This window comes from Blautia sp. JLR.GB0024 (genome assembly GCF_037000545.1).
Lineage (GTDB): Bacteria > Bacillota > Clostridia > Lachnospirales > Lachnospiraceae > Blautia > Blautia celeris.
This window is the reverse complement of the sequence record NZ_JBANBF010000006.1, coordinates 115,344-230,686: the sequence shown is the minus strand read 5'-3', so window position 1 is coordinate 230,686 and position 115,343 is coordinate 115,344. Positions and strand designations below refer to the sequence as shown.

At 48.3% G+C, this 115,343-nt stretch carries 107 protein-coding genes, 2 tRNA genes and 1 other RNA gene (2 of these 110 cut by a window edge); 84 read left to right on the top strand and 26 right to left on the bottom strand.

Translation table 11 applies throughout. The annotated features are described in order from the left end of the window. Both V8Q34_RS15755 and V8Q34_RS15750 read right to left on the bottom strand, forming a co-directional pair. Positions 1 to 637 carry the 5' portion of a 3-deoxy-7-phosphoheptulonate synthase gene (locus tag V8Q34_RS15755; protein ID WP_033141163.1) on the bottom strand. It extends 395 nt beyond the left edge of the window, so the window shows 637 of its 1,032 coding nt (coding positions 1-637); it begins with the start codon at positions 635 to 637; its stop codon lies beyond the left edge, outside the window. A gap of 246 nt (positions 638 to 883) precedes the next feature. Beyond that, positions 884 to 2,215 carry a polysaccharide biosynthesis protein gene (locus V8Q34_RS15750; RefSeq protein WP_335835880.1) on the bottom strand — a complete coding sequence of 444 codons (1,332 nt, stop codon included), beginning with the start codon at positions 2,213 to 2,215 and terminating at the stop codon, positions 884 to 886. Between the two features lie 162 nt (positions 2,216 to 2,377). Between V8Q34_RS15750 and V8Q34_RS15745 the strand changes: the two genes are divergently transcribed. The 5 genes from V8Q34_RS15745 (at position 2,378) to V8Q34_RS15725 (ending at position 6,352) form a co-directional block, all read left to right on the top strand. Continuing rightward, on the top strand, positions 2,378 to 2,833 hold the full coding sequence (locus V8Q34_RS15745; protein WP_033141180.1) for an RrF2 family transcriptional regulator: 456 nt from the start codon (positions 2,378 to 2,380) through the stop codon (positions 2,831 to 2,833). 12 nt (positions 2,834 to 2,845) lie between these two features. Continuing rightward, positions 2,846 to 4,039 (top strand): cysteine desulfurase NifS, encoded by a 1,194-nt coding sequence (gene nifS / locus V8Q34_RS15740; protein ID WP_033141161.1) that lies wholly within the window; start codon positions 2,846 to 2,848, stop codon positions 4,037 to 4,039. A 35-nt stretch (positions 4,040 to 4,074) separates the two neighbouring features. Further along, on the top strand, positions 4,075 to 4,512 hold the full coding sequence (gene nifU / locus V8Q34_RS15735; protein ID WP_033141160.1) for a Fe-S cluster assembly scaffold protein NifU: 438 nt from the start codon (positions 4,075 to 4,077) through the stop codon (positions 4,510 to 4,512). Beyond that, positions 4,512 to 5,588: a tRNA 2-thiouridine(34) synthase MnmA gene (gene mnmA / locus V8Q34_RS15730; RefSeq protein ID WP_033141159.1), complete on the top strand. Its 1,077-nt coding sequence runs from the start codon at positions 4,512 to 4,514 to the stop codon at positions 5,586 to 5,588. Before nifU ends, mnmA begins: the two co-directional genes overlap by 1 nt. Before the next feature lie 140 nt (positions 5,589 to 5,728). After that, positions 5,729 to 6,352 (top strand): GNAT family N-acetyltransferase, encoded by a 624-nt coding sequence (locus V8Q34_RS15725; RefSeq protein ID WP_256139321.1) that lies wholly within the window; start codon positions 5,729 to 5,731, stop codon positions 6,350 to 6,352. Positions 6,353 to 6,368: 16 nt separating this feature from the next. On the opposite strand, the gene V8Q34_RS15720 is transcribed toward V8Q34_RS15725, so the two are convergent. After that, entirely contained in the window at positions 6,369 to 7,169 is an 801-nt protein-coding gene (locus V8Q34_RS15720) for a histidinol-phosphatase HisJ family protein (RefSeq protein WP_033141157.1), read from the bottom strand. Positions 7,170 to 7,377: 208 nt separating this feature from the next. Between V8Q34_RS15720 and gap the strand changes: the two genes are divergently transcribed. The 3 genes from gap to tpiA all read left to right on the top strand — a co-directional run bounded on the left by gap (position 7,378) and on the right by tpiA (position 10,509). Next, complete coding sequence (gap, locus tag V8Q34_RS15715; RefSeq protein ID WP_033141156.1) at positions 7,378 to 8,397, top strand: type I glyceraldehyde-3-phosphate dehydrogenase; 1,020 nt, start codon at positions 7,378 to 7,380, stop codon at positions 8,395 to 8,397. 105 nt (positions 8,398 to 8,502) lie between these two features. After that, a complete protein-coding gene (locus tag V8Q34_RS15710; RefSeq protein ID WP_335835879.1) occupies positions 8,503 to 9,696 on the top strand; it encodes a phosphoglycerate kinase in 1,194 nt (397 codons plus the stop codon). A 63-nt stretch (positions 9,697 to 9,759) separates the two neighbouring features. Beyond that, positions 9,760 to 10,509 carry a triose-phosphate isomerase gene (tpiA, locus tag V8Q34_RS15705; protein ID WP_033141154.1) on the top strand — a complete coding sequence of 250 codons (750 nt, stop codon included), beginning with the start codon at positions 9,760 to 9,762 and terminating at the stop codon, positions 10,507 to 10,509. 61 nt (positions 10,510 to 10,570) lie between these two features. On the opposite strand, the gene V8Q34_RS15700 is transcribed toward tpiA, so the two are convergent. After that, positions 10,571 to 11,473, bottom strand: a complete 903-nt coding sequence (locus V8Q34_RS15700) for a radical SAM protein (RefSeq protein ID WP_442893851.1) — start codon at positions 11,471 to 11,473, stop codon at positions 10,571 to 10,573. 188 nt (positions 11,474 to 11,661) lie between these two features. On the opposite strand from V8Q34_RS15700, the gene V8Q34_RS15695 reads away from it, so the two are divergent. From V8Q34_RS15695 to gpmI, 5 genes are all read left to right on the top strand, one after another. Further along, positions 11,662 to 13,110 (top strand): L,D-transpeptidase family protein, encoded by a 1,449-nt coding sequence (locus V8Q34_RS15695; protein ID WP_148392965.1) that lies wholly within the window; start codon positions 11,662 to 11,664, stop codon positions 13,108 to 13,110. 232 nt (positions 13,111 to 13,342) lie between these two features. Beyond that, positions 13,343 to 14,122 carry a transporter substrate-binding domain-containing protein gene (locus V8Q34_RS15690; RefSeq protein ID WP_033141151.1) on the top strand — a complete coding sequence of 260 codons (780 nt, stop codon included), beginning with the start codon at positions 13,343 to 13,345 and terminating at the stop codon, positions 14,120 to 14,122. An 85-nt stretch (positions 14,123 to 14,207) separates the two neighbouring features. Beyond that, entirely contained in the window at positions 14,208 to 14,903 is a 696-nt protein-coding gene (locus tag V8Q34_RS15685; protein WP_033141150.1) for an amino acid ABC transporter permease, read from the top strand. Further along, on the top strand, positions 14,893 to 15,633 hold the full coding sequence (locus tag V8Q34_RS15680; protein ID WP_033141149.1) for an amino acid ABC transporter ATP-binding protein: 741 nt from the start codon (positions 14,893 to 14,895) through the stop codon (positions 15,631 to 15,633). Before V8Q34_RS15685 ends, V8Q34_RS15680 begins: the two co-directional genes overlap by 11 nt. A 141-nt stretch (positions 15,634 to 15,774) precedes the next feature. Further along, positions 15,775 to 17,316 (top strand): 2,3-bisphosphoglycerate-independent phosphoglycerate mutase, encoded by a 1,542-nt coding sequence (gene gpmI, locus V8Q34_RS15675; protein ID WP_033141148.1) that lies wholly within the window; start codon positions 15,775 to 15,777, stop codon positions 17,314 to 17,316. 119 nt (positions 17,317 to 17,435) lie between these two features. Here gpmI and V8Q34_RS15670 read toward each other — a convergent pair whose 3' ends face one another. Then, positions 17,436 to 18,311, bottom strand: a complete 876-nt coding sequence (locus tag V8Q34_RS15670) for a helix-turn-helix domain-containing protein (protein ID WP_335835877.1) — start codon at positions 18,309 to 18,311, stop codon at positions 17,436 to 17,438. A 214-nt stretch (positions 18,312 to 18,525) separates the two neighbouring features. On the opposite strand from V8Q34_RS15670, the gene V8Q34_RS15665 reads away from it, so the two are divergent. The 11 genes from V8Q34_RS15665 to V8Q34_RS15615 all read left to right on the top strand — a co-directional run bounded on the left by V8Q34_RS15665 (position 18,526) and on the right by V8Q34_RS15615 (position 31,676). Further along, positions 18,526 to 19,782 carry a uroporphyrinogen decarboxylase family protein gene (locus tag V8Q34_RS15665; RefSeq protein WP_033141146.1) on the top strand — a complete coding sequence of 419 codons (1,257 nt, stop codon included), beginning with the start codon at positions 18,526 to 18,528 and terminating at the stop codon, positions 19,780 to 19,782. A gap of 234 nt (positions 19,783 to 20,016) precedes the next feature. Beyond that, positions 20,017 to 22,956, top strand: a complete 2,940-nt coding sequence (locus V8Q34_RS15660; RefSeq protein WP_335835876.1) for an MSCRAMM family protein — start codon at positions 20,017 to 20,019, stop codon at positions 22,954 to 22,956. Further along, positions 22,949 to 23,530, top strand: a complete 582-nt coding sequence (locus V8Q34_RS15655; RefSeq protein ID WP_244806354.1) for a hypothetical protein — start codon at positions 22,949 to 22,951, stop codon at positions 23,528 to 23,530. Before V8Q34_RS15660 ends, V8Q34_RS15655 begins: the two co-directional genes overlap by 8 nt. Beyond that, a complete protein-coding gene (locus V8Q34_RS15650) occupies positions 23,527 to 24,186 on the top strand; it encodes a hypothetical protein (RefSeq protein WP_335835875.1) in 660 nt (219 codons plus the stop codon). Before V8Q34_RS15655 ends, V8Q34_RS15650 begins: the two co-directional genes overlap by 4 nt. After that, a complete protein-coding gene (locus V8Q34_RS15645) occupies positions 24,183 to 24,680 on the top strand; it encodes a signal peptidase I (protein ID WP_033141142.1) in 498 nt (165 codons plus the stop codon). Before V8Q34_RS15650 ends, V8Q34_RS15645 begins: the two co-directional genes overlap by 4 nt. Next, on the top strand, positions 24,655 to 25,347 hold the full coding sequence (locus V8Q34_RS15640; protein ID WP_335835874.1) for a TasA family protein: 693 nt from the start codon (positions 24,655 to 24,657) through the stop codon (positions 25,345 to 25,347). The genes V8Q34_RS15645 and V8Q34_RS15640 overlap by 26 nt, the downstream gene beginning before the upstream one ends. Positions 25,348 to 25,432: 85 nt before the next feature. Next, positions 25,433 to 26,752, top strand: coding sequence for a phosphopyruvate hydratase (gene eno, locus V8Q34_RS15635; protein WP_033141141.1), 1,320 nt, complete (start codon positions 25,433 to 25,435; stop codon positions 26,750 to 26,752). Between the two features lie 188 nt (positions 26,753 to 26,940). Continuing rightward, positions 26,941 to 27,177, top strand: coding sequence for a preprotein translocase subunit SecG (gene secG / locus V8Q34_RS15630; protein ID WP_018596465.1), 237 nt, complete (start codon positions 26,941 to 26,943; stop codon positions 27,175 to 27,177). 112 nt (positions 27,178 to 27,289) lie between these two features. Further along, positions 27,290 to 29,482, top strand: a complete 2,193-nt coding sequence (rnr, locus tag V8Q34_RS15625) for a ribonuclease R (RefSeq protein ID WP_033141177.1) — start codon at positions 27,290 to 27,292, stop codon at positions 29,480 to 29,482. A gap of 4 nt (positions 29,483 to 29,486) precedes the next feature. Then, the gene (gene smpB, locus V8Q34_RS15620; RefSeq protein WP_335835873.1) at positions 29,487 to 29,954 is read left to right on the top strand and encodes an SsrA-binding protein SmpB; all 468 of its coding nucleotides are present in this window, start codon (positions 29,487 to 29,489) and stop codon (positions 29,952 to 29,954) included. Positions 29,955 to 29,996: 42 nt separating this feature from the next. Beyond that, positions 29,997 to 31,676 carry a M3 family oligoendopeptidase gene (locus tag V8Q34_RS15615; RefSeq protein ID WP_335835872.1) on the top strand — a complete coding sequence of 560 codons (1,680 nt, stop codon included), beginning with the start codon at positions 29,997 to 29,999 and terminating at the stop codon, positions 31,674 to 31,676. A gap of 57 nt (positions 31,677 to 31,733) precedes the next feature. Here V8Q34_RS15615 and V8Q34_RS15610 read toward each other — a convergent pair whose 3' ends face one another. The 9 genes from V8Q34_RS15610 to ssrA form a co-directional block, all read right to left on the bottom strand. Beyond that, complete coding sequence (locus V8Q34_RS15610) at positions 31,734 to 32,735, bottom strand: ABC transporter permease (protein WP_335835871.1); 1,002 nt, start codon at positions 32,733 to 32,735, stop codon at positions 31,734 to 31,736. 1 nt (position 32,736) lies between these two features. After that, complete coding sequence (locus V8Q34_RS15605) at positions 32,737 to 33,729, bottom strand: ABC transporter permease (RefSeq protein WP_335835870.1); 993 nt, start codon at positions 33,727 to 33,729, stop codon at positions 32,737 to 32,739. Continuing rightward, a complete protein-coding gene (locus V8Q34_RS15600) occupies positions 33,726 to 34,574 on the bottom strand; it encodes an ABC transporter ATP-binding protein (protein ID WP_335835869.1) in 849 nt (282 codons plus the stop codon). Before V8Q34_RS15600 ends, V8Q34_RS15605 begins: the two co-directional genes overlap by 4 nt. Further along, positions 34,571 to 34,723, bottom strand: coding sequence for a hypothetical protein (locus tag V8Q34_RS15595; protein ID WP_181014410.1), 153 nt, complete (start codon positions 34,721 to 34,723; stop codon positions 34,571 to 34,573). Before V8Q34_RS15595 ends, V8Q34_RS15600 begins: the two co-directional genes overlap by 4 nt. A gap of 117 nt (positions 34,724 to 34,840) precedes the next feature. Further along, positions 34,841 to 35,920 (bottom strand): sensor histidine kinase, encoded by a 1,080-nt coding sequence (locus tag V8Q34_RS15590; RefSeq protein WP_331526363.1) that lies wholly within the window; start codon positions 35,918 to 35,920, stop codon positions 34,841 to 34,843. A 2-nt stretch (positions 35,921 to 35,922) separates the two neighbouring features. Next, positions 35,923 to 36,588 carry a response regulator transcription factor gene (locus V8Q34_RS15585; RefSeq protein ID WP_054352358.1) on the bottom strand — a complete coding sequence of 222 codons (666 nt, stop codon included), beginning with the start codon at positions 36,586 to 36,588 and terminating at the stop codon, positions 35,923 to 35,925. A gap of 154 nt (positions 36,589 to 36,742) precedes the next feature. After that, the gene (locus tag V8Q34_RS15580) at positions 36,743 to 36,898 is read right to left on the bottom strand and encodes a hypothetical protein (RefSeq protein WP_335835868.1); all 156 of its coding nucleotides are present in this window, start codon (positions 36,896 to 36,898) and stop codon (positions 36,743 to 36,745) included. 89 nt (positions 36,899 to 36,987) lie between these two features. Further along, positions 36,988 to 37,311: a sporulation initiation factor Spo0A C-terminal domain-containing protein gene (locus V8Q34_RS15575; protein ID WP_033141133.1), complete on the bottom strand. Its 324-nt coding sequence runs from the start codon at positions 37,309 to 37,311 to the stop codon at positions 36,988 to 36,990. Positions 37,312 to 37,555: 244 nt separating this feature from the next. After that, positions 37,556 to 37,907, bottom strand: a transfer-messenger RNA (tmRNA) gene (ssrA, locus tag V8Q34_RS15570). 210 nt (positions 37,908 to 38,117) lie between these two features. Between ssrA and V8Q34_RS15565 the strand changes: the two genes are divergently transcribed. From V8Q34_RS15565 to V8Q34_RS15545, 5 genes are all read left to right on the top strand, one after another. Then, a complete protein-coding gene (locus V8Q34_RS15565; protein ID WP_335835867.1) occupies positions 38,118 to 38,879 on the top strand; it encodes a Tim44 domain-containing protein in 762 nt (253 codons plus the stop codon). Positions 38,880 to 39,024: 145 nt separating this feature from the next. After that, positions 39,025 to 39,699 (top strand): response regulator transcription factor, encoded by a 675-nt coding sequence (locus tag V8Q34_RS15560; RefSeq protein WP_054352361.1) that lies wholly within the window; start codon positions 39,025 to 39,027, stop codon positions 39,697 to 39,699. Positions 39,700 to 39,702: 3 nt separating this feature from the next. Then, a complete protein-coding gene (locus V8Q34_RS15555; RefSeq protein WP_033141131.1) occupies positions 39,703 to 41,172 on the top strand; it encodes a sensor histidine kinase in 1,470 nt (489 codons plus the stop codon). 86 nt (positions 41,173 to 41,258) lie between these two features. Then, positions 41,259 to 41,933: a uracil-DNA glycosylase gene (gene ung / locus V8Q34_RS15550; protein WP_103731378.1), complete on the top strand. Its 675-nt coding sequence runs from the start codon at positions 41,259 to 41,261 to the stop codon at positions 41,931 to 41,933. A gap of 14 nt (positions 41,934 to 41,947) precedes the next feature. Further along, on the top strand, positions 41,948 to 43,582 hold the full coding sequence (locus V8Q34_RS15545) for a putative polysaccharide biosynthesis protein (protein ID WP_335835866.1): 1,635 nt from the start codon (positions 41,948 to 41,950) through the stop codon (positions 43,580 to 43,582). Positions 43,583 to 43,667: 85 nt separating this feature from the next. Here V8Q34_RS15545 and V8Q34_RS15540 read toward each other — a convergent pair whose 3' ends face one another. After that, positions 43,668 to 47,912, bottom strand: a complete 4,245-nt coding sequence (locus V8Q34_RS15540) for a 2-hydroxyacyl-CoA dehydratase (protein WP_227243697.1) — start codon at positions 47,910 to 47,912, stop codon at positions 43,668 to 43,670. Positions 47,913 to 48,193: 281 nt separating this feature from the next. On the opposite strand from V8Q34_RS15540, the gene tgt reads away from it, so the two are divergent. The 8 genes from tgt to V8Q34_RS15500 all read left to right on the top strand — a co-directional run bounded on the left by tgt (position 48,194) and on the right by V8Q34_RS15500 (position 56,611). Continuing rightward, positions 48,194 to 49,330 carry a tRNA guanosine(34) transglycosylase Tgt gene (gene tgt, locus V8Q34_RS15535; protein ID WP_335835865.1) on the top strand — a complete coding sequence of 379 codons (1,137 nt, stop codon included), beginning with the start codon at positions 48,194 to 48,196 and terminating at the stop codon, positions 49,328 to 49,330. Positions 49,331 to 49,540: 210 nt separating this feature from the next. Continuing rightward, positions 49,541 to 49,864 carry a preprotein translocase subunit YajC gene (yajC, locus tag V8Q34_RS15530; RefSeq protein ID WP_033141126.1) on the top strand — a complete coding sequence of 108 codons (324 nt, stop codon included), beginning with the start codon at positions 49,541 to 49,543 and terminating at the stop codon, positions 49,862 to 49,864. A gap of 156 nt (positions 49,865 to 50,020) precedes the next feature. Continuing rightward, positions 50,021 to 50,689, top strand: coding sequence for an L-serine ammonia-lyase, iron-sulfur-dependent subunit beta (gene sdaAB / locus V8Q34_RS15525; RefSeq protein WP_033141125.1), 669 nt, complete (start codon positions 50,021 to 50,023; stop codon positions 50,687 to 50,689). Between the two features lie 9 nt (positions 50,690 to 50,698). Continuing rightward, positions 50,699 to 51,574 (top strand): L-serine ammonia-lyase, iron-sulfur-dependent, subunit alpha, encoded by an 876-nt coding sequence (sdaAA, locus tag V8Q34_RS15520; RefSeq protein WP_033141124.1) that lies wholly within the window; start codon positions 50,699 to 50,701, stop codon positions 51,572 to 51,574. Between the two features lie 79 nt (positions 51,575 to 51,653). Next, positions 51,654 to 52,505 (top strand): AraC family transcriptional regulator, encoded by an 852-nt coding sequence (locus V8Q34_RS15515; protein WP_335835864.1) that lies wholly within the window; start codon positions 51,654 to 51,656, stop codon positions 52,503 to 52,505. Between the two features lie 287 nt (positions 52,506 to 52,792). After that, on the top strand, positions 52,793 to 54,631 hold the full coding sequence (locus V8Q34_RS15510; RefSeq protein WP_335835863.1) for an NAD(P)-binding protein: 1,839 nt from the start codon (positions 52,793 to 52,795) through the stop codon (positions 54,629 to 54,631). Next, positions 54,625 to 56,373, top strand: coding sequence for an NADH-dependent [FeFe] hydrogenase, group A6 (locus V8Q34_RS15505; RefSeq protein WP_335835862.1), 1,749 nt, complete (start codon positions 54,625 to 54,627; stop codon positions 56,371 to 56,373). Before V8Q34_RS15510 ends, V8Q34_RS15505 begins: the two co-directional genes overlap by 7 nt. A gap of 91 nt (positions 56,374 to 56,464) precedes the next feature. Continuing rightward, positions 56,465 to 56,611, top strand: coding sequence for a hypothetical protein (locus tag V8Q34_RS15500; protein WP_181014583.1), 147 nt, complete (start codon positions 56,465 to 56,467; stop codon positions 56,609 to 56,611). Between the two features lie 54 nt (positions 56,612 to 56,665). Here V8Q34_RS15500 and V8Q34_RS15495 read toward each other — a convergent pair whose 3' ends face one another. Both V8Q34_RS15495 and V8Q34_RS15490 read right to left on the bottom strand, forming a co-directional pair. After that, on the bottom strand, positions 56,666 to 57,196 hold the full coding sequence (locus V8Q34_RS15495) for a ferritin-like domain-containing protein (RefSeq protein ID WP_033141122.1): 531 nt from the start codon (positions 57,194 to 57,196) through the stop codon (positions 56,666 to 56,668). A gap of 165 nt (positions 57,197 to 57,361) precedes the next feature. Next, positions 57,362 to 57,763 carry a helix-turn-helix domain-containing protein gene (locus tag V8Q34_RS15490; RefSeq protein WP_148392946.1) on the bottom strand — a complete coding sequence of 134 codons (402 nt, stop codon included), beginning with the start codon at positions 57,761 to 57,763 and terminating at the stop codon, positions 57,362 to 57,364. A gap of 137 nt (positions 57,764 to 57,900) precedes the next feature. On the opposite strand from V8Q34_RS15490, the gene V8Q34_RS15485 reads away from it, so the two are divergent. The 5 genes from V8Q34_RS15485 to V8Q34_RS15465 all read left to right on the top strand — a co-directional run bounded on the left by V8Q34_RS15485 (position 57,901) and on the right by V8Q34_RS15465 (position 61,898). Then, positions 57,901 to 58,092, top strand: a complete 192-nt coding sequence (locus V8Q34_RS15485; RefSeq protein ID WP_148392945.1) for a helix-turn-helix transcriptional regulator — start codon at positions 57,901 to 57,903, stop codon at positions 58,090 to 58,092. A gap of 128 nt (positions 58,093 to 58,220) precedes the next feature. Next, on the top strand, positions 58,221 to 59,975 hold the full coding sequence (locus tag V8Q34_RS15480) for a YfjI family protein (RefSeq protein ID WP_335835861.1): 1,755 nt from the start codon (positions 58,221 to 58,223) through the stop codon (positions 59,973 to 59,975). Positions 59,976 to 60,044: 69 nt separating this feature from the next. Continuing rightward, entirely contained in the window at positions 60,045 to 60,185 is a 141-nt protein-coding gene (locus V8Q34_RS15475) for a hypothetical protein (protein ID WP_187370621.1), read from the top strand. 344 nt (positions 60,186 to 60,529) lie between these two features. Then, positions 60,530 to 61,039 (top strand): hypothetical protein, encoded by a 510-nt coding sequence (locus V8Q34_RS15470; protein WP_148392943.1) that lies wholly within the window; start codon positions 60,530 to 60,532, stop codon positions 61,037 to 61,039. A 7-nt stretch (positions 61,040 to 61,046) separates the two neighbouring features. Then, a complete protein-coding gene (locus V8Q34_RS15465; protein ID WP_148392942.1) occupies positions 61,047 to 61,898 on the top strand; it encodes a hypothetical protein in 852 nt (283 codons plus the stop codon). Between the two features lie 178 nt (positions 61,899 to 62,076). On the opposite strand, the gene V8Q34_RS15460 is transcribed toward V8Q34_RS15465, so the two are convergent. Further along, positions 62,077 to 62,147: transfer RNA gene (locus V8Q34_RS15460), tRNA-Gly, on the bottom strand. Positions 62,148 to 62,467: 320 nt separating this feature from the next. Here V8Q34_RS15460 and leuB point away from each other — a divergent pair. The 12 genes from leuB (at position 62,468) to V8Q34_RS15400 (ending at position 76,485) form a co-directional block, all read left to right on the top strand. Then, positions 62,468 to 63,550: a 3-isopropylmalate dehydrogenase gene (leuB, locus tag V8Q34_RS15455; RefSeq protein WP_227243692.1), complete on the top strand. Its 1,083-nt coding sequence runs from the start codon at positions 62,468 to 62,470 to the stop codon at positions 63,548 to 63,550. A 47-nt stretch (positions 63,551 to 63,597) separates the two neighbouring features. Next, the gene (gene ilvD, locus V8Q34_RS15450; protein ID WP_103733117.1) at positions 63,598 to 65,265 is read left to right on the top strand and encodes a dihydroxy-acid dehydratase; all 1,668 of its coding nucleotides are present in this window, start codon (positions 63,598 to 63,600) and stop codon (positions 65,263 to 65,265) included. A gap of 38 nt (positions 65,266 to 65,303) precedes the next feature. Next, entirely contained in the window at positions 65,304 to 66,989 is a 1,686-nt protein-coding gene (gene ilvB / locus V8Q34_RS15445; RefSeq protein ID WP_033143498.1) for a biosynthetic-type acetolactate synthase large subunit, read from the top strand. Between the two features lie 153 nt (positions 66,990 to 67,142). Next, positions 67,143 to 68,225, top strand: coding sequence for a 3-phosphoserine/phosphohydroxythreonine transaminase (serC, locus tag V8Q34_RS15440; protein WP_103731469.1), 1,083 nt, complete (start codon positions 67,143 to 67,145; stop codon positions 68,223 to 68,225). Between the two features lie 2 nt (positions 68,226 to 68,227). Beyond that, positions 68,228 to 69,391, top strand: a complete 1,164-nt coding sequence (locus V8Q34_RS15435) for a phosphoglycerate dehydrogenase (RefSeq protein WP_033143496.1) — start codon at positions 68,228 to 68,230, stop codon at positions 69,389 to 69,391. 320 nt (positions 69,392 to 69,711) lie between these two features. Next, the gene (locus V8Q34_RS15430; protein WP_156120899.1) at positions 69,712 to 69,879 is read left to right on the top strand and encodes a hypothetical protein; all 168 of its coding nucleotides are present in this window, start codon (positions 69,712 to 69,714) and stop codon (positions 69,877 to 69,879) included. A gap of 13 nt (positions 69,880 to 69,892) precedes the next feature. After that, a complete protein-coding gene (locus V8Q34_RS15425; protein ID WP_103731468.1) occupies positions 69,893 to 71,128 on the top strand; it encodes a DUF1015 domain-containing protein in 1,236 nt (411 codons plus the stop codon). Positions 71,129 to 71,131: 3 nt separating this feature from the next. Continuing rightward, positions 71,132 to 72,190: a [FeFe] hydrogenase H-cluster radical SAM maturase HydE gene (hydE, locus tag V8Q34_RS15420; RefSeq protein WP_335835860.1), complete on the top strand. Its 1,059-nt coding sequence runs from the start codon at positions 71,132 to 71,134 to the stop codon at positions 72,188 to 72,190. Positions 72,191 to 72,211: 21 nt separating this feature from the next. After that, positions 72,212 to 73,633: a [FeFe] hydrogenase H-cluster radical SAM maturase HydG gene (gene hydG / locus V8Q34_RS15415; protein ID WP_335835859.1), complete on the top strand. Its 1,422-nt coding sequence runs from the start codon at positions 72,212 to 72,214 to the stop codon at positions 73,631 to 73,633. Between the two features lie 13 nt (positions 73,634 to 73,646). After that, on the top strand, positions 73,647 to 74,831 hold the full coding sequence (gene hydF / locus V8Q34_RS15410; RefSeq protein ID WP_335835858.1) for a [FeFe] hydrogenase H-cluster maturation GTPase HydF: 1,185 nt from the start codon (positions 73,647 to 73,649) through the stop codon (positions 74,829 to 74,831). 27 nt (positions 74,832 to 74,858) lie between these two features. After that, positions 74,859 to 75,350 (top strand): GNAT family N-acetyltransferase, encoded by a 492-nt coding sequence (locus tag V8Q34_RS15405; RefSeq protein ID WP_033143491.1) that lies wholly within the window; start codon positions 74,859 to 74,861, stop codon positions 75,348 to 75,350. A 40-nt stretch (positions 75,351 to 75,390) separates the two neighbouring features. Then, entirely contained in the window at positions 75,391 to 76,485 is a 1,095-nt protein-coding gene (locus V8Q34_RS15400; protein WP_335835857.1) for an alkaline phosphatase family protein, read from the top strand. A gap of 118 nt (positions 76,486 to 76,603) precedes the next feature. Here V8Q34_RS15400 and V8Q34_RS15395 read toward each other — a convergent pair whose 3' ends face one another. From V8Q34_RS15395 to V8Q34_RS15380, 4 genes are all read right to left on the bottom strand, one after another. Continuing rightward, on the bottom strand, positions 76,604 to 78,292 hold the full coding sequence (locus tag V8Q34_RS15395) for a [FeFe] hydrogenase, group A (RefSeq protein ID WP_033143489.1): 1,689 nt from the start codon (positions 78,290 to 78,292) through the stop codon (positions 76,604 to 76,606). A gap of 12 nt (positions 78,293 to 78,304) precedes the next feature. After that, complete coding sequence (locus tag V8Q34_RS15390; RefSeq protein ID WP_335835856.1) at positions 78,305 to 80,179, bottom strand: NADH-ubiquinone oxidoreductase-F iron-sulfur binding region domain-containing protein; 1,875 nt, start codon at positions 80,177 to 80,179, stop codon at positions 78,305 to 78,307. Next, positions 80,176 to 80,655 carry an NADH-quinone oxidoreductase subunit NuoE family protein gene (locus V8Q34_RS15385; RefSeq protein WP_033143487.1) on the bottom strand — a complete coding sequence of 160 codons (480 nt, stop codon included), beginning with the start codon at positions 80,653 to 80,655 and terminating at the stop codon, positions 80,176 to 80,178. Before V8Q34_RS15385 ends, V8Q34_RS15390 begins: the two co-directional genes overlap by 4 nt. A gap of 285 nt (positions 80,656 to 80,940) precedes the next feature. Then, positions 80,941 to 81,492: a helix-turn-helix domain-containing protein gene (locus V8Q34_RS15380; RefSeq protein ID WP_335835855.1), complete on the bottom strand. Its 552-nt coding sequence runs from the start codon at positions 81,490 to 81,492 to the stop codon at positions 80,941 to 80,943. Positions 81,493 to 81,747: 255 nt separating this feature from the next. Here V8Q34_RS15380 and V8Q34_RS15375 point away from each other — a divergent pair, with 255 nt between their 5' ends. From V8Q34_RS15375 to V8Q34_RS15280, 20 genes are all read left to right on the top strand, one after another. Further along, positions 81,748 to 82,329 carry a LysE family transporter gene (locus V8Q34_RS15375; RefSeq protein ID WP_335835854.1) on the top strand — a complete coding sequence of 194 codons (582 nt, stop codon included), beginning with the start codon at positions 81,748 to 81,750 and terminating at the stop codon, positions 82,327 to 82,329. A gap of 277 nt (positions 82,330 to 82,606) precedes the next feature. Then, complete coding sequence (locus V8Q34_RS15370) at positions 82,607 to 84,100, top strand: IMP dehydrogenase (RefSeq protein ID WP_054352366.1); 1,494 nt, start codon at positions 82,607 to 82,609, stop codon at positions 84,098 to 84,100. A 150-nt stretch (positions 84,101 to 84,250) separates the two neighbouring features. Then, complete coding sequence (gene glgB, locus V8Q34_RS15365; RefSeq protein WP_335835853.1) at positions 84,251 to 87,475, top strand: 1,4-alpha-glucan branching protein GlgB; 3,225 nt, start codon at positions 84,251 to 84,253, stop codon at positions 87,473 to 87,475. A gap of 11 nt (positions 87,476 to 87,486) precedes the next feature. Then, on the top strand, positions 87,487 to 88,374 hold the full coding sequence (locus V8Q34_RS15360; RefSeq protein ID WP_103731890.1) for a mechanosensitive ion channel family protein: 888 nt from the start codon (positions 87,487 to 87,489) through the stop codon (positions 88,372 to 88,374). Continuing rightward, positions 88,371 to 89,069 (top strand): GerMN domain-containing protein, encoded by a 699-nt coding sequence (locus V8Q34_RS15355; RefSeq protein ID WP_244806367.1) that lies wholly within the window; start codon positions 88,371 to 88,373, stop codon positions 89,067 to 89,069. The genes V8Q34_RS15360 and V8Q34_RS15355 overlap by 4 nt, the downstream gene beginning before the upstream one ends. Before the next feature lie 65 nt (positions 89,070 to 89,134). Further along, entirely contained in the window at positions 89,135 to 90,223 is a 1,089-nt protein-coding gene (locus tag V8Q34_RS15350; RefSeq protein ID WP_148392932.1) for an oxidoreductase, read from the top strand. An 82-nt stretch (positions 90,224 to 90,305) separates the two neighbouring features. Beyond that, positions 90,306 to 90,830, top strand: coding sequence for a flavodoxin family protein BilS (gene bilS / locus V8Q34_RS15345; RefSeq protein ID WP_033143479.1), 525 nt, complete (start codon positions 90,306 to 90,308; stop codon positions 90,828 to 90,830). Positions 90,831 to 90,835: 5 nt separating this feature from the next. Further along, positions 90,836 to 91,243, top strand: a complete 408-nt coding sequence (locus V8Q34_RS15340) for a Zn-finger containing protein (protein ID WP_033143478.1) — start codon at positions 90,836 to 90,838, stop codon at positions 91,241 to 91,243. Between the two features lie 46 nt (positions 91,244 to 91,289). Then, positions 91,290 to 91,362 (top strand) — tRNA-Thr (locus tag V8Q34_RS15335). A gap of 272 nt (positions 91,363 to 91,634) precedes the next feature. Beyond that, entirely contained in the window at positions 91,635 to 92,771 is a 1,137-nt protein-coding gene (locus V8Q34_RS15330; RefSeq protein WP_225305295.1) for an ABC transporter ATP-binding protein, read from the top strand. A 2-nt stretch (positions 92,772 to 92,773) separates the two neighbouring features. Then, positions 92,774 to 93,631: an ABC transporter permease gene (locus V8Q34_RS15325; RefSeq protein ID WP_033143477.1), complete on the top strand. Its 858-nt coding sequence runs from the start codon at positions 92,774 to 92,776 to the stop codon at positions 93,629 to 93,631. Next, positions 93,628 to 94,428, top strand: coding sequence for an ABC transporter permease (locus V8Q34_RS15320; RefSeq protein WP_033143476.1), 801 nt, complete (start codon positions 93,628 to 93,630; stop codon positions 94,426 to 94,428). Before V8Q34_RS15325 ends, V8Q34_RS15320 begins: the two co-directional genes overlap by 4 nt. A gap of 9 nt (positions 94,429 to 94,437) precedes the next feature. Next, the gene (locus V8Q34_RS15315; protein ID WP_033143475.1) at positions 94,438 to 95,478 is read left to right on the top strand and encodes a polyamine ABC transporter substrate-binding protein; all 1,041 of its coding nucleotides are present in this window, start codon (positions 94,438 to 94,440) and stop codon (positions 95,476 to 95,478) included. A 20-nt stretch (positions 95,479 to 95,498) separates the two neighbouring features. Beyond that, positions 95,499 to 96,092, top strand: a complete 594-nt coding sequence (locus V8Q34_RS15310; protein WP_148392930.1) for a hydrolase — start codon at positions 95,499 to 95,501, stop codon at positions 96,090 to 96,092. Between the two features lies 1 nt (position 96,093). Then, positions 96,094 to 96,951 carry a leucine-rich repeat protein gene (locus V8Q34_RS15305; RefSeq protein ID WP_148392929.1) on the top strand — a complete coding sequence of 286 codons (858 nt, stop codon included), beginning with the start codon at positions 96,094 to 96,096 and terminating at the stop codon, positions 96,949 to 96,951. Positions 96,952 to 97,010: 59 nt separating this feature from the next. After that, positions 97,011 to 98,378 carry a vWA domain-containing protein gene (locus V8Q34_RS15300; RefSeq protein WP_335835852.1) on the top strand — a complete coding sequence of 456 codons (1,368 nt, stop codon included), beginning with the start codon at positions 97,011 to 97,013 and terminating at the stop codon, positions 98,376 to 98,378. Next, positions 98,368 to 99,888 (top strand): ATP-binding protein, encoded by a 1,521-nt coding sequence (locus V8Q34_RS15295; RefSeq protein WP_227210074.1) that lies wholly within the window; start codon positions 98,368 to 98,370, stop codon positions 99,886 to 99,888. Before V8Q34_RS15300 ends, V8Q34_RS15295 begins: the two co-directional genes overlap by 11 nt. A gap of 286 nt (positions 99,889 to 100,174) precedes the next feature. After that, positions 100,175 to 100,879: a LytR/AlgR family response regulator transcription factor gene (locus V8Q34_RS15290; protein ID WP_033143471.1), complete on the top strand. Its 705-nt coding sequence runs from the start codon at positions 100,175 to 100,177 to the stop codon at positions 100,877 to 100,879. Positions 100,880 to 100,897: 18 nt separating this feature from the next. Continuing rightward, positions 100,898 to 102,205, top strand: a complete 1,308-nt coding sequence (locus V8Q34_RS15285) for a sensor histidine kinase (protein ID WP_103731617.1) — start codon at positions 100,898 to 100,900, stop codon at positions 102,203 to 102,205. An 11-nt stretch (positions 102,206 to 102,216) separates the two neighbouring features. Next, the gene (locus V8Q34_RS15280) at positions 102,217 to 102,648 is read left to right on the top strand and encodes a DUF3887 domain-containing protein (protein ID WP_054352375.1); all 432 of its coding nucleotides are present in this window, start codon (positions 102,217 to 102,219) and stop codon (positions 102,646 to 102,648) included. 68 nt (positions 102,649 to 102,716) lie between these two features. On the opposite strand, the gene trpB is transcribed toward V8Q34_RS15280, so the two are convergent. Beyond that, positions 102,717 to 103,940 carry a tryptophan synthase subunit beta gene (trpB, locus tag V8Q34_RS15275; RefSeq protein WP_033143470.1) on the bottom strand — a complete coding sequence of 408 codons (1,224 nt, stop codon included), beginning with the start codon at positions 103,938 to 103,940 and terminating at the stop codon, positions 102,717 to 102,719. A 33-nt stretch (positions 103,941 to 103,973) separates the two neighbouring features. After that, entirely contained in the window at positions 103,974 to 104,615 is a 642-nt protein-coding gene (locus tag V8Q34_RS15270; RefSeq protein WP_033143469.1) for a tetratricopeptide repeat protein, read from the bottom strand. A gap of 310 nt (positions 104,616 to 104,925) precedes the next feature. On the opposite strand from V8Q34_RS15270, the gene V8Q34_RS15265 reads away from it, so the two are divergent. The 5 genes from V8Q34_RS15265 (at position 104,926) to V8Q34_RS15245 (ending at position 109,057) form a co-directional block, all read left to right on the top strand. After that, positions 104,926 to 105,666, top strand: coding sequence for an ABC transporter ATP-binding protein (locus tag V8Q34_RS15265; protein ID WP_033143468.1), 741 nt, complete (start codon positions 104,926 to 104,928; stop codon positions 105,664 to 105,666). Continuing rightward, a complete protein-coding gene (locus V8Q34_RS15260) occupies positions 105,666 to 106,583 on the top strand; it encodes a SufB/SufD family protein (RefSeq protein WP_033143467.1) in 918 nt (305 codons plus the stop codon). The genes V8Q34_RS15265 and V8Q34_RS15260 overlap by 1 nt, the downstream gene beginning before the upstream one ends. 141 nt (positions 106,584 to 106,724) lie before the next feature. Further along, positions 106,725 to 107,663, top strand: coding sequence for a hypothetical protein (locus V8Q34_RS15255; RefSeq protein WP_033143466.1), 939 nt, complete (start codon positions 106,725 to 106,727; stop codon positions 107,661 to 107,663). A 152-nt stretch (positions 107,664 to 107,815) separates the two neighbouring features. Then, positions 107,816 to 108,841, top strand: coding sequence for an SPFH domain-containing protein (locus V8Q34_RS15250; protein WP_033143465.1), 1,026 nt, complete (start codon positions 107,816 to 107,818; stop codon positions 108,839 to 108,841). A gap of 18 nt (positions 108,842 to 108,859) precedes the next feature. Then, positions 108,860 to 109,057, top strand: a complete 198-nt coding sequence (locus V8Q34_RS15245; RefSeq protein ID WP_148392924.1) for a ribbon-helix-helix domain-containing protein — start codon at positions 108,860 to 108,862, stop codon at positions 109,055 to 109,057. Between the two features lie 59 nt (positions 109,058 to 109,116). On the opposite strand, the gene V8Q34_RS15240 is transcribed toward V8Q34_RS15245, so the two are convergent. Further along, positions 109,117 to 109,923, bottom strand: a complete 807-nt coding sequence (locus V8Q34_RS15240) for an ABC transporter permease (protein ID WP_187370619.1) — start codon at positions 109,921 to 109,923, stop codon at positions 109,117 to 109,119. Further along, a complete protein-coding gene (locus V8Q34_RS15235) occupies positions 109,916 to 110,686 on the bottom strand; it encodes an ABC transporter ATP-binding protein (protein WP_033143463.1) in 771 nt (256 codons plus the stop codon). The genes V8Q34_RS15240 and V8Q34_RS15235 overlap by 8 nt, the downstream gene beginning before the upstream one ends. A 214-nt stretch (positions 110,687 to 110,900) precedes the next feature. Here V8Q34_RS15235 and V8Q34_RS15230 point away from each other — a divergent pair, with 214 nt between their 5' ends. From V8Q34_RS15230 to V8Q34_RS15210, 5 genes are all read left to right on the top strand, one after another. Beyond that, positions 110,901 to 111,899, top strand: a complete 999-nt coding sequence (locus V8Q34_RS15230; RefSeq protein ID WP_033143462.1) for a 2-hydroxyacid dehydrogenase — start codon at positions 110,901 to 110,903, stop codon at positions 111,897 to 111,899. A 1-nt stretch (position 111,900) separates the two neighbouring features. Then, positions 111,901 to 112,539, top strand: coding sequence for an epoxyqueuosine reductase QueH (locus V8Q34_RS15225; RefSeq protein WP_033143461.1), 639 nt, complete (start codon positions 111,901 to 111,903; stop codon positions 112,537 to 112,539). Between the two features lie 84 nt (positions 112,540 to 112,623). After that, entirely contained in the window at positions 112,624 to 114,003 is a 1,380-nt protein-coding gene (gene argH / locus V8Q34_RS15220; RefSeq protein WP_227210071.1) for an argininosuccinate lyase, read from the top strand. A 111-nt stretch (positions 114,004 to 114,114) separates the two neighbouring features. Further along, positions 114,115 to 115,200, top strand: coding sequence for an aspartate-semialdehyde dehydrogenase (gene asd, locus V8Q34_RS15215; RefSeq protein ID WP_335835851.1), 1,086 nt, complete (start codon positions 114,115 to 114,117; stop codon positions 115,198 to 115,200). Between the two features lie 58 nt (positions 115,201 to 115,258). Next, on the top strand, positions 115,259 to 115,343 hold the 5' end (the start) of the coding sequence (locus tag V8Q34_RS15210) for a DNA topoisomerase (protein ID WP_335835850.1). The gene runs 1,937 nt beyond the window's last position; 85 of the gene's 2,022 nt are visible here — the first part of the coding sequence; its start codon is at positions 115,259 to 115,261; the stop codon falls past the right edge of the window.

The window sequence follows — 115,343 nt, the reverse complement described above, 5'->3', positions numbered from 1 at the left end:
TCTTGACTTCCCATCCTCTGGAGATGAAGTCATGTCCCTGCTGTGCGGCAACCACGGAGTTGAGCATAACAGAGAAGTCCCCGCTGGTGGGATTTTTCATACCCACAGGAACGTCAAGGCCGCTTACCATGAGACGGTGCTCCTGGTTCTCCACAGAACGCGCTCCGATCGCCACGTAGGAGAGCAGGTCAGATAAGTAGTGGTAGTTGTCCGGGTACAGCATTTCATCCGCGGAGCTGAGCCCTGTCTCCTGCAGGGAACGGATGTGCATGTGGCGGATGGCCAGAATGCCTGCCAGTACGTCCGGCTTTGCCTCAGGGTCCGGCTGGTGGAGCATGCCCTTATAGCCCTCCCCTGTAGTACGCGGTTTGTTGGTGTATATACGCGGAACCAGCACCAGACGGTCTTCCACTTTATCCTGAAGCTTTGCAAGGCGGTTGGTGTAGTCACATACAGAATCTTCATTGTCTGCAGAACAGGGGCCGATGATGACAAGGAATTTGTCGGAAGCACCTGTGATGACATCGCTGATCATTTTGTCTCTTTTAGCTTTTATCTGTTTCAACTCTTCGGACACGGGTGCCTGTGCTTTGATCTCATCCGGAGAGGGAAGCTGTTTTACGAATTTGAAACTCATAATTATCTCCTTTGTTTGACTTTCCAGAGCGTGTTTGAAAATTTATTCCGGCAGTCTGTACGCCGCACATCTTGCCGAAAGCAATTTTCAAACACGTTCTAGTTGATTATTATAATACAAAACTTTCCGGTTGTCGACAGTTTTGGGTAATTTTTTGCTTTAAAGCGTCTAAGCGGTAAAGATTAGAACTGCATGGTACGGGAGTCTGTGGGGGTGATCTTTTCCCGGATGCGAAAAGCACCGGGTTTATTCACCCGGCGCTGTTTTCATGTAATCTTTTAAGAAAAGTAAAGTGAGGAGTGTGATTGCCAGTTCACTGATCAAAAGCCCCCACAGATACCCCAGAATACCGAAACGCGGAATCACGAAAAAAACAAAGAGCAGGCGGATGGAGAGGCCTAACAGGTTCTGGGCAAAGTATTTTCCCGTCTCCCCCAGACCGTTTAAGATTCCGCTCAGCGTGCTGGAGAGATACAGGCAGGGGCAGATAAAGGAAAGCGTTTTGATAAAAGTCCCTGCGAACTCATTTTTGAATAAAAACAGCCCCAGAAAATCACCGGAAAAATAAAAAAAGGCGGTGGAGAGGAAACCCAGCAGCAGGCAGTAGCGGGTGGTGGTAAAAATGCTTCTCCGTATATTCTTATAATTCCCCACTGCCTGGTCCTGTGCCACAGAGGGCAGAAGCATGGCTGAGACAGCGTTGGTGATCGCGGAGGGAAACAGTATGAGCGGCAATGCCATACCGTTTAACACCCCGTAGATGGAGAGTGCGGAGGCGCTGTCCATGCCGAAAAGCCGCAGATGCCCGGGGATCAGCACAGACTCCATACTGTGCAGGATATTGATAAAGAGCCGGTTTCCTGTAAGGGGCAGAGACAAAGACACAATGTCCTTTAAATCCTTACCCGGCGCATGGATATTGCTGATTTGGTAATGATACTTTCTGTAATCCCACAGAATGAACAGCAGAGAGAACAGCATGGAGACCAGTTCCCCCGCGAAAAGCCCCACAACAGCCAGCATGGGCGTGAGCGGATGCCCTTCCCCGGTCCACACCAGGTAGAGAAGGTAGGTTGCACTCATGCGCGCTGTCTGTTCCACAAGCTGCGACCAGGCCGGGATTCCTGTCTTCTTCCTGGCCAGATAGTAGCCGTAGGCACAGGAATGAAAAGTTCCCATGGGAATTGACAGGGAGGAGACACGGAGCAGGTCTGTACACTGTTCCTCCAGCAGGATATGTACGGCAAACCAGGAGGCATGTCGGTACAGCAAAAAGGTGACGGCAAAAGATATGGCCATGGACAGGGAAGTGGCGATGAGAAAAATATCACGGGCGCCCTGTTCATCCTTTAAAGCTACCCGGGCAGCCACGAAGCGGGAGATCGCGGTCTGGATTCCTCCGACTGTCAGTGCAAAACAGAGGGTGTGGATGGGAAAGATAAGCTGGTAGATACCCATCCCCTGTGCACCAATTGTCTGCGACAGGAATATTCTATAGAGAAACCCAAGGATTTTTGTAAGGAAACCAGCCAGGGTCAGGATGAGTGTTCCTTTCAGCAAAATATGTTTGTTATCCATAAGAAGTCCTTTATAGTCACTATCCGCAGAGAGAGCAATAGTAACTTTTATAGCCTTTTTCACAATATATTCCAAAAAGTATCTTGACAGAACAGGATAAGAATGATATTCTACAATCAAATCCGAGTAAAACAGTCGGAATTTGAAAAGGATGGTGATGATTTGAAATTATCAACCAAAGGAAGGTACGGCTTGAGAGCTTTGATCGATTTGGCTTTATACAGCGAATCTGAGGCTGTTTCCATACAGAGCATTGCCACACGCCAGAACATTTCTGACAGTTATCTGGAACAGCTGGTGCGCAAGTTAAAGAGTGCCGGGTTGGTAGTGAGCGTCCGCGGTGCACAGGGCGGATATAAGCTTGCCAGACCTGCCGGTGAGATATCCGTAGGGGATGTCCTTCGGGCGCTGGAGGGCAGTCTGGATGCCGTTACCTGTAATGGAGGAGGAGAACATAGCTGCCAGGGTGCGGATTTGTGCGTCACCCGCTATGTATGGCAGCGTATCAATAATAGTATAAAAGAAACTGTAGATTCCATCATGCTGGATCAGCTCGTAGAGGAAAGCCGCAGGATGCGGGATAAGGGGCAGATTCAGGTGCAAAAATGTGACAATTAGGAGAGAGGAATTATGAAGACAACAATATATCTGGATAATGCAGCAACAACAAAAACAGCACAGGAGGTTGTAGATGCCATGCTTCCGTACTTCACAGAGAGCTACGGAAATCCATCCAGCATCTATGAGATCGGACAGAGAAGCAAAGAGGCGATCACAAAAGCCAGAGAACAGATCGCAGAGGTGCTGGGCGCAAAGTCAGAGGAAATTTACTTTACAGCAGGCGGCAGTGAAGCGGATAACTGGGCTTTGAAAGCGGCATTTGAAGCATACAAAAGCAAAGGAAACCATATCATCACCACGAAGATAGAGCATCACGCTATTCTGCACACCTGCGAATATCTGGAAAAACGCGGAGCAAGGGTGACCTATCTGGATGTGGATGAGAATGGTATCGTAAAGCTGGATGATCTCTTAGAAGCCATCACACCGGAGACGATCCTGATCTCCATTATGTTTGCAAACAATGAGATCGGCGCTGTCCAGCCCATCAAAGAGATCGGAATGATCGCCAAAGAACACAATATATTATTCCACACAGATGCGGTACAGGCATTCGGACAGGTCCCGATTCATGTGGATGAGATGAACATTGATATGTTAAGCTCCAGCGGACATAAGATCAACGGACCAAAGGGCATTGGTTTCTTATATATCCGCAAAGGCGTAAAGATCCGCAGTTTTGTACACGGCGGTGCTCAGGAGAGAAAGAGAAGAGCAGGTACAGAGAACGTGCCGGCCATTGTGGGATACGGTGTGGCAGCAGAGCGCGCAGCCAGAACCATGGAGGAGCGTACGAAGAAAGAGATAGAGCTGAGGGATTACTTTATCGGCAGAATCTTAAATGAGATTCCCTATGTCCGCCTCAACGGTGACGCCAAAAGACGTCTGCCGAACAACATTAATGTGAGCTTCCAGTTCATTGAGGGTGAGTCCCTGCTCATTATGCTGGATATGAAGGGAATCGCGGCGTCAAGCGGTTCTGCATGTACCTCCGGATCCCTGGACCCGTCCCATGTACTGCTGGCCATCGGTCTGCCTCATGAGATTGCCCATGGTTCCCTCAGAATGACCATCAGCGAGGAGACAACAAAAGAAGATCTGGACTACACACTGGACCAGATCAAGGAGATTGTAAACCGTCTGCGTGAACTCTCCCCGTTATATGAAGATTTCATAAAAAAACAGAAACAGAACAGAGCGTAAAATCAAAAAAGACAAATTATGGAGGAAAATAAATTATGTACAGCGAAAAAGTAATGGACCATTTTCAGAACCCGAGAAATGTAGGAGAGATTGAAGGCGCCAGCGGTGTCGGAACCGTAGGCAATGCAAAATGCGGAGACATTATGAGAATGTATCTGGATATTGATGAGGACGGAATCATCCGGGACTGTAAATTCAAAACCTTCGGCTGCGGCGCCGCAGTGGCAACCAGCAGTATGGCTACAGAGCTTGTGAAGGGCAAAACCATTCAGGAGGCCCTGCAGGTGACAAATAAAGCGGTTATGGAGGCTCTTGACGGCCTTCCCCCGGTAAAAGTACACTGCTCCCTGCTTGCTGAGGAAGCAATCCATGCAGCACTCTGGGATTATGCGGAAAAGCACGGAATTAAGATCGAGGGTCTGGATAAGCCAAAAAGCGATATTTCTGAAGGGGAAGAAGAGGAAGAGTATTAATGGAAAAAAAGAAGGTAGTTGTGGGGATGTCCGGCGGTGTGGACTCCTCAGTGGCGGCCTATCTGCTGAAGGAACAGGGATATGATGTCATTGGAGTCACCATGCAGATCTGGCAGGATGAGGACAATGCCGCACAGGAGGAGAACGGCGGCTGCTGCGGCCTGAGCGCAGTGGACGATGCCAGAAGAGTGGCGAACATGCTGGAGATTCCCTACTACGTCATGAACTTCAAACATGAGTTCAGAGAAAATGTCATTGACTATTTCATTCAGGAATATCTAAAAGGCCGCACACCCAACCCCTGTATTGCCTGCAACCGTTATGTAAAATGGGAATCTCTTCTAAAAAGGAGCATGGAGATCGGTGCGGATTACATTGCCACAGGCCATTACGCCAAGATCGTGCAGACAGACAGCGGCAGGTATTCTCTGAAAATGTCGGATGCCACAGGAAAAGACCAGACCTATGCCCTTTATAATCTTACCCAGTTCCAGCTTTCACACACGCTTATGCCTGTTGGATTCTATGAGAAGGATGAGATCAGAAAAATAGCGGAACAGATTGGCCTTCCCGTGGCGAAGAAGAAGGACAGCCAGGAAATCTGCTTTGTGCCGGACAAGGACTATGCCGGATTTATCGAGGAGAATACAGAGCATAAGATAGAAGAGGGCAGCTACGTGCTGGCAGACGGTACGGTGATTGGGCGCCATAAAGGGATCACCCATTATACCATTGGTCAGAGAAAAGGCCTGGGCCTGGCAATGGGACATCCTGTCTTTGTGACAGAGATTCGTCCTGAAAGCAACGAGGTGGTGATCGGAGAAAATGAGGACCTGTTCCAAAGAGAACTGATCTGTAACCGGATTAACTTTATGTCCATTCCTGACCTGAAAGAGGACATGCATGTTATGGCTAAAATCCGGTATAACCACAGAGGTGCTTCTGCTGTCATACACAGAGAAGAGGAAGACAAGATTCGGGTGATCTTCGATGAACCCCAGAGGGCCATCACTCCGGGACAGGCAGTTGTCTTTTATGACGGAGAATATGTAGCCGGAGGCGGCATTATTTTATGACATTTTTGGAGTATAAAATTGCCCGGGAGACAGTTTTTGCATGAAGCTGTTTTCCGGGCAGTTTTTTCTTTGGGCCGGTACAGATCGTATGCAGAGCACGCGGCCGAAATATTGGGTTTTAACCGGGAGGTAAGGATTAGATGAATGTGAGAGCAGAAAGACTGGATAATAAAAGCATTCGGTACATATATAAAACCTACATGAAGAAAGATTTTCCAAGGTCAGAACTCAAACCTCTGAAAAGTATTCTGGCGCTGACAGAGAGCGGCAGAGGGGATGGGTATGGGTTCTATGACGGGAATGCACTGGCAGGATATGCGTTTTTGATAAAGGCACCCTCCGGGAGGGCATACCTGATCGATTATCTGGCAGTGCTGCCGTCTGTGAGAGGCAGAGGGTATGGGAGTGCATGTCTTCTGGCACTTCAGTCTATTTTAGATAAAAGAGACATGTACAGCGATAAAGAAGCCGTACGGGAGAACGAGGGGTATATCATCATGGCAGAGACCGAAGACCCATCCTTTGCAGCCCGGGAAGAGGAACTGCAGGTCCGCAGAAGAAGAATCCGCTTTTACGAAAAGAATGGATTTTTTGATTCCCGGAACACCTGCCGCCTCTTTGGGGTGGAATACAGAATTTTAGGAAAGTCCTCCGCTGCAGCCGAAAAAGAGGAGATACAGATACGCTGCAGGGAGGAATTGGACAGCATTTACCGCACTGTCATTCCTAAGATCGTATATGGCAGCCAGGTGATCTGGCTGTAAGATTTCGGAATTTCTCTTACAATGGAAGAAATTCCGGTTTTCTGTTCCTGAAAACCGTATAATAATGAAAACCACATTCCTTTAACAATGCCCCTGCGCGCTCAAAGTCATAGGCTATATGTTCCGGCGCATGAGCGTCAGAGCCAAGGGTGAGGATTTCGCCTCCCAGTTCCCGGTAGCGGCTCAATATCTTTTCCGTGGGATTGGGATGACCGAGACCGTATTTGAACCCCGCGGTGTTGCATTCCAGTCCGATGCCCTTCTGCACCAGAACGCGGAGAATTTCGTCCAGGATATCCCTGTATTTTTCATAGGTATAATACAGGTTGCGGTTGGGGCCGTAGCGAACCACATAGTCAATGTGACCGCATACATCGAAACAGGAGAAGACTTTTAAGTTTTCCAAAAGGCAGGTAAAATAGCTGCGGTATGCCTCCTCCTCGCTGCGGTTTTCAAAAAATATCCTGTCATAGGGGTCACATCCGTCCGCAACATGCACGGAGCCGATGACAAAATCAAAGGGGTAACCGGCTGCGAAGGACGGCAGTTTCCCGGTCAGATGGGGCTGGAGTCCAAGCTCGATACCGAAATTTATCTCTATTTTATCTTCATACTTTTTTCTGAGTTCCAGAAGTTTTTCCCGGTAAGCCGGCATATCCACAAGAAAATCAAATTCTCCTGTGGGAAAATCGAAATCCATATGCTCTGTAAAGCAGACCCGGGGCACATTTCTGTGAATGGCACCGAGGATCATGTGCTCCATAGGAGCTTCGCTGTCGCTGGAAAATGATGTGTGCATGTGATAATCTGCGTACATAGATGACATCTCCTTTTCATTTGCTGCCCTAATTATATAGGAAAGAGAGGGAATTGTACATAAAGAGAATGTAAAACTGGTACGATTTTTCATTTTATGCTTGAATTTTTGTCTCAGATTAGGTACAATATCAAATAGGTTGATGTTTCTTTAACAATCTTAATAGAAACCTCACGGAATACAAACACTTTTAGGAGGAATGAATAACATGGCAGTAAAAGTAGCAATCAATGGATTTGGACGTATTGGACGTCTGGCTTTCAGACAGATGTTTGGAGCAGAAGGATTTGAAGTTGTAGCAATCAATGACTTAACATCTCCGACAATGTTAGCTCACTTACTGAAATATGACTCTACACAGGGAAGATATGCACTTGGCGATACAGTAACAGCAGGTGAAGATTCCATCACAGTTGATGGCAAAGAAATCAAAATCTACGCAAAAGCTAACGCTGAAGAACTTCCTTGGGGAGAAATCGGTGTAGATGTTGTTCTGGAATGTACAGGTTTCTATACATCCAAAGCAAAAGCAGAAGCTCATATCAAAGCAGGTGCTAAGAAAGTTGTTATCTCCGCTCCGGCTGGAAATGACCTTCCGACCATCGTTTACAATGTAAACCATGAGACACTGACAAAAGATGACAACATCATCTCCGCAGCTTCCTGTACAACAAACTGCCTGGCTCCGATGGCAAAAGCATTAAACGACCTGGCTCCAATCAAATCCGGTATCATGTGCACAATCCATGCTTACACAGGCGATCAGATGACACTGGACGGACCGCAGAGAAAAGGCGATTTAAGAAGATCTCGTGCAGCTGCAGTTAATATCGTTCCGAACAGCACAGGTGCTGCAAAGGCAATCGGTCTGGTTATTCCGGAACTGAACGGCAAACTGATCGGATCTGCTCAGCGTGTTCCGACCCCTACAGGTTCTACTACAATTCTGACAGCAGTTGTTGACGGAACTGTAACTGTAGATCAGGTTAACGCAATCATGAAAGAGCAGGCTACAGAGTCCTTCGGATACAACACAGACGAAATCGTATCCAGCGATATCATCGGTATGAAATACGGTTCTCTGTTTGATGCAACCCAGACAATGGTTCTGCCGTTAGACAATGGCACAACTGAGGTTCAGGTTATTTCCTGGTATGACAATGAGAATTCTTACACAAGCCAGATGGTAAGAACAATCAAATACTTCGGAAAATTATTAGAGAAATAATATTACAAATAAAGACTCATTAAGGGGTCCGGTCTATTTTGGACCGGGCTCCTTTTGTCCATTCTGTTATTTAACAAGAACAAATATTAAAGGAGGCATCATCCAATGCTCAACAAGAAATCAGTTGATGACATCAACGTAAAAGGAAAAAAAGTTTTAGTCCGCTGTGATTTCAACGTTCCCCTTCAGGAAGGTAAGATCACAGATGAAAACCGTCTGGTGGCAGCCCTTCCCACTATCAAGAAGCTGATTGCTGACGGTGGAAAAGTAATTCTGTGCTCTCATCTGGGCAAACCTAAGGGAGAAGCAAAACCGGAGTTATCTCTGGCTCCTGTTGCCAAGAGAATGTCAGAATTACTGGGCCAGGAAGTAAAATTTGCAGCAGACCCGGAAGTAGTCGGACCGAATGCAAAAGCTGCTGTCCAGGCAATGAAAGACGGAGATGTTATTTTACTGGAAAATACACGTTACCGTGCAGAAGAGACAAAGAACGGAGAAGCATTCAGCAAAGAGCTGGCATCTCTGTGCGATGTATTTGTAAATGACGCATTTGGTACTGCCCACAGAGCACACTGCTCCAATGTCGGTGTGACTCAGTTTGTAGATACTGCGGTTGTCGGATATCTGATGCAGAAAGAGATCGACTTCCTGGGAAATGCCGTGGACAACCCCAACAGACCGTTTGTTGCAATTCTTGGCGGCGCTAAAGTTTCCAGTAAGATTTCTGTGATCGACAATCTGCTTGATAAAGTAGATACTCTGATCATCGGCGGCGGAATGTCCTACACATTCTCAAAAGCTCTGGGCGGACACATTGGCGTGTCTCTCTGTGAAGACGATTATCTGCAGTATGCACTGGATATGATGAAAAAGGCAGAGGAAAAAGGCGTGAAACTTTTACTGCCGGTGGACAACCGTATTGGTGATGATTTCTCCAATGACTGCAACATCCAGGTTGCAAAACGCGGCGAGATCCCGGACGGCTGGGAAGGCATGGATATTGGACCTGAGACAGAGAAAATCTTCTGTGACGCTGTAAAAGATGCTAAGACTGTTGTATGGAACGGACCGATGGGATGTTTCGAGATGCCGAATTTTGCTCATGGTACAGAAGCAGTTGCAAAAGCACTGGCTGAAACAGACGCTACCACCATCATCGGCGGCGGTGATTCTGCAGCGGCTGTCAATATCCTGGGATATGGTGACAAGATGACCCACATTTCCACAGGAGGCGGCGCTTCCCTGGAATTCTTAGAGGGCAAAGAACTGCCGGGCGTGGCAGCAGCTAATGATAAATAAAAGTAACTGTGAAAACACTGGACAGTTGCAGATAAAGAATAAGTGAAAGAAGGAAATAAAGTCATGGCAAGAAGAAAAATTGTTGCTGGTAACTGGAAGATGAATATGACTCCCAGCGAAGCTGTTGAATTAGTAAACACATTAAAACCTCTGGTAGCAAACGAGGAAGTTGACGTAGTATTCTGTGTACCGGCAATTGATATCCTTCCGGTTGTAGAAGCCTGCAAAGGCACAAACATCCAGGTTGGCGCTGAGAATATGTACTATGAGGAGAAAGGTGCCTACACAGGTGAGATCGCTCCGGGCATGCTCACAGATGCCGGTGTAAAATATGTTGTTTTAGGCCACTCTGAGAGAAGAGAATACTTCGCAGAGACAAGCGAGACTGTAAATAAAAAAATGCTGAAAGCATTTGAGCATGGAATCACTCCGATCATGTGCTGTGGCGAGACTCTGGAGCAGAGAGAGCAGGGCGTGACCATGGACTTCATCCGTCAGCAGGTGAAAGTTGGATTCCAGGGCGTAACAGCAGACCAGGCTAAGACAGCAGTGATCGCTTACGAGCCGATCTGGGCTATCGGAACAGGCAAGACAGCTACCACAGAGCAGGCACAGGAAGTTTGTGCAGGTATCCGTGCATGCATCGCTGAAGTATATGACGAGGCGACTGCAGAAGCTATCCGCATCCAGTACGGCGGATCCGTAAATGCCAAGACAGCTCCGGAACTGTTCGCTCAGAACGATATTGACGGCGGCTTAGTAGGCGGCGCTTCCCTGAAACCGGAATTCGGACAGATTGTGAACTACAAATAATATGTAACAGCAGAAAGAAAGCCTTCCACGGTAAACACGGGGAAGGCTTTTTTGACGCTGTCTATATCCCCTCCAGATCAAAGGGCGGGGTGTATTCCTCTTTGGCACTGCTTTTTTCCTGCATATATCCGTCTGTGAGCCCAAGACGGACAGCCTCCTCCAGTACGCTCTCGTATTCATAAGTTGTGATCCTGCGGTTGATCTCAGGATACCCGCTGCTTTTATAGAATGGGGTAAACTGGCTCAGCAGGCTGATGAGATAGTGGTTGTCCGGAAGATTTTCCTTGATCCAGTGCAGCAGCCGAATGGAATCTTTTCGACAGCCGGGGAGGACCATATGGCGGATGATGACACCGCTTTTCAAAAGTCCGTTATCGTCAAATCTGGGAGCACCTGTCTGCTCTATCATATATGGTATGGCTTTGGACGCGGCGGAAAAATAATCGGGGGCCATGGAGTAGCGCATGGAGAGCGCGGAATCATAATATTTTAGATCCGGCAGATAAATATCCACATAATCCCTGAGGCGTGCCAGGGTTTCCGGTTTTTCATATCCTCCGCAGTTGTACACAACGGGAATATGCAGGCGGTCCTTTACCCTGTCAAGGGCAGGCAGGAGGGAAGGCAGGTACTGGGTGGCTGTCACCAGATTGATATTGTGGGCACCGGCATCCTGCAGTTCCAGGAAGATTTCGGACAGCCTCTCCTCTGTGATCTCCTTTCCAAAGCCTTCACTGCTTACGGAATAATTCTGGCAGAAACAGCAGCGGAGCGTACAGCCCGTAAAAAATACAGTGCCGCTGCCGTTGGTGCCGCTGATACATGGCTCTTCCCAGTGGTGCAGGGCAGCTCTTGCGGCCGTCAGCCTGTCGGTACATTGACAGTAACCTTTACGCAAATGACGGTCTGCATGGCAGTTCCTTGGGCAGAGTGAACAATTTTTATATTCGTCAGGCTGGTTCATCAGCGATTTTCCTCCAAACATTTCAAATCTCTTCCAAAACTGTTTCGTTTTATTAACATCATAATGAAAATTTCCTAAAATTTCAAGTGTGTGCCTGAAACCTCTTCCTTTTTGTCGTATTTTGCGTTAAAATAATTCATATGAAACTTTTTAGGGGAGAAATGCGTCTAATAATTAAGGGTGTGAAAATGAGTAAAAAAACGAATGAAAAAAAGAAAACAGAAAAAAAGAATAAGGGAAAAAGCAAGGTCGTCAAAAGGATACTGCTGGCGCTTCTGATCGTGTTGCTTTTGGCAGTGGTGGGTATCTATTGTGCTGTGGGCTATTATTACCAGGACAAGTTCTACAGCGGCACTACCATCAACGGATATGACTGCAGTGAAAAATCTGTGGACTACATCAAGGAGATCATTAAAAAAGAGGCGGAGACATATTCTCTGACGATCAAAGAGAAAGAGGATAAGCAGGATGTGATCCAGGCGGCAGATATTAAGCTGACTTATAAGGACGACGGTGAACTGGAAAAGCTTATGGAGGACCAGAACGCCTGGCTGTGGATCTTCAGCCTGACAAAAGACAAGAATTATGAGGTGAGTCTGGATAATTCTTATGATGAGGCAAGTCTTGACACGGTCATCAGCAGCCTGGCCTGTCTCAAGCCGGAGAATATGACAGCGCCGCAGGATGCTTATCTGGAGGATACAGGGGAAGCATATCAGATCGTTCCTGAGGTGGAAGGCAATACGCTGGATCAGGAAAAGACAGTAAAAGCCATCAAGGATGCCGTTAACGGACGAAAAGGAGAAGTCTCCTTAGAAGAGTCAGGCTGTTATCAGGCACCGGCAGTGCGGCAGGATGACCCGGGGCTGACCCAGGAAAGAGATAAGCTGAATGCATTGACCACCATGCAGATCGTTTTGGACTTTGGGCATGGACAGGAAACCATCACAAGGGACCTTTTGAAATCCTGGCTGAAGAAAGACGATGCAGGCAATTATTATTTTGATGAACCTACTGTGAAGCAGTATATTATCGATCTTTCCGCAGTATACAACACAAAGGGCAAAGCAAGGGACTTTGTTACTACAGGCGGAAGTACGGTCCATCTTACCGGAGGCGACTATGGCTGGCAGTTGTGGCAGGATAAGACTACAGAGTCTCTGATGAATACTCTCAATGCAGGGGAGAGCACAACCTTGGAAGTGACCTGGCTGTACAAGGCACAGAAGCATGACGGCAATGAGATTGACGGTACTTATGTGGAGATATCCATTTCCCAGCAGCATATGTGGTTCTATAAAAACGGCAGTCTTATTGTGGATACCCCGGTCGTGACCGGCAATCCCAACACAGGACATGCAACACCGGCAGGGGGTGTCTGGAATCTGAAAGATAAAAAGAGTCCTTTCACTTTGGTGGGCAAAAAACCGGACGGAAGTATTGACTATGAAGAGCCGGTTAACTATTGGCTGCCATTTAACGGAGGCGTGGGAATCCATGACCTTGTAAAGAGAGATGCTTTTGGAGGCGATATCTATCTGTCCAATGGTTCTCACGGATGTGTCAATACACCCATAGATGCGGTGCAGATGATCTATAATAATATTGAGGTGAATACACCGATTGTGGTGTACTGACGAAAGACGGCCGGAGCGGAAGCTTCGGCCGCAGCTATATCCGGAAATATTTGGTGCTCTCTGTGTGCGTAACAGCATCACTGCGGCGCGGGAAGGTGTGAATGTGTATCTTGTTTTTGCAGTTTTTCTGTTGAAATTTGCCTGCAAAGCTGATATAATGCTAATCAGTTGAATAAAAATACATAATATACATTAAAAATGCATAAAAATGAATGCGTAAGGAGAGAGAAAAATGAAAAAATTAGCAGCAGCAGCTTTAGTTGCTGCCATGGTACTGTCTTTGGCAGGATGCGGCAGCAGCACAAAGAAGATTGAGTCAAAAGAGGATTTAAAGGATGCCGTTATCGGCGTTCAGCTTGGAACAACAGGTGATACCACAGTGTCAGAGGCGTCAATCGGCGCAAAAGAGGTAAAGCGTTATAACAAAGGCGCTCAGGCAATCCAGGCGCTGAAAAAAGGCCAGATCGACTGTGTGGTGATCGATACAGAGCCGGCCAAGAAGTTCGTTGAGCTGAATGATGACCTGAAAATGATTGAGAACCAGTTTGAAGACGAGCAGTATGCCATCAGCATGAAAAAAGGCAACACAGAGCTGAAAGATGCATTTAATAAAGCTCTGGGCGAGCTGGAGGAGGAAGGTGTTCTTTCCGATATCGTAAACAATTATATCGGTGATGAGGCGGGTAAAAATCCCTATGAATCACCGGCAGATGCAGATCGTTCCAAAGGAAAGCTTGTGATGGCTACCAACGCGGAGTTTGAGCCGTGGGAGTATCATGACGGTGAGGCTATCGTAGGTATCGATGTGGATATCGCGCAGGCAATCTGTGATAAGCTGGGTTATGAGCTGGAAGTGTCTGATATGGAGTTTGACGCCATCCTTCCTGCAGTACAGTCCGGAAAGGCAGACTTCGGTGCAGCCGGCATGACAGTAAACGAAGAACGTCTGGAGAGCGTTGATTTTACAGACACGTATGCAAACGCAAGCCAGGTAATCATAGTAAAGAAATAAGTTGAAAGATGACCCATGAAAAGAAAAGCTGCTGACAATCCTGCCGGCAGCTTTACTTGCGGGAGAAAGTAAGACAGGTGGAAAAATGTGTGTATTAGGGATTTCACAACAGCTTTATAACAACTTTATCAAGGATGACCGGTATATGTGGCTGCTGGAAGGTTTGAAAAATACTCTGCTCATCACACTTCTGGCAGTGATCATCGGTATCATCATCGGATTTGCGGTGGCCATTGTGCGTTCCAGCCATGATAAAAACGGTTCCTTCGGTGTTTTAAACGCCGTATTTAAGATTTATCTGACCGTGATCCGCGGAACACCAACCATGATCCAGCTGCTGATCATGAACTTCGTTATTTTCGGCAGCCTTTCTCTGGACCCTGTGCTGGTGGGCGGCCTGGCTTTTGGTATCAACTCAGGCGCCTATGTGGCGGAGATCGTCCGTTCCGGTATTATGTCAGTGGATCAGGGACAGTTTGAAGCAGGGCGTTCTCTGGGACTTAATTATTCCCAGACTATGAAGTCCATTGTCATGCCGCAGGCATTTAAGAATGTACTTCCGGCACTGGTCAACGAGATGATCGTGCTTTTAAAAGAGACTTCCATTGTGGGCTACATCGGAATGATGGATTTGACAAAGGGCGCTATGCTGATCCAGAGCCGTACCTACAACGCATTCCTGCCTCTGCTGGCAGCAGCGCTGATTTATTTGATACTGGTTATGATTTTAACAGCATGTATGAATAAGCTGGAAAGGAAGTTGAGGACCAATGAGCGATAACAACATTTTACTGGAAGTGCAGGGGCTTGAGAAAGCCTTCGGAGATAATAAAGTGCTGGACGGCATAACCACGGATATCCGCCAGGGTGAAGTGGTTGCGGTCATTGGACCTTCCGGATCCGGTAAATCCACTTTTCTCCGCTCCCTGAATCTGCTGGAAGTGCCTACAGGGGGAAGGATTCTCTTTGAAGGTACGGATATTACAGATCCTAAGGTGGATATTAACCGCCATCGCCAGAAAATCGGTATGGTGTTTCAGCAGTTTAATCTTTTCCCTAACATGACTGTGAAGGAAAATATCATGCTTGCGCCTGTGAAGCTGAAACTCATGTCACAGAGTGAGGCGTCAAAGAAAGCGGACGAGCTGCTTGCCAGAGTTGGGCTGCCGGAGAAGGCTGACACATATCCGGAAATGCTCTCCGGAGGTCAGAAGCAGAGAATCGCCATCGCAAGAGCTCTGGCAATGAATCCTGATGTTATGCTGTTTGACGAGCCTACATCAGCCCTTGATCCTGAAATGGTCGGGGAGGTTCTGGAGCTTATGAAGGAACTGGCACAGTCGGGAATGACTATGGTCGTGGTGACTCATGAAATGGGATTTGCCAAAGAGGTGGCTTCCAGGGTAATCTTCATCGATGAGGGGAAGATCCAGGAGGAAAACAAACCAAAGGAATTTTTTGAAAATCCGAAAAATCAGAGATTAAGGGACTTTTTGTCAAAAGTATTATAAATTCAAATCTTCCTGCCCTGTCATTTTTTTAACAAAATCCGTCCAAATCTTGCAATTAGGATTGAAAAATTCTGGATTTCTGTTAAAATGAAAAAGGTATGAGATGCAGAAATGGAATTTGACATATAAAGGAGAGAAAATATGAGTAAAAAACCAACCGTATTAATGATTCTCGATGGATATGGCCTGAATGATAATTGTGAGGCAAACGCTGTATGCGAGGCGAAGACTCCTGTTATGGACCAGTTAAAATCCCAGTGCCCCTTTGTAAAAGGCAATGCAAGCGGAATGGCCGTGGGCCTTCCGGAAGGACAGATGGGCAACTCTGAGGTGGGTCACCTGAACATGGGTGCAGGACGTATTGTCTACCAGGAGCTGACGAGAATCACAAAAGAGATTGAAGACGGGGATTTCTTCCGGAACGAAGCACTGCTGAAGGCAGTACGCAATGCCAAAGAGAACGGCTCAGCACTGCATTTATTCGGACTTCTTTCTGACGGTGGTGTGCACAGCCATAATACCCATGTGTATGGTATTCTGGAGCTGGCTAAGAGAGAAGGTCTTTCCAAAGTATTTGTACACTGCTTCCTGGACGGACGTGACACTCCGACCACAGCAGGAAAAGAATATATCAAAGAGCTCAATGACAAGATGAAAGAGCTGGGTGTTGGCCAGGTGGCATCCGTTATGGGACGTTACTATGCTATGGACCGTGACAACCGCTGGGATCGTGTGGAGAGAGCCTACAATGTTATGACTAAGGGAGAGGGCAAGCAGGCAGAGTGCCCTGTATGCGCTGTCAAGGACTCCTATGCGGCAGAGAAGACTGACGAATTTGTAGAGCCTACAGCCATTGTAAAAGACGGCCAGCCGGTAGGAATCATCAGGGACAAAGATTCTGTCATCTTCTTTAATTTCCGTCCTGACAGGGCGCGTGAGATCACGAGAGCTTTCTGTGATGAGGAGTTTACAGGTTTCGCAAGAGAGAAGAGACTGGATCTGACCTATGTATGCTTCACAGAGTATGACCCGACTATCCCGAACAAAGACGTGGCTTTCCATAAGGTAGCCATCAGCAATACATTCGGTGAATTCCTGGCTGCCCATGGCATGAAACAGGCACGTATCGCAGAGACAGAGAAGTATGCGCATGTGACCTTCTTCTTTAACGGCGGTGTGGAAGAGCCTAATGAGGGCGAAGACAGAATCCTGGTGAAATCACCCAAGGTTGCTACTTATGACCTGAAACCGGAGATGAGCGCTTATGAAGTCTGCGACAAGCTGACAGAGGCCATTCGCTCCGACAAATATGATGTGATCATCATCAACTTTGCCAACCCTGATATGGTAGGCCATACAGGAGTGGAAGAGGCAGCGATCAAAGCAGTGGAAGCCGTGGATGAGTGCGTAGGCAGAGCCGTGGATGCTGTGAAGGAAGTGGGAGGCCAGATGTTCATCTGTGCGGACCACGGAAATGCAGAGCAGTTGAAAGACTATGTGACAGGGGAAACCTTTACGGCCCACACAACGAATCCGGTGCCGTTCATTCTGGTCAATGCAGACCCCTGCTATGGTCTGAGAGAAGGCGGATGCCTGGCAGATATTGCACCTACACTGATTGAGATGATGGGGATGGAACAGCCGAAAGAAATGACTGGAAAATCTCTGCTGATCAGGAAATAAATGATTCAGTATGCCTGAATGAGAAAGGGCGCTGTTTCCCAAAACGGTTATAGGAACCGGGAGGGAACAGCGCTCTTTTTGCCGTACCGGAACAGTCTTCCGGACAGGATGTACGTGGATCAGGGGGATTTCTGAAAGCCGGAGGGGTCGAAGAATTTGCGGTAAACAGCAGGAGTGAAATCCAGGTCTTTTTTAAAGGCGCGGATAAAGTGGGAGGTGCTGGAAAAACCGCATTCCACGGCGATGGCGTCTATGGAGCGTGTGGTCTCCATAACAAGCTCCCTGGCCCGCCGGAGTCGGAGGGTGGACAGGTACTCATGGGGAGAGGAGCCGGTTTCGGCCTTGAATACCCGTGAAAAGTGGTATTTGCTCAGAGCTGTCTGGCGGGCAGCGTCCTCCACGGTCACTGGCTCCTGGAAATGGGTTTCCAGATAGAGGCAGGCTTTTTGAATGGAGGAGCTTAATGGTTTTCGGATTTTGGCAGCCAGAGAACCGAACAGGGTGTGGACCAGGGCGGAAAGACGGTGGTCATCAGGCTGGGGAAGACGGAGCTGATCCAAAAGCTGTTGGAAAGTTAACGCGGCCTCGGATTTATTACGGAACAGTGCTCCGTCTTTTTGGTAGAGATATTCACAGTAGTCAGAGGTGATGTTGCCGTCAAAGTGAAAAAACTGGAACCTTACCTGTTTGGGTGTGTAATAGTGGTGGGGATACATACAGTCTAAAAGAACAATATCCCCGGTAGCTGCTGTGAAAGAGTGATCCCTGTATGTAAAATGCAGTTCCCCTGACAAAATGCAGAAAAAAAGGTAAGAGTGCAGACTCTTTCGGCTGACCTGGTAGGGCGGTGCACAGAGATATTCAGCTCCCCAGTATACGCAGAAGAGATGCTCCTTCGCAAAGGGGGAGGGGGAATGAAAGTATATCCCTTTTTTGCTCATGATTCCCCGTTCCCCCGGTATCATGCCTTCTTCGTGTATTTTTTCCAATATCATAAGCAGCCTCCTGACAGCACAAAATGTATATTAATGAGCATGATTGAGTAGTGAAAAAACTATAAGAATAGTATATATTATGAATTAGAAACAAGCAAGACGGAATTACAGAGACATGGGAGAAAACTATTTTGTATGCGCACGATTTGTTAATTATGGGTAAACTGCGCATGTTGGAACGTACTTTTTGAAGTACGGGAAAGGAGAGGTAAGGATGACATCAAGAGAGAGAGTTCGCGCGGCGTTTGAACACAGGCAGCCGGATAAAGTGCCGGTGGATTTTGGGGGAATGTGCTGTTCCATGATCAATGCCATTGTGCTGAAGGATCTGCGGGCATATTACGGGCTGGAGTACCGTCCGCCGAAGATCAATGACATGTCCACCATGACAGCCTTTGTGGAGCCGGATCTGGCAGACTGCCTGGGATGTGATGTACAGCAGCTTTATAACTATGGGGACACTTACGGACATATCAATACAGACTGGAAAGAGTGGAGATACCGGGGAGAGACTGTGTTGATTCCCTCCAATGCGGTGGTAAAGGATGACGGAAAAGGCGGATATTTCGTCTATCCGGAGGGAGATGATTCCCTGCCCCCATCCGGCCACATGCCCGCCAATGGATTTTACTTTGATAATCTTACGCGCACGCCGGAATTTGATGAGGACGAGGCCAATCCGGATGACAACGTGGAGGATTATACCCATGTGACAGATGAACAGATCGCCTACCACAAAAAAGTGCTGGCTCAGGTGAAAGGTTCACAGAGGGCCATACAGGTAGGCCCAGGCTATTTTGGCCTTGGGGATGCCAATAATATACCGGGACCAAATCTGAAGAATCCCAGGGGAATCAGAAGCATTCAGGAATGGTATATGGCGCCCCTTCTCTATCCGGATTACGTGGAAGAGGTTTTTGAGAAGGGAACAGATATTGCCATAGAGAGTTTTAAGAAATACTGGGATGCATTTGGTTCGGATATTGATATTCTCTTTATCTGCGGTACGGATTTCGGAACCCAGAGAGGCCCTTTTATGAGCCCGGAAGTGTTCCGCGACCTGTATATGCCGTATTATAAAAAGATGAATGACTGGGTGCATGAGCACACAACGTGGAAGACACTGAAACACTGCTGCGGGGGTATTTTCCCCATTCTTCCGTATATGATCGAAGGCGGGTTCGACGCCATCAATCCGGTGCAGTGTTCTGCAGAGGGAATGGACCCTAAGACATTGAAAGATACATACGGCAAAGACATTGTATTCTGGGGCGGCGGTGTGGATACACAGCAGGTACTGCCCTTTGGCAGGCCGGAGGAAGTGCGCAGACAGGTTCTGGAAAGACTGGAGATCTTTTCAAAGGACGGCGGCTATGTGTTTAATACCATACATAACATACAGGCCAATACCCCAATTGAAAATATAGCTGCCATGATTGAGGCTGTAAAGGAGTTCAACGGGGACAGGTAATAATATTTCAACAAAAATGCAGGGTAAAACAAGACGGGAATTTGTGAAAGTTTCCGTCTTGTTTTCATGAATTTCGTATGCTATGATTTATCTACAAATCAAATCTCGGAGCGATTCCGAAAATCTGAAAAGGCCGTTCGGCCGAAGTTTCCAAATGTAAAGTAAAAGCAGAAGGGGTAAAAAGATCCTTATAGGGGAATTTTGCGCCCTGAAGCGGAAAGGGGCATTGTTTTTATGAAAAAATGGAAGAAGGTTCTGGCAGCAGGGCTTCTTACAGTCCTTTTTTCCTGTGCTGTCTGTGCACAGGCGATTTCTGCCGGAAACGGCAGGGATATGCTGCATACGGATGCGCACGGTTTGGCTGTGGGGACAGCAGCGGGGGGAAAAGGCCCTCCGTCCAAATCGTCAGGAGGACAGGAATATGGACAGAAGTCCATAGGAGCAGAAAAAACTGCAGTTCAGAAGGAGGTTGCAGAAAATGATCACAGCAAGAAAGTGGGATTACACGGATGTACAGGAGAAAAGACAGAATATCAGAGCTCATCAGGCTATGAAGAAGACATGGAATCCGGCCAGATGCCGGGAACAGGCCAGATTTCCGGTCTGGAGACAGGGCGAGGGGAAAAGCCTGCCCGTAGTACATCCGCAGAACAGAAAGAAATGTCCTGTGATCCAGGTGTGGAGGCACGGGGAATATACAAAGCTGCCGGTTACCCAAAAACACATTATATATCCGGCAAAGGATATGTACAAAAGAGACAAGAGCAGCAAAATTCTGACCTGGAACCCGGATATAAACAGAAAAACGGGCAGGATAGCTGTGAGGAAACCGAGATCAGTCTAATGGCTGAAGGAGGTGCAAAAGAGTTCGGCAGGCAGAAAAAGCCGGACGGTTTGGAAGAGCCTGCAGGTTCTGCTTCTGCGCAGAAGCAGCCGGAGGATGTCAGTACGCCCGGTGAAAAGGACAAAAAGGAAAACCCGGAAAAGCAGCCGGAACAGGGTAATCAGCCAGAGCAGGAAAAACAGCCGGAACAAGAGGAACAGTCGGGGCAGGAGGCACAGCCGGAACAGGGTAATCAGCCAGAACTGGAGGCGCAGCCGGAACAAGAGGAACAGCCAGGGCAGGAGGAACAGCCAGAACAGGAGGTGCAGCCGGAACAGGATACATCCGGGCCGCTGTTGGAGGAACAGATACCGGGACAGTATTCCAGAATCTCGGATATGTACCTGAGGAGTGCGGCCACCAGTACCATACAGGTGGGATGGCAGGAATCCTTAGGTTCCATTGACCCCGGCCTTTTAAGCCTGGACGATCCGTATAATGTCTCGATCAAGTATGTGGACTCCAGCGATTCTGACAACCAGGATATGCGGGGAAAGTGGCGCCTTCTTTACTGTGTGCAGTATCAGCACAATGCGCCGGAGGGGCAGATTACCTGGGATGGAGCAGGGCGTGTGTCACCGTCTATTGCCTATCTTATGTACTGGGGCTGCCGCTACTGGGGCCAAGAGAGCCTGTGGCCAAATTACAGGACAGGATACGGATGGAAATATGATGCACTGGCCACCCAGTATGCTGTCCACATAGTCAACGGGGAATTCTCCCTGAACACACTTTATAATCATCTCAAAGGATCTAAAAAAGAACAATTCTACAGCATCATCAACAAGATGGTAAATGATGCAAATCATCCCCCCTATTACACACCGTTTGCTGACGGATGGAGAGATTTTGACTACGCATTGTCTGACTCCAGTGTGACCTGGACAGCTCAGGATTATAACGGCAAGGCCGGTTTCACAACAAAATGGATCAGCCAGAACCTGTCGGACGGCCTCACAGACTGCAGCGAGTACATCACATCCAAAAAGGGAACGGCGGACAACGGTGCCACCGTGATCTGGAAGGACAGCGGCGATGCGTCCGCATTCCGGATCTGGATTCCCAAAACACAATATCTGCTGCTGCAGGAAAAAGGGGCCAAGGTCACAGCAACAATCTCAGGAAACCATTCCCTGTATCTGGCGGGATGGGTATATAAAAGCAGTAATTCCAAATATCAGATGGTGACCATGCTGGAGGGCGGCGGCGGTTCCGCGGCACATAAAAAGACAGTTACAGCCCAGATTCCCAAAAAGGCGGTAAGCTGCTACATTGATCTTCAAAAAGCGGACAAGGATACCGAAGAAACAAAACCACAGGGCAATGCGGAATTTTCCGGTGCGGTATATGAAGTGAAAAATAAAGCAGGGACCGTGGTGGACAAAATGACCACAAATACATCAGGGAAAGCCACCAGCGTACCGCTTGCTACAGGAACTTATACAGTCAGGGAGGTTACCGCGCCAAAAGGATATAACCTGGATAAAAATACATATACGGTTACCTTTACAAACACGGATTTGAATCAGACCGTATACCGGAAAAGCGTCCGCTCAGAGGAGCCTGTGAAAAAGGGAAATGTGACTTTGAAGAAATTATCATCAGAGTCTGACAAGACCTTAAAAGGTGCGGTTTTTTATCTCTATACAAGTAAAAACAAAAAAGTAGGAGAATACACTACGGATGATAAGGGATGTATCACAGTCAAAAATTTACCATGGAACAGTTACTTCTTCATTGAGCAGACTGCGCCGGAGGGATACGAACTGTCCGATGAGAAGATCGCGTTTTCTATAAATAAGGAATCCGCGGGAAAGACCCTGGAGGTTGCGGCCAGGAATACACCGAGAAAAGTAAAACTCATTCTGGAAAAAGAGATCCGTGCGGATGAGATCAATTTTGCCAACGGCAACCCCATTTTTCTGTTTGAGGTTAAGGGGGTGGATCTGGAAGGAAAGACACATATTCTGCATGGAACTGCCGAATTTACCAGGGAGTATACGGAACAGGAGAAAAACAGTGATGGTACGATCCGAAAAACTGTCACATTTTCGGAATTACCTGCCGGTACTTACACGGCATATGAGATGGAAGTTATGCGGTATTCACTGGAAGATATTACAGAAATAACAGGAGGCACCAGGAAGGAAGATACCGTGGTATTTGACCTGATCCAAAACGATGCCGGCCGCGCAGTCTTTATCAATCATAAAGACGAATGGCAGGACTGGTCAGATACGTCTGTTTGTGAAAATATTATTTTGAAGAGGGAAAAGGAAGAACATGAGTGAAGTCAGAAAAAAAGAACGGCTGAAGGAAGCCGCGGCACTGCTGCTGCTGATTCTTCTGCTGACAGCAGCCGGTCTGGCTGTGGGTGTGGGGAGTGCTTATTTCAGTGACCAGGACGCGCGCAGCAACCGAATCAGACCGGGTGACAGCAATCTGGAGATCACAGAGGAATTTCATCCCCCGGATGAGTTAAAGCCCGGGGAGGTCATAGCAAAAAGCGTGCAGATTGCCAACAAAGGCAAATCCAGTTGTTTTATACGGTGCAGGCTTCTTATGGATGACGAGGAAATCCTGCCCTATCTGCATCTGGGAATTGATTCAGAAAACTGGGAAAAGTCAGAGGATGGATACTATTATTACAAAAGCGCACTGGAGATGGGAGAGATCACAACAGAACTGCTGAGACAGATCACCGTGTCAGAGGATGCACCGGAAGAATTGTTAAAGCGGGGATTTTCCCTGAGTGTCTATGCGGAATCTTACCAGCAGGGCCAGTTTTTAAAAGAAGCCTGGCAGGAAGCATGGAAACATTTTGACAGGAATAAAAAAACAGGGAAAGAGGAGGGGAATGTATGAAAAGAAAGAGATATCATCCGCTGTTGTGCATCTGCCTCCTGTTTGTAGGATTGAGTCTTCCGGTCCCTGTCCTGGCAGAAAAGGCCGAAGGTCTGGAAAAGGCCAGGGGAAAGGTGGATATCAGGCTCGAAGAATTCACCCTGGATAGAAACGGCCGGGAAGTACCCTGGAAGGACCTGGAGGCAGTTATGCCCGGACAGGAGATCATAAAGATTCCCAGAGTCACCAATCTGCAGAATGAATGTGAGATTCGGGCTAAGATTGAAGTGACCATGGGAAAGGAGGTGAAGCTGCCCGTCACAGAGGATATGATAAAGGGAATGCCAAAAGAATGGAAACGACGGGAGGATGGCTGGTATTACTATGAGAAGAAACTGAAAAAAGGTGAGAAAACAGATATCTTCCGTTCTTTTACCATTCCTTCTGCGTGGGATACAAAATATAACAGCAGTGGAAATATCATAAAATACTACACGGAGAACAGCCTGGATATTGTTGTAACCGTGGAGGCTGTGGGAGAGGGAGACTGGACAAAAGAAAAAGCCACAGTACGCTCCCCGAAGACAGGTGATGATACAGCCCTCTTTTTGACAGCGGTTCTGTGTCTGGGATCTGCGGCTGCGGCCTATGCGGTGTGGAAATGGAGAAAACAATGAAAAAAGCATGTTACCGCGTAGGGGAAATCTTGTACTGGGTACTTTGTCTGCTTTTGATAGCCAACATAATCTTATGTATTTTCGGTATTCGTCCATTTGTTGTTGTCAGCGGATCAATGGAACCGGCCATTCAAACGGGAAGTATATCCTGGGTAAATCTCCGCGCGGATGCCGATCACCTGCAGCAGGGGGACATTCTGGCTTTTGAAAGAAATGACGGAGAACTGGTCCTGCACCGGATCGTCCGAAGAACAGAAGCGGGAATAGTGACAAAGGGGGATGCCAATTCGGTGCCGGATGCGGCTTTGGTGAGAGTACACCAGATAAAAGGCAAGGTTTTGTTTAGCGTCCCGTATGTGGGAAAGGCGTTTATGAAAAACGCAGAAGAGTTTGCCGTATTTTTTTTAACAGGCAGTGTGATTTTATTTATTTTATTAAAAACAGTGAAAATTTCAGGAGGAACGTATTATGAGAAACATAACACGGAAGAGTAAAAAACAAGCATTTCTTTTATGTCTGGCACTGGCAGCCATACTTTTGGCCGGAAGTGCGGCGGCGTACTTTACGGACAGGGAACAGGTGAAAAACCATTTAACCATCGGTAAAGTGGATATTACCCTGACAGAACCGAAGTGGGACGCTGTGCCTGAGAAAGAAAAGCAGGATATCACGCCCAATAAAAAGCTGATCAAAGATCCTAAGGTGACCAATGTGGGGATAAATGACGCTTTTGTCTTTGTCACAGTACAGGTGCCGGTGGCAGATGTCATTACTGCAAACCAGGACGGCAGCAGGAATCCAAAGGCACTTACGGAACTTTATTCCTGGACCGTCAACAGCGGCTGGACAAGGATGGGAAATGCGTCAGACATTAAAAATGAGAGTAATGTGGTGGTAGCCCATGAGTACAAATATGTATACGGCACAGAGTCTGCCTGCACCGCGCTGGCAAAAGGAATCACAACACCGGAGCTTTTCAGTTCCGTAACTTTTGCCAATGTGATCGAGGGCGAAAAAATGCCGGATGGAACTGCCATGGAGGAGGCAGCGACGGATATTGATCTGAAGGCTTTTGCCATTCAGACTACGGACCTTACGGAGAAGGATGTGACGGACCCTGCAAACGTCTGGAAAATTTTTGAAACACAGAATAAATCCTGACAGCGTAAAATAATTTGTCAAGGCATATTTTTACCGGAGCCAGACAATACTAGTTTTGTATGAAGAAATTGCAGGAGGTAATGCCATGTATCGTTATTTACCAATACGAAAGGTATACGCCAGAGAAGTATTAGACTCCAGAGGAAATCCGACTGTGGAAGTGGAAGTGACAGTCGGTGAAGGAATAGTGGGAAAAGACGGGGTGACAGGAAGGGCGATCGTACCCTCCGGCGCATCTACGGGAAGATTTGAGGCAGTTGAGCTGAGAGACGGAGAAAAAAGGTATAGAGGCCTTGGTGTACAGAAGGCTGTGAACAATGTCAATGTGAAGCTGGCAGACGCTGTGCTTGGAGAAAACGCGCTGAGGCAGAGTCATATTGACAATCTCCTTCTGGAAGCAGACGGAACCGACAACAAGGAGCATATAGGTGCCAATGCGGTGCTGGGTGTGTCGCTGGCTGTGGCGAGAGCGGCTGCCAAAGCCCTGAAGCTTCCTCTTTATCAGTACCTCGGCGGATGTCACGCAAAGAGAATGCCGGTTCCCATGATGAATATATTAAACGGAGGAAAACATGCGGACAACACGGTAGACTTCCAGGAATTTATGATCATGCCGGTGGGAACAGAGAGCTTCCATGAAGGTCTGCGCATGTGTACAGAAATCTATCAGGCTCTGAAAAAGATACTGAAGGACAAAGAGTTATCCACAGGAGTAGGGGACGAGGGCGGCTTTGCGCCAAATCTGAGCAGTGCCGGGGAAGTATTTGAGATCCTGAATCAGGCTGTGGAAAAGTGCGGTTATGCACCGGGGGAACAGATCTGCTATGCTATGGATGCTGCGGCAAGCGAACTGTATGACCAGGAAAAAGACTGTTATTACTTTCCAGGGGAATCCCAGATGAACGGCAGTGAAGTACAGAGAAATTCCAGGGAAATGGTAGAATATTACCAGGAGCTGCTGGATAAATTTCCGATTGTCTCGATAGAGGACGGCTTACACGAGGATGACTGGGACGGATGGCAGCTCATGACGCAGGAGCTTGGTGAAAAGGTGCAGCTTGTGGGAGATGACCTGTTTGTCACGAACGTAAAACGACTCAAATGCGGTATTAAGTTAAACGCGGGAAATGCCATATTGGTGAAAGTAAACCAGATCGGCACTCTGACAGAGGCTATGGATGCTGTGGAAATGGCCCAGAAAGCAGGATATCGGGCAGTGATATCCCACCGCTCCGGTGAGAGTGAGGATACTTTTATTGCGGATCTGGCTGTTGCAGTGAATGCGGGACAGATCAAAACAGGTGCTCCTTGCCGTTCAGAACGTACAGCAAAATATAACAGACTTTTAAGGATTGAGGATTCTCTTGGCGCGCAGGCTTGTTATGAGACACCATTTGAGAGATAAAATCCCGAGACATCCGGCGCGATACAGAGCAGAATGCTCCGTATCTGTGCATCGCGAAGCGTGATACTGGGCACGCAGTGAACAGTAACTATAATATTTCCAGAAACAGGCTAAAATCGCTAAAAACAGTTGAAATCTCGGAAATACTGTGATACACTAATTTTGTTTGACGATTAGGAGGTGTAATCATGGAAATTTTGAGAATTGTACTGACGATTTTATTCGTTATTGATTGTATTGGGTTGACCGTTATTATTCTGATGCAGGAAGGAAAATCTCAGGGACTTGGCACAATTGCTGGTATGGCTGATACCTATTGGGGTAAAAACAAGGGCCGTTCTATGGAAGGGGCACTGGTTAAAGCCACTAAGATCATGGGAATTTTATTCTTTGTTCTGGCACTGGTTTTGAATCTGAAATTTTAAGAGATGGCACTCTTGCAGTCACGCAAGGGTGTCATATTTTTATAGGCGAAAGACGCCTTTAGTTAGGAGTAAATATTTGAAAAAAAATGCGCAGGTTAAGAAACGCAAAAAGATGCTGTATGAGATCATGTGCTGCAAGGAGTATACGCCTATGCGGGCGAAGGAACTTGCAGTGCTCTTACAGATTCCGGCAGGAAAAAGAGAGGAGCTTCATAAGACTCTGGACATGCTGCTGGAGGAAGGAAAAATAAGCATCAACAAGCGGGGCCGCTATGAGGCGGTGAGAAAAGAGAGCGGGAAGAAGGAAAAGGAACCTTCCCGTGAATATGAGAAGAAAAACAAAGCAAAACGTGAATTTTATCTGACAGGAACCTTTGTGGGCAATGCCAAGGGATTCGGCTTTGTGGAGGTGGAAGGTGAAGACGAGGATATTTTTATCCCCGAGGAACACACCGGTGATGCGCTCCACAAGGATACCGTACAGGTAAGAATCCTGAGAGAGGAAAGAGACGGAAGGCGCAGGGAAGGCGCAGTGGTCAAGGTACTGGAACACGGAATGAAAGAGGTTGTCGGCACATATGAGAAGAGTGACAGCTTTGGCTTCCTGGTTCCTGACAACAGAAAATTTTCAAAAGATATTTTTATCCCCATGGAACACTCCATGGGTGCTGTCAGCGGTGATAAAGTAGTGGCGGCTATCCGCAGTTACGGCAGCAGAAGCAGAAACCCGGAGGGAAAGGTGAAGGAGATTCTGGGCCATCTGGGTGAAAAGGGCGTGGATGTCATGTCTGTGGCCAGAAGCTATGACCTGCCCATGGAGTTTCCGGAAAAGGTGCTGAACCAGGCGGAAAGAATCAGGGAAACCCTCAATGAGGGTGACTATTACGGACGCATGGATTTGAGGGACTGGACCATGGTCACCATTGACGGGGAAGATGCAAAGGATCTGGATGATGCGGTGTCTATTACGAAAGAGGGAGAGTTCTATCATCTGGGCGTGCATATTGCCGATGTGAGCAATTATGTACAATACAACAGTGCCCTTGACAGAGAGGCACTGAAAAGAGGAACCAGTGTCTACCTGGTTGACCGTGTCATTCCCATGCTCCCCAAGAAGCTGTCCAATGGCATCTGTTCCCTGAATGCAGGGGAAGACCGCCTGGCACTCAGTTGTCTCATGGATATTGATAAGAAGGGAAATGTGATTGGGCATAAGATCGCAGAGACTGTCATTCATGTGGACAGAAGGATGACATATACGAATGTGAAAAAAATCCTGCTCCACGAGGATGAGGAGGTTACCGGGGAATACGCGGAACTGGCCCCCATGTTTTTCCTTATGCAGGAATTATCAGGGATATTGAGAAAGAAAAGAGGAAAACGGGGAGCTATTGACTTTGATTTCCCGGAAAGCAAGATAAAGCTGGATGAAAACGGCAGGCCTACAGAGATATATCCCTATGAACAGAATGTGGCAACAGAAATTATCGAAGATTTTATGCTGCTGGCGAATGAGACGGTTGCGGAGGAATATTATTTCAGGGAGATTCCCTTTGTGTACAGAACGCACGATAATCCGGACCCGGAGAAGATGGAGGCAGTGCTTTCCATGATACGCGGAACGGGGATCAAAGTGAAAAAGGCAAAGCAGGAGATCCATCCAAAAGAAGTGCAGCGGATTCTGGATGAAATCGAGGGAATGGATTGTGAACCTTTCTTTTCCAGATTGCTTCTGCGCTCCATGAAGCAGGCAAAATACACCACTGACTGCAGCGGGCACTTTGGACTGGCAGCCAGATATTACTGCCATTTTACCTCTCCGATCAGGAGATACCCGGACCTGCAGATACACAGGATCATCAAGGAGACTATCCATGGAAGAATGACCCAGGATAAGAAAAAACATTATGGGGATCTCCTGGACGCGGTTGCCAATCAGTCCAGCACCTTGGAGCGCAGAGCAGAGGAAGTGGAGCGGGAAACTGTGAAGATGAAGAAAGCAGAATACATGGAATCCCATCTGGGCGAAATCTTTGAGGGCACCATATCCGGCGTTATGGAATGGGGCTTTTACGTGGAACTGTCAAATACAGTGGAAGGGCTGGTGCATGTCAATACACTGACCGATGACTACTATATCTTCGACAGGGAGCATTACAGCCTGACCGGCGAAATGACAAAAAGACAATATATCATGGGACAGAAAGTAAAGGTGCGGGTTGAAAATGCGGATATTGTCACAAAAGCAGTGGATTTTTCACCTGTGATCGGGGAAAGTGAAGAAATGGTGAGAGGAAAGGATTAAAATTATGGGAAAAGAATCAGGGATTCGTCTGATCGCAAACAATAAAAAAGCCTATCATGATTATTTTATAGAAGATACCTATGAGGCGGGTATCGAGCTTGCAGGCACTGAGGTAAAGTCCATGCGCATGGGAAAATGCAGCATTAAGGAGTCCTTTATTCAGATTGACAGAGGCGAGGTCTTTATCTACGGCATGCATATCAGCCCTTATGAGAAAGGAAATATCTTCAATAAAGATCCTCTGAGAACCAGAAAGCTTCTCCTGCACCAGTATGAGATTCGTAAGATTGCAGGAAAAATAGCAGAGAAGGGTTATACCCTGGTACCGCTTAAGGTTTACTTCAAAGGCAGCCTTGTGAAAGTGGAAATCGGCATCGCAAAAGGCAAGAAGCTGTATGACAAGAGGCAGGACATTGCCAAGAAGGATCAGAAAAGAGAAGCTGAGCGGGAATTTAAAGTAAAAAACTTATAAAAAAGCGCGGGAATAAATTCAGTGAAAAGCGAGGAAACCAACATGAAATTTTGTGATATGCCGTATGAGAGAATTGACTTTGGAAAAGTAAAAGAGGAACTGCTGGGACTGATGAAGGCATTTGAAATGGCAGAAAGTGCACAGGAACAGTTTGAGAACCACAAAAAGTATTATGCCCTCTCTGACCGGGTTTCCACACAGGTCACCCTGGCATCCATCCGGCACAGCATGGATACCACAGATGCGTTTTATGAAGAAGAAAAGGCTTACTACGATGAACAGGTGCCTGCTTACAGCAACCTGTCTGTGGAGTATTTGAAACTGCTGTATCATTCCCGGTTCAGGGAAGAGCTGGAGCAGATCATCGGGCCTGTAGCATTTAAAAATATGGAGCTTTCCTTCCGCTGCGTAAATGAATCCGTGATACCGATCATGCAGGAGGAAAACGCGCTGGTGACAGAATATGAAAAACTCCTGGCCAGTGCCAAAATAGACTGGGATGGGGAAATATTAAATCTGTCTCTTTTAGGTCCTTATCTCAAGCATAAAGACCCGGAAGTCCGAAGACGGGCATATGAAAAGCAGAATGCATTCTTCATGGGTATTGCGGATAAACTGGATGAGCTGTACGACAAGCTGGTAAAGAACAGGACACGCCAGGCAAAAGAGCTGGGCTTTGAGAGTTATACAGAGCTGGGATATCTGCGTATGCAGCGGAACAGCTACCAGAGAGAACAGGTGGAAAATCTGAGACGGCAGGTAAAAGAGGTCTTTGTGCCATTTGCGGAGAGTCTGTATGAGAACAGAAGAGAGCGCCTGGGTCTGGATAAGATGTATTTTTCAGATGAACAGGTCTATGGAAAGGATGGAAATCCCCAGCCGTTTGGGACACCGGAAGAGATTCTGGAAGCCGGACAGAAAATGTACGGAGAGCTTTCAAAAGAGACAAGGGAATTTTTTGACTTCATGATGGAGAACGAGCTTCTGGATGTGTTCGGTAGAAAGACAAAGGCAGTGGGCGGATATATGACATATATACCGGATTATAAATCTCCGTTTATTTTTGCCAATTTTAACGGAACCAGTGATGATGTGAATGTCATTACACACGAGTGCGGGCATGCTTTTCAGGGGTATCTGGCATCAGAGGACCCTATTCGGGAGCATGCTGATATCGGTATGGAGACTGCAGAGATCCATTCCATGTCAATGGAGTTTTTCACGGAGCCTTGGTATCCTCTGTTTTTTGCCGGAGTCAAGGCTGAGGCATACCGGGAGATGCATCTGGAAGATGCGGTATTATTCATTCCCTACGGCTGTATGGTGGATGAGTTCCAGCACAGGGTCTATGATGATCCGGATATGACGCCAAAGGAGAGAAAAGCCGTTTGGAAAGAGCTGGAGAAGACCTATAAACCGCATTTGGATTATGGCAGTCTGCAGTTCTTTGCAGAGGGCGGTTACTGGCAGCGGCAGCATCACATTTACAGCTTCCCTCTCTATTATATTGACTATGTGATTGCACAGCTCTGTGCCTTTGAGTTCAAAAATAAGATGCAGGAGAATTATGAGGAAGCGTGGAAAAGCTATCTGCAGCTCTGCAGACTGTCTGCTTCGGATTATTTTGAAAATCTTCTGCGGAAAGCCGGACTGCGCTCCCCCTTTGAGGATGGATGTATTCAGGAAATCGTGGATAAACTGAAGAAGGATATCACCAGGTAAGAAAAGCTGCGGCCGGGATAGGATTCCGGCCGCTGTAAAGCAGTGATCAGATGTATGCTATGACTTTCTTTGGCGGCACATAAGAAGATACGCAGCCAGCCAGATGATACTGTGCAGCAGAAGTACAAGGATGTATTCCTGCATATGTCCGCAGTATCCGTTTATAAGGTCCAGGATGCCATAAAAAGCAGCGCTTGAGGGAAGCAGATATGTTATGGTATGCAGGAAACTGTCTTCCGGAATGACCAGATAGAACAGCACCGGGGGTGCAAGGAACAGTATCATAACCATTTTAATACAGACAATCCCGGACATAAGCCCGTCTGAAAAATGTCCGATGAACAATCCCGCAAGAGCGGCAAGAAAAGCAGACAATAAAATGACCAGAAGCAGCGGGATTATCATATCCGGGGATATGCGTATGCAGATAAAGGCAGTAAGCGCGGCGGACAGAACGGCACCTATATATCCCAGAGAGAGTTTCTGCAGCATATAGCCCATCTTAGTCATAGGCATCACTTCATTCACAAATCCGATTCCCTCTTCCTTTTCATTGATCATATTCATAGCGTTGAACGTACATCCCATGAACAGAGCAGTTGCCATGGTGATGGCTGTCAGCAGCGGTTTTAAGCTGTCACTGCTGCCTCCCGGCACAATATCTATCTCGTAGGAGGAAAGTGCTGCCCGCTCCTCATACATCTTAGGAAGGGTATTTCCGATTACGGTATTTACTTCCAGTTCATCTCCGGAGAGAACGGCAGTGAGGCTGTCTCCGTTTTGGATCACACCGATAAACTGTGAGGCTGGCTGGTTGACTGCAGTTTCCATAGACTGTCTGTTTTCATACATTTCCAAACGCCCCATGCTGCGGAGCCAATGGACAGCGTCAGAGGTGAGGCTGTCTTTGACTGCGGCGAAACCTGTCTCACTGACTGAGGAGAAGTTTATACCTGACAGCAGGTTGACAGCCAGTCCTGCAAGGATGGGAAGCAGAAAGGTCAGGATACACATTTTATCGCGGCGGACATTTTTTAACTGAAAGGTTATTCCTGTCATGTTACCCCTCCTTTGCCATTTCATGTTTCAGAGTCCGGCAGACCAGCATAAACAGTGACAGAACCGCTGCTGCACAGACTGCATAATATATGTTGCCTGCAGGTTTCATGCCGAAATATGCGTTTTTCAGAGCCATAAACAAGTGATACATAGGATGGTATCTGATCCATTTCCAGGATATACCGGTCTGCCCCGCAAGAAAAACCGGTGTTGTGACAAATACGGCAAGTATTAGATACAGAAGGGAAAACTGCCGGAAACCCTGCAGGCATACGGCGCAGAAAAAACCTGTAAGTGCCATGACAACGGACAGAATACCTGCCTGGATCATAACAGCAGGCAGTACGGATAGTCCCTGTGAAACACCAAGATTAACTAAAGTCAGTAATGCCGCGAAGATCAAATCTGCCGCGAGAAAGAGCACCAGTTTGGAGAGCACTATGTAAGTCTGACTGACCGGCAGCGTACTGTGCACCCGGATGACACCCATCTGCTTTTCTTTAAACAGGGTGGAAGCCAGTCCGAGAAATCCCACTGCAGACAGTTCAAAGAAGAGAAATTCACAGGTGATCTCCCGCCTGTTTTTCATTTCCTTTGTATTGGTGCCTATGACTACAGTTTTCGTTTCAGAATCTGGGAAAAGCAGGGATACCGCATAGGCTGCCCTGCTGTTGTCGGTGCGCCTGATACCGGAGGAGACCATGTAGATGCGGGGAACACGGCCGGAGGCGTCAATCCCTACAGAATAACCGTCTGAACAGGCCTGATGCATTTGCTCTGCACTCTCTGATCTTATAGCTGCAGAGGAGGCAGTGCTCTGAACCCCCATGGGGTCATAGAGGTATACAGGGTAGATTTCCTGGTCCAAACGGACATAGACCAGGTTAATATAACAGGAATAGAGAATAAGGGATTCAAGTGCCAGCAGGAAAAATTTTGATGCCAGCATCAGGCGGAAATCTTTTTTGAGAAGAGAAAATACAACATATCTCATGAGATCAGCCCCTTCCCTGTATATTGGATAAAGATATCTTCCAAAGTGGGTTCCTTTGTATGGATACTGATGATTTTATCATGTGGGAAAGGGAAAACCCGGGATAGGCGGGACAGCTCCACGCTGACAGTACAGCGCTTATTTTCATAGAGATAAGTGACCTCTGCCATATTGCTGCTCTTTTGTTCTTTCAGCTTTTGCGGCGTATCCAGTGCATTGATCTCCCCGTCCGCTATAAATGCGACCCTGTCGCAAAGCAGGTCGGCATCCAGCATATTATGGGTGGTAAGAAAGACGGTAGTTCCTTTTCGGCGTTCCTCCTCAATGATTTTCCGAAACAGCACAGCTCCGGATGGATCAAGCCCGCTGGTCGGCTCATCCAGAAACAGCAGCCTGGGATTGGGTATCAGCGCTCTTGCCATGCTGACCCGCTGCCTCATGCCTTTTGAATAGGAAGATACCGGCTTTCGCAGAAAATCCTTTTTAAATTCCAGCATTTCCAAAAGTTCTGCAGCATTTCTGCGTCTTCCGGCGGGATAGAAAGAAGCAAAATAATTCAGATTGTCAAGAGCACTCAGATTTGTATACAGGTAAGGAAATTCAAAGAGCACACCGATCTGACTTCGGAAATCCATGGGATGTGCATCCGGTTTCTGCCCAAAAAGGAGTGCTTCGCCGCAATAACCGCCAAGAATCCCTGTCAGTATTTTCTGTGTTGTGGATTTGCCTGAACCGTTGGGCCCCAAAAAACCGAAAATTTCTCCGTCATCCACAGCAAACGTCAGACCGTGCAGCATTTCCCGGCCCTTTTTATAAGAAAAACGAAGATTCTTAACATCAATCATGATTCATCCCCCCATTTGTCGTTATCGAACTTTCTTTTTTCCACTCTGCGTTTGTTCCACCATCTCATAAATTTCACTTTCAGAGGTATGGAAAGTGCAAAAATCACGGCGATTATGAGCCACCAATACCATGCAAGACCAAAAAACATAAAATCACCTCCCTTGTATAAGATAGTCTATACAGGGAAGGTGAAGTCAGTGTGGGACTGCTGTGAAGTTCATGTGAAATAACTGTCCGCTGCAAAAGGGGAATCGTTGTCCGGGAATCATGTGATAATAGGGAAAGTAAAATAGAATTCCACTCCGTTCTTATGATTACGGACGCCATAGGAAACCCGGTATGCTGAGAGCACCTGGGCTACAATCGCCAGCCCCAGTCCGGAACCGCTGCCGGCAGTGTTCTGTCCGCGGTAGAACTTGGACCAGATTTTTGGAAGTTCCGGCTCCGGAATGGGGGCGCACTGATTGAACAGGGAAAAGGACACCTCCTTTTCAAAACAGCTTATAGTGAGGCGGATTTCACCGCCTTCCCGGACATTTTTTCTCGCATTTTCAATGAGATTGTCCAGCACCTGTTCCATGCGTTTTGAATCTGCCCGAATCAGAACAGGAGTATCAGGAAGCCGGTAAGTGAAATGGTAATTTCCGCCCGGGGTGCCGAGGAGCAGGCGTCCGGCACACGTCTCTGCCATTTCAATAAAATCAAAGGTTTCATCAGAAAGTTCCGCGGAACCGGACTCCAGTGCGGACAGATCCAGCAGGGATACCAGCATATGGCTGATCCGGTCTTCGGCAGATAGTATGGCATCCAGATACTGCTGTTTTTTTGTCTCATCCACCTCATCCTTTAAGCCTTCCGTATAAGCGCGTATGAGTCCAAGGGGTGTTTTCATCTGGTGTGACAGGTTATCGGTCAGCTCTTTTCTCTGAGCCTGCAGAAGACGCTCTTTCTGCACATCTTTTTCAAGCTGGATATTTGCCTGCTCCAGCTTTTGCAGTGCGTCCTGCAGATTGGCGGACATGGTATTCAGGCTTTGAGAGAGTCTGCCGAATTCGTCGTTGGAGTTTATGCGGCAGCGTGCTGTGAAGTCCAGATGTGCCATCCGCTCTGCCTCCCGGTTGATTTCGTTTAAGGGGGTGGAGATGAGGCGCCCCAGCAGAATATCCACACAGATGATAACGGCTGCCATAAGGCAGAACCATATGAGAAAAGAAAGACTGCTGTCTGCAGGCAGCTCCGAAGTGAGCAGATAGAATAAGACAATGGTTCCGCCCATGAGTTTTGAGAGCAAAAGTGTTTTTTTACGGATCGTGGTCAGTTGAAATGCAGATAGTATTTTTTTCATAGTCATACCTCAAACTTATAACCGGAACGGATGAGGGTTACAATATGCTCTCCTTCGCTGCCGAGCTTTTGGCGCAGAGTTTTGATGTGGGTATCCACAGTTCTTGTATTCCCTTCAAAATCATATCCCCAGATACGGTTGAGGAGCTGTTCCCGGGAAAAGACCTGGTTTTTGTTCAGCATGAAAAGGCGCAGCAGTTCAAATTCTTTATGGGTTAGTACAGTTTCCGTGCCGCTGACGGTAACTGTATGGGAGGAGAGCTGCAGCACTATGTCTCCGGCGCTTAGGATATCCTGCGGATGGACAGACGCAGCGCGGCGCAGGAGGGCATTGATTTTGGCGAGCAGTATTTTGGGACTGAAGGGCTTCGTGATATAATCGTCGGCGCCGTATTCATAGCCTTTTAATTTGTCTGTCTCGCTGTCTTTTGCCGTGAGAAATATAATAGGGATACTGCACATTTCCCTGGCGATCCGGCATACGGAAAAGCCGTCCAGATGGGGCATCATAATATCCAGGACAGCCAGATCCACAGGATTATTTTTCAGGATCGTCACAGCGTCTATGCCGTCATCTGCCGTTATACAGGTGTGTCCTCCGTGGCGCATATAGTCTGTCAGGATATCCTGCATACCTTTTTCATCCTCAGCAATTAAGATCAGTGCCATTTTTGTCTCCTTTTGTTTTTGTTCTTTAGTACAGGCTTTTATAACTGCCTGATCAGATTTTATTATATTACGTTCCAAAAGGGAATGCAAACAGAATGAAAAAGAGCTGCCCTATGCGGACAGCCCTATGTTACTGTTCACGGCAGAGCCGTAATCATTCATGGAAAAGTCCGCGGCGTTTTGCTTCAGCGGATATCTTGTCAAACAGCTCCTGTTCGTTCTGCGTCTGTTTAGGAACAGCTTCGCGTCTGACCGTTTCGGCGATCCACGCTTCAAATGCTTTGTCTGCCTTTTTATCAGAGTTTTCCAATCAAATCACCCCTGCCTCCATTATAAAACCGTAAGTCTGACAGATAAACTGGTAAATAATGGAAACAGCAGACTGCCATCCGAGGCAGTCTATTGATTCCGGTATACAGTGTAGGCGATAATATCTATAAATTCGCTGTTTGAGGGGCATCTGGAAAGCTTGTAACCGGACAGCTCCTGCAGATATGTTTTATTGTTGTCCCAGCACTTCTCGATCACAGTTCTTATGTCACGTTCTACACTGACTTTGGTAACCCCATACTTATGAGCAATGACAGGATAGACATCCTTTGTCACCTTGAGACATTCATCGTAATTCTCGGCAGCAATGTGAATTGCGTCCAGCAGATAGCGGTATCCTTTATATTTTGAAGTAATGCCAAATTGCCTTATGATTTTATCTTTTGTATGCATGATTATTTACCCTCCTCATATGTTCTATAATATTATAAAGGAGATTCGTATAGAGAAAGGAAAGTTCGACATTATAATGCAAAAAAAGACCTTCGTTACACTGAATGTACAAAGGGAATGAAAATGCAGAGTGTCCTGGAAATAAAAAAAGACCCGGATGCCGGTAAAACCAGGCATTCCGGGTAAAATAAAAGTGGAGCTGATAAGTCAATATCCGAACACTCCGGATTCGGATGGCACTATTAAGTGGACCTGGCGGGAATCGAACCCGCGTCCGAAAGTCTATCCCTTGAGGCATCTCCCATCACAGTCATTCTTTTAACATTCCCTCATACAACCGCCGGATGACAGGCTGATGTACTTAGTAGCTTCATGAATCTTTTACTTTCTCAAAGCTTTGAAAGTAAAGGGCCCTGCAAAGTCGATGCCGGATTCCCGGGCAGCAGGTGACCCGGGGCCGACAAGCTGCAATTAGGCAGCTAACGCTAAATTATTATTGTCTGCGTTTATATTTAAGTTCCAGGTTGTTGCGCAGTCCCGGAGTCTGCGGATGGCTTCCCCAACTTCAAAACCCCCGTCGAAACCAGTACAAGCCCATAACTGGACTTCACTGTGGAAGTATATTATAGAATAGCGTCTTTTTATGGTTTTGTCAAGGGAAAAGCGTAAAAAAATTGTTTTGTGCATAGGCGGGAAGCAGCAGGCTTGACAGATAAATCTGTCTGGGATAGACTGAATTTAAATGAATCACAAGGGGAAAGCAGGGGGAGGGCCCATGGGGGACAGTTTCCCTGCAGACAGAAGAGATGATGAAGTTATCAAATAAGAAAAGAAAGTATAGGAAGTTCTGGCACGGCTGTTTACTTCTTGGAATACTTCTGACTGCTCTGGCTGTGCCTGTCTGGGGACGGGCCGGCGGCGGAAGTTCGGGCGGAGGCGGCGGACACAGCGGAAGTTCCGGGGGAGGCAGTTACCACAGCGGCCGCTCCTCATCCCGCAGCAATCTGACGGGGAATATTCTTTTCGGGGTGAATGCTATTGTCGTTACCTGCGGCGGAGCAATCGCGTTTACAATAAAAGCCAAAAAAGCTGCTGCAAAAAGCAGAAATCTTATGCGCCAATATGAAAAAATCGGAGGAAACTGGGATTACCAGGAAGTACAGCGTCAGGTGGAGGAGGCTTATTATCAAATACAGGAGTGCTGGAGACGGATGGACGCCGGTTATGCGGCTGCCTATCTCAGTGAGGAACTGCTGGAAGATTTTAATATGAAGATTCAGTGGATGGAAGTGAGGGAGGAAGAAGTGGTACAGAAGCATGTAAAGCTTCTGAGCGCAGTGCCGGTAGGTGCCTATGACGAACTGGGAGAGGAGAATGACTGTATCTGGTATCTGATTCACGGCAGCATGGTGGGGTACTATATTAACAGGAACACAAAAATCTGTGTGCGCGGCAACACGAAAAAAGAGAGCTTTTATGAATACTGGAAATTTATTTACCGGAATGAGCGGTGGGTTCTCCAGGAGATCAGACAGCAGGATGAAATAGATATCAATCAGTTTGTATAAAAGCATTTGTTCACAAATTCAACAAATTTTTCTGCTATATTTAACTGAAATGGCAGGGATATTACGGTTTCTGCCGGCAGTATGAGTCAAACAGGTACATAAAAAACAGACAGAAATAGTCTGTAGGAATAGAGAGGGAACGGATATGGAAAAATGCAAAATACTGGTAGTGGATGATGAGAGCAGGATGCGCAAGCTGGTGCGCGATTTCCTAGTTAAGAAAGATTTTGAGGTGCTGGAGGCCGGCAACGGTGAGGAGGCACTGGATATATTTTATGCCACAAAGGACATTGCCCTTTTGATCCTGGATGTCATGATGCCGAAGATGGATGGCTGGGAGGTATGCAGGGAAATACGCAGGGAGTCAAAGGTGCCCATTATTATGCTGACAGCCAGGGGAGATGAGAGGGACGAGCTTCTGGGATTTGAGCTGGGCGTGGATGAGTATATTGCAAAGCCTTTCAGTCCGAAGATATTGGTTGCCAGGGTGGAGGCTATCCTGAGAAGAGCAAATATCTGCGGAAGCAGTGATGTTCTGTCAGCAGGCGGTATTGAGGTGAATAAGGCATCCCATATTGCAACCATTGACGGGCAGCCCATGGAGCTGAGTTATAAGGAATTTGAGCTGCTGACCTATTTCCTGGAAAACCAGGGAATTGCGCTTTCCAGGGAGAAGATTCTGAATTCTGTATGGAATTACGATTATTTTGGCGATGCCCGCACCATTGATACCCATGTAAAGAAACTTCGCAGTAAACTGGGGGACAAGGGTGAATACATCAAGACCATCTGGGGCATGGGATATAAGTTTGAGGTATAAGACATGAGAAAATCAATTAAGGTGCGTCTGGCAGTTTCTTTTATCGGGATCACGCTTTTGTCTCTTTTGTCCATAACGGCAGTAAACCGGCTGTTCTTGGAGAAATATTACATTTCCAGAAAAGCGGACTCGCTGGAAACGGTCTATAAAGCATTGAATGAGCAGGCCTTCAATGACCCGGAGGGCAGGACGCATCTGCAGGGGCTCTGTATTGAAAAGAATATATCCTGGGTACTCGTGGACGTGAGCTCTCAGGACTGGACCATCATAGCCAATGACGGCCGGAATCCGGATTTGCTGGCAACCAGGCTTCTCTTTGGATATATCTGGGGCATGATGCCGGAAAACAGGGAAGTCATCTCGGCAAATGATTCCTATACGCTGGAGCAGAACACAGATGATAAGGAAAATGTGGTGTATCTGGATATGTGGGGCGTGATGGAAAACCGAAACTGCGCGTTTCTGATTCGTATGCCCATGGCGAGTATCCGGGACAGTGTGGAAATCTCCAATATGTTTTACGTCTATATCGGGCTTCTCGTGATTATGATAAGCAGCGGGATCATCTGGTTTATGAGCAAGCGGATCACAAAGCCTCTTTTGGAACTGACGGAAATCTCCAGGCGTATGAGCAATCTTGATTTTGAGGCCAGATATGAAGGCGGCGGGGAGGATGAGATCGGCACTCTGGGGCAGAATTTTAATAAGATGTCCGAGGAGCTGGAACATACCATATCCGAGTTAAAGACCGCCAACAATGAGCTGCAGGAGGACATTGAGCAGAAGAAACAGATTGATGAGATGCGTAAGGAATTTCTCTCCAATGTATCCCATGAGCTGAAGACGCCCATCGCTCTGATCCAGGGCTATGCGGAGGGCCTGAAGGAGTGTATCAATGACGATGCGGAGAGCAGGGAATTTTACTGTGATGTCATTATGGACGAGTCTGCCAAAATGAACAATATGGTGAAAAAGCTGCTGTCTCTCAACCAACTGGAGTTCGGCAATGACCAGACTGCCATGGAACGTTTTGATCTGACGGACCTTGTGAGAGGCGTCGTGCAGTCTGCGCAGCTTCTGGCAGACCAGAAAGGCGCGCAGATTTCCTTCCCTCAGGATGAGCCTGTATATGTGTGGGGCGATGAGTTCAAGGTGGAGGAAGTGGTGACCAACTATGTGTCCAATGCCCTGAATCACGTGGATGGGGATATGAAGATCGAGGTGAAGATGAGAAGAAGGGACAATCATGTGCGTCTCTCCGTCTTCAACACAGGCAGACCCATTCCGGAGGAGGATCTTGATAAGATCTGGATAAAATTCTATAAAGTGGACAAAGCCCGTACCAGGGAATACGGCGGAAGCGGTATCGGTTTGTCAATTGTCAAGGCTATTATGGAGGGAATGCACCAGAAGTTCGGCGTTGTGAACTATGACAACGGGGTGGAATTCTGGTTTGAGCTGGAAGAAAAGTAACCGGGGGTTCTGCGACACCTCCTTGCATTTTTCGATGGATTCTGCTAAACTAGAGGACATGATAAAAATGCAGGAGGGATGTTTTTATGCCGCCTTTACAGGGAGAATGGCTGGAGGCTTTAAAGCCGGAGTTCGGAAAACCATATTATAAACAATTGTTCGCGAAGGTGGGGCAGGAATACCAGACAAGAAAGGTATTCCCCGCACCGGACGATATTTTCAATGCATTTCATTTTACCCCCTTGGACCAGGTGAAAGTGGTCATACTGGGACAGGATCCTTATCACAATGACGGACAGGCTCACGGCCTGTGTTTTTCTGTGAAGCCGGATGTGGAGATTCCTCCTTCCCTGGTGAATATTTACCAGGAACTGCAGGAGGACTGCGGCTGTTATATACCCAACAATGGATATCTGGAAAAATGGGCAAAGCAGGGCGTACTGCTTCTGAATACAGTGCTGACTGTGCGCGCCCATCAGGCAAATTCCCACAGAGGGATCGGCTGGGAGGAGTTTACGGACGCAGCAATCCGTATTCTGGATGAACAGGACAGGCCCATGGTATTTCTTTTATGGGGAAGACCGGCGCAGATGAAAAAGAGTATGCTGCACAATCCCGGCCACCTGATCCTGGAAGCACCTCATCCCAGTCCGCTGTCTGCGTTCCGCGGATTTTTCGGATGCCGTCATTTCAGCAAGGCAAATGCTTTTCTGCAGGAGCATGGCCTGGAGCCAATTGACTGGCAGATAGAAAACAGATAGAGGAATTTGGACAAATGGGTAAAAAGAATAGTAATACATTAGTAAAAAACGCGTCTTTCTTAATGGTCGCAGCACTGATTTCAAAGATCATCGGAATGATTTATAAAAGTCCGCTGTCTTCTCTTTTGGGAAGAGAGAGCTTTGCCTGCTTTCAGTTTGCGCAGAATGTCTATTTTATTCTGTTGATGATCGCATCCTTCAGTATTCCGCAGGCTGTATCCAAGATCATGTCAGAGAGAATCGCATTCAAACGGTACAGGGACGCGCAGAGGGTTTTTAAAGGTGCCCTTTTATATGCAGTCATAGCAGGAGGCATTGTGGCGCTCATATGTGTGTTCGGCGCTTCTGTCTTAGTGCCGGACAGTGTGGCAAATGCCAGACTGGCACTTCAGATGCTGGCCCCCACCATTTTCATTTCGGGTATCCTGGGTGTGTTCCGCGGATATTTCCAGGCTTACAGGAATATGATGCCCACGTCGATCTCACAGATCGTGGAGCAGATAGCAGTTGCGGTAGTGGCGCTTTTGATGGCAAACTTTATGGTTCACCATTTCGCAGGCGCAGGTGAGGATACGCTGCAGAGATGGAGTGCAGCCGGAGCGACCATCGGTACGGGCGCAGGCGTTACGGCAGCGCTTCTTTTTATGCTGTTTGTATACAGTGTGAACAGGAAGACCATCAACCGCCGGATTGCCAGGGACAAAGTGTCTGTGGATGAGAGTTATCAGCAGGTTATGAGAAACATTGTGCTGATTGTGGCTCCCATTATTCTCAGCGCCTTTATTTACAATGTGAACGGCTATATCAATGGTGTGATGTACACAAGCATTTCCGATTTCAGAGGGATGGACAACAGCCAGGTGAAGGTGCTGTACGCGGAGTTTGGATTTTTCATGACGCTGATCAATATCCCCCTGACACTGGCAAGTACGGCGCCAACCTCCATGATTCCGGAGGTCTCCGCCCACTATGCCACCGGTGATGTGAAGGGGGCTATTGAAAAGATAAACAATGCCACATGGATCAGTATGCTGATTTCCATGCCGGCCTCTGTGGGTCTTGCTGTGCTGGCACAGCCGGTGACCTCCCTGCTGTTCCCCTCCACAGAAGGCGTGGCAGGACAGCTCATGGTGCTCGGTGTCATCACGGTTATTTTAAACAGTACATCCAATATATCAAATGGTGTGCTGCAGGGAATCGGAAGGGCCAATATTCCTATGATCAACGCGGCTGTTTCCCTGGCTGTGGACGTGGTTTTTCTTGCGGTACTGCTGTTTTTCACCAATGCGGGCATCTATGCCGTGGTTATTGCCATGATTGTCTATGCCATAGTGATGTGTGTGCTCAATGACAGGGCGCTGAAGAAATATCTGGGATATCAGAATCCCTGGAGATATGCTTATCTGCCTCCGCTTTTAGCTACCATTCCCATGGGAGCAGTGGCATTCGGGGTGTACAAGGGAGTGCGGTTTCTGGCAAAAGCTCTGCCCCATTCCAATTTGCTGGCATTGATTCCCTCCATTGCGCTGGCTGTTGCTGTGTATTTTATTGCATATCTCTTTATTGCGAAACCATCCAGACAGGAACTTTTGTCTCTGCCGGGAGGAACAAAGCTGGCTGTGCTGGCTCAGAAACTGAAGATCATTTAAGAAAAATAAATCTGCAAACAGAAAAAAGCTTTCGGGCCGCATAGAAGACGGCGGCCCGAAGGCTTTTTTTTATATTCCGGAGCATTTACATTTTTTTGAATGCAGTGGAGAGCATCAGCTTAATACGATTTAACTGGTTTACCTCGCTGGCTCCCGGGTCATAGTCAATGGCAACGATATTGGCGTCAGGGTAATCCTTGCGGATGGCCTTGATGACACCTTTGCCCACAATATGGTTAGGCAGGCAGCCAAATGGCTGGGTACATACAATATTGGGCGCTCCGCTGTGGATCAGCTCCATCATTTCTCCGGTCAGGAACCAGCCTTCCCCGGTCTGGTTGCCGATGGACACAATGGGTGCTGCCATTTTTGCCAGATCTTCAATGCTGGCAGAGGGCGTAAAGTGCCTGCTTTTGGCAAATTCTTTGTTGGCGGCGCCTCTGATAAACTCAATGGCTTTGATACCCAGATTGGCGGTTTTCGCGGAAGATTTCTTGAAGCCGAGATATTTTGCCTTAAAGTTCTGGTTGTAGAAACAGTAGCATAAAAAGTCTATGAGATCAGGGCATACAGGCTCTGCGCCTTCTTTTTCCAGAAGTTCTGCCAGATGATTGTTGGCAGCCGGAAGGAATTTGACCAGAATCTCACCTACAATGCCGACCCTCGGTTTTTTCTCACCGGTGATGGGGAGAGTATCAAACTCCCGAATCATCTGGCGGCAGATACGGTTAAACTGTCCGAAGGTGATATGTTTCGCGCTCAGGAAACGGATGCAGCGTTTCTCCCATTTGCGGTGCAGGGCATTTGCGGAGCCTTTGACTGCTTCGTAGGGGCGCATGCGGTAAATGCATTTCATCAGGATATCACCGAACACTGCGCCGAAAGCCAGCCTGGTGGCCAGTTTTGCCGTGATCTTAAATCCCGGATTTTCTTCCAGCCCGCTTAAGTTGATGGAGATGACCGGTATGTAGGACATGTTTGCCTTGGCAAGTGCCCTTCGGATAAATCCGATGTAATTGGAGGCACGGCAACCGCCTCCTGTCTGTGACATGATGATCGCTACCTTGTGCAGATCGTATTTGCCTGACAGAAGTGCCTGCATGATCTGGCCCACCACCATGAGGGAAGGATAGCAGGCATCATTGTTCACATATTTTAAGCCTACATCCACGGCTTCCTTGTTGTCATTGGGAAGCACCTCCAGATTGTATCCGCTGGCGTTGAAAGCTGCCTGCAGGATAGAAAAATGGATGGGTGACATCTGGGGGCAGAGAATGGTATATTTTTTTCTCATTTCCGGTGTGAACACCACCTTTTTGATGGAGGAGGGTGATATTTTCCGTTTGATATGCTGCTCTTCCTTGACGCGGAGGGCAGCAATCAGGGAGCGGACACGGATACGGGCAGCGCCCAGGTTGTTTACCTCATCAATTTTCAGGCAGGTGTAGATCTTGCCGCTGCCAGCCAGAATTTCATTTACCTGGTCAGTGGTCACGGCATCCAGGCCGCAGCCAAAGGAGTTTAACTGGATCAGATCCAGATTATCTTTTTCCTTCACAAAGTTGGCAGCCGCATAAAGTCTGGTGTGGTACATCCACTGGTCATTGACACGAAGCGGGCGTTCAATGGGAGCCAGATGGGAAACGGAATCCTCAGTCAGTACGGCGATACCGTAGGAATTGATCAGATCCGGGATGCCGTGATGGATTTCCGGATCAATGTGGTATGGCCTTCCTGCCAGCACAATGCCGTGTCTTCCTGTCTTATCCAGGTAGCGCAGGGTTTCCTCGCCCTTTCGGCGGATATCCTCCCGGCATCTGGCCATTTCCTTCCAGGCAGCGTGGGCGGCGTCAGAGACTTCCGTGGAGGGGATGTTTTGGAATTCTTCCAGCAGTCGCTCTGTGATGGTCTCCTCATTCGTCATGGCTAAAAACGGATTGTGGAATTTGATTTCCGGGTCATTCAGCTCGTCAATGTTATTCTTAATATTTTCCGCGTAGGAGGTGACGATCGGACAGTTATAATGGTTGATGGAGTCCTCAAATTCCTCACGCTCGTATGGGATACAGGGGTAGAAAATGTATTTCACGCCCTGTTTGATCAGCCATGACACATGACCGTGGGCCAGCTTGGCCGGGTAGCACTCGGACTCACTGGGGATGGACTCAATGCCCAGCTCATAAATCTTTCTTGTGGAGGTGGGAGAAAGCACCACCTGATATCCCAGTCTGGTGAAGAAGGTATACCAGAAGGGATAATTTTCAAACATGTTGAGGACCCTGGGGATTCCCACTTTTCCTCTGGGGGCTTTGTCCTCTGTCAGCGGTTCATAGGAGAACAGCATTTTATATTTATAGTCAAACAGGTTGGGAATATGATCCTTGTTCTTCTCCTTGCCGATGCCGCGCTCGCAGCGGTTGCCGGAAATGAACTGGCGTCCGCCTGAGAATTTGTTAATGGTCAGACGGCAGTTGTTGGTACAGCCCTTACAGTTTGCCATAGTGGTCTTATACTGAAGGCTGTTGATCTTCTCAATGGGCAGCATGGTAGTGTCCTGTCCTGCCGTATAGCGCTCTCTGGCGATCAGGGCAGCACCGAAAGCTCCCATGATCCCGGCAATATCCGGACGGATGGCCTCACAGCCGGCAATACGCTCAAAGCTTCTTAAAACAGCATCATTATAGAAGGTTCCGCCCTGTACCACAATGTGTTTTCCAAGTTCGGAGGCATCGGATACCTTGATTACCTTATACAGTGCGTTCTTGATAACAGAATAAGCCAGGCCCGCTGAGATATCCGACACCTCGGCACCCTCCTTCTGTGCCTGTTTTACCTTGGAATTCATGAAAACAGTACATCGTGTTCCAAGGTCAATGGGGTTTTTGGCAAACAAGGCAGCTTTTGCGAAATCCTGCACACTGTAGTTCAGGGAGTTTGCAAAAGTCTCAATAAAGGAGCCGCAGCCGGAGGAGCAGGCTTCGTTGAGCTGCACACTGTCTACGGTCTTGTTCTTTATCTTGATACATTTCATATCCTGTCCGCCGATATCCAGGATGCAGTCCACCTCCGGGTCAAAGAAGGCAGCAGCATAATAGTGGGAAACAGTCTCCACTTCCCCTTCGTCCAGAAGGAGAGCGGCTTTTATCAGTGCCTCGCCGTATCCGGTGGAGCAGGAGTATGCGATCCTTGCTTCCCGCGGAAGGTGGCTGTAAATCTCCTGGATGGCGCGGATACTGGTAGCCAGGGGATTGCCGTTATTGTTGCTGTAGAAGGAATAGAGCAGGGAACCATCCTCACCGACCAGGGCTGCCTTTGTTGTGGTGGAACCCGCGTCAATGCCCAGATAACAGTTTCCGCTGTAGCTGGAAATGTCTCCGGTTATGACATTGTAGTGGCTCTGGCGCTCATTGAATTTGTCATAATCCTCCCTGGAGGCGAACAGAGGCTCCATACGGTTCACCTCAAATTCCATATGTATATTGGCTGACAGCCTGTCGCGCATGGCAGTGACAGAGACAGCAGGCGCTTCTTTTTTCGCATTCAGCGCGGAACCGATAGCCGCGAACAGATGGGAATTGTCAGGCACAATAGTGTGCTCCTCATCCAGCTTCAGTGTGCGGATAAATGCTGTCTTGAGTTCAGATAAAAAGTGAAGCGGACCGCCCAGAAATGCCACATGGCCGCGGATGGGTTTCCCGCAGGCAAGACCGCTGATAGTCTGGTTTACCACAGCCTGGAAAATGGAGGCGGAAAGGTCTTCTTTGGTGGCGCCCTCATTGATCAGCGGCTGGATGTCTGTCTTGGCGAACACACCGCAGCGGGCTGCAATGGGATAGAGGGCTTTGTAATTCTTTGCGTACTCATTCAGCCCCGCAGCATCTGTCTGCAGCAGAGAAGCCATCTGGTCAATAAAAGAGCCGGTACCGCCGGCGCAGATACCATTCATACGCTGTTCAATATTTCCACCCTCAAAGTAAATGATCTTTGCATCCTCACCGCCCAGCTCTATAGCCACGTCGGTTTTGGGGGCCAGTTCCTGTAAGGAGGAGGATACAGCGATAACCTCCTGTACAAAGGGAACCTCCAGATGCTTTGCAAGTGTCAGTCCGCCGGAACCGGTGATGACCGGGAGGACTGAAAATTCCCCCAATTGTCTGTATGCCTTGTCAAGCAGCCCAGCCAGTGTATTCTGAATGTCTGCAAAGTGGCGTTCATAATCAGAGAAAAGGATTTCTTTTTCTTCATTTAAAACTGCAATTTTTACCGTGGTGGAACCGATATCAATGCCAAGACGGTATGCGGCTGCAGTATTTTTATTATCTGCTGACATAGTCAGGAGACCTCCTTCATAAAAAATGGACGGTTTTCACGCCGTCATATATGCGTTTCTTCTTATTTATATAGTGCTATAGAAAATCATTTAACATTATACGACAATATTTCTAAAAATACAATTGCTATTTTGAAATTGGATTATTTTAGTTATATATATGGACAAAAGAAAATATTCCTGCCGGTTGCGTTTATATTTTCCATATGGTAGAATAAGCCAGACACAGATGCCGGAAACAGCCGGCAGAAGAATTATTTTTAGAAAGAGGAAATTGCTGTATGTATAAGATATTGAAACAGGAAGGCATGGCAAAACGCGCCCATTTTGAAACTGTGCACGGGTCAGTGGAGACACCTGTCTTTATGAACGTTGGCACAGTGGCAGCCATCAAGGGCGCTGTAGCCACAACAGACCTGCATGAAATAGGAACCCAGATAGAACTGTCAAACACCTACCATCTCCATGTGCGTCCCGGTGACCAGGTGGTGAAGAAGCTGGGCGGCCTCCACAAGTTCATGAACTGGGACAGGCCGATCCTCACGGACTCCGGCGGATTTCAGGTGTTTTCCCTGTCAAAATTAAGGAAGATCAAAGAGGAGGGGGTTTATTTCAATTCCCACATTGACGGTCATAAGATTTTCATGGGACCGGAGGAAAGTATGCAGATACAGTCCAATCTGGCATCCACCATTGCCATGGCTTTTGACGAGTGCCCGTCCTCTGTGGCGGACCGGAAATATGTCCAGGATTCTGTTGATCGAACCTCAAGGTGGCTTGCAAGGTGTAAGGATGAGATGGCAAGGCTGAATGCGAAGGAGGACACCATCAATCCCCAGCAGATGCTGTTCGGCATTAACCAGGGCGCAGTGTATGATGATATCCGTATTGCCCACGCAAAAGAGATCGCCAAAATGGACCTTGACGGCTATGCGGTGGGAGGACTGGCCGTGGGAGAGAGCCATGAGGAGATGTACCGGATCCTGGACAGTGTGGTTCCCTATCTTCCGGCAGACAAGCCCACATACCTGATGGGTGTGGGAACACCGGCTAATATTCTGGAGGGTGTTTCCAGGGGCGTGGATTTCTTTGACTGCGTATATCCAAGCCGGAACGGACGCCATGGCCACGTGTACACCAACTTTGGAAAACTGAATCTGTTCAACGCCAAATATGAGCTGGATTCCCGTCCCATTGAGGAGGGTTGCCAGTGTCCTGCCTGCAGAAGCTACAGCAGGGCATATATCCGACATCTGCTTAAGGCAAAGGAGATGCTGGGCATGCGTCTGTGTGTGCTTCACAACCTGTACTTCTACAATACAATGATGACGGAAATCAGGCAGGCACTTGATGAGGGGCACTATGAGGACTATAAACAGCAGAAACTGGAGCGCATGGCAGCAGGCCCCAAGGCATAAAAACAGAAAAAATGTGTAAAATATATAAAAAAACCTGAAAAACACTTGAAGAAATAAGAGAAATTGTGTATTATTGTAATAGCGTTCAATATAGCAGTCCGGGTGATCGGATGAAACAGCGGTATAGCTGCTGTATCATACCGAGTTTATATGGGAACTCGGCATATAAGTTGAAAGAACTAAAAAGTTTATTTTGCAGGAGGAGCTAAAATGTTTTTAGGACAGGCAAGCGCAGGCGGTGCAGGCGCATGGGCAACTATGTTACTGCCCCTGGTTGTATTTTTTCTTTTAATGTATTTCATGATTATGAGACCGCAGAAAAAGGAACAGCAGAGAGTAAAATCCATGTTATCCTCTATGGAAGTGGGAGACAGCGTGGTAACAACAAGCGGTTTTTACGGAATCTTAATTGATATTACAGATGAAGATGTGATCGTAGAATTCGGAAACAACAGAAACTGCAGAATTCCCATGAGAAAAGCGGCAATCGCAGAAGTTGAGAAAGCCGGAGACGGAATCGCAGAAAAAGAGTGATCAGAAGATTGAAAAGTAAGACAGGTGTTGCAGGAAAAATAGTTCTGCGGCGCCTGTTTTTTCGTCTGTCAGAAGGTATTTGAAAATAGTGTTCTGCAGTCTTCGCCAAATGGGATACAGGCTGTGGAGATGAATCAGAAATGGAGAAATAAACATATGGCATTTATCAGTTTATTTGATGTGATCGGTCCCAATATGGTAGGGCCTTCCAGCTCTCACACGGCAGGAGCGGCGTCAATGGCCCTTCTTGCGCGGAGGCTTTTTCCGGGGAAAATAAAGAAGGTACGCTTTACTCTGTATGGCTCCTTTGCCCAGACATACCGGGGACACGGCACAGACCGTGCACTACTCGGGGGAATCATGGGATTTCAGACGGATGACCTGCGGATCAGGGATTCCCTGACACTTGCCCGTGAACAGGGACTTGATTATGAGTTTATCATCAGTGATAAGCTTGGCGACGAACATCCCAATACCGCGGATATGGATATGGAGGGTACCGGCGGGGAGCATCTCTTTGTGCGGGGTGTGTCGCTGGGCGGCGGTAAGGTAAAGATTGTCCGGCTGAACCAGATAGAGGTGGATTTTACAGGGGAGTACAGTACCCTGGTGGTGAGCCAGACGGATAAGCCGGGTGTGGTGGCCCATATCACCAAGGTACTGAGCGAAAGAAATGTGAATATTGCGTTCATGCGCCTCTACCGGGAGGAGAGAGGAGCCAGGGCATATACCATTGTGGAGTCGGATGAGAAAATACCGGAAGATGTGACAGAGAAGATCAGGGAAAATCCCTGTGTCTCCAATGTGATTCTGGTACAGATATAGGAGGATAGGATGGAATTCAATCAGGGCAGTGAGCTTTTAGAGATATGCAGTGAGAAGAACATACCCATTTCCAGGGTCATGAAGCTGAGGGAGACAGAGTTTTCCCGGATTTCTGAGGAGGAAGTGGATGAGAAAATGAAGAAATCCCTGGCGATCATGCGCCGTTCCGCAAAAGAACCTCTGACCAATCCAAAACCGTCCGTGGGCGGTCTCATCGGCGGAGAGTCCGGGAAGCTTCACCGCCATGCAGAGGCAGGAAAATCTGTCTGCGGGACTGTGCTGCAGCGTGCGGTCACATACGCCATGGCGGTTCTGGAGGTCAATGCCTCCATGGGTGTGATCGTGGCTGCGCCCACAGCGGGTTCCTCGGGTGTGGTGCCGGGCGTGCTCCTCTCTCTGGAGGAGGCGTATGATCTGCCGGAAGAGGTAATCTTAAACGGGCTGTACACGGCAGGGGCTGTGGGATATCTGCTTATGAGGAATGCCTCTGTGGCAGGCGCGGAAGCTGGCTGTCAGGCAGAAGTGGGCGCTGCGTCCGCCATGGCTGCCGCGGCAGCAGTGGAGATGATGGGCGGTACACCAAAGCAGTGCCTGGACGCGGCATCTGTGGCAATGTCCAACCTGCTGGGCCTGGTCTGTGACCCCATAGCCGGCCTTGTGGAATACCCGTGTCAGAACCGGAACAGTGTGGGAGCGGCCAATGCGCTGATCTGCGCGGAGCAGACACTGGCAGGGATTCCGGCTCTTATTCCCTTCGACGAAATGGCACAGGCCATGTATCATGTGGGCAGAAGCCTTCCCTTTGAGCTGCGGGAAAGCGCGCTGGGAGGCTGTGCGGCAACCCCGGCGGCATGCAGGCGTACCTGTGAGATCTTCGGCGGCTGAAAACGGACAGACGCATTTTCCGTGCCGATATTTTCCGTAGAAAAATTGTCGGGCAGACAGGCTCTGGATAGCTTATACTATGCGTAAGGCAGGTGAGAAAATGGAGTGGATGCAGCGAATCAACCGGGTGATGGATTATGTGGAGGACCACCTCCGGGATGATGTGGATGAGGAGGAAGTCAGCAGGATCATGGCGTGTCCGTATCAGAATTTTCAGAGTCTTTTCGGACAGGTGACTAATATCAGTTTTTCTGAATATGTGAGAAGACGCAGGCTTACCATGGCAGCCTATGATCTGCAGAATACAGAGGAAAAGGTAATAGATATCGCGTTAAAATATGGCTATCAGTCAGGTGATGCCTTCCGGGTGGCGTTTCGCAAAATGCACGGCGTCAATCCCTCAGAGGTAAGGCAGAGTGCTGTTCCGCTGATGTTTTACTGCAGGCTGGCATTTCAGGTGACTGTGAAGGGAGTGGAGTCTATGAAGTATACGATTGAGGAAAAAGGGGCTTTCCGGGTATTGGGAACAAGAATGACAACGCCGTATGGCGGCGGTACCTGGGCAGTGGTCAAAAGTGACGGCACCAATGAGAAAATGAAAGCCGTAAGCGGAGATTTCTTTGATCTGGGACTGTGTTTCGGATTTCAGGAGGATGGCAGCAATGATTATATGTGCGCTGTTTTATGGGACGGGCCGGAGATAGATGGTTTTGTGACATATCAGTATCCCCCGGCAACGTGGCTTATTTTTCAGGCCAGGGGTAAGATTTCTGACAATGTTCTGGGAAATCTGTGGCGGCAGATCAATCAGGAATTTCTTCCGCAGAGCCAGTATGACAAGTGCGGACTGCCCACCATTGAAAAGTACGTTTTCTGGAACGAGGCGGAAGATTTGGGAGAAGTGGAAGTCTGGATACCGGTGAAATATTGAAAAAGAAGGATGCCTCATATCTGTAAAAAGATATGGGGTATTTTTATGCAAAAAATATAGATAACGAAGCGTTATTATTGGAAAATTAATAAAAATAACTGAAATAGTATTGACGATAAGGCTGCAAAATGGTAATTTTAAATTATAACTATATCCCGTTAATATGATAAAGCGAAAGGGTAACTGTCATATCATTCTGAGATCATATGGAGCCCGGAATGTATATGGGCGGCAGTTCAGAACAGTTATCTGAACTGCCAGGTATACAGAAGCAATTGGAGGTAGATATGAGCAGATTAAGTATCATTACGCAGAACAGCGCGCAGCGGACAGTGGAGGAACTCTATAAGGACCTGGAACGGCGGATTGTTGCCAGCCCGCCCGGGTTATGTCCGGTGGATATGGCGGCATCTTTCCTGAAAATGTGCCATGCTCAGTCCTGCGGAAAGTGTGTTCCCTGCCGTGTCGGACTGGGGCAGCTGGAAAAATTATTTGATGATGTGCTGGATGGTGATGCCACTCTGGAGACCATTGCGGTTATTGAGCGGACAGCCAGGAGTATCTTCTATTCCGCGGACTGTGCCATCGGTTATGAGGCCGCCAAGATGGTGCTGAAGGGAATCCGGGGATTCAGGGAGGATTTTGAAGAGCATATTTTAAGGGGGAGGTGCTCCTGTAACCTGAACCAGCCCGTGCCGTGTGTATCCCAGTGTCCGGCTGGTGTGGACATTCCCGGTTACATTGCCCTTGTCAGGGAGGGCAGGTATGCAGATGCGGTGCGCCTGATCCGGAAGGACAATCCCATGCCGGCAGTCTGCGGCCTTATCTGTGAGCATCCCTGTGAAGTGCGGTGCCGCAGGACCATGTTGGATGACCCCATCAATATCAGGGGACTGAAACGTTTTGCAGTGGAGCAGGCAGGAGAAGTGCCGGTACCAAAGACAGCCCCTGTAACGGGTAAGAAAGTTGCAGTGATCGGGGGCGGTCCGGGAGGCATCAGCGCAGCGTATTACCTGGCTTTAATGGGCCATAAGGTGACAATCTATGAAAAGGAAAAACAACTGGGCGGCATGCTGCGATACGGCATTCCCAGCTACCGGCTTCCCAGAGAGGTTCTGGATGGGGAAATAAGCCGGCTTTTGAGCGTGGGGATTGACGTGGTCACCGGGGCAGATGTGGGGGAGGAGCCGTATCTGATACAGGATATCCGTCCCCGGTATGATGCCGTCTACATAGCCATCGGTGCCCATACAGACCGAAAGATAGGAATGGAGGGCGAGGATACCGAGGGCGTTATGTCCGCAGTGGAAATGCTGCGAAGCATCGGTGACGGAGAGATGCCGGACTTTAAGGACAGGGATATCATTGTGATCGGCGGCGGCAATGTGGCTATGGATGTGGCGCGTTCCGCGGTGCGTCTGGGTGCAAAACGTGTGCGTATTGCCTACAGAAGAAGGAAAGTGGATATGACGGCTCTTCCGGAGGAAGTGGAAGGAGCCATTGCGGAGGGGTGCGAGGTGCTGGACCTTCATGCGCCGCTGTCTATAGAGAAGGACGGACAGGGCAAGGTTTCCGCGCTCTGGGTACAGCCTCAGATCATCGGTAAAATGAAAAACGGAAGACCCACACCGGGAGACGCGGATGTGGCAAAGCTCCGTCTGCCCTGTGACCGGATTCTGGTGGCGATAGGACAGGGGATTGACTCCCGGCATTTCGGGGAATCCGGTATTCCCATTACAAGAGGTGCTGCCATTGACGCCTTTGACTGGAGCGGTGTGAAGGATGCTGCCGGCGTATTTGCCGGAGGTGACTGTGTGACCGGTCCGGCGACTGTGATCCGTGCCATTGCGGCGGGGAAAGTGGCGGCAGCCAATATTGACGAATTTCTGGGATATAACCATACGATCACAAGCGGTGTGGAGATTCCAAGGGTCCGTCTCCATGACCGTCCCACCTGCGGCCGTGTGAATATGAAGGAGCGCGAGGCATCCGTGAGGGTGAAGGATATGGAACTGATTGAATGCGGTATGACTTCTGAGGAGGCTTCCCAGGAGGCAAGACGCTGTCTGCGCTGTGACCACTTCGGTTTCGGTGTGTTTAAGGGAGGCAGGGTGGAAAAATGGTAAATACAGAGAGAGTTAAACTTACGATTGACGGCATACAGATAGAGGCCGACAGGCGCAGCACGATTCTCCAGGCGGCCGCCCTTGCAGGAATCCGTATTCCCACTCTGTGTTATCTGAAGGATATCAATGAGATTGGCGCCTGCCGTGTCTGTGTTGTGGAGGTGGAAGGTTACGCAAAGCTGGTCACGGCCTGCAATAACCGGGTAAAAGAGGGAATGATGGTGCATACGAACAGCCCCAAAGCCCGGAAAACCAGAAGAACGAATGTGCAGCTTATTTTATCTCAGCACAACAGCAACTGCGCCTACTGTGTCAGGAGCGGGAACTGTTCCCTCCAGAGCGTGGCAAACGATTTGAACATCATGGATGTTCCTTTTGTTAAGGAGCTGCCGAAAAACTGCTGGAATATGGAGTTTCCGCTGATCAGGGATTATACGAAATGCATCAAATGTATGCGCTGTGTACAAATCTGTGATAAAATCCAGTCTGTTAATATCTGGGACGTGGTGAATACAGGCTCAAGAACCACAGTGGATGTGTCAGGCAACCGGAAAATTGAAGAATCGGACTGCGCTGTGTGCGGCCAGTGCATCACCCACTGTCCGGTGGGGGCGCTTAGAGAGCGGGATGATACGGAGCATGTACTGGATGCCATTGCCGATAAGGACAAGATCACAGTAGTTCAGATCGCGCCTGCCGTGCGTGCGGCATGGGGAGAATCCATTGGCCTGGCGCCGGAATTTGCAACCGTAAAAAGGCTGGCCTCGGCTCTGCGCAAAATGGGATTTGACTATATCTTCGATACGAATTTCAGTGCGGATCTGACAATCATGGAGGAAGGCAGTGAGTTTCTGGAGAAACTGAAGAACAGAGAAAATGAGACATTCCCCATGTTTACCTCCTGCTGTCCGGGCTGGGTCCGGTTTATGAAATCCCAGTATCCGGATATGGTGGACCAGCTTTCCACAGCCAAATCACCGCAGCAGATGTTCGGGGCTGTGGCAAAGACCTATTATGCAAAGCTGCTGGATGTGGACCCGGAGCGGATCTTCTGCTTGTCTGTGATGCCGTGCGTAGCCAAGAAACAGGAATGTGCCCTTCCGACCATGAGGGATGCGGGTGCAGGGCAGGATGTGGACGCTTCTTTGACTACCAGGGAAATAGACCGGATGATTCGTATGTTCCATATACTTCCTGAGACGCTTAGAGAGGAGGAGCTGGATATGCCTCTGGGCGTGGGCTCCGGCGCAGGCGTCATTTTCGGCGCCACAGGCGGTGTTATGGAGGCTGCACTGCGCAGTGCGTATTATCTGGTGACCAGTAAGAATCCCGAACCGGATGCCTTCCGGGCAGTCCGGGGCATGGACGGCTGGAAGGAGGCAGAATTTAATCTGGCAGGCACGATTTTAAAGGTGGCGGTTGCCAGCGGACTGGGCAATACCAGGAAATTGATGAAAGCGCTAAGAAAGGGCAGGGTTTCCTATGATTTTGTGGAAATCATGGCATGTCCAGGCGGATGCGCAGGCGGAGGCGGCCAGCCTATCCACGACGGCCGGGAGCTTGCCGGGGACAGGGGACAGATCCTATACGGCCTGGATAAGGTCAGTCACATCCGGTTCTCACATGAAAATCCCTCTGTGATAAAATGCTACGAAGATTTTTTGGAAAAACCATTGTCCCACAAAGCCCACGAGCTGCTGCATACAGACCATCACGGATGGAAAATGCCGGGAGAAACGTGAGCTTAAGCGGCATACATAAAAACCATGGCCTTTGGGAATACTGAAGTGTAAGAATAATATGTAAAAACACTTTAATGCCGAGGTGAATAAGATGGATAAAAAGCAGCAGGAAGCGTTAAACAGAAAGAGATCAAACGAGACTTTCAACAGCATTACCCAGAAGGTAAAACCGGAAAACCAGAATCAGCAGCACAATGCCAGGTCCGAGGCCGTGGAGCCGAAGATCAGACAGGTATAAAGAGCTGTCGGCAGGGGCGGAATGCCGCCCCTTTCACAAAGCAGTGCCAAACAATTATATCTGTGACAAAAAGTCACTGAAAATATTATAGTGCAGTTTTTCATCGAGGGCCAGTCTTGCCAGCATTTTTGAAACAAGAGGATCTTTTATTTCTCTTGACTGTTCCAGATATGCTTTGGCAGCAAACTTCTCTGATTTAGCGTTAACTGCAAGTATGGTGTAAATATCAGGGCTGTAATCCACCATATCCCCGCACCAGAAAGATTTGGATTCTGAAGAACGGCATTCCGGCTGTCCGCCGAGAAGGGCGATCAACTGTCCAATGACAGAGAAATGGTGTTCCTCGACCACGGCAATGCGTTTGATTATACGGCGGATATTACCGTATTCGTTATTGATTGTCCAGGATTGGAATAGATATTGATGTACAGTTGTCATTTCACTGACCGCAGATGCAAGATCCGGCATGAGCAGCTGTGCGTAATCTGTATTTTTTTCAGTGACTTTGATCGGGGGATACCAGTTAGAGTATTTCACTGGTATGGAATCGGGATTGGCATGGATATTATACTGGTATTTATTCATATTTGATTTCCTAAATGGGATTAATAATTTTTATGTGGGAAGGTTCCGGGATAGAACTATATTTGCAGGTAGTTCCGGATAACTCAACAGGCAGTATAAAAACGGACTCAGCAAAATTGCTGGGTCCTCTGTTTTTTGGTTATCTATGAAATGCATTCTCCCTGTTTACGCATTTTTTCTGTGGTATTTAGGATTTCCCAAAAGGTCATCCGCATAATCGGCAACTTTATTCTGTCCTTCACGATTCAGTGCCCTAAAGGCTTCCATGAGATATCTCTCCTGAATACTGCCCGCTTCACAGGGAGAAATGTCTTTGATATCATTGGAAGAATGGAGATATAAGTCTGCCATTCCTTCAAAAAGAGAAAGCTCTGTATCGGACATAAATTCATCTAATCCGACATCCAGAGCTTTTGCGATTCGGCGTAAAGTTTCAAACTTTGGCTGTCTTTTTCCGTTCTCGTATTGGGCAAGATTTTGCTGCGAGGTCCCTAATTTTTCTGAGAGTTCTTTTTGTGTAAGCCCGTTGGCTTTCCTGATTTCTTTGATTCTTTTTCCTGTATCCATTTTATCACCTCTATATATACAATAACATAATGTTGATAGAAAAACAATCAAAAGATTTAAATAAAGCATTGACACAATCGTAAGATTGATATATTATGCATATATACAATCAAATGATTTTGAAATGAGGTGAAAAAATGAGGATTGACAGAATCAAACTTGTTACAGAACTTGCCAGAAGAGATATGACACAGAAAAAATTAGCGGAGCTTGCCGGGATTTCCAGGGCTACAGTTAATTATATCAGATGCGGCAAAACCTGCTCGGATGAAGTAGGTAAAAGGATTGCAGAAGCTTTAGGCGTTAATCTGACCGATATTATGGAATAACATGCAGGAAAGAGAGCTGATTGAACAGCAGAGAAGAAGCAGTGCATTACACTATAAGAAGGGTGGTTGAGAAGGTGAAGAAATACTGTGGCGGTAGAAGGAATACGGCAGGTGAGTAAATGACAGGCATGGAATTAATACATGAAATCCGGAATTCTGACAATTGGACAGATGCTTTTTTTTCTGAGATTGAACCTTATTATCTGCAGAATTTAAATTTGATCAGAAATACACTTGCGGCAGATGGAGTGTGGGACAGATTTGATACGGCGTTTTCTGAGTGGAAAAGGCCCGGACAGGCCCGGACAGTAAGCAGAGACTGCACTTTAGCAGGCTTTGCCGGACAAGGTGAGATTCCCTATTCAGATAGTTTTGAGGGTTTTGGGGGTTTTGGGGAAACAGATATAACGAAACTTACGGCTTTCAATACTAGTCTGCTGCCATCAGTTGTGGAGAGATTTTCAGAAGCAGTTGCAGAGAACCTGCAGGTATCTTCCGGTATGGTAGCCCCGGCAGTGCTCACAGTAGGCTCACTGTGCATACAGAAGAAATATAGTATCCATCCTCATTCTGACTGGTATGAACCCGGAAATTTGTATATGGCTGTTGTGGGAGAGGCTTCCGAAAGAAAAAGTCCGGTAATGAAAGAAATCATGAAGCCTGTTTATGAATATGAAAAAAAGGAAAATGAAAAACGGGCGCCGGATATTGCTTTGTATGAGACGAAAAAAAGGATACTGGAAAGCAAGATTGCCGGAATTACAAAGAACCTGACAAGATGCAGCAAAAGAAAAGGAGAGGATATATGTGAGGATTTGGAAGCCCTTTCGGATATACAGCAGGAATTGAATGGACTAAAAGAGAAAGCTCCTGTCAGATTGGTGGCAGATGACGTAACGATGGAAATACTCGGGAAGTTAATGGAGCAGAATCATGAAAGAATAGGAATTTTTTCCACAGAAGGAGGTATCTTCAATATTTTGGCCGGCAGATACAGTGATAAGACCGTCATTGATCTTATTTTGAAAGCCTATACAGGTGACCGGTACGCTCAGGACAGAATAACCAGGAAGGGACAGGCTTTGGATTGTCCCTTGATAACCATGCTTTTGTATGTACAGCCAATAGTGATAAAACAAATAATGGAAAACAGTGAATTTACAGGCCGTGGCCTGAATGCCAGATTTTTATACAGTCTGCCGCCTTCTGCCATAGGAGACAGAAACTATAGGGTGAAAAAGATATCTGATACAGACAGGGCGGATTATGGTGAAGCAGTTCAGAGGCTTCTTGCAATTCCCGTACCGGATAAGCCGAAGGTCATAGAACTGGGTGAGGAAGCAGATAGACTGGCAGAAGCCTTTTTCTATGAGATTGAGCGTGAGCTGAAAGAATGTTTTTCAGAGTTCAAGGCATGGCTCGGAAAACTTCACGGTACTACAATGAGGATAGCACTGATTCTCCATTGCTTTGAGTATGCGGAACAGTCGGAATTCTATAAAGTCAGCGGTCAGACTATGGGCAATGCTGTAGAAATAGGCAGGTATTTCCGGACCCATGCCAGGGCAGCATTCAATATCATGGGTTTAACGGATTCACCGGAAGTCAAAGACGCTAAATACATTATGAGACGTATAGATTCTACCGGAAAAATGGAAATGAAACTGAGAGATCTGTATAAATTGTGCTGTGACAGAAAAGGTATGGAGAAAAAAGAAGGAATGATTCCCGGGTTAAGGTGTTTGACAGAACATGGCTACATACGCATTCAGAAATCTTGTCTCACCTCTCAAAACCCCCAAAACCTCCAAAAAGGAGGCAGACCGTCGGAAATTGTATATAAAAATCCGGAATATGCCAGATGGAAGGAGAAAAATGTGTGAATGATCAAGCTTTAGATTGTATTTGCGGATATGTCACAAAAATATCAGAGAACAGGGAGGTTGTAAAACATGATCAAGATTAAAATATCTTACCAAAATGCCCAGGAACTTCATACCGTGCTCAGACTGTTGCACCCGGTCATTAAGTCCTGTAAATTGGCGAAAGAACAGAGGGGGGAATATAAGAAGGCATACGTGATCTTGAAATGATACGCTAACCCGGCTTTGGTCTTGTATCGAGAAAAAGTATGAAAAGATGCCGGAAATCATTAAAAATATAAAGGTTTTACTTGCATATATTTGTTTGATGTGATATAATAGTTTTAGAACAGATAGAATAATAAAAGTACCCCAGCAGTTCATCTCTTTTCTGCTGGAAGTCTTGTATAAGGCGTGGGAACAGCTAAAGCCGCAATATGCGATTATAGCCGTTCCCACGCTTATTTATTTGTTCACTCCTTTCCTTAGGGAACATCTATTCACCCGGACGGGCAGCGGGGCATATCTGTCTGATGGTAAAATAGTCCACTGGACGTTAAACAGGAAGGAAAAATATGGAAGAAAGCATGAATGATGCAGAACAGAGTACCCAGGCTGAAAATATGGGGAATGAATCAGAAGTACAGGGAACTGCCAGGGAAGGCGGCGGAAAAGAGCAGAAACTGTTCACACAGGAAGAAGTGAACGGATTTGTTCAGTCCAGGATAGCCAGGATGAAGGGGCAGATCAACAAAGAAGCCCAGGCAGAGTATGACCGGAAGCTTGCAGAACTGCAGGCAAGGGAAATGAAGCTGATGGTAAAGGAAAAGCTGGACGAACGGGGAATGTCCCGTGAGCTGGCAGATATTATCAACTGTACGGATGAAGAGGATTTAAACTGTAAATTAGACAAATTATACGAAATATATGGAAAAAATGACAAAACAGACCAGGAGCCTGCATCCGGTTTTCGTGCGATACCCTCCAAGAATTTAAAAGTGGGGTGCGTTCCGGAGGGAACCGGAGCTTTTCACACCGGTACAGATCCGGTAAGACAGGCTATGGGGCTTAACAGAAAGGAATGATGGATAAATGGCAATTGATTTAGTAACACAATATCTGCCTTATGTAGATGAATTATTTTCAACAGAGAGCAAAAAATCCCTGCTGACGAATCAGGACTTATCCTGGACAGGGGCACATACAATCAAGGTTTATAAGGTGACAACCGCATCTATGAATGATTACGGGCGCTCCGGCCCGAAGGAGGGAGAATGGTCAAGGTACGGCAGAGTGCAGGGACTGGATGCCACTACGGAAGAATTTACGCTGAAAAATGACAGATCTTTTACCTTTGCCATTGATAAGCTGGATAAGGATGAAACCAGTGACCAGCTGGCAGCAGCGTCTGCTCTTGCTCGGCAGGTGCGGGAAGTCGTGATTCCGGAAGTTGATACTTATGTATATGGAGTTATGACAACAAAGGCGGGGCATAAGCCTGCAGCTGTGGCGCTGACAGCAGACAATATCTATACGGAGATCATCAAGGCCAGTAATGCTCTGGACAATTCTGAAGTGCCGGAAACAGGCCGTGTGCTGCTGGTGACTCCTGACACTTATCTTCTTATGAAACAGTGCAGGGATATCACAATGGAGACAGATATTGGCAGTGATATGAGATTACGCGGTGTTATTGGCAATCTGGACGGGGCGGTAGTGATCAAAGTTCCGTCTAAAAGACTTCCAAAAGGATTTGGTTTTATGCTGGCCCATCCGGTGGCTACCGTAGCTCCTACCAAATTGGAAGATTACAAGACACATCAGGACCCGCCTGGTATCAGCGGCGAACTGATAGAAGGCCGCATCTGTTACGATGCTTTTGTTTTAGAAAATAAAGCAGAAGCTATTTATTATCAGGAACAGACTGCAGCAGCAAAAAGTTAAACAGATGCCCCGGGCTTTCCAAAGCGGATTGTCTGGGGCATTTTGTGCGTGATAGCCGCCCGGTTCCGTGTCTGTGAAGAGATAGAGGTTTTGATGCAGAATGATTACCATATGCTTACCGGCGAAAAACAATAAATGCCGAAATCACTGTCTATACAGTAATTTCGACATTTTTATAAGCAGATAACGGGAATCGAACCCGCCTCTCCAGCTTGGGAAGCTGGCGTTCTACCGATGAACTATATCTGCATACATGTATAATTGAGGAACCTGAACATTTCCAGGCATGCACCAGCCTGCGCGTGTTCCTCCGGGATATTCATATGTGTGAACCGAGACACCGCAGATACGGGCGTAACCGCACTCCTCCCGGAACTGATGCGTTGAAAATATTATAATCCAAATTATTTTTATTTGCAAGAGGGTTTTTAAACTGTTATAGCTTATATAACGAAAAAGAATAGCAGACTGCCTTATTATGCCTTGAAATATAAGCGAAAAAGGATTATCATAATTAAAATACTATAATGCGATAACATACGACAACTGTACGACAGGAGGAGAATCTCATGAACTATAAAATTGCATTGATACCGGGTGACGGAATCGGACCGGAGATTGTGGCAGAGGCCAAAAAAGTGCTGGATAAGGTCTGTGAAACATACGGACACAGTTTTTCCTATGAGGAAGTGCTGCTGGGCGGGGCATCTATTGATGTACACGGTGTACCGCTGACAGAGGAGGCTGTGGAGACGGCAAAGGCTTCTGACGCAGTGCTGATGGGTTCCATCGGAGGGGATGCCAAGACTTCTCCCTGGTATAAACTGGAGCCGTCAAAACGCCCTGAGGCAGGACTTTTAGCTATCAGAAAAGCCCTGAATCTGTTTGCCAATCTGCGCCCGGCGTATCTGTATGATGAGCTGAAAGGTGCCTGCCCCCTGAAAGAGGAAGTCATCGGAGACGGATTTGACATGATCATTGTCAGGGAGCTGACCGGAGGCCTGTATTTCGGTGAGAGAAAGACTGTGGAGGAAAACGGTGTAACTACAGCCGTTGACACACTTACATATAATGAAAATGAAATCCGCAGAATCGCTGTCAAGGCATTTGATATTGCCATGAAGAGAAGCAAAAAAGTTACAAGCGTGGACAAAGCCAATGTACTGGACTCCTCCAGACTCTGGAGAAAAGTAGTGGAAGAGGTGGCAAAGAACTATCCGGAAGTGACACTGGAACACATGCTGGTAGATAACTGCGCTATGCAGCTTGTCCATAACCCGGGTCAGTTTGACGTGATCCTCACAGAGAACATGTTCGGCGACATTCTGTCTGATGAGGCCAGCATGGTGACAGGTTCCATCGGAATGCTCTCATCAGCCAGCTTAAATGAGACAAAATTCGGCCTTTATGAACCAAGCCACGGTTCAGCGCCTGACATTGCGGGAAAAGGCATCGCCAATCCCCTGGCAACCATTCTGTCTGCGGCTATGATGCTGCGCTATTCCCTGGACCTGGACAAAGAGGCAGATGCCGTGGAGGCAGCCGTACAGAAAGTCCTCACAGAGGGATACCGCACAGTGGATATTATGGCAGACGGTATGAAGCAGGTGGGAACCAAAGAGATGGGAGATTTGATCGCAGAGCGGATCTGAGATTGGAATGAGATAGATAACGGACAATAGAAAGGATTGTGAATGATATGAGAAGTGATGCAGTAAAAACAGGTATGCAGCAGGCACCGCACCGTTCCCTGTTCAATGCCCTGGGAATGACAAAAGAGGAACTGGAACGGCCGTTGGTAGGTATTGTGAGTTCCTACAATGAGATCGTGCCGGGTCACATGAATCTGGACAAAATCGTGGATGCCGTAAAATTAGGTGTTGCTATGGCAGGCGGAACGCCCATTATGTTTCCGGCTATTGCTGTCTGCGACGGCATTGCCATGGGACATACGGGAATGAAGTATTCCCTGGTGACAAGGGATCTGATCGCGGATTCCACAGAGGCTATGGCTATGGCCCATCAGTTTGACGCCCTGGTCATGGTGCCAAACTGTGATAAGAACGTGCCGGGACTTCTGATGGCAGCAGCCAGGATCAATGTCCCCACTGTATTTGTGAGCGGCGGCCCCATGCTGGCAGGCCGTGTGCATGGCCAGAAGAGAAGTCTCTCCTCCATGTTTGAGGCCGTGGGCTCCTACAGCGCAGGAACCATGACAGCGGAGGAAGTGGAAGAATTTGAAAATAAAGTCTGCCCCACCTGCGGCTCCTGCTCCGGCATGTACACTGCCAACAGCATGAACTGTCTGACAGAGGTGCTGGGCATGGGATTAAAAGGAAACGGCACTATTCCGGCTGTATATTCCGAGAGAATCAAGCTTGCAAAACACGCGGGCATGCAGGTAATGGAAATGTACAGACAGAACATCCGTCCAAGGGATATCATGACAAAAGACGCCATCATGAATGCCCTGACCGTGGATATGGCACTCGGATGTTCTACCAACAGTATGCTGCATTTGCCGGCAATTGCCCATGAGATCGGATGGGATTTTGATATTACATTTGCAAATGAAGTGAGCGCAAAGACACCGAACCTGTGCCATCTGGCACCGGCAGGCCCCACCTACATAGAAGACTTGAATGAGGCCGGCGGCGTGTATGCGGTCATGAATGAACTGACCAAAAAAGATCTGCTGAACCTGGACTGCATGACAGTGACAGGAAAGACAGTGGGTGAAAATATCAAGAACTGTGTAAACAGAAATCCGGAGGTGATCCGCCCTGTAGAAAATCCTTACAGCCAGACCGGCGGCCTTGCGGTTCTCACAGGCAACCTGGCTCCGGACGGCGGCGTGGTAAAACGCTCCGCGGTCTGTGAGGAGATGATGGTACATGAAGGCCCTGCAAGGGTATTTGAGTGCGAGGAGGATGCCATTGACGCCATTAAGGGCGGTAAGATCGTGGCAGGCGATGTGGTTGTGATACGCTATGAGGGACCAAAAGGCGGCCCGGGTATGAGAGAGATGTTAAACCCCACTTCCGCCATTGCAGGTATGGGACTCGGCTCCAGCGTGGCACTGATCACGGACGGACGTTTCTCCGGTGCATCCCGCGGAGCTTCCATCGGACATATTTCCCCGGAAGCAGCCGTAGGCGGCCCCATTGCCCTTGTTAAGGAGGGAGATACCATCCGCATCAATATTCCGGAAAACAAACTGGAACTGGCCGTATCGGATGAGGAGCTGGCAAGGAGAAAGGCTGAGTGGCAGCCAAGAGAGCCTAAGGTGAACACAGGATACCTGGCACGCTATGCGGCTATGGTGACCAGCGGTAACAGAGGGGCTGTTCTGGAAATCCAGAAATAAAAAGAAAAAGAAAAGATAACGGTTGGGAGGATTTCAATATGCAGTTGACAGGAGCAGAAATAGTAATCGAATGTTTAAAAGAGCAGGGTGTAGATACCGTTTTCGGTTATCCGGGCGGAACGATTCTGAACATTTATGATGAGTTATATAAACACAGCAATGAGATTCATCACGTACTCACATCCCATGAGCAGGGTGCAGCCCATGCAGCGGACGGCTATGCCCGTTCCACAGGGAAAGTGGGTGTGTGTTTTGCAACCAGCGGCCCCGGCGCCACCAACCTGGTAACAGGTATTGCCACAGCACATATGGATTCTGTGCCTGTGGTTGCCATCACCTGTAACGTAGGTGTTCCTCTTCTGGGAAAAGACAGCTTCCAGGAGGTAGATATCGCAGGTGTGGTTATGCCGATCACAAAACACAGCTTTATCGTAAAAGACGTGAAAAAGCTGGCGAAGACCATCCGTCGTGCTTTTGTCATTGCAAAGAGCGGACGGCCCGGCCCTGTCCTTGTGGATATCACCAAGGATGTGACTGCAGCCAAGACAGAATTTGAAACTACAGTGCCAAAGCCGGTGAAACCCTATGTGGCTGAGATTGAAGAAGCGGATCTGGCTAAAGCAGCAGATATGATCCGGGAGGCAAAACGTCCCTTTATCTTTGTGGGCGGCGGAGCCATCGCGTCCAACGCCTGGGAGGAGCTGCGCACACTTGCACACAAGATCCAGGCTCCTGTGACCGATTCCCTTATGGGAAAAGGCGCATTTTCCGGCGAGGATGAGCTGTATACCGGTATGCTGGGGATGCACGGAACCAAAGCCTCCAATCTGGGTGTGACAAAATGTGACCTGCTGATCACCGTGGGTGCCAGATTCAGTGACCGTGTGACCGGCAATACCAGAAACTTTGCCAGAAATGCGAAGGTGATCCAGATAGATGTGGATGCAGCGGAGATCAATAAAAATGTGCTGGTTGACTGCAGCGTTGTGGGTGACGCCAGAGAAGTTCTGAAACGCCTGAATGATATGCTGGAGCAGAAAGAACATAAAGAGTGGCTGGGATACATAGAGGAGCTGAAAGAAAAATATCCTCTGCGCTACAACCAGGAGGGCTTAAGCGGTCCTGCCATTATCGAGGAGATCTACCGCCAGACAAAAGGCGATGCCATAATTGTAACAGAGGTGGGTCAGCACCAGATGTGGGCTGCCCAGTATTACAAATATAAAACACCCCGCACCTTCCTGTCCTCCGGCGGCCTGGGAACCATGGGCTACGGCCTTGGGGCAGCCATCGGCGCCAAGATGGGCAATCCGGACAAGGTGGTCATCAATGTGGCAGGAGACGGCTGTTTCCGTATGAACATGAATGAGATCGCAACAGCCACCAGAAATGATGTACCTCTTATCCAAGTGGTCATCAATAACCAGGTGCTGGGAATGGTACGTCAGTGGCAGACGCTGTTCTATGAGGGCAGATATTCTAATACAGTATTAAAAGACAAAGTTGATTTTGTCAAACTGGCAGAGGCCATGGGAGCAGTAGGTATCCGCGTGACCACAAAAGAGGAGCTGCAGGAAGCCCTTGCAAAAGCCATCCGGTTAAATACAACGGTGGTTCTGGACTGCATGATCGACAGTGATGATAAGGTATTCCCAATGGTACCGGCAGGGGCCAACATTGAGGATGCGTTCGACGAGGAAGACCTGAAAGCAAAACAGAAATAATATGTCTTTTGTAGAAAGACAAATGTTTTTATTGACAATAATATAACAAAGAGGTAGAATACTTCTTGTCAAGCAATTTATGCCACGTGTCCCCAGAGGGGGCATGTGGCGTAACCGTTTTGAAGAGTAAATCAACAGAGGAGGAAACAACAAGTGAGCAGAGTTTATAACTTTTCAGCAGGACCGGCTGTTCTGCCGGAGGAAGTGCTGCGGGAAGCGGCAGAAGAGATGCTGGATTATAAAGGAACAGGCATGTCTGTTATGGAGATGAGCCACCGTTCCAAAGCATTCGAGGATATCATACATACTGCGGAGGCAGATTTGAGAGAGCTGCTGCATATTCCGGATAACTATAAAGTATTATTTCTGCAGGGCGGTGCCCATCAGCAGTTTGCCATGATCCCCATGAACCTGATGAAAAACAAAGTGGCTGACTACATCGTAACAGGCCAGTGGGCGAAAAAAGCATGGCAGGAGGCACAGAAGTACGGGACAGCCAACAAGATCGCGTCCTCTGAGGATAAAACTTTTTCCTACATTCCGGACTGTTCCGACCTTCCCATCAGCCCGGATGCGGATTACGTGTACATCTGCGAGAACAATACGATATACGGAACAAAATTTAAAACACTGCCGGACACAAAGGGCAAGACCCTGGTGGCGGACGTTTCCTCCTGTTTCCTCTCCGAACCGATGGACGTGGAGAAATACGGTATTATTTACGGCGGCGCGCAGAAGAATATCGGCCCTGCAGGTGTGGTGATCGCCATCATCCGTGAGGATCTGATCACAGAGGATGTGCTTCCGGGAACACCGACCATGCTGACCTATAAGACACATGCGGACGCGGAGTCCTTATACAATACACCAAACTGCTACGGCATTTACATGTGCGGCAAGGTATTTCAGTGGCTGAAAAAACAGGGCGGCCTGAAAGCCATGAAAGAGCACAATGAGAAAAAAGCAAAGATCCTGTATGATTTCCTGGATGAGAGCGTAATGTTCAAAGGTACCGTGGAACCGGCTTCCCGTTCCCTTATGAATGTTCCCTTTGTCACAGGAGATAAGGATTTGGATGCGAAATTTATCAAAGAGGCCCAGGCGGCAGGCTTTGTGAATCTGAAAGGCCACAGAAGCGTAGGCGGCATGCGTGCCAGCATTTACAATGCCATGCCCATAGAGGGCGTGGAGGCTCTGGTTGCCTTTATGAAAAAATTTGAAAAGGAGAATGCTTGATCATGTACAGATATCACTGTTTAAATCCCATTTCCAGCGTAGGACTGGAGCATTTCCCGGCAAAATACGAGAGCACGGACAATATGTCTGATGCGGATGCCGTGCTGGTGAGAAGTGCAAACATGCATGAGATGGAGCTTCCGAAGAATGTGGTTGCCATTGCCAGAGCAGGTGCCGGCGTCAACAATATTCCGCTGGAAGAGTGCGCAAAGGACGGCGTGGTAGTCTTCAACACACCGGGAGCAAATGCCAATGGTGTAAAGGAGATGGTCATTGCCGGAATGCTGCTGGCATCCAGGGATATAGTGGGCGGTATCGAGTGGCTGGAGCACCAGGAAGCCACAGAGGATATCGGAAAGCTGGCTGAAAAGAAGAAAAAACAGTTTGCCGGCTGTGAGATCAGCGGCAGAAAGCTGGGTATCATCGGTCTTGGCGCCATCGGTGTAAAAGTGGCAAATGCCGCGGTACATCTGGGAATGGAAGTCTATGGATATGACCCCTTCATCTCCGTGGATGCTGCGTGGAACCTTTCCAGAAGCATTCACCACATCAATGACCTGAACGTGATCTACAAGGAATGCGATTATATCACCATCCACGTGCCGCTGATGGAATCCACAAGAAAGATGATCGGCGCGGATGAGATCGCCCAGATGAAAGAGGGCGTGGTTATCCTGAACTTCGCAAGAGATCTTCTGGTGGATGAGGAAGCTCTGGCGGAGGCCCTGAAAGAGGGAAAAGTGAAAAAATACGTGACAGACTTTGCCAACCCTCTTGTGACCAGTACCCCGAATACCCTGGTAACTCCTCATCTGGGAGCATCCACAGAGGAATCCGAGGACAACTGTGCTGTCATGGCTGTCAGACAGCTCATGGACTATCTGGAAAACGGAAATATCAAGAATTCCGTAAACTATCCGGATTGTGATACAGGGGCCTGTGTGGACGTGGGAAGAGTGACGATCAACCACAAAAATATTCCGAACATGATCAGCCAGTTCACAAAAGTGCTGGGTGATGCAGGCGTGAATATCTCCAACATGACCAACAAGAGTAAAGGCGACTTCGCCTATACCATGATCGACGTTTCCACACCGATTTCCGGAGACGTGGCAAAAGAACTGAAAAAGATTCATGGTGTTTACCGCGTGCGTATTGTGAAATGACCCTTTTAAAAGAATAGACGGATATGGGCCTGTCCTGAGACTGTGGTTTCAGGGCGGGCCCTTTTGTGGATATTCCGGAAATTATATATATTATCCTGTCGTTACCACTATGGAGATAAATAAACCAGGGTCGAAAAAAGCACCAGCGGGGAAAGAGTCAAGGCAATCCCCGTCTGGTGTTTTTTTAATACCTCTGTCAGTCATAAATCCGCCGGAAAGTGTGCAAATTATTGTGCCTATTTCATTGTATTTTAAGACTATATACGGTATAATTTTATTATGGCGTTATAAATAGGCATCAATATATTTGGGGTGTGAAAATGAGCAGAAAAATAAAAAAACCGAAAACATTCATACAGAAGAGAATCCGCAGTGCAAAGCGGATGAAATCTTTTTTTGGCGCGCTTGGCAGAAACCGCAGGCGTCTGGGAAAGGTATTCAATGGTGTCTGCGAAGTTGCTGCCCGCGTTATGGAGAAAAAACTATAAAGGAGATTTGATAATGGCGGTAGTTAAACCATTTTGTGCAGTGCGTCCCCAGGAGAACCTGGCATCTAAAATTGCCGCACTGCCATATGATGTATATAACAGAAAAGAGGCGAAAGAGGAGACCGAAAAAAATCCATATTCCTTTCTGAAGATTGACCGTCCGGAGACACAGTTTCCGGATGATACGGATATGTACGCTCCTGAGGTGTACAAACAGGCCCGCAGGATATTCTGGAAGATGATGGAGGACGGGGACTTCCTGCAGGATGTGGACCCCAATTTTTATCTCTATGAGCTTACCAGAAACGGGCATGTGCAGACAGGAATCGTGGCATGTGCGTCGATTGACGATTACTTAAACGGTGTCATCAAAAAACATGAGAACACCAGAGTGGAAAAAGAGCTGGACCGCATCCGCCATGTGGATGTGCTGGAGGCGCAGACAGGACCTATTTTCCTGGCCTACCGTGCCAATGCGGATTTTAAGCATCTGATGGATGTGAAGAAAAAGGATTTTCCCATTTTCGACTTTGTATCAGAGGACGGCATCCGTCACAGAGGATGGATGATCTATGAGTCAGCCATGATTCACAAGATAGAGAAGACCTTTCAGGCCATGGACAGCATATATATCGCAGACGGCCATCACAGGGCGGCCTCAGCCATCAAAGCAGGTCTGAAGAGACGCCGGGAGAATCCCAATTATACGGGCAGGGAGCCCTTTAATTACTTTCTGTGTACCCTGTTTGCAGATGAGGAGCTGGAAATCCTGGATTACAACCGTGTGGTAAAAGACTTAAACGGATATTCCGCGGAAGAGTTCCTGGAAAAAATAAGGGAGCGCTTTACCGTGTCCGAACCGGGAACAGAGGCAGTATCGCCCCGGGAAAAAGGCGAATTCGGTATGTATCTGGAGGACAGATGGTATAAACTTAAGATAAAGGAAGAATACCGGGCTACAGATGTGGTGGACGGACTGGATGTGGCATTGCTTCAGAATAACCTTCTGGAACCTGTGCTGGGGATCCGGGAGCCGGCAAAAGACCCCCGGATTGATTTTATCGGGGGAATCCGGGGACTGGGTGAGCTGGAAAAACGTGTGCAGACAGACTGTAAGGCAGCCTTTTCCATGTATCCCACTTCCATGGCAGAACTTTTTGCGGTTGCGGACGCAGGAAAGCTGATGCCGCCGAAATCCACCTGGTTTGAGCCAAAGCTGAGAAGCGGGCTGTTTATTCACAGGATATAGACTATGACAGAGAATTTATTTGATAAAATTGACCGCTTAGAGGCAGGAGAGTCCCTGGACAGGGAGAGCTATACCGCGCTGATCGAAAAGCGGAATGAGGAACTTGCCGGATACCTGTTCGGCAAAGCAGCCGGGATGCGGGAGAAATATTACGGAAACCGCATTTATATCAGAGGGCTGATCGAGTTTACCAATTACTGCAGAAATGACTGTTATTACTGCGGAATCCGAAAAGGAAACCGAAAGGCAAAGCGTTACCGCCTGGGCAGGGAGGAAATCCTGGAGTGCTGCCGGAAAGGTTATGTTCTTGGGTTCAGAACTTTTGTGCTGCAGGGCGGAGAGGACCCTTGGTACACGGATGACAGGATCGCAGAGCTGGTCCGGGACATAAAAAAGGAACACAGCGACTGCGCAGTGACGCTCTCCGTGGGGGAAAAGGAGAGGGAAGCTTATCAGAAGTTTTTTGATGCAGGGGCAGACAGATACCTGCTCAGGCATGAGACTGTATGCGAGGAACATTACCGCACGCTGCATCCCCCCTCCATGTCTTATGCTCACAGACAGGAATGTCTGAGAAATCTAAAAGACATTGGATTTCAGACAGGATGCGGATTTATGGTAGGAACGCCGGGGCAGACGGCTGAGAACCTGGCTGATGAACTGCTGTTTTTGAAAGAATTCCAGCCTGCCATGGTGGGAATCGGGCCTTTCATCCCCCACAGGGACACTCCATTTGGAACAAAGGCCCCGGGGAGTGCAGAGCTTACTCTGTATCTTCTGGGACTGATCCGCCTGCTGCTTCCGAAAGTCCTGCTTCCGGCCACAACTGCCCTTGGAACCATTTCCGATGACGGGCGGGAGAGAGGCATACTGGCAGGAGCCAATGTGGTTATGCCGAATTTATCGGCTTCACTGGTACAGGGGAAATATGAACTGTACGACCATAAAATTTATACCGGCGCAGAAAATGCCGCCGAACTGGAACTTCTTCGCAGCCGAATGAAAAAAATTGGCTGTGAAGTGACTGTAGACCGGGGGGACACCAAAATGTACACCCGGTAAAGAGAAAAGGAGAGGGTAAAAATGAATTACAATCCGAAATCACTGAGAGCAGAGGAATTTATTTCCCATGAGGAAATCCAGGAGACACTTGCCTACGCTGAGGCAAATAAGCACAATGAAGTGCTTATTGACCAGATCCTTGAGAAGGCAAAACTCAGAAAGGGACTCACCCACAGGGAGGCATCCGTACTGCTTGACTGCGACATCGAGGAGAAAAACCAGGAGATTTACAAACTGGCTGAACAGATTAAAAAGGATTTCTACGGAAACCGGATTGTTATGTTTGCGCCCCTTTATCTGTCCAATTACTGTATCAACGGCTGCGTGTACTGTCCTTATCACAGGAAAAACAAACACATAGCCAGAAAGAAACTGACGCAGGAAGAGATCGTAAAAGAGGTAACCGCTCTGCAGGATATGGGCCACAAGCGCCTTGCTCTGGAAGCCGGGGAGGACCCGGTCAACAATCCCATTGAATACATACTGGAGAGCATTAAGACCATATACAGCATCAAACATAAAAACGGCGCAATCCGCCGTGTCAATGTAAATATCGCGGCCACCACAGTGGAGGATTACAGGAAATTAAAAGACGCCGGCATCGGTACCTATATTCTGTTCCAGGAGACCTACCATAAGGAGAGCTACAAAAAACTGCATCCCACAGGACCGAAGAGCAATTATGATTACCACACAGAAGCCATGGACAGAGCCATGGAGGGCGGCATTGACGATGTGGGACTGGGTGTACTGTTCGGGCTGGAGATGTACCGCTATGAATTTGCCGGTCTTCTCATGCACGCGGAGCATCTGGAGGCGGTTCACGGAGTCGGCCCGCATACCATCAGCGTTCCGAGGGTAAAACACGCAGATGATATCGATCCGTCTGCTTTTGACAACGGTATTGATGATGATATTTTCGCGAAACTGGTTGCCTGCATCCGAATCGCAGTGCCTTACACCGGTATGATCATCTCCACAAGAGAGAGTAAGGAGTGCAGGGAGAGAGTGCTTCACCTTGGCATTTCCCAGATCAGCGGTGCTTCCAGGACAAGCGTGGGCGGCTACAGCGAACCGGAACCGGAGGATGAGAACTCCGAGCAGTTTGATGTGTCAGACAAGCGAACCCTGGATGAGGTGGTGCACTGGCTGATGGACATGAAATATATCCCCAGCTTCTGTACTGCATGTTACAGGGAAGGAAGAACCGGTGATCGTTTCATGAGCCTGTGCAAGACAGGACAGATTCAGAACTGCTGCCACCCCAATGCCCTGATGACCCTGAAAGAATTCCTTATGGATTACGCAAGCCCTGAGACAAGAAAAATCGGAGAAGAGCTGATCCGGTCAGAACTTGTGAACATTCCAAGGGAAAGAACAAGAGAGATCGTGGTGGAACGCCTGGCAAAGATTGAGAACGGGGAGAGAGATTTCCGTTTCTGAGAGGAGGATATACATGAGCCTGAACGCAGCACCCTCTGCAAACAGGGTACATATCAGCTTTTTCGGGCGGCGCAACACCGGAAAGTCCAGTCTGCTCAACGCAGTCACAGGGCAGGAGATGGCAGTGGTATCGGATGTGAAGGGAACCACCACCGACCCGGTGCAGAAAGCCATGGAGCTTCTGCCCATAGGTCCTGTTTTGTTTATCGACACGCCGGGTATGGATGATGACCAGGAAGGCCTGGGCGCTCTCCGGGTAAAAAAGGCGGAGCAGGTGCTCCACAAAACAGACGTGGCAGTCCTGGTGGTGGAGGCGGGAAAAGAACTGGTCCCCATGGAACTACAGCTCATAGATCTCTTTGAAAAGAGAAAGCTGCCGTATCTTGTGGTATACAATAAAATGGATCTGCTGGCAGAGGAGAGAGAACCGAAGACAGACCATGAAATCTACGTGAGTGCCGGACAGGGTGTTCACATTACTGAACTGAAGGAAAAGCTGGGAAGCCTTGCAAAGGAAGGGCAGGAACGTCCTCTTGTAAAAGACCTGGTGTCACCGGGGGACTTTGTGCTCCTGGTGATCCCCATTGATAAAGCGGCACCGAAAGGGAGGCTGATCCTGCCTCAGCAGCAGGTGATCAGAGAACTGTTGGATACAGGTGCAGTTCCCCTTGCCGTGCAGGATGACAGGGTGGAGGATGTACTTGGACGTCTGGGAGAAAAACCGCGGCTTGTCATTACAGACAGCCAGGTGTTCGGGAAGGTGGACAAAGCGGTTCCGGCTGATATCCCTCTTACTTCCTTTTCCATACTGTTCGCACGGTATAAAGGGATCCTGGACGGCGCGCTGGAGGGTGCCTATGCCCTTGACCGTCTGGAGGACGGGGACAAAGTGCTGATCAGTGAGGGCTGTACCCATCACCGGCAGTGCAATGATATCGGTACGGTGAAAATGCCCCGCTGGATTGAGGCGCATATCGGGAAAAAGCCTGACTTTGCATTTACCTCAGGAACCGGTTTTCCGGAGGATCTGACACCATATCGGCTGGTGGTACACTGCGGAGGCTGTATGCTCAATGAGCGGGAGATGCAGTGGCGCAGGAACCAGGCTGGCCTGCAGGGTGTGCCTATGACAAATTACGGTATAGCCATTGCGCATATGAACGGTATTTTGCAGCGGAGCCTGGAAATATTCCGGTGATCAGTAAATATGCGGGAGGGCAGTTTAATGGAGTATGTTCCAATTGATGAGACAAACCGGGAACGCGTCAATGAATTCATAGAGAGCCAGTGGCTCACAACAGAGATGGTCATTCGCGGCAGAGTTGTGGATATGACCGGGACAGACGGCATTGTTGTCTGGGAAAAGGGAAACATTGTGGGCCTTCTCACATACCTGATCCGGGACGGTATCTGTGAGATCATATCCCTGGACAGCCGTCAGGAGGGCCGGGGGATCGGAAGAAACCTGATCGAAAAGGTAAAAGAGACAGCAGAAAAGAAAAAATGCAGAAGGCTTGTGGTGATCACCACAAATGACAACATTCAGGCTATCCGCTTTTACCAGCGCTGCGGATTTGATATGTCACATCTGTACCACAATGCCCTGAACTTTTCAAGAAAGCTGAAACCGGAGATCCCTCTGATTGGGGCAAATGGAATTTTGCTGATGCATGAGATTGAATTTGCGATGGATCTGCAGCCGGGAAGGAACAGATAAAGAATCCGGCAGCAGAAAGGAAGAAAGGGGAGGATAAAAATTGTTTGCAGATTACAGCAATAGCCTGGTGAATTTATCCTGCTCTGTATTAAAAAGATTCGGCGCAGAATACGGTCATAAGACTTTGCCCTGTGCGGATGAATGGATGGGAAAGGGATTCAGGAACGTTGTTGTGGTCCTGCTGGACGGCATGGGATGCGAGGCGATTGACTTCCATCTGAAAGAGGATGGATTCTTCAGAAGCCATTACAGATGCGGGATCTCCTCCGTCTTTCCGCCTACGACAACGGCTGCTACCACGACTATGGAGAGCGGTCTGACACCGGCAGAGCATGGATGGCTGGGATGGAGCCTGTATTTTGGCGAAATCCATAAAGTTGTGAATGCCTTTACCAATCAAGACCAATATGAAAGGTGCGCAGCGGAAGATTACCATGTTGCCAGCCGTTTTATCCCTTACACAAAGATATATGACAAGATAAACCGGGCGGGAGTCGGACATGGATACAGTGTGTCCCATTTCGGCACGAATAAAATAGAAACCCTGGATGAAATGTGTGAGGAGATACAGAGGCTATGCGGGCAGGAGGACGAAAAGTACATCTATGCCTATTGGGAGGAACCGGACAGCACCATGCATGACCAGGGATGCCACAGTGAATGTGTGACAAGGGAATTAGAGTATCTGGAAGGGAAAATCGCCCGGATGTCCGACAGACTGGAGGATACACTTCTGATCGTGACAGCAGACCATGGGCATATAGATCTGTCGCATTATATTCTCACAGACTATCCGGACATATTGGAAATGCTGAGGCTTCCCATATCTGTGGAGGCCAGGGCAGCGGCCTTCTATGTGAAGGAGGAATTCAGGGAAGAATTTCCAAAAAGATTCCGCAGACATTTCGGAGAGGAGTTTCTGCTTTTCTCCGCCAAGGAGATGCGGGAGAAGCAGATATTCGGTGATGGGACAACCCGTGAAAGGTTTCGTGAACTGGCCGGTGATTTTCTGGCTGTGGCAACTGCGGATAAGGGATTTGCCTGGTCCAGAAATCTGCCCATGTTTCGTTCAAACCATGCGGGCATGACAGAACAGGAAATGATGGTACCGCTCATTGTAGTGGAAAAGCAATAATTTCTGATATAACAGGAAAAAGGACATGCTGATGACCCAAAAACGTTGTCAGCATGTCCTTTTTTTGCTGCTGTGATACCTTTCCGGATCTCACAGCAGCCATTTTTATACAGCAGCTTTAATAGCTGTCATTGTGCAGCAGTTCGTGCTCTTTTCCTTTTAACAGGGTATCATACAGAGACATAACCAGCGGGTTCTCATCCGCCTTGCGGATACTGGTCACATTGTCTGCCTTGTAGAGGCCGTCTTTTCTGGCCGCTTTTGTGCGGTCTCCGGCTCTCGGCGGCTGTCCGCCTCCCATGATACATCCGCGGCGGCATGCCATGATCTCCACAATGTGGTAGTGGGCTTCGCCGCTCTTGATCTTTTCCATAACCTTCTGTGCATTGGCCAGGCCGCTGGCAACACATACATTCAGCGGAATACCTTTGTAGGTGACAGAGAATTCCTTGATGCCCTCTTCCCCGCGGGCACCTGTCTCAGCTACGGTATCCATGGTTGCCTTGTCGTGTTTGTCTGCAAAACGGCGGAGCATGGCTTCTGTCACACCGCCGGTTACGCCGAAGATAACACCGGCGCCGGAACCAAAACCGAATGGCATGTCGCAGGCTTCCGGAATCAGAGTCGGGAACTCAATGCCGGAGTTTTTGATCATACGGATCAATTCTGTTGTTGTGATGACAATATCCGTGTTCTGCTCTCCGTGGGTAAAGCTGTTTGGACGGATGGCCTCCATCTTCTTGGCTGTACACGGCATGATGGACACAACAACGGTCTTCTTGCCCTGGTTTTTCTCATATCCCCTGTAGTATTCCTTGATGACTGCGGAGAACATTTCCTGAGGAGAACGGCAGGTAGAAAGATTGTCTTTGTATTCCGGATACTGGTCACAGAGGAATTTCACCCATGCCGGACAGCAGGAGGTGAAAAGAGGAAGCTTGGAACTGTCTCCCAGACGCTCCAGGAATTCCTTGGATTCTTCCATGATGGTTAAGTCCGCACTGAACGCGGTATCGTAAACTTCATCAAATCCCATGCGGTGCAGAACGGCTACCAGTTTGCCCATAACACTGTTTCCCTTGTCCAGGCCAAAGGCATCGCCGACTGCCACACGTACGGCAGGCGCTACCTGAGCCACAACTCTTGTATTCGGATCAGCAATCGCTTCCCATACTTCGTCCATATGGGTCTTGATGCTGATCGCGCCGGTAGGACAGTAAATACGGCACTGACCGCAGCTTACGCAGTCGGTCTCTGCCAGAGTCTTGTTAAAGGCCGGCATTGCCATGGCGTCTGTTCCTCGGAACGCGAAGCCTAAGACGCCCAGTCCCTGAATCTCGGAACAGGCACGCACACAGTCGCCGCAGAGAATACATTTGTTGGGGTCCCTGACAATGGAGGGAGAGCTGGTATCCAGCGGACGGATTTCCCTTGTGTTCTGGAAACGCACATCCGTAATATTCATTCTGTGGGCCAGATCCTGCAGTACGCACTCGCCGCTCTTTACACAGGTGGTACAGTCACGGCAGTGGGCGGAGAGCAGAAGCTCCACAATCAGTTTTCTGTATTTTTTGATCCTTCCGGAATTGGTATAGATGACCATTCCATCTCTGGGAACCTCTGAGCAGGAGGCAAAGGTACGTCCCCTGTCATCCTCCACAGTACAGAGCCGGCAGGCGCCGAAGGTGGAAACCTCAGAGTGATAGCAGAGTGTCGGAAGATTGATCCCGGCTTTCCGGATGACGGAAAGCACATTTTTTTCGTCGGTAAATTCAACTTTTCTACCGTCAATCGTCATAAATCCCATATTAAAACCCTCCTATGCTTCCACGTAAATGGCATCAAAGGCACAGTTGTCTTTGCAGGCACCGCACTTGATACACAATTCGTTGTCAATATTATAAGCTTGCTTGCGCACACCGGTGATGGCACCAACCGGGCAGTTCTTGGCACATTTACCGCAGCCTTTACAGAACTCAGGATTGATGACAAAGCGGCGCATAGCAGTACAGCATTTGGCAGCGCATTTGTGGTCTAAAATGTGCTCCTCATACTCATTTCGGAAGGTCTTTAATGTGCTGATAACAGGAAGCGGAGCACTCTTTCCGAGTCCGCACAGAGCCATATTCTTAACCATGGCTGCCAGCTCTTCCAGGGTATCCAGATCCTCGATGACGCCTTTGCCGTCTACGATGCGTTCCAGGATCTTCAGCATACGTTTGGTTCCTTCACGGCAGGGAACACACTTTCCGCAGGATTCCCTCTGGGTAAAGCTCATGAAGAAACGGGCAACCTCTACCATACAGGTGTTCTCGTCCATGACAACCAGTCCGCCGGAACCCATGATGGCATCGTATTTTTTTACACTGTCAAAATCCAGACCTACATCCAGATGCTCCGCCGTAAGACATCCGCCGGAGGGACCGCCGATCTGTACGGCTTTGAATTCTCCGCCTCCCTTGATGCCGCCGCCGATATCATAGATCATCTCGCGCAGGGTAGTTCCCATGGGAACCTCAATGAGGCCTGTGTTCTCAATGGAGCCGGTGATGGAAAAGGTCTTTGTTCCGGGACTTCCCTCTGTTCCGATGGTGCGGAACCAGTCAGCACCCTTCATGACGATACCGGGCACATTGGCGAAGGTCTCCACATTGTTCAGGACTGTGGGTTTGGCCCAGAGTCCCTGGTCTACGGTTCTTGGCGGTTTAACACGGGGCATACCTCTGTCACCTTCGATGGAAGCGGTCAGGGCAGAACCTTCACCGCAGACGAATGCACCGGCACCGCGGTTGATATGCATATGGAAGCAGAAATCTGTTCCCAGAATGTTATCTCCGAGCAGGCCCTTTTCCTCAGCCTGTGCAATGGCGTGGGTGAGCCGCTCTACAGAGAGGGGGTATTCCGCACGTACATAGATATAACCGTCCTGTGCATTCACTGCATAGGCGGCTATGGTCATACCTTCGATCAGACGGTAGGGGTCACCTTCCATAACGCTTCCATCCATGAATGCGCCCGGGTCACCCTCGTCGCCGTTACAGACAACATAGTGTTCTTTTACATCTGTGTGGGCAGCTACCTGTTTCCATTTCTTTCCGGTGGGGAATCCGCCGCCGCCTCTTCCGCGCAGGCCGGATTTGTCCACTTCTTCGATGACATCTCTCGGGGACATGTCAAAGATGGCTTTTGACAGGGCACTGTAACCGCCGGAAGCTATGTATTCGTCCAGAGACTCCGCGTCGAAACGTCCGCAGTTTTCCAGAGTGATCCTGGTCTGCTTTGCAATGAAGGGGATGTCATCCGGTGTGGGGAAGGAGTCCTCGCCTTTTTTGTAGAACAGGCGTTCCACAGGTTCTTTGTTCAGGACTGTGCGTTTGAAAATCTCTTCACAGTCGTCCATCTGAACCTTTACATATTGATAATGCAGGGGCTCGATTCTCATCAGGGGTCCCAGTTCGCAGATACCCTGGCAGCCTGTCTTCACAACTCCGATGTGAGGAACATGGCCGTCAAATTCTACGGAAACACCGGGCATGTCTTTACAGAGTTCCTGCATTTTTTCGTAGATTTTCTGTGAGCCGGTAGCAACACAGCCGGTTCCGGCGCAGATCAGGATACGGCATTCATAAGAATCAATCTGTTTTTGTGCAGCCTCCTGCTCTCTTTTCAGAGCCTCTCTGTTTTCGATAATCATACGCTATCACCTCTCAATTCTGTGAGTAATTCCAATGCTTTTTCCGGCGTCATAGTCGGGTGTACTTCATTGTTCACGGTGAGTGTAGGAGCCAGCCCGCAGGCACCCAGGCAGGAAACGGTCTCCACAGTGAAAAGCATATCGTCTGTGGTATGTTTTTTCTTGCTCAGGCCCAGCTCTTTTTGAAGGGCTTCCAGAATGGGCATGGATTTGCGGACATGGCAGGCAGTTCCGTCACAGACTTTGATAATGTATTTTCCCTTGGGTTCAAAGGAAAAGTTTTCGTAAAATGTGGCAACACTGTAGGCTTTGGCCTCTTTTACCCCAATCTCTTTTGCCACGTAGGTCAGTAGTTCGCCTGGCAGATAACGGTATTCTGCCTGAATGTCCTGCATGATGGGAATCAGTGCACTTGGCTTGCGGCCGTAATGGCTGATGATTTCGTCCGTCTTCTGGTAGTAGCTCTTGTCAAGCATTCAGATACCTCCTTTAGATTTAATCATTCATGACAACAGTAAATTCACCGCAGGTGATTTCTGTTGCCTACAGTACACTTCCGCATGTGCTTTGGGTATTTTTGCACATATACCTGTTCCCCTAATTATATAATGCCGGGAGGAAATACACAATAAATATTTTGAAAAAAACACGAAAATATACAAATTGGTTAATGGTAATATCCGCGTCAGCGCATATTTTATATTTTGCAGCGGCAGGATGTTCGGATGATCCAAATACGGAATATCTTTCAGGCTGCTCCGTCAGGGATTAAAAAGGATCATATGCAGTATTGCGGTCTCATTGCCGGTATTTTTATAGGAATGGACAGTATCGGCCCTAAATCGTATGCTTTCGCCCTTTTCGACCATAAATCTCTGGCTGTCAGCATGAATTTCGATTTTGCCCGAGAAGACAGTGATAAATTCAGTGGTTCCCTTTAAGTGCGGTTCGGATTCCCAATAACTCCCCTGGTCTAATTCCAGATAATAGACTGCAAATCTACGGTTCTCGTTATCCGGGAAAAGGGAGTAGTTTTTTACTTTTCCGTCATCTTCAAGCAATGGCTGCACTTCAGATGTTTTTACAATCTCATATGGACTCTTTGGGCGAACGGTCAATGCGTCAAAGGGTACTTTCATTCCATTTGAAATTTTCCACAATGTAGAAAGCGTCGGGTTTCCGTCACCGCGTTCGATCTGCGCAAGCATACTCTTACTGACACCGCTTAATTTCGCAAGCTCTTCCATGCTTAATTTCTTTTCTTCACGCAATCGTTTAATATTTTTAGCAACTATTGTATTCATTGAATCCATGATATGGTTCTCCTCTCTTGACAATATAATGCACATGATGTATTATTATATCGTACTAGTGCGATATAATAACTGTTTTGTATCATTATACGATTTCAGCTTGGGCTTGTAAAGAGGAAAGGAGATATGTCTATGATTCTAAATCTTGAAGAAGAAGGTGAAATGTTCAAAGAATACAACAAAGGTGACTGCTCAAAATGCTGTGAGGTTCTTCTGCGGACATACGGTAGGAATGAGCAATAGAAAGGATGCATTATGTTCCGTTTATACGATTTTCTGATTTATTGTTTTATTACGGCTTACACACCGGGTGCCAACAATCTGCTTTCCATGAGTAATGCCATACGGCTGGGATTTCGCCGAAGCATTCGCTTTAACTTGGGCATACTGGCCGGATTTGCAGTCGTTATGTCTGTTTGCACCGTCTTCAGCGCAACACTCTATTCCTTTCTTCCTAAGGTAAAGATGGTCATGCAGATCCTGGGCGCTGCTTATATGCTGTACCTTGCATGGAAGGTCCGGAAGAGTTCTGCGGAGGTAAATACGGAAGACGGGAAGGAGGCTGGTTTTATTTCCGGCATGGTACTGCAATTTATCAATCCTAAAATTTATATTTACGCAATCACGGCAATGTCGCTTTATATCCTGCCGGTTTATCATTCCGGCACGGCACTGGCCGGATTTACTGCCGTACTGTCTCTGATCGGTGCTTCCGGTTCTTTTATATGGGCGCTTTTCGGGGCGGCATTTTGTAAATTCTTCTCCAGACATACGAAGCTGGTAAACGCTGTTATGGCTCTTTTACTTATTTACTGCGCTGTTTCTTTGTTTCTTTGATCCTTTGTCCGTGGCCCCCATGAGCAAATATCCGTGAAGAGGAAGAGATGCGAAAAGGTTAAAACGGAGCGGCAAAATGCAGTGTGGCAGGGGCACCGGACGGAGGGAAAAGAGTGCGCCTGTTTTCATTGACAAAGAAGAACTGCCTGTGCTAGTATCAAACATAACCAGTTACCCTTTGGGCATTCCCAGGCGCCGGGAAGCCGCAGGATTTTTGAAAAGGTAACGAAATACGAATTGCAGTTGGAAAACCAGCAGTCAGAAAAGGAGAATTGACATGGCATTTTATTATGAGGAGCCGTCCAGAACATTTAGCGAATATCTTCTGATTCCGGGGTATTCGTCCACACATTGTGTGCCGTCCAAAGTGGATCTGAAAACACCTCTGGTGAAATACAAAAAAGGGGAGGAACCGGCACTGACTATCAACATTCCCATGGTCTCTGCGATCATGCAGTCTGTCTCAGATGACAATCTGGCCGTAGCCCTTGCCCAGGAGGGCGGTATTTCCTTTATCTACGGTTCCCAGCCGGTTGAAAAGCAGGCGGAGATGGTGGAAAAGGTAAAACGTTACCGTGCCGGTTTCGTGGTCAGTGACTCTAACGTGTCGCCGGAGATGACCCTTCAGGATGTGCTTCGTCTTACGGAACAGACGGGCCACTCTACCATAGCTGTCACGGAGGATGGTTCACCGGGGGGAAAGCTGCTCGGCATTGTCACCAATAAGGATTACCGGGTAAGCCGCATGAACCTGGACTTAAAGGTAAAAGAATTTATGACAAAACTGGACGACCTTGTATATGCAGACGAAGAGACGACTCTGAAGGAGGCCAATGATATCATCTGGGAGCACAAGATAAACTGTCTGCCTCTTGTGAATAAGAACCGGGAACTGGTGTATCTTGTTTTCAGGAAGGATTACGATACACACAAGAAAAATGAAAATGAACTGATCGACAGCCATAAGCGCTACATGGTAGGGGCAGGAATCAACACAAGGGATTACGAGACGCGTGTTCCGGCACTGATCGGGGCGGGAGCCGATATCCTGTGTATTGACAGCTCGGAAGGCTTTTCAGAGTGGCAGAAGATCACGATTGACTATATCAGGAAAAATTATGGAAATGATGTAAAGGTAGGTGCCGGAAATGTGGTGGACGCGGAAGGATTCCGCTTCCTGGCTGAGGCAGGGGCTGACTTTGTGAAGGTGGGAATCGGCGGCGGTGCTATCTGTATTACCCGCGAACAGAAAGGCATCGGCAGAGGACAGGCCACTGCATTGATCGAGGTGGCAAAGGCCAGGGATGCGTATTTTGAAGAGACGGGAATCTATATTCCCATCTGCTCTGACGGCGGAATCGTCCACGATTATCATATTACCCTGGCGCTGGCTATGGGTGCTGACTTTATTATGCTGGGAAGGTATTTTGCCAGATTTGACGAAAGCCCTACCAAGAAGGTTAATATCAACGGCAGCTATATGAAGGAATACTGGGGTGAGGGCAGCGCGCGGGCCAGAAACTGGCAGCGGTATGATATGGGAGGCGAGAAAAAACTTTCTTTTGAGGAAGGTGTGGATTCTCTGGTACCCTATGCAGGAAGTCTGAAGGATAATGTAAACCTGACTCTGAGCAAGGTCCGCTCTACTATGTGCAACTGCGGAGCGCTCACCATTCCGGAGCTGCAGGAAAAAGCTAAGATCACGCTGGTTTCCGCTACAAGTATTGTTGAGGGCGGCGCACATGATGTGTTGCTGCGGGATCAGAGATAAAATTATGAGACAGATTCTGTAAAAGAGGGGGTTCTGATGACGGAACCTGCTTTTGCGGAATCTGTTTTTTTCTGGTATCGCGCGCCGTTTTCATCCAAGGTTTACTTTTTAACGCTTTAATGATAAAATGTAACAAAAGGAGGGTGTTTTATGTCTGACAAATTATATGAATTGATGGATTGGCCGGAAATAGAGGCTGTTGTATATTCTGAGGAAAGCGAACCGCGCCGTATTTTGGGACCGAGAGTGACAGAAGACGGTATTTTGATCCAGTGTTTTGTGCCGGGCGCTGTGCAGGCAAGAATTCTGCTCACAAAGGAAAAAGAGACTTACGATATGGTCATGGAGGATGAGGCAGGCTTTTTCGCTGTGCTGATTCCGGGAAATAAAATACCGAAATATAAAGTGGAAATCCAGGATGGGGAAGGAAACAAAAAACAGTTTTATGATCCCTATGCCTTTACATCTAAAATCAGCCTTGACGAGGAACAGCAGTTCTGTGCAGGCATCTGTTATGATATCTATGAAAAACTGGGAGCGCATACCATGACGATCAATGGTGTGTCCGGTGTGTATTTTGCAGTCTGGGCACCGAATGCGATTCGTGTTTCCGTGGTTGGTGATTTTAACCACTGGGATGGCAGGGCGCATCAGATGAACCGCCTGGCTGTGTCAGGGATTTTTGAGATATTTATACCCGGGATCAAACCGGGCGCCTTATATAAATATGAGATCAAGGCAAAAGGTTCCCTGGTATACTTAAAGGCAGATCCCTACGGAAACCAGGCGGAGCTGCGTCCGAAAACAGCCTCCATAGTAGCAGATCTGAACCATTACCGTTGGCAGGATGACCAGTGGTTAAAAGACAGGAAACGTGTCAATGACGAGAAGAAGCCCATGCTGGTCTATGAGATGCATCTCGGTTCCTGGATAAAACCTGAGGAAGAGGGAAAACTGTTCTGTAATTACCGGGATATCGCGCCAAAGCTTGCTGAGTATTTAAAGGATATGGGTTACACACATGTGGAGCTTATGCCGGTTATGGAACATCCCTTTGACGCCTCCTGGGGATATCAGGTGACAGGATATTATGCGCCTACCAGCAGATACGGCACCTGTGAGGATTTTATGTATTTCATGGATTATCTGCATCAGCAGGGCATCGGTGTGATCCTTGACTGGGTACCGGCACATTTTCCGAAAGATACCCCGGGACTTCCGAATTTTGACGGCACCTGTCTGTATGAGCATTTAGACCCGAGACAGGGTATGCATCCCCATTGGGGAACACTGATCTACAATTACGGAAGGCCGCAGGTTAGAAATTTCCTTATTTCCAATGCACTTTTCTGGGTAGAGAAATTCCATGCAGATGGTATCCGTATGGACGCGGTGGCTTCCATGCTGTATCTGGATTACGGAAAGAATGACGGTGAATGGGTTCCAAACATTTACGGCGGCAATGAGAATCTGGAAGCCATAGAATTTTTAAAACATTTGAATTCCATTTTTAAGAAGAGACATCCGGATGCACTTCTCATAGCAGAGGAATCCACGGCATGGCCTAAGATCACGGGCAGCATTGAGGATGACGGCCTGGGTTTTGATATGAAGTGGAATATGGGCTGGATGAATGACTTTATTGACTATATGAAAAAGGATCCGCTGTTCAGAGGCGGTGCCCACGATGAGCTTACATTCAGTATGGTGTATGCCTACAGTGAAAAGTTCCTTTTAAGTCTGTCACACGATGAGGTGGTGCATTTAAAAGGCTCCCTTCTTATGAAAATGCCGGGTGACAAGGAGCAGAAGTTCGCGAATCTCCGTGCTGCCTATGGATTTATGGCTGTTCATCCCGGCAAGAAGCTGTTGTTCATGGGACAGGAGTTTGCCCAGGAGAGAGAGTGGTCTGAGGAGAGAAGCCTTGACTGGGAGCTTCTGGAACAGCCGGATCATCAGCAGTTTAAAAATTATGTGAAGGCACTCTGGAACTTCTATAAGGAACAGCCGGCTCTGTATGAGATGGATTACGATACAGAGGGATTTGAGTGGATCAACCACATGGAATCCGAGAAAAATATGCTGACCTTTATCAGGAAGACGAAAAAGAAAGAGGAGCTGCTGGTGATCGTGTGCAATTTCTCACCTCTTTCGTACGAAAAATACCAGATGGGCGTTCCGTATCCGGGTAAATATAAAGAAATCTTCAACAGTGATGCCGCAGAATTCGGCGGAACCGGCGTGAGAAATGCCAGAGCAAAATCCTCCAAACGGGCAGAGCATGACGAGAGAAAGAATTCTATCGTTATTGATGTTGCGCCGTTGTCTGTACAGATATTCTCCTACATAAAAGAGGAGAAAAAGACGACAGCAAAGACCGGTGCAAAGAAAACCGTGAAGGAGACAACGTCTGCAAAATCTGCGGAAAAGGGTAAAACCAGGGCTGCCAGAGCAGAAAAGGCTGCCGAGAGCCGGGAAAATCCTGCAGTTTCAAAAGTCCGGGCAGAGTTAGAGCAGAAGATCGAAGAAGAGCGTAAAAAGGAGCTGGAGCAGCAGGCGCTGAGTATCGCGGCGGCAGCAGAGGCTGTCAAAGCGGATGCGGTATCCAAAAAGGAGACAGGAACAGGCGCCGAGGCGGAAAACACCGGGACGAATGCAAAGAGCAGTAAGGCTGAGGCAGGAAAGAACGACAAGGCGCTGACAGCAAAAGCCGGGGCTAAAAAAACAGCATCCAAGAAGACAGCAGGAACAAGAGCAAAAAAGGCGGCAGCCAAAACGGGAACAGAGAAGGCAGCCGGGGCTAAGGCTAAAAAAGCTGCAGCCGGGACAGCGGCTGAGAAAGTAGAAGTGAAAGCGGAAGCTGAAAAAACCATGGCAAAGCCGGAGAATGAGAAGATAGAGGCAAAGCCGGATGCTAAAAAGATAGCGGCAAAGCCAGACGCTAAAAAGATAGAGGCAAAGCCGGAAGCTGAAAAGATAGAGGCAAAGCCAGATGCTAAAAAGATAGCAGCAAAGCCGGAAGCTGAAAAAATAGAGGCAAAGCCAGACGCTAAAAAGATAGAGGCAAAGCCGGACGCGGAGAAGATAGAAGCGAGGCCGGAAGCTAAAAAGATAGAGGCAAAGCCGGAAGCGGAGAAGATAGAAGCCAAGCCGGAAGCTAAAAAGATAGCGGCAAAGCCGGATGCAGAGAAGATAGAAGCGAAGCCGGAAGCTGAAAAGATAGCAGCAAAACCGGAAGCGGAGAAGATAGAAGCCAAGCCGGAAGCTGAAAAGATAACAGCAAAGCCAGAGGCCGAGAAAATAGCAGCAAAACCGGAAGCCGGCAAAACAGCTTCCAAAAAGGGAACAACGAGAAAGACGACCGGAAAAAAATAAGGATGAACTAAATGACAGGAATTTTGGCAAAAAGCATTAACCTAGAAAAAATCTGGAACCACATCAGTGCCCAGATTCCCGCTGTGGAAGCTTTCGCATGGAAAGTGATCCTGGCGATCGTCATCTATTTTATAGCCAGCAAGGTGATCGTCAAGATATGTGCCTTTATACGGGCAGCCATGAACAAAGCAGGTGCAGACACCGGCGTGATCCAGTTTTTGACTTCTTTTGTAAAAACGGCCCTGTATTTCCTGCTGATCGTAAGTATTGCGGTCCGTTTTGGAATCAAGGAATCCTCCATTGCGGCATTACTGGCATCCGGAGGTGTAGCGATTGGTCTGGCACTGCAGGGCGGTCTGTCAAACCTGGCAGGCGGAGTGATCATTATGCTTCTAAGGCCCTTTACAGTGGGAGACTACATTATAGAGAACACCAACAGCCAGGAAGGGACCGTGGTGAAAATTGATCTGTTTTATACCACACTCTCTACCGTGGACAACAGAAGGATCACCATACCAAACGGAAACATTACCAATTCCAGCATTGTGAATGTGACATCTCAGGACAAGCGGAAACTGGAGATTAAGGTGATGATCGGCTACCAGTCGGATCTGAAAAAGGCTAAAGGAATACTGGAAACGCTGCTCCATGCAGATCCTGCCATTATGTCGGAGCAGGAGATGCTGGTGTTTGTGGATGAACTGGCAGATGACGGTGTGATCCTGGGACTCCGGGCATGGGTGAAGACAGAAGACTACTGGCCTGCAAAATGGAGGCTGAACGAGGAGATTAAACTGACATTTGACGAGGAAGACATTGATATTCCATATCCGCAGCTTGATGTGCATATCAAGTCCGGATTGCCGGAAACTTTCGGCAGAGAGGAGCGCAGCCTATGAAACACAGAAAATTATGTCTTGCCATCCTGCTGGGCGCTGTCCTGATATTTGGCGCGGCCGGATGCAGCAATGCCGAGGATACAGACGCGAAAACCCAGACAGAGGCAAAAGAAGAGCAAAAGGACAGCGGCCAGGAAAACAAAGAAACCTCAGATAAGGAGTCAAAAAAAGAGGACACCAAGACAGATAAGAAAGAAAATACGGAAGCAAAAGAGAATCCGGATGAGACAGCAAAGAAAGACACAGAAAAAGATGCAGATAAGAACAGTGCTGATGCACAGGAACCTGAGGAGGAGAACACCCCGGTCCAGGCAGGCCAGGCTTTTATCTATGTTCCCGATGACAATGCGGAGGGCTGGAATGTCAATCAGGTAGAGATTGCACAGGTGACAGCAGATGCCCTGATTGGCCAGCTTGTGGGCGCCGGCGTTCTGACGGACAGCATTACAGTCCAGAATTTTGAGGAGACAGAGGAGGAGGGGCAGTATGTCCTGAAACTGGATCTGTCCTCCAATTTTAAAGACAGTGTCCGTTCCATGGGGACTGCCGGAGAGATTCTTACCATTGGTGCAGTGGTCAATTCTTTTCTGGACACCTTTCAGGCGGAAGCAATCCAGATTACCGTGGACGGTGGTACACTGGAGACAGGCCACGAGGTTTATGAGGGCTATATGACACATATGGATTATCAGTAACTACAGGTGCAGCGCCGGGTATATTCCGGCTGCTGCATTTTCAGATTGGATGGGAGTGGTTGGCTATGAAAAAACTATTTGAACCATTACAGATAAAAAATGTGCAGATAAAAAACAGAATTTGTTTTCCGCCGGTGGTATGCTATGCCTGGGGCTCCCGGGACGGCTATGTGTCACCGGAAAATGTGGAACATTACAGAAATGTGGCAAAAGGACAGACCGGCCTGATCATACAGGAGGCTACCTGTGTGGATAAGAACGGAAAGCTTGCCGAAAATCAGCTGGGCATCTGGGAGGACGGCCAGATCCAGGGACTTTCCCGGATCGTGGACGCAGTACACGGGGAAGGATGCCCCATCTTTATCCAGATTCACCATGCCGGTGTCTCAGGTCTGGATGGGGAGCTTGCCTGTCCCAGTGACTACAGTTTCTATAAAGATGGGGTCAAAAAAACAGGAAAAGAACTGACAACCGAGGAAATACATAAGATTCAGCAGGAATTTACAGACGCGGCAGTCCGTGCCTGGAAAGCAGGCTATGACGGTGTGGAACTGCACGGATGCCATCAGTACCTGATGTGTGAATTTTTTAACCGCTGGGTGAACCGCAGGCAGGATGCATACGGGGAACACGGAGAACGGTTCGCAGTGGAAATCCTGCGGGCCATTAGGGAAAGGGTGCCGGAGGATTTTGTGGTGGGAATCCGTCTGGGCGGATTTGAGCCAAGGCTGGAGGACGGAATCCGGCATGCCAGGATACTGGAAAAGGAGGGCATAGATTTTATTGATGTATCCTATGGCTTTTCCGGTGAAGATGACCCGAAAGCACCGGTGGATTTTCCATATGAAAAATGTATCTACGCGGCAGCGGAGATCAAGCGTGCCGTGTCCGTTCCTGTATTTGCGGTAAATGGTATCACAAGCCCACAGATGGCCCAGGACGTATTGGAGCGCACCGATGTGGATATGATCGACATTGCGCGGGGGATCATTGTGAATTATAATTGGGCTAAAGATGCCAGAGAAGGCCGGGATACAGGAAAATGTCTGCACTGCAGGCGCTGTCTGTGGTGCGAGAATCCGGAAACCTGTGCCGGCAGAAAAGTCCTTAAGAAAAATCTGAGAAGAAAAAAGGAATTTATAGACAATTTATAATTTTTAAGAGTCAGGAAATATCTATTTGTCTGTCATCGTGCTATTATTAATATATCGTAAAAATGAGAGAGGATGATACCACATGAAGACGCAGGTATTGTATAAGAGCAGAACGGGCAACACGGAAAAGCTGGCAAAGGCCATATTTGCAGCAGTTCCGGGCTCGGATAAGGACATTGCCCGGCTGGACGGGCAGACAGACTATGATATGGCGGACATTTATTTTATCGGTTTCTGGACAGACAGAGGAAGCGCCAGCGTAGAAGTTCTGGATTATCTGGGCTCCCTGCAGGGAAAGAAGATCGCATTGTTCGGCACCTGCGGAATGGGAGAAAGCCCGGAGTATTTTAAGAAGATTGAGGAGAACATCCGGGTTTTCATAGAGGATGACAATGAATATCTAGGCGCATTTATCTGCCAGGGCAAGATGCCGATTCAGGTCAGGGAAAAATACAACCGTATGAGAAACGGGGATAATGACAGGCAGATTGACACCATGATACGGAATTTTGATATGGCCATGCTGCATCCTGATATGGATGATCTGGAGCATGCGGCACAGTTTGTGAGCAAAATATATGAATCATTAGAGAAGGATGGGAATTAAGAATCATGAAAGAAAAATTTGCAAGGTTTATGGCAGGACGCTACGGCACAGACAGGCTGAACCAGTTTATGCTGATCGTACTTCTGGTCTGTGCTGTCATCAATATGTTCATCAGAAATGGATATGTTTCCATGCTGCTGACTTCCTGGGAGATTCTGCTGATCGTTTTTATTTACATCAGAATGTTTTCAAGAAATCTCACGAAACGTTATGCTGAGAATCAGAAGTATCTGGCTGTGGAAAACAAGGTACGCCATTTTTTCGGACAGAAAAAATATATCCAGCAGCAGAGAAAGGATTACCACATTTATTCCTGCCCAAACTGCAAGCAGAAGATTCGTATTCCGAAGGGAAAAGGCAAGGTAAGCGTGCGCTGTCCAAAATGTGGGACAGAATTTGTAAAAAATAGTTGAAATTTTCTCAAAATCGTGTATAATATCACTTGTGTGTGAAACACAAGCTGGAATAGCTCAGTCGGTAGAGCACTTCACTCGTAATGAAGGGGTCGTGAGTTCGAGTCTCATTTCCAGCTTTTCAGAATCCCGCAGATATGCGGGATTCTTTGTCTTTTCAGAGCTAAAAGCGCAAGGTCCTATAGCAGGACTTTACGCTTTCTTTGTTTTTCAGCGGGTTACACATTCGCCAATACTGCTCACAGCCAGCCGATATTTTAATAACAGAGAATAAAATGGATAAAATACATCTGAATTGCCCGCCGGGAATTGACAACGCCGAACATTTGTGCCATTATATACCAGAGATAGTTTAACAAATAACAATGTTAAGATTAGAAAAGGACACTACATGAACGATATACGACACCTGCAAGAAACTCCCGCGGATTCTGCAGTGGCAGATGCGGGAAAAGAGACGTTACTGGAACTTAAGGGGATAAGCAAGAGCTTCGGGACCACAGACGTGCTCAAAGATATTGACCTTTCGATAGAAAGAGGAGAATTCATCACATTCTTAGGCGCTTCCGGCTGCGGAAAAACCACAACTCTGCGTATCATTGCCGGGCTGGAAATGCCGGACAAAGGCCAGGTGATTCTGGAAGGCCGGGATGTGACCATGCTGGAGCCCCATCAGAGGGATGTGAATACAGTGTTTCAGAATTATGCCCTGTTTCCCCATATGAATGTGGAGGCAAACATCGGCTATGGCCTGAGAATCCGTAAGGTTCCAAAAAATGAAATCAGGGAAAAAGTAAAGAAAATGCTGGATCTGGTTCAGCTCTCCGGCTATGAAAAGCGTATGCCATCAGAACTGTCAGGCGGGCAGAAGCAGAGGGTTGCCATTGCCCGCTCCCTGATCAACAGCCCAAAACTCCTGCTTTTGGATGAGCCTCTGGGCGCCCTTGATCTGAAGCTCAGAAGGGCTATGCAGACAGAGCTGAAGCGGCTTCAGAAGAAGCTGGGCATTACCTTCCTGTACATAACACATGACCAGGAGGAGGCAATCAACATGTCAGACCGTATTGTGGTCATGCGTGACGGTCAGTTTGAACAGATCGGTACCCCGGATGAGATCTATAACCGCCCGAAGACCAGCTATGTGGCTGACTTTGTGGGCAATGCCAATATAATCTCCGGTGTTGTGGAGCATATAGGGGAGGAGCTTACGGATATCCGGGTGAACAACTGCCTTATCACAGCAGGGACGGCGGACGGCCTGAAAAAAGGCGGCAGGGCTGTGGTAGCTGTGAGAAGGGAAAATATCAAAGTCTGCCGCGAGTGTAAAAAAGGCCTTCCTGCAGTGATAACCGATAAATCCTTTAATGCAGGACAGCTCCACATGGCCTTTAAACTGGAGGACGGCAGGGAAGTGGTTGCCAGCCATTACGGCATAGATACAGATCTGACGGTGGACCAGAAGGTCTGTGTGGGATGGGAGCCGCAGCACGCTGTCTTTGTGGATCTGGAAGATACACAGGAGGCGTGAGGATGGAGAAAAAGAAAAGATCAGGACTGTTTCTGACGGTTGCACCCCTCTATATCTTCACCCTTGTCTTTGTGGCAGGACCGCTGCTCTACATGATAGCCCTGAGCTTTGCCACAAACAGTGACGGATGGGGGACTCTGTGGAAATTTACCCTGGAAAATTATAAGAAGATCGCAGATCCTGTTTACCTGAAGAGCTTTTCCCAGTCCTTCCAGCTTGCGTTTACCAGCACCATCTGTATCACGCTGCTGGGATATCCCTTTGGCTATTTTATGGCAAAACAGTCGGCAAAATGGAAGAAGAGGATCATGCTGCTGATCATGGTGCCTTTCTGGACCAGTTCCTTGATCCGTATGTACGGATGGATCATCCTGCTCCAGGCAAAAGGCGTGTTCAATACGCTGCTTGTGAAGCTGGGCATCATTGAGGAACCGCTGAAAATCCTCTACTCCTATCCTGCAGTTGTCATTGGCATGATTTACGCGCTGCTGCCTTTTATGGTGCTCTCCGTGTATTCCAGCGTGGAAAAAATGGACTGGTCTTTGGTGGAGGCTGCAAGAGATCTGGGGGCCAGCCGGGCCAAGGCATTTTTGACGATTACGCTGAAGCTGACGCTGCCCGGACTTTTGACGGGTGTGATCCTGTCCTTTGTGCCGTCCATGGGACTGTTTTTCATTGCGGATATTCTGGGCGGAAATAAAATCGTTCTGGTGGGCAGTGTGATCCAGGATCAGCTCACAAGAGGAAGCAACTGGCCCTTTGCGGCAGCGCTTGCTGTGGTACTTATGGTCCTGACTTCCATTATGATTTATCTGTACCGGAAAATTACCCACGTGAAAGATTTGGAGGGATTCTTTTGAGAAAAAAACATAAGCTGTCAGGCATTTATCTGGCCGTCCTGCTGCTCGTCATGTATCTCCCCATTGTGATGGTGGTGATATTTTCCTTTAATGAGTCCAAGCTCACAGCCAGCTTTACAGGATTTTCCCTGAAATGGTATGAAACACTCTGGCATGACAGAGATATTAAGGAAGCGCTGTTCAACAGCATACTTCTGGGCGTTATAAGCTGCGCCATCTCTGCAGTCATCGGAACTCTGGGTGCTGTGGGCATGGCCCGGGCGGATTATAAGACAAAAGGCATGATGGAGTATCTGTCCACAGTTCCCATCATGATACCCGAGATCATTCTGGGCATGGTATTTCTTGCCTTTTTCTCCTTATTAAACCTGCCTTTTGGTATGACAACCCTGGTAATTGCGCATACTACTTTTTGTATCCCCTATATATTTATGATGGTAAAGGCCAGGCTTGTGGGAATTGACCGGTCTTTGGAGGAGGCAGCCCGGGATTTGGGCGCATCCCAGATCAGGACGTTCTTTGACATAACGCTGCCGCTCATTATGCCGGCGGTTCTGTCCGGAAGTCTGCTGGCGTTTGCCATGTCTTTTGATGATGTGGTCATCAGTATTTTTGTAAACGGTCCAAGGCTCAATACGCTTCCGGTAAAGGTTTACACCCAGCTTAAGACAGGGGTGACACCGGAGATCAATGCGCTTTGTACCATAATTTTAGCGGCCATCGTACTGGTTCTCGGCATTTCTTCCCTGGTGCAGAAACGGCAGGAACGCAGGCGGGGAGAACTTTCAGAAAGATGAGGTAGAAATATGAAGAAAAGATTAGCAGCCCTTACACTTTGTTTTGCAATGGCAGCCTCCATGCTTGCCGGATGTGGTGAAAAAGAGGAAGATGACAACAAAGAATTGGTACTCTACACCTGGGAGGGACTGTTCCCCCAGGAAGTGCTGGATGGCTTTGAGGAAGAGACAGGAATCAAGATCATCAGCTCCAACTTCGACACAAATGAAACCATGCTGGAAAAAATTCAGCAGACAGACGGAAAAGACTACGACATTGTTGTGGGCGATGATTATATCATTGAACAGATCGTGAAGAACGGTCTGGCAAAAAAACTGGACAAGACACAGATCAGCAATTTCGGCAATATCAATCCTCTGTATCAGAGCCAGTTTTATGATCCGGACAATGAATATACCGTTCCGCACGGGGCAGGTATTCCTCTGATCGTGTATGACCCTGCGCAGGTTGACTTTGAGATCAAGGGATATGAGGATCTGTGGAATCCAAAGCTTGAGGATAAGATCGCCATGATCGGCAGCTACCGGGCAGTCAATGGATTTGTGCTTCAGACTATGGGAAAATCCATGAATGAGGAAGATGTACAGGTCATCGAACAGGCAGGGGAAAAATTAAAAGAGCTGGCGCCGAATATCCGTATGATCCAGGACAGTGATACACAGAACGCACTGCTGAACGGAGAGGCCAGTGTTGCCTATTTGTATACTTCCCAGGTGACAGCAGCCCTGGCAGAGAATCCGGACCTGAAGGTGGTCTATCCGGAAGAGGGACTGGGCTTTGGCATTATGAACCTGTTTATTCCCAAAAACGCACCGGATGAACTGAACGCCTATAAATTCCTGAACTATATTCTGGAGCCGGAAAACGCGGCGAAATGTTTTGACGCTCTCGGATATTACTGTACTACAAATGCGGCGGATGATCTGGTAAATCCCAACTTGGTAGTGCCGGATTCCGTGAAAAAGGGCGAGATCGTACAGAATGTAAGCGCAGAAGCCAACGAGGCATATGAGAAAAACTGGACAGAATTCAAAGCTGCATGTGACTAAGGAAAAAGGAGGTACATACAATGCAGACAAAAGTGACAAGAGAACAAGCGCTGGAGCTTCTGAAAAAATACAACAAAGAGGAATTCCATATCCTGCACGCTCTGACCGTGGAAGGCGTTATGCGCTGGTATGCCCAGGAGATGGGATACGGCGATGAGGCAGAGTTCTGGGCAATGGCAGGCCTGCTTCACGATGTGGACTTTGAGCAGTATCCGGAGGAGCACTGCAAAAAAGCGCCGGAGCTTCTTTCTGAGATCGATGCGGAGGAGGAGTTGGTACACGCGGTTGTGAGCCACGGATACGGCCTCTGCTCTGACGTGGAGCCGGAGCACCTGATGGAGAAAATCATGTTTGCCTCCGATGAGCTTACAGGCCTTATCTGGGCAGCGGCAAAAATGCGTCCCTCCAAAAGTGTCATGGACATGGAAGTCTCCAGTGTCAAGAAAAAATTCAAGGACAAGAGATTTGCCGCAGGCTGTTCCAGAGATGTGATAAAGGACGGCGCCGAGATGCTGGGATGGGAACTGACGGAATTATTTGATAAGACGATCCAGGCTATGCGTTCCTGTGAGGCTTCTGCTGCCCGGGAATGCGGGGAACTGGCAGCACAGTGATATGAAGGATAAATACAGTATGAATGCGGGCAAAAGGGATGCGGAAGCATCCTTTTTGCCTGCTTACCATTATTCACCCTGGAAAGAGGGAAGGACAAAAGAGGAACAGGAGGCCCTGCTTCTTGCGGAAGAGATGGAGATCGCGGACGGTGTGGAGGAGATTGGAAACTATACCTTCTACGGCTGCGGGAGGCTCAGAAGCCTCTCCTTTACAGATTCCCTGAAACGCATAGGGGGAGGCTCCTTCACGGGATGCTCCGCCTTACGTGAGCTTCATGTGCTCATGGGGGAAGGGGCAAAAAGCTGCATAATGGATGTGGCGGCGGAGACCTTTCATGAAGTGTTTGTGACCATCACGTTCAGGGAGACAGGGGACCGGGCGAAGCTGGTGTTTCCGGAATATTATGAGGAGGGTGTGGAGAACACGCCTGCCAGGATCCTGGAGACACATTTTCACGGTTCAGGCTATCGCTACCGCCAGTGTTTTACAGAAAAGCGGGTGGATTATCACCGCTATGACAGTCTGTTTGAAGTGGCAAAGGTATATGAAAAGCCGGAAATCCTCATTCCCATGGCTATGGGGCGCCTGATGTATCCCCGGGAACTGGGGGAGGAGGCGGGGAACGCGTATGCCGCATATGTAAGGGAGCATCTGAAGGAGGCAGGCGCGTATTTTCTGAAACGCCGGGAATGGCACAGTGCTCTGTGTTATCTGGCAGAGTACGCGGTGCAGAGGGCTGAGGAGATGGAACTGCTGTTGGGTTTGGCATCCGGATGCGGGATGACAGAGGCCGTGAGCCTGCTGATGGAGGAGAAGAGAAAACGGTTTGGCAGGGCTGTAAAGTCCTTTGAATTTTAAGATGCGGCGGCACATGTGATAGTGCCGGACGTGGATCGAAACAATAATGGAGTAAAAAAATGGCACAGGAAATGGAAAAACGTATCAATGAAGTGTGTATCAGAATCCTGGCCTCGTCCAGAAGTGAGCTTTATCTGCACATGCGATTCCTGGATGTGGCCCTCTCCGCCTTTTCCTATGTACAAAATCCGGAGATGGGGACTCTGGGTACAGACGGTGTGGGACTTTATTATAACCCTTCTTATCTGGGGGGCCTTTACCGGCAGGGTCGTGTTTTTGTAAACCGGGCGTATCTGCACATGGTGTTTCACTGCATATTTGCCCATCCGTGGAAAGATGTACGCCTGAGAAAAAAGCGGGCATCCAGACTGGTTGAAGAGGAGACGGCGGATCTTTTGTGGGAGGTCTCCTGTGATATTGCCAGTGAATCCATGATCGACAGTATCCCTCTGCACTGTGTGCGCCGCCCGGCCTCTGTATTGAGGCGGGAGACGTATGCATCGCTTGGAAAGAAGCGCAGGGTTTTGAACGCAGAGGGGGTTTTTGGCGCCCTTCTGGAAGATAAGCCGGATTTGGAACGGCTTCGGAGGCTGAAAGAGGAGTTCTATGTGGATGACCACAGCCTGTGGAGCGGGGGAAAGAGAAGGGCACCCAGTCAGCGCCCGAAAGAAAACTGGGATGACATCCGCGATAAGATGGAAACGGAGCTGCAGAGCTTCGGCCAGGACTCTGCAGTCGGAGCTTCGGAGGGAATCTTGGAACAGATCAAGGTGGAAAACAGGGATTCCTATGACTACCGCAGGTTCCTGCAGAAATTCGCGGTGCTGAAGGAGGAGCAGCAGATTGACCCGGATTCCTTTGACTATGGGTTCTACAGCTACGGACTTTCCCTGTACGGCAATATGCCTTTGATCGAGCCTCAGGAGAGCCGGGAGGTAAAGAAGGTGGAGGAGTTTGTCATAGCCATTGACACCTCCATGTCCTGTTCCGGTGAACTGGTGAAAGCTTTTTTGAAGGAGACCTATTCTATTCTGAGGGAGACAGAGAGCTTTTTCAGGAAGATCAATATCCATATCATCCAGTGCGATGAGGTGGTGCAAAGTGATGACAAGATCACGTCTCAGGAGGAGCTTAAGGCCTATATGGAACATCTGGAGCTTCTGGGCCAGGGAGGGACGGATTTCAGGCCTGTTTTCACCCGGGTGGAGGAGCTGCTGGCGAAAAGAGAATTTACAAGCCTGAAAGGGCTGTTATATTTTACCGACGGAAAAGGGATATTTCCGCAGAAAATGCCGCGGTACGAAACAGCATTCGTGCTGATGCAGAAAGAATATGAAGAGATAGATGTACCTGCCTGGGCCATAAAAATATATCTGGACCAGGAGGAAATGGAAGCATACAAAGAGGGAATTACAGATGAACATTAAACGAGCAAAACAGGAGATCAAGGACGCTATAGAGGCATATCTGATCAAGGACGCCTATGGAGAATACTGCATTCCTTCCATCCGGCAGCGCCCCATTCTGCTGATGGGCCCTCCGGGAATCGGAAAGACACAGATCATGGAGCAGATCGCCAGGGAATGTGAGATCAACCTGGTATCCTATACCATTACCCACCACACCAGGCAGAGTGCCGTGGGGCTGCCTTTTATCAGGGAGAAGGAATACGGCGGGAAGTCCCATTCCGTGACAGAATATACCATGAGTGAGATTATATCCTCTGTGTATGACAGGATGGAGGAGACGAAGATAAAGGAGGGAATCCTTTTTATTGATGAGATCAACTGTGTGTCTGAGACGCTTGCGCCCACCATGCTGCAGTTTCTGCAGTGTAAGACCTTCGGCAATCAGTCTGTGCCCAAGGGCTGGATTATTGTAGCAGCAGGCAATCCTCCGGAGTACAATAAATCTGTCCGGGAGTTTGACGTGGTGACTCTTGACCGGATCCGCAGGATTGACGTGGAAGAAGATTTCGGCGTGTGGAAAGAGTATGCTTACAGTGCAGGTATCCATCCGGCTGTGATCTCCTATCTGGATATTCACAAAGATAATTTTTACCGCATGGAGACCAGTGTGGACGGGCGCATGTTCGCCACAGCCAGAGGATGGGAGGATCTGTCCCAGTTCCTCTATGCCTATGAAAAGCTGGGAAAAAGAGCGGACAGGGAGGTGGTGGGCCAGTATATCCAGCACGGGAAAGCGGCCAGGGATTTTGCCAACTATCTGGAACTCTTTGAAAAATACAGGACGGATTACCGGATCGAGGAGGTGCTGGCAGGCCGTTTTGAAAAATTTGCGGTGGATAAACTGAAGCTGGCGTCCTTTGATGAAAAATTCAGTGTGGTGGGACTGCTTGTGGGGCATCTGGGTACCAGATTTTACGCGTACTATGAGATGGACCTGTATGTAACGACCCTCTATGAGAAGCTGAAGGGCTGGAAGCGGGAGATGGGGGAAGGCACATCGCCTTCCGCATCACTTGCGCTGCTTCTTGACCGGGAGCAGGCGGATTATGAGAGGAAAGAAAACGCGGGTCAGTTTACAGCTCCCGCGCGCCATGCGGCTGTGAAAACTATAGGATTTTTAAAAGCGCGGTTAAAAGAGGCTGAGGCCGGTGAGAGGGAGGGCCTGGTGCCGGAGGAGATATTTACCGGTGCGGCCGGTTATTTTGGGCAGGAATCCGCCAAACGGGAGAACATGGTCCTTGAGACCGGCGGTGCCCTGCAGAATGCTTTTGATTTTCTGGAGCTGGCGTTTGGGGACAGTCAGGAGATGGTGATCTTTATCACAGAACTGAACACAAATCCCTACAGCATTCAGTTTATCAGTGAAAACGGATGTGACAGCTATTATAAATACAACAAAAAACTTCTCTTTGAAGAGGAACAGAGGAACATTTTAAAAGAGTTGGATGACATTGAGAACGACTTATAAACACCTGGCGGGACAGTGAAGAGTGAACAATAACATCTTGTGATACTGTTCACTGCGTGCCCAGTATCACGCTTCGCGATGCACAGATATGCAGCATTCTGCTCCATATCGCGCTGGCTGTCTCGGGATTTTCATGCCTTCGGCCTGAAAACACCTCGCGGGACAGTGGAGTGTGAACAATAACATCTTGTGCACAATTTTCTGTACCCTGTGCCGCATGTATTGAGCAGAACAGAGGACAGGGCTATAATAAATAAAAGCAGATGAAGACGACAGGAGGAGAAAGATGCGTATCGCAGTGTGTGATGACGACGAGACTGCAGTATCTTTTTTAAGAGAACTGATAGAGACGTATCCGAAACAGAAACTCTGCGCGGACGGATACAGCAGCGGGGAGGACCTGCTTCGGTCGGGGCATGTGTATGACCTGATTTTTCTGGATATTGATATGAGGGGCATAGATGGGATCGAGACTGCACGGAGGATTCGCGTCCATGACAGGAAGGTGAAGATCGTATATGTGACCTCCTACAAGGAATATGCAGGACGGGCTTTTTCTGTCCATGCTTTTGGCTACCTGCTGAAGCCTGTGAAACAGGAGAAGCTTTGGAAGCAGATCGAGGATGCCATGCTCTGGCAGGAGGAAGAGACGCCGGAGGTAAAGCAGGTGGAGTTTTCCACCGTGGAAGGGCTTGTGAGGCTTCCGGTGGATGCAATCTATTATTTTGAGTATCAGAACCGGCGTATTTTCATGAAGACAAAGGAAGTTACCCATGAGATGCGGGGGAAGATATCCGACATTGCCGGTAAGATGGGAGAGTATGGATTTTCCGTTCCCCATAAAAGCTTTGTGGTGAACCTGTACCATGTGAAGAATATCAAGGGGTACGAGATCCTCATGATGAACGGGGAGTGGATTCCTCTGTCCCAGAAGCAGGCAGTGCAGTTCAAGGAAAAACTCAGTCTTTATCTGGCGGATAAGATGGGATAGGAAGAAGGTGGTAACCGGGTGTTTGACTATATTCTGATGGCAGTGGATCTGTCTGTGCTGGGATTTTTGTTTTACTGGTTCATGAACAGAACCGGGGAACGGCGTATGGATAAGGCATGGGTATATCCTGCATCGTTTGCGGCTTTTGCTGTTTTTTGCCTGCTGGTCCAGTATTCCCGGAGTGAATGGGTCGTTACCTTTTCCATTGTATTGATGGTATTTTTTATGGAAACCGTATTGTATCGGCCAAACGGGGTGTCTTATTTTTACTGTCTGGTATATTGTCTGGGATTTTTTCTCTGCCAGATCACAAGTGTCTTTGTAGTGCAGTGGATCTTTACGAACATGACTGCACTGACCCTTCTGCGCGTAGGCCTGGAGAGGGTAGACAATATGCAGTTGATCCTCTTGCTGGTAAAATGGTTCACGGAATTTTTCTGGACGTATTTTATTCTCGCGATCGTAAAAAAGGACGAGGAGGAGGAGAATCGTTTTTTTCTCTATAAGCGGCAGTATTTTTTCTTCCTGCTGCTTCCGCTGTTCTCCATTGTATTTATGGTATCTATTATCTGGATGAGTGCAGATTTCTTTGTGCTCAGGTATGGATTCGGTCCGGTGATCCTGAATATTATTCTGATATTTGCCATGAACCTGCTGCTCTTGTATCTTTTCAGGCAGACAGGGAAGGGCAGTCGGGCACTCAGGGAGGAAAAGCTCTACAAGCAGGAGTCAGAGCTGCTTTACCAGCACTACCAGACTCTGGAGGAGAGTTATCAGGCTTCCAGAAAGGCCATACATGATGCCAAGAACCACATGCAGGCAGTGGCACGTCTCTATGAGAGCGGGGAGACAGACAAGGCCAGGGCCTATGCGGAGGAGGTTTTCCATCTGCTGAACCAGACGGGCCATACCTGGTATACGGGCAACCGGATGCTGAATATCATATTGAATGAGAAGCTGGGGCAGGCATCTATGCGGGATGCAAGGCTGGAGCTGGATATCTGCGACGGATGCCTGGACAGAATCCGGGAGATCGATATCACCACCATATTCGCAAATCTTCTGGACAATGCAGCGGAGGCCATGGGGGAGGGGGAAAACAGATACTTTTCCCTGCAGATACAAAACATCCATTCCTTCCTTGTGATCAAAATGATGAATTCAAAAGGGAAGAAAAAGGAGCGGGCAGGACAGAAGCATCAGCGGCTGGGACTGCAGAATGTGCGGAGTGCCCTGGGCAAATATGGGGGTACCATGAAAATCTCCCAGACGGATGAGGAGTTCCAGGTGAGTATCATGATACCGGATGAGCAAAAGGAAATGTGAGGTGAAGAGGGATGGAGATATGGCGAAAGATTCGGAAGAGATGTTTTTTGCTGGGGGTCATATGCCTGATTGGGACATCTGCGGCGGGATGCGGAAATAAGCTTTCCGACAAATTTGACGAGGAGGAAGTCAAGGAAGCCGCTGAAACCATGATTAACCAGGTAAATTCCGGTGAATTGAAGGATGTGTATGAGAATACCTTTGCCCCTGTCATGCGCCAGGGAATCGAATATGAACAGCTTCAGGAGAATCTGGATTATGTCTTTGACAAGCTGGGTGAATTTGAATCCTATGAGAAGATAAGTGTGGTGGGAGGACAGGACAAGGATACGGAGACACCGTATGCGGTGGTGGTGCTTCTGGCCAAATATGAGGAGGGGAAGGCCCAGTATACAGTCACGTTTGATACGGGTATGAAATGTATTGGATTTTATGTGAAATAAGTAAAAGAGAGTCCGGCGGAATGTGTGCGCCGGACTCTCTTTCGTATCTGTTCTTGTAACTATTCAGCTTATTTAAAGAACTGCTCTCCGTAACCGTAATGCTCTACCACGTAGTCAATATCCTTGTCTCCGCGTCCGCTCAGATTTACGAGAATGGAGCCTTGTTTCATCTCTTTTGCTTTCCGCATGGCATAGGCAACCGCGTGGGCACTCTCAATGGCCGGAATGATGCCCTCTGTGCGGGACAGCTTGAAGAATGCGTCCATGGCCTCCTCATCGCTGACGGTGTCGTACTGCACTCTGCCCAGGTCGCGGAGGAATGCGTGCTCCGGTCCCACAGAAGGATAGTCCAGTCCGCTGGCAATGGAGTATACAGGAGCCGGCTCGCCTTTGTCGTCCTTCAGCATGATACTTTCAAATCCGTGCATAACACCTTTTTCCCCATACTGCATGGAAGCTGCGTGGTCTCCCATGCCGGTGCCTCTTCCGAGAGGTTCCACACCGACAATGTCCACCGGTTCATCCACGAAGGGAACGAACATGCCGATGGAGTTGCTGCCGCCGCCTACGCTTGCGCAGACTACATCGGGAAGCAGGCCGGTCATCTCTTTAAACTGATCTTTTGCCTCCTCGCCTACGATGTACTGGAAATCCCTGACCATGAGAGGGAAGGGATGGGGGCCCACTGCGGAGCCGATACAGTAGATGGAGTCCTTATAGTTCTTAGCATAGGATTCAAAAGCGGAATCCACGGCCTCTTTCAGGGTCTTGTTGCCGTGTGTGACGGGAACCACCTTGGCGCCCAGGATCTTCATACGTGTCACATTGGGAGCCTGTTTGGCAATATCCACCTCACCCATGTGCACTTCACACTCTAATCCGAAGAAAGCCGCCGCTGTAGCGATGGCCACGCCGTGCTGTCCGGCACCTGTCTCTGCGATAAGACGTTTTTTGCCGATGAATTTTGCCAGCAGCCCTTCCCCCATACAGTGGTTCAGCTTGTGGGCTCCGGTGTGGTTCAGATCCTCTCTTTTCAGGTAGATTTGGCAGTTGCCGATGGTTCTTGACAGGCGCTCGCAGTGATAGACCGGTGTGGGTCTTCCCTGGAATTCCTTGCGGATGCGGCGCAGTTCACTGATGAACTGGGAGGAATGGCAGATGGTCTGGTATGCGTCTGCGATCTCCTCAAAGGCCGGAACCAGCTCTTCTGTCAGGTAGGCGCCGCCGTAAGGGCCGAAGCGTCCGTTTCTGTCCGGGTAATGTCTCAGATAAGTTCTGTAATCTACTTCCATGGTTGTTTTCTCCTTTATGTAAATGATATATTTTTATTCCTGCTCTCCGTGAAGGGCGTCCTTTGCCAGCTTGAAACCGTTCTGGGCGGCTTTTGTCAGCCATAGGTCGGCTTTCGCCTCGTCTTTTTCCACACCTTCGCCGTAGCGGTAGAGGATGGACAGATTGTACTGTGCGGCCGGGATGTTGGCGTTTGCCGCCTTTTCAAAGAGCTGGAATGCCCGCTCTGTGCTCTGCGGCACTGCCTGGCCGCTTAAAAAATAACCGCCCATGCAGCACATGGCCCGGTAGTCGCCCTGCTGTCCGGCTTTCTTATACCAGTCAAAGGCTTTGGAATAATCCTGTCTGGTTCCAATGCCTTCCTCATAACATCTGGCCAGATTATACTGGGCATTTTTACTGCCCGTCTCAGCCGCGCGTTTGATGTAGGAAAATGCTCTTGTTTCGTCTTTTTTTACGCCTTTTCCCTGGGCATAGAGAAATCCCAGGTGCAGCAGCGCGTCCACATGGTCTTTTTCGGCTGCTTTTTCATACCACTGGGCGGCCTGTGCGTAATCAGTCAGGGTGTGTATGCCGTTTTCATAGTAAAAGCCTACGGCATACTGCAGATCCTTCTGACCGTTTTCCGCCAGGATTTTCAGTTCTTCCAGGGTAAAATCCATATTTTTTGCGTCCATTGAAAATATCTCCATTTTTCTTTTGACAAATTTTGTAATATAGTGTACTGTTTTTGTAGGAATTAAACAGCTGCGCAGTCAGGTCTGCACATTTACTGTGCTGACCGTGTGATAGAATAGCGGCAGCATGTATTCGGCCCATCGCACAGCGATTTTTAATGGGCGAATACCCGTAACTTTTCAGCTGGCTGAATAGTTACGGAATTAAATCCACGGTTGAGCCATCCTTTGGCCCATTGCTGATATTATAACATAGGAACCGGGATTTATAAACATAAAAAGATGAAGATGACATCGGAGGAAATGAAAAATGCTGGAACTGAGGGATGTCTCCTTTAAAGTCGAAGAGGAGACAAAGGAGAAAGGGATTCTGGAGCGTGTAAGCTTTACTCTGGAAGACAACAAATTTATTGCCATCACAGGACCAAACGGCGGCGGTAAATCCACGCTGGCAAAGATCATTGCCGGTATTGAGAAGCCCACGGAGGGAAGGATCTACCTGGACGGTGAGGATATCACGGAACTGAACATTACGGAGAGGGCGAAAAAAGGCATCAGCTATGCCTTTCAGCAGCCGGTGCGTTTTAAAGGAGTGACCGTGCTTGACCTGATCCGGCTGGCATCCGGGGAAAACATTACCGTTGCCGGAGCCTGTCAGTATCTCTCTGAAGTGGGATTATGCGCAAAAGACTACATCAACCGTGAAGTCAACGCAAGCCTTTCCGGAGGGGAGATGAAGAGGATCGAGATCGCCACCGTTATGGCGAGGGGAACCAGGATGTCCGTATTTGATGAGCCTGAGGCCGGCATTGACCTGTGGAGCTTCCAGAACCTGATCCATGTGTTTGAAAATATGCACAGGGAGATTCACGGCTCCATTCTGATCATCTCACACCAGGAGAGGATCCTGAACATTGCAGATGAAATTCTGGTAATCGCAGACGGAAAACTGGTGAGCCGCGGAAGCAAAGAGGAAGTGCTTCCCGCTTTGCTGGAAGGTGTGGATGACTATTCCGGCTGCAAAATCTGGAAGGACGGGGGAGTAAAATAATGGACGCAATACAGAAACAATTATTGGAAGCAGTGGCCGGGCTGCATGAAATCCCGGTGGGCGCATACAACATCCGGGCGAACGGAAAAAGTGAAGGCAGAAACAGCACAGAGCATATCGAGATCACCACAAGAGAAGAGGGAGACGGAATTATCATCCGCATCAAGGACGGCACCAGGAAAGAGAGTGTCCATATCCCGGTGGTCATGAGCCAGGCAGGGCTTGAAGAGGTGGTCTACAATGATTTTTACGTGGGCGATGACTGTGATGTGACTATCATCGCAGGCTGCGGCATCCACAACGGCGGGGATGCATCAAGCCGCCATGACGGCATCCACAGCTTTTTCATCGGCAAAAATTCCAGAGTGAAATACGTGGAAAAACACTATGGCAGCGGGGACGGCAAAGGCGAGCGCATCATGAACCCGGAGACGATCATAGAGATCGGGGAGAACAGCGTCATGGAGATGGATACTGTGCAGATTAAAGGCGTGGACTCCACAAAGCGTATGACCAGGGCAAAATTAATGGAAGGCGCCAGCTTAAAAGTGATGGAGCGTCTCATGACACACGGAACCCAGGATGCGGAGAGCCGTTTCATTGTGGATATGGACGGGGAAAATTCAGGTGCCAATATCATATCACGTTCGGTGGCAAAGGATGATTCCCGTCAGCTCTTCCAGTCCGTGCTCAACGGAAACGCGGCCTGCAGCGGCCATACGGAATGTGACGCCATCATAGTGGGCAATGCCAAGATCAGCTCCATCCCGGAGATCACCGCGAACAGCTCCGATGCGGCGCTCATTCATGAGGCAGCCATTGGTAAGATCGCAGGGGAGCAGATCATCAAGCTCATGACCCTGGGCCTTACAGAGGAAGAGGCGGAAGCCCAGATCATCAACGGTTTCCTGAAGTAAAACGACATAACGCTACAGCGTCAGCCGGGCAGATACACGGGACAAAACCGTGTACAACTGTCCGGTTTTGTGCTATAGTTGGGATAGTAAGAGTTACAAGCCATTGGGGAACAAAAAACATATTTATAGGGAGAGGTTTTTATGATTTACAACAATGTACGCCATGAGTGCAATCTGTATAATTTTTTCTATGCACCGAGAGGAAACCGTAGAATGATGGAACTGGGAAAGAAGATTGCCCAGATGTATCTGAACCCGTTTGATCGTATTATCGGTATCATCGGTGCCAAGGACTCCGGAAAAAGCATGATGATCAAGGGTATGTTTCCGGGGATTCAGGTAGTGGACGGGGATGACGAGTATGATATCACCAACATGCCCCTGCTGAACGCGGAGGATGTGGGATTCTATACCCCCAGGACCTTCCACGTGGATGCCAGAGCCGCGAGAAAATATGTGGATCTGGAGACCATCGCGGAGGCCATCATACGGGTGACTTCCCAGCACAAGAGAGTGATCGTGGAGCATTTTGAGATTCTGTATCCTGTGCTGAAAAGGAATGCGGATCTGATGGTCGGCATCGGTGAGGAGGTCATTGTGACTCGTCCTTCCCTGTTCGGACCGCTGCCCCAGAATATAGCTGATATTGTGTTCAAATCCCTGATCTACAGGAAGATGGCGCACAGCGCGGAGGATTTATTCGGCTATGTGGTCAGGGACATTGAGCGTCCAAGCTATGTCCGCGCGGACATCCGCCATGGATTTATGCTGGATTATTCCGAAAAGCCGGTGAATTTTGATCTGGTGGAGATCGAAAAGAAGATGAAAGAGCTTATCGCACAGGATCTGCCCATCACATATTATGATGAGGAGCATGTGAAATTCGGGGATGATATCATTTCCTGTACCGGACCTCTGATGCATGTGAGCAGTACGGGAAAGATAGAAGGATTCTCCCTGGTAAAAGAATTCTTCTATGATTCCAAGTTCGGCTACTATATTGTGGCCGGTACTGTGGGACATAAGGAAGAGGAAGACAGCGACAAGCTGAATACCATTGATATACAGACTGAAGTATAGAATCAGGACCAAAAGGCTGTCCGAAACCGGAAGACGGGGACGGACAGCCTTTTTTTGTTGACATTTTTATAGATAAGGTGTATTATGATGATATCAAAAAGATATCAAATTAATTACTGCCGCGTGCGGCCTTTCAAAGAGGAGGAAGTATAATGGAAGAAAAAGACGGAACCAGTCCAATGAACAAGAACGTGGAGGAAAGGATCCTGCATCCGAAGTCAGGTATGGCGATGCTGTTTCTGCTGATCCTGGGCATTGTGGGAAGTATTGTGCTGATGATACTCTCAGGGGCAGTGATCTCTGAGATCAGCAGTGTGCTGTCCGGTTTCTGCGTAACAGTCGGTATCCTGATCCTCTGCACAGCCAGTGTATGTCTGGCAGGCTTAAAGGTCATCAACCCCAATGAAGCGCTTGTGCTGGCTTTGTTCGGAAAATATTACGGAACCCTGAATCAGAACGGCTTTTACTGGGTCAATCCCTTTGTGACAGGAATCAATCCCACAGTGCGTGCAGCAGGAAGCGCCGGCTCCACGGTCCTGAAGGGCATGGGCATTGAAGCGGAACAGAAAAACACAGAGACAAAGTCCAATAAAAAGGTTTCCCTGAAAACTATGACCCTGGACAACAAAAAGCAGAAGGTAAACGATGAACTGGGAAATCCCATTGAGATCGGAACGGTGGTCATATGGAAAGTGGAAAATGCCACAAAAGCGGTATTCAATGTGGAGAATTACAAGGACTATCTGTCCATCCAGTGTGATGCCATCACAAGAAACGCCGCCAGAAGATACCCCTATGACACAAGCGAGGGCGGAGATGAGCGTTCCCTTCGCGGAAGCAGCCAGGAGGTAGCCAGCATCATGCAGCAGGAACTGCAGGAGAAGGTGGAGGACGCGGGGATCAAGATTCTGGAAATGCGTATCACCCATCTGGCATACGCGCCGGAGATTGCATCTGCCATGCTGCAGAGACAGCAGGCTGCTGCCATCATAGATGCCCGTCAGAAAATCGTGGAAGGCGCTGTCAGCATGGTGGAGATGGCCCTGCAGAAATTAAACGATAAAGATATCGTGGAACTGGATGAGGAGCGGAAGGCAGCCATGGTCAGCAACCTGCTGGTTGTCCTCTGCGGCAACAAGGATGCCCAGCCCATCGTCAACAGCGGTTCCCTGTATTAGTCAGGAGTGAAGGCCTTCATGGAAAACAAACCGAAGGAAAAACAAAAAAAGCAGGTCCCCCTGCGGCTCTCCGCGTCTCTGTACAACGATCTGGCACAGTGGGCGGAAGATGATTTCCGCTCTGTCAATGGGCAGATCGAGTATCTGCTGACGGAATGTGTGAAGCATCGGAAGAAGACAAGGAAGAATTCCACGGAGGAATCTGAATCAGAATGAAAGAAAATCCAGGCAGCGGCCGGCAGTTGGACCGTACACGCCTGGATTTTTTACATTTTTCAGAAGTGTTTTCTGTATTTTTTCTCAGCCACATTGATCAGACTGTATAAAACAGCAGCGATGATGCATAGAATAACAATGCTCATGATCATGGTATCCAGCTTGAAGACCTGACTGGAATAGATGATCAGGTATCCAAGGCCGCGTTTGCTGCCGATCATCTCTCCGATGACGACACCGATCAGACACAGGCCGATGTTGACCTTCATAATGCTTAAAATAAGCGGAACGGAGGAGGGAAGAACCACTTTAAAAAGGGCATCCTTTTTCGTGCCCCTCAGAGTGGAAATCAGTTTCAGTTTATCCGGGTCCGTGCCGCAGAAACCTGTGTAAAGATTCAGAATAGCCCCGAAAATAGCCACAGAAAGACCGGCAACGATGATGGTCTTGATATTGCTGCCCAGCCACACGATCAAAAGCGGTGCCAGGGCTGATTTCGGCAGACTGTTTAAGACTACCAGGTACGGCTCTAAAATAGAGGAGAGCTTAGGGAAGCACCACAGAAGCACCGCGATGGCAACACCGAACACGGTCACCAGGGCGAAGCTGGCAATGGTTTCCCAGAGCGTTACGCCTGTGTGTACGGCAAGGGTTCCGTCCAGTATCATGTGATACATGGCCATAACCACCTGGGAAGGGCTGGAAAAGATAAAGGAGTCGATGAGCCCCAGCCTTGCGCTGCCCTCCCAGAGCGCCAGAAAGACCAGAAATATAAGGATGCGGATCAGCCTCACTATCTGGGAATCACGCCTTAACTTCTGCAGATAGTTCTTTTGTCCTCTGGACATAGAAGTTATTTCAGCCATTATGGTTTAGCTCCTTCCATATTTCATTAAAATAATTCTTGAACTCAGGAGCGCTTCTGGAGGTAAAAGGCGTGCGGTTGTCAATGGTGAGCACAATGGGGATGATCTTTTTGATCGCTGCCGGGCGTTTTCCGAGGATGATGACCCGGTCTGCCATACTGATGGCCTCCGAGATATCATGGGTTACCAGTATGGCGGTCTTTTCCTCCCGTTTGATGATCTTGCCAATGTCATCCCCCACGGAGAGGCGTGTCTGATAATCTAAAGCTGAAAAAGGTTCGTCTAAAAGCAGCAGATCCGGTTCCAGAGCCAGGGTGCGGATGAGGGCGGCGCGCTGCCGCATACCGCCGGAAAGCTGGGAGGGACGTGATTCCCTGAATTTATCCAGACCGTAATCGGCCAGAAGATGATTGACCTTTTCTCTGGCATTGGGTGAATTTTTCTTTTGAATCTCCAGGCCCAGCAGTACATTGCTGTAGATGGTGCGCCATTCAAAGAGGTGGTCCTTCTGCAGCATATATCCGATGTTTGTCACCGATTCGCTGAGTGGTTTCCCGTTTAAAAGAATTTCTCCTTCTTCCGGGGTGAGCAGACCGCAGAGCATATCCAGCAGAGTGGATTTTCCGCAGCCCGAAGGGCCGACGATTGCCAGGAATTCTCCTTTTTCCACGGAAAAAGATATATGGGACAGAGCGGGTGTTTCACCGGATTTTGTATGATAGGCATAACTGACATCTTTTACTTCTAAAAGAGGTGTATCCATAAGTTGTCATTCCTTTCTTTTTTCCATCGTCAGGCAGGTGTGAGACTGTCTGTTTTTTGGGTTGGTATACAGTATCATATGATGAAAAGCCGGGGGTTGACATATGGGAAAGGGAGGCACTTGTGTTTTTCTTTGATTATTGATAAAATAAATACGGATTGGGAAACCTATCCGGTAACGGAAACTTTGTTTGACAAGAACAGGAGGCAGAACTATGAGAATTTTATTTTTTGACACCAAGAACTACGACAGGGCATCCTTTGATAAACAACTGGAACATTATCCGGGAATAGAGATCGACTATCTGAAAACAGACCTGGCACCCAAGACGGCGCCGCTTGCAAAAGGCTTTGACGCTGTGTGCGCCTTTGTAAGCTCCGACGTGGGGGCAGAGACCATGACAGCCCTTCATGAAGCAGGCGTCAGGCTGGTGCTTATGCGCTGCGCAGGCTTCAACAATGTGGATCTGGATAAGGCAGCCATGTACGGCATCCGTGTTATGCGCGTGCCGGGCTATTCACCTGAGGCGGTGGCGGAGCATGCCATGGCTTTGGCCCTCACCGCAAACCGCAGGATCCATAAGGCTTATGTAAAAGTGCGGGAAAATGATTTCAGCCTCAGCGGACTTATGGGATTTAATTTCTACCAGAAGACAGCGGGGATCGTGGGAACCGGTAAGATCGGCGCAGCCATGGCAAGAATCTGCCGCGGCTTTGGCATGAAGGTCATTGCCTATGATGTGTACCAGAATCCTGACCTGGATTTTGCGGAGTATGTCTCTTTCGATGAACTGCTTGAGAGAAGTGACCTGATCTCCCTGCACTGCCCTTTAATGGACAGCACCTACCATCTGATCAACAGGGATACCATAGCAAAGATGAAGGACGGCGTGGTCCTGGTCAACACATCAAGAGGCGGCCTGGTAAAGACAGAGGATCTGATCGAGGGAATCCGCGCCCGCAAGTTCTTTGGGGTGGGCCTTGATGTATATGAGGAGGAGACCAAGAATGTGTTTGAGGACCGATCCGATGAAATCCTGGAGCATTCCACGACGGCAAGGCTTCTGTCCTTCCCAAATGTAATGATCACTTCCCATCAGGGATTTTTTACCCAGGAGGCTCTGGCTGCTATCTCCCAGACTACGCTGGACAATGCAGTGGCCTTTGAAAAGGGCGAGACAAACAGCAATGAAGTATTAAAAAGGGAATCTTAAAATGAACCGGAACAGAAATTACCAAAGAGAACTGGAAAAGATACTGGAGCAGATACAAGGGGAAGAAAAAGTCCCCACCCTGTTCCTGCACAGCTGCTGCGCACCCTGCAGCAGCTATGTGCTGGAATACCTGTCCCAGTATTTTGAGATCACAGATTTTTTCTACAATCCCAATATTTCTCCCAGGGAGGAGTATGAGAAGCGGGAGGAGGAGCTTGAGCGGCTCATAGCGTCCATGCCTTTTGTACATAAGCCGAAATTTTTAAAAGGGGTGTACTGCCCTGAGAAGTTTTTTGAGATGGCAAGAGGGATGGAGGACATCCCGGAGGGCGGGGAGCGCTGCTTTGCCTGCTATGAGATGCGTATGGAGGAGGCGGCAAGGCTGGCGGCAGAGGGCGGTTATGATTATTTTACCACGACCCTGTCAATAAGCCCTCTGAAAAATGCGGCAAAGATCAATGAGATCGGCGAAAAGCTGGAAGAAAAATATCATGTCCGCCATCTGCCCTCGGATTTCAAGAAGAAAAACGGGTATAAGCGCTCCACAGAGCTTTCACGGGAGTATGGCCTGTACCGGCAGGATTTCTGCGGCTGTGTATTTTCCAAAAGGGAGAAAAATCTTGCACGGCCAGACAGATAATGATAAACTGTTACCCATAAGCCGGATAGGGATATGCGGCTTATGGCATAGGAAAAATTCAATGAAAAAGTGAGGTACGAAAAGATGGCTCAGTTATGGGGCGGACGTTTCACAAAGGAAACGGACCAGCTGGTATATAATTTCAACGCGTCATTGAGCTTTGACAACAAGCTCTACAAACAGGATATCACAGGAAGCATGGCACATGCTTCTATGCTTGCAAAGCAGGGCATAATCACAGAGGAGGAGAAGGAGACGATCCTGGCAGGATTGAAGGGCATTCTGACAGATATAGAGAGCGGAGCACTTGCCTTTTCCCCTGAATATGAGGACATCCACAGCTTTGTGGAGGCTAACCTGATCGACCGCTGCGGGGATGTGGGCAAGAAACTGCACACAGGCAGAAGCCGCAATGACCAGGTAGCTCTTGATATGAAAATGTACGTAAGGGATGAGATCGGGGAGATCGATATCCTTTTAAAAGAACTGCTGGAATCCATTTACAGGATCATGGATGAAAATGTACATACTTACATGCCCGGATTCACGCACCTGCAGAAGGCGCAGCCGGTGACACTGGCACATCACTTCGGCGCGTATTTTGAGATGTTCAAACGTGACAGAAGCCGTATGGCAGACACGGGTAAGCGTCTGAACCTCTGTCCTTTAGGCAGCGGAGCACTGGCGGGAACCACGTATCCTCTTGACCGGGAATTTACGGCAGAGGCACTGGGATTTGACGGGCCTACCTTGAACAGTATGGATTCTGTGGCGGACAGGGATTATCTGATCGAGCTTCTGTCAGGCCTTTCCACCATAATGATGCATCTGAGCCGTTTCTGTGAGGAGATCATTCTCTGGAATTCCAATGAGTACCGTTTTGTGGAGATCGATGACGGCTACAGCACAGGCAGCAGCATTATGCCCCAGAAGAAAAATCCGGATATTGCGGAGCTGGTGCGCGGAAAGACAGGACGTGTCTACGGCGCCCTCATGTCCATTCTGACGACCATGAAAGGCATTCCTCTGGCGTATAATAAAGATATGCAGGAGGATAAGGAGTTTACCTTTGATGCCATTGACACGGTAAAGGGCTGTATCGCTCTGTTTAACGGTATGATCGCCACCATGTCCTTCAATAGAGAAAATATGGAAAAGAGCGCCAAGAACGGCTTTACCAACGCCACAGACGCGGCAGACTATCTGGTGAACAACGGTGTGCCCTTTCGGGACGCACACGGCATTGTGGGACGTCTGGTGCTTGCCTGCATAGAGAAAAACATCTCTCTGGACGAGATGAGCCTGGAAGAATATCAGGAGATCAGCCCTGTATTCAAGGAGGATATCTATGAGGCCATCAGCATGAAAAACTGCGTGGAGAAGAGAAATACCATCGGTGCTCCCGGCGAGGCAGCCATGAAGCAGGTTTTGGCACTGCACAAAAAATATCTGGAAGAAAACTAAAAAATACTTGCTTTTTTCCCGGATTTGTTATAGTATTGTTTAGGAAAAACAAATGTGCGCACAGGGAAAACAAAAGTGGGCACAGAATACATAGACGAGGAGAATTGCCGTATGAGTGAGAAATTAAGAGTTGGTATATTAGGTGCAACAGGAATGGTAGGCCAGAGATTCATCTCTCTGCTTGAGAACCATCCCTGGTTTGAGGTGGTTACTGTGGCAGCCAGCGCAAGAAGCGCAGGCAGGACATATGAGGAAGCCGTGGGCGGACGCTGGAAAATGGACACTCCCATGCCGGAGGCTGTGAAAAAGCTGGAAGTCATGAATGTATCTGAGGTAGAGAAAGTGGCATCCACTGTTGACTTTGTATTCTCTGCCGTGGATATGAGCAAAGAGGAGATCAAAGCCATTGAAGAAGATTACGCTAAGACAGAGACACCGGTTGTGTCCAACAACAGCGCACACCGCTGGACTCCGGATGTACCTATGGTAGTGCCGGAAATCAATCCGGAGCACTTTGATGTGATCGAATTCCAGAAAAAACGTCTGGGAACCACAAGAGGCTTCATCGCCGTAAAACCCAACTGTTCCATTCAGAGCTACGCACCGGTGCTCACAGCATGGAGAGAGTTTGAGCCATACGAGGTAGTGGCAACCACTTATCAGGCAATCTCCGGAGCAGGCAAGACCTTCAAAGACTGGCCGGAAATGGTAGGCAATGTAATCCCCTTCATCGGCGGAGAGGAAGAAAAAAGCGAGCAGGAACCCCTTCGTCTCTGGGGTGAGATCAAAGACGGCGTGATTGAAAAGGCAGCAGAACCTGTCATCACCACACAGTGCGTGCGTGTTCCGGTATTGAACGGACATACAGCAGCCGTATTTGTAAAGTTCAGAAAGAATCCGACCAAAGAACAGCTCATCGAAAAAATGGTGAACTTCAAGGGCATTCCCCAGGAATTAGACCTGCCAAGCGCTCCGAAGCAGTTCATCCGTTATATGGAAGAAGACAATCGTCCGCAGGTTACCCTGGATGTTGATTACGAAAAGGGAATGGGCGTGACAGTGGGACGTCTGAGAGAGGACAGTGTATATGATTACAAGTTCATCGGCCTTTCCCATAACACCGTGCGCGGCGCTGCCGGCGGTGCTGTCCTTTGCGCAGAGACACTGAAAGCCAAAGGATTTATCACAAAAAAATAAAACTTAAAGTCAGACCGGGGAGCTCCCTCCGGTCTGATTGCATGGAAGAGGAGCTTTTATGAGTAAATCTTTATTTATCGCAGAAAAGCCCAGCGTGGCACAGGAATTTGCCAAGGCTCTCAAGGTCCAGACATCCCGGCATG

Coding starts and splice junctions, on each gene's coding strand:
- V8Q34_RS15720 (WP_033141157.1), bottom strand. CDS start 7,169: ATGTACGCAGATTATCACATGCACACATCATTTTCCAGCGACAGCGAA.
- V8Q34_RS15680 (WP_033141149.1), top strand. CDS start 14,893: ATGAGCGATAACAACATTTTACTGGAAGTGCAGGGGCTTGAGAAAGCC.
- V8Q34_RS15240 (WP_187370619.1), bottom strand. CDS start 109,923: ATGGCTGAAATAACTTCTATGTCCAGAGGACAAAAGAACTATCTGCAG.
- V8Q34_RS15685 (WP_033141150.1), top strand. CDS start 14,208: ATGTGTGTATTAGGGATTTCACAACAGCTTTATAACAACTTTATCAAG.
- V8Q34_RS15560 (WP_054352361.1), top strand. CDS start 39,025: ATGGAAAAATGCAAAATACTGGTAGTGGATGATGAGAGCAGGATGCGC.
- hydG (WP_335835859.1), top strand. CDS start 72,212: ATGAATTACAATCCGAAATCACTGAGAGCAGAGGAATTTATTTCCCAT.
- V8Q34_RS15380 (WP_335835855.1), bottom strand. CDS start 81,492: ATGGATTCAATGAATACAATAGTTGCTAAAAATATTAAACGATTGCGT.
- hydF (WP_335835858.1), top strand. CDS start 73,647: ATGAGCCTGAACGCAGCACCCTCTGCAAACAGGGTACATATCAGCTTT.
- V8Q34_RS15395 (WP_033143489.1), bottom strand. CDS start 78,292: ATGGGATTTATGACGATTGACGGTAGAAAAGTTGAATTTACCGACGAA.
- V8Q34_RS15230 (WP_033143462.1), top strand. CDS start 110,901: ATGAGAATTTTATTTTTTGACACCAAGAACTACGACAGGGCATCCTTT.
- V8Q34_RS15280 (WP_054352375.1), top strand. CDS start 102,217: ATGGAGATATGGCGAAAGATTCGGAAGAGATGTTTTTTGCTGGGGGTC.
- asd (WP_335835851.1), top strand. CDS start 114,115: ATGAGTGAGAAATTAAGAGTTGGTATATTAGGTGCAACAGGAATGGTA.
- V8Q34_RS15700 (WP_442893851.1), bottom strand. CDS start 11,473: ATGAACCAGCCTGACGAATATAAAAATTGTTCACTCTGCCCAAGGAAC.
- ilvB (WP_033143498.1), top strand. CDS start 65,304: ATGCAGTTGACAGGAGCAGAAATAGTAATCGAATGTTTAAAAGAGCAG.
- V8Q34_RS15615 (WP_335835872.1), top strand. CDS start 29,997: ATGAAATTTTGTGATATGCCGTATGAGAGAATTGACTTTGGAAAAGTA.
- gpmI (WP_033141148.1), top strand. CDS start 15,775: ATGAGTAAAAAACCAACCGTATTAATGATTCTCGATGGATATGGCCTG.
- smpB (WP_335835873.1), top strand. CDS start 29,487: ATGGGAAAAGAATCAGGGATTCGTCTGATCGCAAACAATAAAAAAGCC.
- V8Q34_RS15330 (WP_225305295.1), top strand. CDS start 91,635: ATGAACGATATACGACACCTGCAAGAAACTCCCGCGGATTCTGCAGTG.
- yajC (WP_033141126.1), top strand. CDS start 49,541: ATGTTTTTAGGACAGGCAAGCGCAGGCGGTGCAGGCGCATGGGCAACT.
- V8Q34_RS15695 (WP_148392965.1), top strand. CDS start 11,662: ATGAGTAAAAAAACGAATGAAAAAAAGAAAACAGAAAAAAAGAATAAG.
- V8Q34_RS15305 (WP_148392929.1), top strand. CDS start 96,094: ATGAAGGATAAATACAGTATGAATGCGGGCAAAAGGGATGCGGAAGCA.
- V8Q34_RS15515 (WP_335835864.1), top strand. CDS start 51,654: ATGCGTAAGGCAGGTGAGAAAATGGAGTGGATGCAGCGAATCAACCGG.
- V8Q34_RS15325 (WP_033143477.1), top strand. CDS start 92,774: ATGGAGAAAAAGAAAAGATCAGGACTGTTTCTGACGGTTGCACCCCTC.
- V8Q34_RS15655 (WP_244806354.1), top strand. CDS start 22,949: ATGAGTGAAGTCAGAAAAAAAGAACGGCTGAAGGAAGCCGCGGCACTG.
- eno (WP_033141141.1), top strand. CDS start 25,433: ATGTATCGTTATTTACCAATACGAAAGGTATACGCCAGAGAAGTATTA.
- V8Q34_RS15310 (WP_148392930.1), top strand. CDS start 95,499: ATGCAGACAAAAGTGACAAGAGAACAAGCGCTGGAGCTTCTGAAAAAA.
- V8Q34_RS15500 (WP_181014583.1), top strand. CDS start 56,465: ATGGATAAAAAGCAGCAGGAAGCGTTAAACAGAAAGAGATCAAACGAG.
- V8Q34_RS15495 (WP_033141122.1), bottom strand. CDS start 57,196: ATGAATAAATACCAGTATAATATCCATGCCAATCCCGATTCCATACCA.
- V8Q34_RS15545 (WP_335835866.1), top strand. CDS start 41,948: ATGGGTAAAAAGAATAGTAATACATTAGTAAAAAACGCGTCTTTCTTA.
- tgt (WP_335835865.1), top strand. CDS start 48,194: ATGTATAAGATATTGAAACAGGAAGGCATGGCAAAACGCGCCCATTTT.
- V8Q34_RS15480 (WP_335835861.1), top strand. CDS start 58,221: ATGGAATTAATACATGAAATCCGGAATTCTGACAATTGGACAGATGCT.
- V8Q34_RS15465 (WP_148392942.1), top strand. CDS start 61,047: ATGGCAATTGATTTAGTAACACAATATCTGCCTTATGTAGATGAATTA.
- tpiA (WP_033141154.1), top strand. CDS start 9,760: ATGGCAAGAAGAAAAATTGTTGCTGGTAACTGGAAGATGAATATGACT.
- V8Q34_RS15225 (WP_033143461.1), top strand. CDS start 111,901: ATGAACCGGAACAGAAATTACCAAAGAGAACTGGAAAAGATACTGGAG.
- V8Q34_RS15565 (WP_335835867.1), top strand. CDS start 38,118: ATGATGAAGTTATCAAATAAGAAAAGAAAGTATAGGAAGTTCTGGCAC.
- V8Q34_RS15510 (WP_335835863.1), top strand. CDS start 52,793: ATGAGCAGATTAAGTATCATTACGCAGAACAGCGCGCAGCGGACAGTG.
- argH (WP_227210071.1), top strand. CDS start 112,624: ATGGCTCAGTTATGGGGCGGACGTTTCACAAAGGAAACGGACCAGCTG.
- V8Q34_RS15665 (WP_033141146.1), top strand. CDS start 18,526: ATGACATCAAGAGAGAGAGTTCGCGCGGCGTTTGAACACAGGCAGCCG.
- V8Q34_RS15250 (WP_033143465.1), top strand. CDS start 107,816: ATGGAAGAAAAAGACGGAACCAGTCCAATGAACAAGAACGTGGAGGAA.
- V8Q34_RS15355 (WP_244806367.1), top strand. CDS start 88,371: ATGAAACACAGAAAATTATGTCTTGCCATCCTGCTGGGCGCTGTCCTG.
- V8Q34_RS15260 (WP_033143467.1), top strand. CDS start 105,666: ATGGACGCAATACAGAAACAATTATTGGAAGCAGTGGCCGGGCTGCAT.
- V8Q34_RS15670 (WP_335835877.1), bottom strand. CDS start 18,311: ATGATATTGGAAAAAATACACGAAGAAGGCATGATACCGGGGGAACGG.
- V8Q34_RS15645 (WP_033141142.1), top strand. CDS start 24,183: ATGAAAAAAGCATGTTACCGCGTAGGGGAAATCTTGTACTGGGTACTT.
- sdaAB (WP_033141125.1), top strand. CDS start 50,021: ATGGCATTTATCAGTTTATTTGATGTGATCGGTCCCAATATGGTAGGG.
- V8Q34_RS15405 (WP_033143491.1), top strand. CDS start 74,859: ATGGAGTATGTTCCAATTGATGAGACAAACCGGGAACGCGTCAATGAA.
- ung (WP_103731378.1), top strand. CDS start 41,259: ATGCCGCCTTTACAGGGAGAATGGCTGGAGGCTTTAAAGCCGGAGTTC.
- V8Q34_RS15590 (WP_331526363.1), bottom strand. CDS start 35,920: ATGAAAAAAATACTATCTGCATTTCAACTGACCACGATCCGTAAAAAA.
- rnr (WP_033141177.1), top strand. CDS start 27,290: ATGCTGTATGAGATCATGTGCTGCAAGGAGTATACGCCTATGCGGGCG.
- V8Q34_RS15490 (WP_148392946.1), bottom strand. CDS start 57,763: ATGGATACAGGAAAAAGAATCAAAGAAATCAGGAAAGCCAACGGGCTT.
- V8Q34_RS15475 (WP_187370621.1), top strand. CDS start 60,045: ATGATCAAGATTAAAATATCTTACCAAAATGCCCAGGAACTTCATACC.
- V8Q34_RS15270 (WP_033143469.1), bottom strand. CDS start 104,615: ATGGACGCAAAAAATATGGATTTTACCCTGGAAGAACTGAAAATCCTG.
- V8Q34_RS15605 (WP_335835870.1), bottom strand. CDS start 33,729: ATGAGATATGTTGTATTTTCTCTTCTCAAAAAAGATTTCCGCCTGATG.
- V8Q34_RS15470 (WP_148392943.1), top strand. CDS start 60,530: ATGGAAGAAAGCATGAATGATGCAGAACAGAGTACCCAGGCTGAAAAT.
- V8Q34_RS15315 (WP_033143475.1), top strand. CDS start 94,438: ATGAAGAAAAGATTAGCAGCCCTTACACTTTGTTTTGCAATGGCAGCC.
- V8Q34_RS15610 (WP_335835871.1), bottom strand. CDS start 32,735: ATGACAGGAATAACCTTTCAGTTAAAAAATGTCCGCCGCGATAAAATG.
- secG (WP_018596465.1), top strand. CDS start 26,941: ATGGAAATTTTGAGAATTGTACTGACGATTTTATTCGTTATTGATTGT.
- V8Q34_RS15375 (WP_335835854.1), top strand. CDS start 81,748: ATGTTCCGTTTATACGATTTTCTGATTTATTGTTTTATTACGGCTTAC.
- V8Q34_RS15385 (WP_033143487.1), bottom strand. CDS start 80,655: ATGCTTGACAAGAGCTACTACCAGAAGACGGACGAAATCATCAGCCAT.
- V8Q34_RS15710 (WP_335835879.1), top strand. CDS start 8,503: ATGCTCAACAAGAAATCAGTTGATGACATCAACGTAAAAGGAAAAAAA.
- V8Q34_RS15660 (WP_335835876.1), top strand. CDS start 20,017: ATGAAAAAATGGAAGAAGGTTCTGGCAGCAGGGCTTCTTACAGTCCTT.
- V8Q34_RS15300 (WP_335835852.1), top strand. CDS start 97,011: ATGGCACAGGAAATGGAAAAACGTATCAATGAAGTGTGTATCAGAATC.
- gap (WP_033141156.1), top strand. CDS start 7,378: ATGGCAGTAAAAGTAGCAATCAATGGATTTGGACGTATTGGACGTCTG.
- V8Q34_RS15430 (WP_156120899.1), top strand. CDS start 69,712: ATGAGCAGAAAAATAAAAAAACCGAAAACATTCATACAGAAGAGAATC.
- V8Q34_RS15690 (WP_033141151.1), top strand. CDS start 13,343: ATGAAAAAATTAGCAGCAGCAGCTTTAGTTGCTGCCATGGTACTGTCT.
- V8Q34_RS15255 (WP_033143466.1), top strand. CDS start 106,725: ATGATTTACAACAATGTACGCCATGAGTGCAATCTGTATAATTTTTTC.
- nifU (WP_033141160.1), top strand. CDS start 4,075: ATGTACAGCGAAAAAGTAATGGACCATTTTCAGAACCCGAGAAATGTA.
- ilvD (WP_103733117.1), top strand. CDS start 63,598: ATGAGAAGTGATGCAGTAAAAACAGGTATGCAGCAGGCACCGCACCGT.
- V8Q34_RS15650 (WP_335835875.1), top strand. CDS start 23,527: ATGAAAAGAAAGAGATATCATCCGCTGTTGTGCATCTGCCTCCTGTTT.
- V8Q34_RS15725 (WP_256139321.1), top strand. CDS start 5,729: ATGAATGTGAGAGCAGAAAGACTGGATAATAAAAGCATTCGGTACATA.
- bilS (WP_033143479.1), top strand. CDS start 90,306: ATGAAGACGCAGGTATTGTATAAGAGCAGAACGGGCAACACGGAAAAG.
- V8Q34_RS15265 (WP_033143468.1), top strand. CDS start 104,926: ATGCTGGAACTGAGGGATGTCTCCTTTAAAGTCGAAGAGGAGACAAAG.
- hydE (WP_335835860.1), top strand. CDS start 71,132: ATGACAGAGAATTTATTTGATAAAATTGACCGCTTAGAGGCAGGAGAG.
- V8Q34_RS15350 (WP_148392932.1), top strand. CDS start 89,135: ATGAAAAAACTATTTGAACCATTACAGATAAAAAATGTGCAGATAAAA.
- trpB (WP_033143470.1), bottom strand. CDS start 103,940: ATGGAAGTAGATTACAGAACTTATCTGAGACATTACCCGGACAGAAAC.
- nifS (WP_033141161.1), top strand. CDS start 2,846: ATGAAGACAACAATATATCTGGATAATGCAGCAACAACAAAAACAGCA.
- V8Q34_RS15390 (WP_335835856.1), bottom strand. CDS start 80,179: ATGATTATCGAAAACAGAGAGGCTCTGAAAAGAGAGCAGGAGGCTGCA.
- V8Q34_RS15435 (WP_033143496.1), top strand. CDS start 68,228: ATGTACAGATATCACTGTTTAAATCCCATTTCCAGCGTAGGACTGGAG.
- V8Q34_RS15425 (WP_103731468.1), top strand. CDS start 69,893: ATGGCGGTAGTTAAACCATTTTGTGCAGTGCGTCCCCAGGAGAACCTG.
- sdaAA (WP_033141124.1), top strand. CDS start 50,699: ATGGAATTCAATCAGGGCAGTGAGCTTTTAGAGATATGCAGTGAGAAG.
- V8Q34_RS15575 (WP_033141133.1), bottom strand. CDS start 37,311: ATGCATACAAAAGATAAAATCATAAGGCAATTTGGCATTACTTCAAAA.
- V8Q34_RS15485 (WP_148392945.1), top strand. CDS start 57,901: ATGAGGATTGACAGAATCAAACTTGTTACAGAACTTGCCAGAAGAGAT.
- V8Q34_RS15235 (WP_033143463.1), bottom strand. CDS start 110,686: ATGGATACACCTCTTTTAGAAGTAAAAGATGTCAGTTATGCCTATCAT.
- V8Q34_RS15245 (WP_148392924.1), top strand. CDS start 108,860: ATGGAAAACAAACCGAAGGAAAAACAAAAAAAGCAGGTCCCCCTGCGG.
- V8Q34_RS15290 (WP_033143471.1), top strand. CDS start 100,175: ATGCGTATCGCAGTGTGTGATGACGACGAGACTGCAGTATCTTTTTTA.
- V8Q34_RS15555 (WP_033141131.1), top strand. CDS start 39,703: ATGAGAAAATCAATTAAGGTGCGTCTGGCAGTTTCTTTTATCGGGATC.
- glgB (WP_335835853.1), top strand. CDS start 84,251: ATGTCTGACAAATTATATGAATTGATGGATTGGCCGGAAATAGAGGCT.
- mnmA (WP_033141159.1), top strand. CDS start 4,512: ATGGAAAAAAAGAAGGTAGTTGTGGGGATGTCCGGCGGTGTGGACTCC.
- V8Q34_RS15600 (WP_335835869.1), bottom strand. CDS start 34,574: ATGATTGATGTTAAGAATCTTCGTTTTTCTTATAAAAAGGGCCGGGAA.
- V8Q34_RS15370 (WP_054352366.1), top strand. CDS start 82,607: ATGGCATTTTATTATGAGGAGCCGTCCAGAACATTTAGCGAATATCTT.
- leuB (WP_227243692.1), top strand. CDS start 62,468: ATGAACTATAAAATTGCATTGATACCGGGTGACGGAATCGGACCGGAG.
- V8Q34_RS15750 (WP_335835880.1), bottom strand. CDS start 2,215: ATGGATAACAAACATATTTTGCTGAAAGGAACACTCATCCTGACCCTG.
- V8Q34_RS15540 (WP_227243697.1), bottom strand. CDS start 47,912: ATGTCAGCAGATAATAAAAATACTGCAGCCGCATACCGTCTTGGCATT.
- V8Q34_RS15595 (WP_181014410.1), bottom strand. CDS start 34,723: ATGTTTTTTGGTCTTGCATGGTATTGGTGGCTCATAATCGCCGTGATT.
- V8Q34_RS15340 (WP_033143478.1), top strand. CDS start 90,836: ATGAAAGAAAAATTTGCAAGGTTTATGGCAGGACGCTACGGCACAGAC.
- V8Q34_RS15585 (WP_054352358.1), bottom strand. CDS start 36,588: ATGGCACTGATCTTAATTGCTGAGGATGAAAAAGGTATGCAGGATATC.
- V8Q34_RS15640 (WP_335835874.1), top strand. CDS start 24,655: ATGAGAAACATAACACGGAAGAGTAAAAAACAAGCATTTCTTTTATGT.
- V8Q34_RS15505 (WP_335835862.1), top strand. CDS start 54,625: ATGGTAAATACAGAGAGAGTTAAACTTACGATTGACGGCATACAGATA.
- V8Q34_RS15295 (WP_227210074.1), top strand. CDS start 98,368: ATGAACATTAAACGAGCAAAACAGGAGATCAAGGACGCTATAGAGGCA.
- V8Q34_RS15360 (WP_103731890.1), top strand. CDS start 87,487: ATGACAGGAATTTTGGCAAAAAGCATTAACCTAGAAAAAATCTGGAAC.